We start from the raw sequence: 115,343 nt of genomic DNA on the forward strand, positions 1-115,343 counted from the left end.
AAAACAATCAGGTATACGAATTACTGGAAGACCGTTACTGGTACTTCGACCCGATTGCAATTCAAGGTCAGGCTGAAGAATTTGCCGATATGATCGTAGAACGCGCACAGCAAAATCGTAAATAAGAGGATAGATTCGATATTCATTTCTTAAGATCGAACGTGACGCCCGGACAGGCCGATCAGCCTGCCTGGGCTTTTGCGTTATAAGAAAGGAGGATTTACATATGCTTCGCCGTTTCATGGCTTATTATCGTCCTTATCGGGGACTCTTTATATTGGACTTCTCCTGTGCAATTCTGGCTGCGCTGCTGGAGCTTGCGTTCCCCTTGGCTGTAAACAAAGTTGTCGACCAGCTGCTTCCCGCAGGCAACTGGTCCATGATATTAGCAGCCTGTGCCGGATTACTGGGCATCTACCTGCTCAGTTCCTTTTTCCATTATGCAGTCACCTACTGGGGACATAAGCTGGGCATTAACATCGAATCCGATATGCGGCGGGAGCTGTTCCAGCGTGTGCAGAAGCAATCCTTCCGCTTTTTTGATAACAACAAGACAGGGCACCTCGTCTCTCGCATGACCAACGATTTGATGGATATTGGCGAGATTGCGCATCATGGACCCGAGGACCTGTTCATTGCCCTGATGACGTTAGCTGGAGCCTTCGGCATTATGCTGGGTATCAACTGGCAACTGGCTGTAATGACCTTCATCATCGTGCCGCTGATGATCTTCCTGTCCCTCTATTTCAGCCGCAAAATGTCCAAAGCGTTCAAACGCATGTTTGCGGATATTGCAGATTATAACGCACGCGTAGAGAACAATGTCAGCGGAATTCGTGTAGTACAGGCCTTTGCCAATGAAAAGCATGAAGTGAAACGTTTTGTGGAAAATAATGAACGCTTCCGCCTGACCAAACTGATCACCTACCGGATTATGGCGTGGAATTCCTCGCTCAGCTTCATTCTGATGAAATTTGTCTCACTGTTTGTCCTGGTATGCGGTACGTGGTTTGTGATTCAGGGCAGCATGACCTACGGGGAATTTATCGCCTTCGTCATGTTATCCAATGTGTTTCTTGGACCGATTCAGCAGATCAATTCCGTCATCGAAACCTATCCCAAAGGCATCGCCGGTTTCAGACGTTACCTGGAACTGCTGGAAGCTGAGCCTGATGTGGATGATACACTACAGGCCAAACCCATCCCGCATGTGAAAGGCGACATCGCCTTCCATAACGTCACATTTGCATATGGGGAACACAAACCTACGTTGGATCAGGTTAATCTGGAGATTCAGGCAGGACAAACGGTTGCGCTGGTTGGTCCTTCGGGTGCAGGCAAATCCACACTATGCAGTCTCATTCCACGCTTTTACGATGTGGATGCGGGGCATATCTCCATTGACGGGATTCCGGTAAAAGATATGACGCTGGAGTCACTGCGCTCTCATATCGGGATTGTGCAGCAGGATATTTTCCTGTTTGACGGATCGATCCGCGAGAATATTGCCTATGGGAAACTAAATGCACCGGATGAAGAAATCTGGCAAGCCATCCGCCGGGCCCAATTGGAGGAGCTCGTCCAATCCCAACCGGAAGGACTCGATACTCTAATCGGTGAACGAGGCGTTAAATTGTCTGGCGGACAGAAGCAACGTCTATCTATTGCTCGCATGATACTAAAAAATCCGCCGATCCTCATTCTGGATGAAGCGACTTCTGCACTCGATACCGAAACGGAAGCCGCCATTCAGCTGGCTTTATCCGAGCTTGCACAAGGACGTACAACGCTGATTATCGCCCATCGACTCGCAACGATCAGACACGCGGATCGCATTGTGGTTGTGGAGAACGGCGGCGTAGCCGAACAAGGCAGCCATGATGAACTTCTGGCGCGTCAGGGCTCATATAGCCGATTGCATCAAGCCCAATTTGGATAGGTTTCGGAAGTAACGTCTTCTGGATTCGTTCAACCGCAGATATGCGTTATTGGCGCTAATAACACGCGCTCGGTTCGATAAACAGTACTAACGCTAAAAAGGGATGCCCCGTCATATTCATGACTATGGGACATCCCTCTCTTATTCAGATCCTGTTCTGTGATAATCACATCAGGAATAGGATTTTATTTTTTTACCGCATGGATAAAATGGTTTGTTTCGAAGGCGGACAAGTCATCTGTACGATTACTGAAATAACGAGCCTGTATGTCTTCCGGCGATAGATGCTCATAGATGAGAAGTCCCACATCCGCCAACAATCGCTCCATCTCCTCGTAAGCGAAACAGGATTGCATCGGCTCGCCTCCCATTGCAGCCATTTTAACCATATTTTCAACCCGGTTAAACCTTCCTTTTTCATCAAAGAGATGCTCATCTGCATAATCCAGCACAATGGAGCTTCCCGTTGGAAAATCCGAAAATATATGCCGGAGCAAGTTAGACAGATCTGTTTTGGTCAAATAATACGAAACACCCAGCAGACTGACCATCGTCTTTTGCTTCTTCAAGCCTTCTTCAGTCAAACGTTCATACGAGGGCTCACGGGTAAAATCCATTGGCACGAAATGAAGATTGCCCGGTATGACCAGCTTGGCCTGGTCCAGACGCTCCCGCTTGAATTGCTGTGTAGCCGGATAGTCCACTTCAAATAGTTCCAGCGTATCCTCCAGTTCCGGATGCCTCAAAGCAAATGTATCCATCCCCGCGCCAAGAATGACAATCTGCTTCAATCCGAACGCGACTTCATGCAACAACACATGCTCACAGTAGGCGGTCCGAGCCAGCGTTATTGGAGACAACTGCACCTGAGTAATCCATTTTAAAATTTTATCCGGGTCGTCCTTGAGATGATGAGCCATGTTCGGGTTGAAAAAATGGATGCCTTGAATCATATTCTCGCGAATATCCGAAAACTCTTGAGGCGTCATCAGCGCTTTGGCGATATAATCATCGAAAATAAGAGGTGTATCGTATTGGCAGTGATAGGCTCGGCCAAAAGCCGAAATCAAGGATGTAATGCTGGACTCATTTTGCTTCATATTTCACCCTCCCGTACAAACAAAAATAAGATTCCCCTGGCCAGGAGAACCTTAGTATATACGGAATATGTTTATATGTAAATTATAGCATAAAAAGATTTTTTTGTCAATCAAAATTTACGGAATAATTCGACAGATTAAAGTGGCTTTCTTTTCCCTCCACTCCAACCTGTCTCCTGCTTTCCTCATACCACTCAGCTCGAAAAGGTTAAGCGTCCACCCCGTACTCCTTCACTTCACGATTGCGGTTCAGCACCGCATGCAGTACAAAACCAAGCACCGCGATGCCCGCCATGCCTGTCGCTAGCCACGCTACAGGGATCAGTCCCTGTTTGTCGTACATGACCCCCATCGCATACGGCCCGATAACCCGCCCGACCGCACCAATCCCACCGGATATCCCGATGTAGAAGGGTGCCGATCTTCCCGCATGCTCTGAGATGAATGCCGGGGTAGCAGGTGAGATCAGCATTTCCCCAAAGGTAGCCAGTACCATCGCAAGCACCATACCTGGATAGCTATACATGGTGATCATGACGATGTAGGCCATGCCATAGAACACCGCACTTGCAGTCATCTGAGCGGTCGATGTACGAGCCATCGTCCGCTTAATCCAGCTGGTGAAAGGTTGTCCCACAAAGATCAGTACCCCGTTCAGGGTCCAGAGCAGACCGTACATTCGTTTCTCCATACCCTCGGAAATAATATACGGAGACACCCCTGTATTCCAGATGGAATTACCGAACAGCAGGAACAGTACGCCCAGGCTCATGAACAGATATAATCTGGTGTTACCCAGCAGCGCCCAGACGCCTGGACCATCTTGAACCGTTTTGTGTTTGGTCAGATGCACTTCGCCCTGATCCGGTTCTGCCCGTGACAGATAATACCAGAAGAATATCGCAAACCCGGCGGAAGTCACCCCGTTCAGCACAAAGCTGAGGTGATAGGAAAAGTCAGCCAGAAAACCACTGAGCGCCGTACCAATCGCCACTCCGATATTGTTGGCTACATAGATCACATTGAACAATTCCCCGCGTCGCTCCGCAAACCGGAAGCCGATAAAGGCTTGAATCGCTGGCAGCGACAATGAACTGAACAGGCCAATCCAGCCCATAGCACATATGAACACAACCCAATATGCACTGATCCACGGCAGAGCAAATAAACCTACCGCGTTTAACGCCAGCGATCCGATGATCAGCTTCTTCACTCCGACCCGGTGATATAATGCACCGCCGAGCAATTGCCCAAAAATGCCGCCCAGCGACTGGATCAAAATGACAAACCCGGCGTTCGCCATCGTGCGCCCAAGCTCGTCAAATACATACATCGTGGTCAGCGGCCACATCAAGGCACTGCCTGTCGCATTAACCAGACTTGCCAGCAAAAATATTTTCACTTCTTTTGGATACGTCTCCAGCCATCTCATCATCTTCGTTTATTCTCCTTAATACCTTCAACAGCATATTGCCATAAAAAATAGACCCTTGCCCTGACGGCATGATCAGCCAGAGCGAAGGCCATTTGAATTTAGAATTCATGATTTTATTGTAATTTTAAATTTAATGAGGTGCTTTTTGCGTTCACTTTACCATCTATCCTTTGTTCATCTTACCTGAAATGCCCCTTTGTGCAAGCACATTCATTGACGCTTCACTTCGACAGTGGCCGAGAAGAATGTAGCCCCGTTGCCCATATCAGACAGTCGATTGGACGTGAGCGAATTCGCCCGCTGTTTCTTGCCATTGCCATCCCACCATAAGCCTTGGCTGATCACTGTTCCTGGCAGCATCGATTCACTCACCTTGGCGGTTAGTTCGATCCGGCCACGGTCGTTCCATACGATCACCGCATCCCCGTCTTCCACTTGTCTGCAAGCGGCGTCTTCCGGGTGCATTTGCAGTAATGGCATCTTCTCCAAACGTTGATGTTTGGCCGAATTGGCAAAGGTGGAATTCAGGAAGTTATGGTTCGGTGGCGACAGAAACATCAGCGGATAGACATCCGCAGGTCCAGCCGGGTTTTCCCCGTCATACCCCTCAACCAGTGCACTGTACGTAGGCAGCGGCGGCAATCCCTTATGTGCCATCGTTTCCGAATACAGTTCAATTTTCCCCGAAGGCGTAGGCAGTTGATCCAAATAGGACACATGTGAGGACATGTCCAACTTGACGAAATGGTGCTGCTTCAACCCCTCCAATGTTACTCCGTTCATATAGGGATTGCCCGTATCCTGGAGCGCTTCATGTATCATCTGTTCCGGTGTCTCACCGAAAATCTCCGGGTCATACCCCATCGCCTGTCCAAGCAAAGAGAACAGTTCCACATTGCTCTTGCTCTCACCAATAGGTGCAATGACTGGCTCTTGCAAATGAACATACTGATGCCAGTAGGACGTATACAGATCCGTCGTTTCAAACGAAGACGTCGCAGGCAGCACGAAATCCGCATATTTCGCCGTATCCGTCATGAACAGATCGTGGACAACCGTGAACAGATCTTCCCGTGCAAAACCTCGCTCTACCCGCTCGGTATCCGGTGCCACTACCAGTGGATTGCTGCAGTAGACCATCAACGCCCGGATCGGCTGCTCCGCTTCCAGCAGCGCTTCGCCAATCCGGTTCATATTCACCACGCGCGGCTTCGGGTTCTGCCGCAGCTCTGGACGCTCGAGCGTATCGCTATTGGTGCTCGCATAGCTGTTGGTACGGATAGCACCACCGCCGCGCTTCAACCATTGGCCTGTGATGGCAGGCAGACAGGCTACGCTGCGTACGTTCATGCCACCATTGTCATGGTGCTGGAGGCCATTGCCGATATGAATATGGGCTGCTTGTGCATTGCCGTACAGCTCAGCCAGCTTCACGATATCGGCTTCCGGCACGCCCGTAATACGTGCAACGCGCTCAGGGGTGTAGCTGCGGACATGATCACGCAGTGCCTCATGGCCAACGGTATACTTTTGCATGAAAGCCTCATCTGTCAGTCCCTGCTCGAACAGTACATGCATTAATCCGAGGGCCAGTGCGCTGTCTGTACCCGGGTAGAGTGGAATAAACCAGTCTCCCCATTGGGCGGTTCGATTGCGATGAACATCGATGACAACAATTTGGGCGCCCTTTTTGCGAGCTTTCTCCGCCAGCACAACCTGATGCATATTGGTACTTACGATGTTGCCGCCCCACACCAGTATGACATCGGCATGCTCCGTATCTTCGGGCAAGGTTCCCCGGTTCGCACCCATCGTATATTTCCAGCCGGTATTTCCAGCTGAATTACAGATCGTCTGTTCCAATTTGCTCGCCCCAAGCGCATTGAAAAATCGACGATCCATGCCGTCCACACCAAGAATGCCCATGTTTCCATAAAAGCTGTATGGCAAGATGCTCTCTGGTCCGTAGGTATCCGACAGTGAACTGAATTTCGCCGTAATCTCGCCGATGGCTTCGTCCCAGCTGATTCGTTCAAACTGGCCTTCACCCTTGGCTCCGATGCGTCTCATCGGATATAGCAACCGCTCGGGGTGATATACCCGCTCCGTCATATTCCGGACCTTGTTACAGATGGCACCTTTTGTAATCGGATGCTCCGGATTGCCCGCCACCTTCACAATCTTACCGTTCTCCTTATGAAGCAGCAGGCCGCAAGTATCCGGGCAATCGAGCGGGCAAACCGCCGGAAATACGCCATTCTCCTGATCGATCATATACCAGTTCCTCCCCCTTCAAAGCTATCCTTCTATCATATCTTCTTCATGGTAATCGCGTAAAGAGAACAGTCTATATTCGCCCGATACTTGCTGCCACAGACAGCTTAAAATATTTTCAAAAAAAGTTTTCCGACTTGATTCAACATCCAAATTCAGGGGTAAATTAAAAACAAGGCATTAGGCAAGTGTTTCCCCACTTCCTCCTCATGCCATATCATGGACCACTCCCGAAATTCGCCATGAACAGGTTTCGTTCCCCCGAACCTTGTCATGGCGAATTTATTTTTTGTGTACATTTATACATTAAAAAGGCGATTCCTTTCCCGTCCATCAAGGCATAGCAGTTCGCTATGAGTTGAACGGGATCAAAATCGCCTCTCCTGTTTCTTTAAACTCGTCTTAGCACGTCTTTGCACCTGTAACTTTGGTTATAACTCTAATACGGGTACTCGGCAAATTACTGCTACGCCTGCTTGCTCCACATGGGTCTGGCTTCCGTCTCCACAGACTGAGCCGCCGCCATTGCCATCTCCGGCTTCACATCCGGCTCAAGCTTGCGCAGGTACACCATCCAGTAGGCAGCCGCCACAAACAGCGCCCCTCCCGTCAGGTTGCCGAGCCATACCGGAATAAAATTCATGATGTATTGCCCCCATGAATAATGCCCTTCAAAGATCGCCGCAGGAATCAGAAACATGTTGGCGACAACGTGCTGGAATCCAATAGCCACAAAGGCCATCGTTGGGAACCAAATACCCAGTACCTTGCCACTCATCGTATCTGATGCATAAGACAGCCATACCGCGAGAGCTACCAGCCAGTTACACCCGATCCCGGATATAAACGCCTGAAGGAAGCTGTCGTCCAGCTTGTGTCCAGCCATATCAACCACTTTCGTCAAATAGGCACCCTCTGCCGTCAGACCGAGCACATGCCCAAAAGCATAGGCCACAAAGATCGCCCCAAGGAAATTACCTATTGTTACTAAGGTGAGATTCTTCAACATGCTGCCTGCGGACAGTTTGCGTGCAATCGTCGCGAGTGGAACAGCCATCATATTGCCAGTAAGCAGCTCCCCACCGCCAATCAGCACCAACATTAAACCTACCGGGAACACGGCTCCACCAATCAAATTAACCAAACTGCCCCACTCTGCCGGAGCAGAGGCAATGACCCGAATATCCAACAGAAATCCGAGCGCGATAAAAGCACCTGCCAGAAAACTGAGTATTAATACGGAGGACACCGGATTATGAGCTTTCTTCATCCCCGTATGCGCCGTATATTGTGCAACCTCAAGAGGTGTTTTTGCTGCCATAACGATCCTCTCCTTCACAGTTCATGAACATCATAATCCAACTTGTTTGGTTGATAAGTTCATTGTATCGCGAAGGTTTCGAGAGGTTTGTTACTTTTATCACAAAGTATCAAACCTATATTTTTATGCTAAGTTTTATCTTGCTTGATGTGCAATTGAAGGAGCAATTACTCAGAACGATCTCAGAAAAACAAAAAAGAACTACCGCATCGAAGCGGCAGTTCTCGGATATATAGGGTTACACCATCGCTGGTGTTTTCACTTCCACTGGAGGCAACGCCTGAAGACCAGCCGAGTTCAGGAAGTTCCACGGTTTGTTGTAGTGTGGCTGGAAGAAAAAGTCGATGAAGGCCAGTTCATCTACCGTCATGTTGTTCTGGATGCAGACAGAAATCGTATTGATCGACTGTGTCAGATCAGCCTGCGACATGACCTGTGCACCTACAATGCGGCGTGTAGCCTGTTCATAGATCACTTTGAGCAGCAGTTTCTCTGCTGTTGGCATGAACTCTGGACGGTAAGCATCTTCAAGCGTTACAGCTTCAACCACCAGACCCTCGTCCGCAGCAGATGTTTCTGTCAGACCAGTACCTGCAATATTTTGCTCATAAATTTTAATCCCTGATGTGCCTTGTGTACCCATGTACGGTGTCGTCGGACGAACCAGGTTTCGCGCTACGAGTGTACCCATCCGCACTGCATTGGTTGCCAGTGGAATGTACGCTGCCTTACCGGTTGGATTGTAATGGATTGCACAGCTGTCTCCCGCAGCGAAGACGTCTTTTTGGCTGGTTTGCATATATTTATCCACGATGATTGCGCCGTTCGGCAGCATATCCACCTGGCCTTTGAGCAGTTCTGTATTTGGACGGAAACCAATGCACAAAATAACGAGGTCCGTTTCGAACTCACCCTTGGATGTAATGACCTTGTTCACTTTGCCATTTTCCCCGGTAAACTTCTGTACCGTTTGACCCAGCGCCAGCTTGATGCCGTGTCCAGTCAACGTATCTTCAATAGCATCTGTGAACTCGGGATCGAGATATTTGTTCAAAATCCGATCCACACTGTCAATCAGCGTAACTTCCTTCCCATTCATCTGGAAAGCCTCTACCAGCTCGATGCCGATGTATCCTGCTCCAACCACGGTAATGCGTTGGGCATCCTTCGCTTTTTCAATGATCGTGTTGGAATGATTGTAGTTTTTACAAAGTAAAATGTTGTCCAGCTCAATGCCTTCCAGCTTCGGAACGACAGGCCATGAACCCGTTGTCACGATCAGCTTATCGAACGTATCTTCAAATTCTTCCCCGGTTTTCAGGTTTTTAGCCTGAAGTGTATGGCCCTCGGTATCGACTGCCGTTACTTCATGCAGCATTTTGGTAACGACACCGAGCTCCGCCAGTTGATCTGGGGAAGAGTAGAACAGTCCGTCCGGGTCTTTCACCACACCACCCACATAAAGCGCAATGCCGCATGATAAAAAGGAGATATTGTCATTGCGCTCATACACCGTGATCGTAGCATCCGGGTACAATTTGGCGGTGTTAACGATGGCTGCGGTTCCTGCGTGGGTACATCCGATAACTGCAATTTTCATAAAAAGTTCCTCCTTGGAGTATATAAATAAGAAATTGAAAATAACGGCATTGTTTTTGTGAAAAAATTCACTACTTAGTGAACGATGGTATGTGATTTATTTCACTTTATACACTTATTATAATGTGATCTTTTTCACATTACAAGGGGTTGATCAAAATAAATTTGTCGAATGTGTTTTTCTTCCGAAATCTACTCATCTTTATAAACTTCAGTTTTCCCTGCTTGTGGCTGGTTTATGCTCAAAAAAAGCCTGTCCTCCATTCCTGGAGGCAGGCTTCTTCATTCATTTTATACACCAAGCAGCTTTTCAATCTCTGCGGTCATGTCCTCTGGGGATTCTTTCGGTTCAACACGTCCTACAACTTCTCCTTCGCGATTCACAAGAAACTTGGTGAAATTCCATTGGATGCTGTTGTCTTCACCAACACCAGGTTGCTGCTCACGCAAATACTTGAACAAAGGATGAGCATCTTCACCATTTACGTCGACCTTGGCAAATACGGGGAAATTAACGCCATAGTTGATTTGGCAGAATGATTCAGCTTCCTCACTGGACCCCGGCTCCTGGCCGCCAAACTGGTTACAAGGAAAACCCAGTACAACCAAACCTTGATCACGATAGCGATCATAGAGCTTCTGCAATTCACCGTATTGTGGAGTCAGTCCACACTTGCTGGCAGTATTGGCGATCACCAATACTTTGCCTTGATACAGATCGAGTGGTACTTCCTGATTTGCGGTCGTTACCGCCTGATACGAATATACGGACATGACTGATTCCTCCCATGAGTATGATGTAGGTTGGGCTGTTGTATGTACTGTACCTAATGACCATGCGGCACACAGCCTGTCTCTATATTATAGACCTGAGGCGGTCAATTACCAAATCTGTGATTAAACCCTGCTCAAGTTCATATCGTAAAAAACCTTCATCCATCAACATGGGCATATTCCCTTTTTAGCGTGACTTCGCAGCCAAAATAGCATCATATCGCTCTTGCCGCTCTGCCTTGGTCAGTTTGGGGCAGCTATAGCAATAGTCCTGACCGCCATATACCTGATGGTGTAAACAACAGACAGGTTTCATCAGCATCGTTTCTCCAGGTTGATGCGGGTTATCAATCTCTACCGGTTTAAAGGCTAGCAGGTTCTTTTTCAGACCCAAGATCTCGGGAGACATGGTAATTACATGCTCATACCCTTGTACAACCGCTTCACGTTCCGTCTCTTTCAGATTCATCTGTAACGCTGTCGTTTTGAACCATCTCAGCATGGATGCAAGTTGTGCCCACATTTGACCCGTATTCGCTCCTCCAGCAACAGCCACCCCTTCAATCAGCGGGCGCAGCTGCTCGCCGTAATATGCTGTCAATACATCATTACGCCAGGAGGATGGAACGGCATCAGGTCCTGCCACCAGATTCGGATGTGATTGCTCGGTTACATTGTTCAGTTGAAAACCAATCGCCGGACGGCCATCCTCTACCTCCAACTGCAAAATAACATTATCTAGCGTAAGATCGAGCCGTGTGTCACATAGAGCCGTCATGTAGTGAACCCCAATCATCAGGCCACGAACCGAATGCATGAAATAAACAGCAGCCGAGCGAAGAGAATCAGCCCGAAGATGCTCATTATAGGCCTCCAGCATAAGCTTTGCCTTCTCGGGATGTCTTAATGCTGTCAAAGGTATGCCAAAGACTGGTTCGTCTATCGGTGCGGTTGTTGTGATTCGTCCGTACTGCTGTAACCAGGTGTAGTTGATTTCTCCCATTCCTGTAGACCTCCCGTGAATGCGAATGAGCCGCTTGCATTATGCACAGCGGCTTCATTCTATAGTTTAGGACCACATATGCCCCGTATCATTAGCTCAGGTCGCGTGAAGAACACGCTGCTCTGTCCGTCCGCCAGCATGAACCATTGCACTGTTCATGACCATTTGTTCTGGAGATGCAGACGGTTGGCGTTGACCCGCAAGGGCGTAAGGCAAGCAGAGCGGTACACCGGAACGCGGATCAATCACGATATCCGCCTCAATGTTGAATACTTCGCGAAGCACATCGGAGTTCATAACCTCTGCGGGTGAACCTGTAGCGATGGCTTTACCTTTCTTGATCCCAATCATGTGATGCGCATAACGGGAAGCATGGTTCAAGTCATGCACAACCATAACGATCGTACGGTTTGCTGTGGCATTCAGCTGCTCCAGCAATTGCAGCACTTCAAGCTGGTGAGCCATATCGAGGAACGTTGTCGGCTCGTCCAGGAACAGAATATCTGTCTCCTGTGCAAGTGCCATGGCAATCCAGGCACGTTGACGCTGTCCACCGGACAGCTGATCGATTGGACGATCATGGAATTCCGTCATGCCTGTCACTTCGATTGCCCATTCAATCATGCGTTTGTCTTCAGCACGCATCGAACCAAAGCCTTTTTGATAAGGGAACCGTCCGTAGGATACCAGCTCAGTTACGGTAAGTCCTTCGGGAGCTGTTGGATTCTGTGGCAAAATCGCAAGCTGCTTGGCAACTTCACGCGTGGACTGCTTATGAATGGATTTCCCGTCGAGCAACACACTACCTGCTTTTGGATTCATGATCCGTGCCATGGTTTTCAGAATGGTAGACTTTCCTGAACCATTGGCTCCAACAAGTGCTGTAATTTTTCCTTGGGGAATTTGAATATTCAGATTATCAACAATCAGTCTTTCCTCATAAGCGATATCCAGCTTGGACGTCTCCAGACGAAACATGCGATCATCCCTCTCTCATTTATCCCGGTTATGTATTCCGGCTATGATAACGAAAACGAAATTGTGGTTCAACGTATTTCCGGCTCAACAAGTTTCTATACTCTAAAGATACTGATAATCATTATCATTTGTCAACACCAAATACGAAATCCTTTGCTGGTTTAGAGCATTTTTTGAAGTGTTTTACTACATTTCGGCTAGATTGCCCACCTTTTATGTGAGAGCTTTTCTCATCGTTTACATGCATTTCATCGCTTTTTGCATGGCTCTCCTTACCCAACATTTTAATAATGTGTCCATATTGTGAAAAATAGACCTGTTTGATTCATTTTGTATATGACATTCTCCTTCACTTGAATAAAAACAAAAAATACAGCCCCCACGAAATTCTACGAGGTGGCTGTATTTTGTATTAATAACATATCCAAGTATCCCGCTTACAGCTTCGGTTCCGGGACTAGATTGATCACGGCCGTTCCACTCTGAACACTCGCGATGTTCTCCAGATCGATATCGTCCGGAAGCTCCACTTGGTGCCCATAGGGATATAAACGGTCTGCTTCGGCAACAGTCAGATTTTTCGCTGAAGATGGATCTGCCCCCGAAGACGGAGAGGAATCAGAAGGCAGATCGCCTGCTGCTCCTTGTGCAGAGCCCTCACCTATAGCGTCGGAGGCTGTGCCAGTCCCTGCATCCATCCCCGTGCTGCCTGCTGCCGGATCTGAAACGTTGTCCTCGTTCGTGGCTGAATCTCCCCCCTGCTTAGCTTCTCCACTCTGCTGAGTATCTTCTGCACCATCAGTAGAAGAACCAGCGGAGCTTCCTTCAGGCGTGCCCTCTGAGTTGTTTCCAGCTGCACCTGCACCTTCCCCATCCGGCTCCGCATTTCGGTTAAAACTCTCCCATTCACCCTCTGCATGGAGTTCCTGTTTGGTACCATCCTTCAAGTTCCATTGGAGAGTGTCCATTTGCAAGGCGTTGCTGTCCGCTTCATTTCTGTAACGGATCACCAACTGGGCAGGAATCTGTGTACCGTCATTCGCTTCGGAAGCCGGAACGAGATAGGCGATCTGTTCAGCGATCTGTACCTCAGGTTCAGCGGGAACAACGGGCTCCTGTGACGGTGGAGGTGATGCCGCTGGCGTCTCCGCTTTCCCTCCCATCAAAGCATACGTGCCTCCAGCAATACCCAGGATCAGGATGACAATGATCGATCCTAGAAAAAGGTTTTTCCTTTTACCTGTCAGCATGCGAATCAGCGGAGAAGACAACTCGGTTCTGGCGCGGTCGTAGACTGGCTTCATTGTCTTGCTTGCTCTGGCATAATAGGGCTTGAATGTTGACTTTGACTTAAAGGCTTCGCGATCATGGGCCTTGAAATAGGTAACGATTGCATCAGCGTAACTCTTATGTGCGTTGGAGCCGCGAATAAACAATCGTTGATTTCCCGACCACTCCATAAATTGATACAACACTTCTGTTCGTCCTGAATTAGTGTAGATAAATTCAATAAGGCCTGGATAATCGAGCCTGTTGCTGCCACTCCCACCCCGATAAAAAGCCAACGGCAGCGCTTCAAAGGCAGGCGTACCCGGAAGCTCACGCAGCTCTTCGGCAAGCCAGCGACGCGTCCAGCGCTGGAGCTCATTACGCTCGGACAGCGAGAGTCCTTCCAGCTCCTCTTCTTCACGCCCCTCGCCACTGAGCCATGCTCTCGCCGCCAGCATCAGGTTTGTACGGGCAGACACATCCGCTCCCTGACGTGCAGCCCAATCCCTCACCTCGTTACCATGCAGCAAAATATCTATGCTTAACAGCTGTTCACGATTAACCCGCTCCAGATCGAGATCCTGGATCATAAACAAGTTGATGACGTAAGCCAGCTTATCTGCAAGCCGGGTTAACTCCTCCTGATATGCAGGTTGCTGGAAGGCAGACTCAGACCCACCTTTCCGGTTAGCCCGAGTTACAGCTCCAGACTGTCCGATCCGGGCAGTAATGCCTGAATCGAAGGAACCTGTGGCTGATACTCGGTCCAGTACACTAACCCGTTTAAGTGCTTCATTGGCAGAATGAACCGGGTTAGGAGCAGAACATAATCGTTCCCGCAGCTCGGTTGACGTTCGTTCCAGCAGGAAGCTGTTGTGGATGGCAGACGGATGGGAGGTGACCCAACTCTGAATCACTTCCACGACGTCGGCAGCCGACTCCGTGCGTTTCAGCTGATTATCCAGATAAGGCTCGAACAACAGCTTGGTCAGTGATTCGTTCGCCAGCACTTTGTCGAAGAAAGCGCGACTTAACACGCTGCCCCGATCCAGCAAACCATACAGTTCCTGCACAGCACGCATACGTTTCTGTGAACGGGCGTTATTAACGCCGTAGATGAAGTAATCCACGATCCGGGACTGTACGACTGGCGCAGCGACCCGGAAATACTCCCCGATGCGTGCAGCAACCGATTCTTCAGGCACATTCTCCCTTTTGACGCTGTCCAGCTCACGACTGAGCAGCGTCAGAAACAGTTCGTTCAAACGTGAACGTTGCTGTGCCCCGCCTTCCGGTTTCAAGTAGGTGAGCAAGCCACTCAGGACATCGTTTTTGTTATCCACATACAGATCTTCCCTGCCCTGCTCCAGACGATAGAACATGGAGAGTTCTCCGTATGCTTCAATGGAGAGCTCCCGTCCAGGTTCCATGCCAGACAGCATCTCATCGGCAAAATCATAAAAAGGACCCACAGCTGTCGGCTCGTGCAGCAGTGACCAGGCGAATTCCGTGTAGGGAAGCTTCGCCACAGATGCATCAGCATGGGTAACTCTCCCGGATACCAGATCAAAGGTGAAATCCTTCTCCGTGTTCCTGTCTTTTGGACGCAGTGTGCCACGCTCCACAAACTGGACATGAATGCCCTTCTTGGCCTGCGGCTCCTTGGCAAACGTCATAAAGCCCAGCTGCCGCCGGAATGCGTAAGGCAGCGCCGTAAATAGCAAACGCAGCAGTCCCTTGGCTCCGGCTGTAACTTCCTCAGCGGGCACATCCAGTGCAATATATACCTTCCGACGTGTCGCTACAGCTTGCATAACAGCGTAGAGCAGGCGCTTGAACACCACTTCGTCCATTTTCAGAGCACCGAGGATCTGACTTGGTGGAGAATCTGAACTGAACCCACCTAGGCTTGCCCCCATTCCGAGTCCCGTGCTTGTACCTCTGGCCGATCCTTGTCCAACACCAGCCGCAAGTGGCAATTCCGTAAGTGCAGGCAGCACTGTGCCTTGTTCGATGTCATAGGACGTGGCGAACACAGCATCCAGCCAGCCGCCTTGCTTCATCTGCTCTTCCGAGCGTTCGGGAGACAGGACATAATTATGGGCAAAAAAAGCGCTGCGCAGCCCGGTGAAATCAGCGGACTGGTACACATTTTGCCCAAGAATCGTCTCTCCGCTCTCCAGATGCAGCAAATGAATGGAAGGCGGGAACTTCGTCTCATCCTTCTCACTCCGGCCTGTCAGCTCTGCTGGTGCGTCATAGACGCAGTAGGGATGAAGCACTTTTTTGATAAAAGAAGGGTCCAGTCCCGGCGATGCGGCAACCGTATCGAATCCCTCCGTTGTGCGAAACACCCCGCGCCGCTCTCTGGTGTACATCTGTTGTTCAATTGGCGGGGTTATGGAAGAACGCATCATCCCACTCTCCCCTCAATGTACTTCAGCTTGTACAGCAGCCAGAGGAATGGCTCATCGACACGGATTGGACTGACCACGCCTTGCAGCTTCATATCTACCGGATTGCTACCCAGCGCAGATACTGCAAAGTAAGCCGTATCCTTAAAATACACATCCATCGTGCCTTTGAACGGACGGTCCACCTTCTCGATAAAACGCCGGATCTCCCCGTCGATATTCTCGAATTCGGTCAGGTCGAACCAGTCGCGGTGTACCATGTTGCGGAACACATTGCTGTTGGATTTGATGTAATCGCCCTCTTCATCCTTGAGGGAATGCAGCATGTCGCTTTTGGTGAGCACGACGGCTGTTGGAATATTCGTCTTGGCTTTGTCCTGGTACGCAATAAAGTCACCAAACATCGTCAGCACCACATCACGCGGCTCATCGTATCTTGGCGTCCACTCGCCTGGCTCATTGCCGAGGTTAATGCGGATTTTGTCCCGGATGGAACGAATCTGGAGCGGGTCCACCATGAACAGAATGCCTGCCGAGTTCTTGATATGCTGCCCGTGAAGTCCCAGATAGTCCTGCTCCACCATACCTTCACCAGCGACGTCAAAAAACACCAGTGTCAGCGGGGCTTTATCTTCATCCTTGAATACAAATTGAAAAATAAAAGGCTCTTGCAGCTTCTCTTTCTGCGTTGAATCCAACAGATCGCCCCGCTCGAATAGTGGCTCTTCGTAATCGGCACGGAACCGGCGACTAATCTCTGCATTCAGCGGCATGCAGGCCGCATCAAAGTGATCGGCTGTGTAATGCTGCAATGTATGAATTAATGAAGTCATATAGACGGATTTACCCACCTGGGATGCCCCGATAATGGAAATGATATTGCTGGGAGCCTTGCCTGCCGTGACAGGCAGCTCGTTATGGCACTGTGGACACAGCCGACGCCGTGTGACGACACCATAACGATCGTTCAGTCCCATCACAATGTTATCCGAATAGATGCGATGTTCCTCAGGTACATCATGCGGGGCCAGCACGGCCTCCATATCAAACACCGTATCCAGTCCAAACCGTTCGCGATACCGATTCAACTTCGCATCTTCCCCAAGAGCGTAGTCCTCATCGTCGTCGCGATGATGGGCAGCCCGGAATACAACCTCCTCCGGTGAAAACTTGCTGAAGCAATACGGACATACAATATCGTAAAACAGCGGACGTTCCTCCGGCTGCTGTCTTTTCAAAAATCGACTAAAGAAACTCATAGCCACTCCCCTCCCCTGATCAGTTAGACTACACTGATTTTCACTTACACTACGATGACAGAGTAACCTTCCAATCGCTGTTATCCCCAGATTTTTTTTGATTCCCTTTTCTAAAGGGAAAAATCCGGTGATAAAGGCGAACGCTTCGCTTTTTCAGGTTATTTCTGTCCTCTCCGTTTCAGTGTAAAAAATTACCCTAACCATCTAGTCTGATATAAGCCGATAGGCAGCTCCATATTTCGGTCCGTCCGTGAAGAACAGCCTTACATAATCGTCCTTGGCTACTTCTACGGGCGGCATCTCATTTCTTCCGGGAGCAAAATCACTCACAAAAGGGTACACCGTGCCATCTTCCTTGTTCAACGGAACTCCGCCTTGCTTGCGGACATAACAGAGCGCTTCCTTCGGAACAGGTGCTTCGGCGGTGACGGTCATCAGTACACTTTTCCGTTTCTGAAAAAAACCGCTCTTGTACCGGATGGAGAAGCGAATATCCGCTTTGCCTACACTGGCAATCACCGTGTTGTCCCCATCCCGCTGGCGGAGCAGAACCGGCCCGTCTTCCTCCATCTGACACGCATACACCGTGTACCGGATGGCACCAAAACCCGTGATCCGGTCCGTATATCCATTGCTCGCCTTATATTCTTCTTTCGTGTATAGCTTCAGCTTGCCCTGTGCAGTCTGTTCCCCGGTGCGATCATCGCCCATCAGGTCGAGCTCCAGCCGTTCAACATATACAGCTTCCAGGCTTTCTGGCCAGAGCCAGCGAAGTGTAGATCGGCTCTCGTCCACTGCAAGCGTTAGTTTGCGAATCAGGGGCGCTGAAGGATCTCCATCCGTAAACCTCATGTGTCGCCTACCTCCAGACGTTAAAATCCTTTGCTGCGCGTATCTCTTGCCCGTTGTCCAAATCCTTCCACTGAAGAGGTTCCTCCCCCAGCCTCGCGGCGACCACGGCTCTTCCGCGGGGTATTCTCCTTGATTGGAATAATCCAGCTGAATAGGGTCAATACGGCAGACAAGATGAGCATCGCCCCAAATCTTACAAATGTATCACCAACCGTTGATCCATCCAGCCCCCATTCGAGCAGTAGTCCTGCCAATAATCCAGACACGGCACCACCCACTCCAAAGCTGAGTGCCAGATGGCGGTTATCGAATACCAGTCCGAGCGATACTCCCAGGGCGACACCAATCAACAGGATGGCAGCCACTCGGAAGATAGCCAAATACGTACTGTGCTCCATCATGCCTGTCCGTTCGGTCACCAGTGTACGTTCATCTATCGTATCGTAAATTTGCTGGAATGCCAGATTAAGCCCCCCTGAATCCGGTACATCATAATACATACCGCCCGTCTGCTGTGCGATATGACGCAGCAAGTCGGTTCCGGAAGGGTCTACCAGACTCAGACCCACCGTATTGACAGCAATCTGTTCATTCGCATACTCCGACAAAATGCCAGATGTGTCTACATCACTGAATCCATCGGACAGCAAGATTGCTACCGTTCCGCGTTTCGGGTCCTGTTTGCCTTTAATCTGTTCCATCGCTTCCCGCAGCACGGCATCGAAATTGGTTCCGCCCGAGGTTGTCACGATGCCGTCAATTTTGCTGTATACCTCATTTTTGGCAGCTTCACTGTCCAACTGGATGAACGGCTGCAACAACTGTGGCTGATCATCAAAGGTAATAACTGCGACCTGCTTGTCGCTCTCCATCTGACTGATCAGCGTTTTCGCTGCTTCAAATCGGCCGTTATCCGGGTCCGTATCGGTCATGCTGCCTGAATTATCAATCATCAGTATAATATCTTTGACTTGCTTCGCACCGCCTGGGTTAATCTGATAAAGCAATTGCAGGGCAAGTCCAACAACAAACAACAGTGCAAGCGTTGCCGGAACAAGCAACTTCCAGGATAAGCCCAGATACCGCAGCTTCCAGGAAGAACCGTTCAGCTTGGGCGAGATCATTTCTGCGAGTAAGCAGAACAACCCTACGCTCAGCGCCAGGACGCCAAAGTATAATCCCATCAGCAATAAACGGGGCATTTCCCCAAGCCACTGACGCAGCATGATTTCTCCTGCCGCAAAGCCCACGGCCCCGCCGATCAGGCTGAACAGGACCAGGAGAAGATTAATTTTTCGCTGCATGTGTGCATGCATCCTTTCCAAACCAGCCTTTAATCGACTGAATTATTACGAGATATCAGGTGACAAAACATGTTCTAATTCCATCATGCCCTGGACGGAGAACAGATGAACGTTAATCCATTGGAGACACAGACACACAGCACGTACACAACGATCACATTGCACTGCACATTGCCCATTCCATGGATAGGCCCAATCTGTACCTCCCTTCCGTCCATAAGACACAACCTGAGATTCTATCGCATCGGCGAGAGTTTATCAGCCATACCTGCCGGGTGAAGCTCATACCCATTTTCCGTGTACGAGTCGTAATAGACTCTACCGTTACGGTAAACCATCAGATCCTCCAGATGAAAACCACCCATCAGATTCAGCTTCTCCACACCACTGCTTCGTTCTTCGTATACTACACCCAGCTTATAGATTCGAGACGTTTCTTCGGCATGCGCCGCGTAGTCCATGAAGGCACTGTGATGGTCGCCAAAGAAATACTTTTCTTCATACCGATGTTCCTGCGTATAGTCGAATACTCTTACCCGAACGACTGCCTGCTCTTCCAGCGTGCGATACAATCGGCGGAACAGATCATCACGGGTCAATACGTTTTTGTCGCCATAAGTAATGGTAACATTCGCCCGGAGCAGCAATTCTTCTTCGAAAGGCACCCGCAGCGGCTCTGCTGTAAGCAGCATTACATGACATACTTCCATCAGACGTTGCAGGAGTGGCTCGTTTCCTTCCGTCGCAAGCCGGTTCATATCCCCCATATAGCGATCTTCGAACCAGACATCCCGTCCGCGCTTTGCCTCCAAATCTGCAATCAGCGCTTCCGTCACTTTGCCGTAGTATTCCATTACGTTCTGACCGATATATTCATCTGCAGCCGCTATACTCTCTACCGCTGTTTCACGCAAGACACGTTCCAGCGTTGCCAATGTTCCCGTCACACTGCGGCTGAACGTATGCAGTTGTTCCATTTCCGAGTCGTAGGCACGCAGCAGCTGCAATTCATTCTCCAGACGCAGCAGCTCAACCTTGGGCACATACACGCGCTCCAGCAAACAATCGATCAGGTTGCGCACGTTCTGTTTGTCACGGAACAATGCACGTTTGAATGACTGATCCTCTACACGCTCCTGCTGACGCTGCTCAAGCAAGGCACGTGCGGATTCAAGCTGCACCGATTTATCACGAATCAGTCCAAGCAATGCCTCACGTACACTACCCAAACCGCTGTCACTCCAAGCAGCCCACTGAAAATAACCAATCTCGGGATACTCAGCACGCGATTGCTCAGCTTGGCGATGCAGGGAACCTTCTGTGCTGCGTTGACGCATTCTTTCCTCGGCAAGACGAACCACGTTATCACGGAAGTACGCCTCTGCCCCATGCCCGAACAGCGCTCTCTCCGCTTCACGCAGCGAGAGCGGCTTCAGGTCGGTGAAGCTGACGTTATGCGTCATAATGCCACTCATACCGCTCACCAGGTCCTCATCGGGAAGTATTCCTTCCACTTTGTGCTCTATCGAAGCACCGTCCAGTCCAAAGAAGGTGAGCTTGTCCTTGATGCTCCATTCAGGTTCCTGCTGCATTCGTTCGAGTAGATAACGATACAGATGATACAGCACCGCGAGTGCAATCGGTTTGTTCGGCCGTCTAATCTCGGCAAAACCTGCACTGGCGTAACCATGCTGATCTGAAGTGGTGCGGATGTTGTTTTTGAACGATGTATTGTTATAGGTGTTGGCTCCTGTGCTTGAAACGGAACCGGAACTATCTGCATCCTGTTTCCGGTTCTTGAGCAGACAGATTCGGCAGATGATCTCGGCATTTTCGATCCATCCGCCGGGTACGCCGGTGCCCCGCTCGTTTTTGTCCGACAAAATATATACGAGATCGAACAATGGCGATGCAGGATGCACAACCGGAATAGAGATCCCGTCTTCCGTAACCAGCAGATTGCCGCTGAACGTATAGTCCAGCCCCTGCATGTAATCCAGTTCCCGCAAAAAAGCGAGTCCTGCCGCACTTGCATATCCAAAGGAATCGACCTGCTCCATCTCGCTGACCAGCACATGCAGATCGGTCTGTACCGACTTGAAAGATTGAGCCAGTATCGTTTCGGTCAGCTTGGTAAGCTCCGGTAACAACACATTCAGTGGATCGTCTGCCCGGGTCACGACCGTCACGTAGATTCGATCAAAAGACGAATATAGACGTCCGTATTCCGCAATACGATTACTCACCCGCCGCAGGGTGCGATTCAGACCAAAGAGTGCCTGATCTGAATCGTGGAAGCTGCGATGCACGTCCTTGCGAAGCGTTTTGGAAGGTCGATCCTTCTGTATGTTAGACAAGGGAAGCACGTGACGGGTTACCTGACCGTCATCGAACGAACTGCGATTCATAGCTTCAGCCGGACGATGCACACCTGGATATGATGGTTGACGGTCCTCGCTATGTTCACCGCGGTCAAGCTGACTACGGTTATCGTTGTCATGCTTCATTTGTCCGCTGCTGTCATGGTCACGATGACGGTCATCATCCTGATCTTCGGTCCCAATCTGTACATAGACTACGCCTTCTCCATTATCCCATTTCAGCCGGTTGATCTCCCGGACAGCAGACACTGCCGGGGCGACCTGATCACCCACAAACAGGAACAACGCCGGGTAATGGATGCTGCTGCGACCATCACCCAGGCTGCCTTGACGCTCCTGCTCTGCTGCATATTGGGCTGCATACTTCTCCAGATTGCGCTTCAGGGCATTGTTCGAGCTGAACTCCATCCCGGCCGCCATCTTACTTCAGCCTTCTGCGAATGTCATTCAGTTTCGATGACATCGTTCTGTAGAACTGGTAGATGTCTTCTCCGTTCGCCAGTTCCACTCGCTCGTATTCCAGGCGGTCACGGGATTCCATGAACAATGCAGCCAGATCATCCAGCTTCGCAAGCAGCGGCGCAATATCTTCGGAAGCGGTCATGTCATTATCACGGCGGGACGCTTTGCGCAGCAAGGTGCTGCGATCCTTCTCTGCGAGTCCACGGAAGTTGCCAAACACTTCATACTCGGCAAAGTTACGGCTCTTCATCAGGTTCGCGAACGGTTCCCATGCGTCTTCTTCCGGATCACGGTCATAGACATACAGCGCACCCTTCTTTACGATGGTATCGGTGTAGAGTGCTTCGATGAAGCGGTCATACCACTGCTCCTCGTCCTGATGCTGGGCGAGAATGCCTTCCAGCTCAGCGACTTTGGCCGAGATGGCGTTCATCTTCGCCAGTTCTTCACGTACCCTGGCGATCAGCTGCGGGGAACGAACCAGGTTTTCTTTGGCCATATCTTCATTAATACTTCCGAAAATGTCCTTCACCGACACCCGTGGCAATCCTTCGGATTGCAGGCGCTTCAGCTCCATGACTGCCCGCTTCACTTCACCCAGGTTCGGGGTAGTAGACGTCAGGCGCATGTCGTAGGCACCGAGCTTCGCAGACAGGTCGAACGGTTCCGTTGTCACAATTGCATAACGGTTGCTTGTATTCTCATCGATGGATTTGGCTGTCACAATGTTGTATCCGAGCGCCTGCTCGAATTCGGCACGCACGCGGGCATTGTATTGCTTCACCCGAGCGTTCTCGTACACATCTCCCCATGATTTCTCCGGAATTGGCGATGGCAGATAGGTCCAGTTATTCTTCTCGGTTTGCACCAGATGGCGGCCGATGCCTTCTTTGTCCAAAATGGTACGTTCATAACTTTCCTCATATACTTTGAGCGGTGTGTACACAAACAGGGGTACCCCGTTGCGCGTATTCAGCCAGAAAATCCGGTTGCGCACTTCACTTTCCTTGACGGTAAAATGGGATTTACCCACCGCATTGTTCTGATAGTTGCGAATCCCTCTCAGAATGCCCGGCGCCTGTGCAGGCACCGATACGAACCCCCAGGATGGGAAATGCAGACTGCCCGTGCTGTTGCTCAGATTGAACACCGGAACCGCTTCATCATCCAGTTTGCCTGCAATGAAACGTTCCACGAATTTCTCGACAGACTCATCCTGCCCATATTTGATAACCAGGAAGTCCTCCATCGAGCGGGTAATCAGATCCCCGAACTTCTCCGTCAGGAAGTCAGAAATGGAGCTGACGATATCAATCTCGTTTTCCTTCACCCACTGGCTGGAGTTTTCCAGCAATTCACGGGAGAAGTCCCGGATCAGGTCATCCGTATCTCGCTTGTCCAGCAGTCCATCCACCACACTGACGATATCCGGTACACTTACAACGTTCCAATAGTACGTCTTGTTGCCTTTGTGATCGGACTGTTCTTCACCGCGTGTCAGAATATCCCCGTTTTTGGAAAAAATCGAGCTGAGCGCGTTCAGCGTTTCGGTAAATACGTTATAAATGCGACTGTTCTCCTGGTTCAGCAATTCGTACAGGTCCTCATAGAACTCGATCATCTGATCATTGCGTTCCACATCGGCATGCAGCCAGTACTCATGAATTTTTGCTTCAATATAAGCATTCTTCTTCTTCTCTTTGGAAACAAACGCACTCTTCGCATCGCCCAGTTTCTCTTCGGACTGCTCCTGAGCAGCCTCAATATCCCGCGGAATACGGAAGGCATTCTCACGCAGGGTTTCGATGTACGACTGAATCATCTTCAGTACACAGAAGCCTTTTTCCGTGTAGATCAGACGGGACACATAGAACGGACCCTGTTCGGGATGCAAAAACATGCGACGGATCTGTTCGGTGAACTGACCCGCAATCTCACCCGGCAGCTGCTTCTTCGCCTTAATATATTCCTCACGGGCACGAGCCAGGAAGTTCTGCTCCAGTTCGGTGTCCATGTTCACGACCTGTGATTTCACCACATTGCCATAGGACAGACGCTCGCTGTTCTGGTAACCTGGCAGCGGCTCCGGTACACGAGCTTCAAAGGACTTGACCACACTTTCGAGATCAATGCCCAGCTTGCGGGCAAACTTCTCGGTATCCTCCTGGTTCGGCGCTTTGGAGAACATGGTACTCATTTTGTCGAACATGCGGTAAGCCAGATAAGTCGTCATTTCTTCGATGGGTAGTACCGCCGAGGAAGCACCGATAATGTTGTAATCATAGTTGGCTGGGTAGGCCTTGTTCATTTGTGCAATGTTTGTACGAATGTTGCTAATATAGTCGTGGATAGCAAACTCTTCGCCCGACTGCTTTTCCTCGCTCGCCATGAAGTTGGTGATGTTCTCGGCGGTGACGTTCATGCAGTAATCGTAGGCGTTCTCCAGCAGTTTGCCTTCCGTGTTGGTTGCGGAAATCAGATGACACAGGTTGAACGGCGGCAGAGGTGAATTCACCGTCAGAATATTGCCGTATTTCTGGGAGAAGCGCTCTCCCCGGCTATCCACGTTCATCCAGTAATCCAGTTCCTTGAGCGCAGCGTAACCATTCTTGCGGATATATTCACGAGTGTGTTCACTCAAGCTCTTGTTGGACAGGTTCACGTCTGGAGTGAACAGATAACCTAATGTGTTCACGCGGTCAATCCCGGCGGAGCCATGATCGCGTTCGATAATCCCGCGCACGATATAGGAGATATCGAGGAAGCAACCACTGCCTGTACCGCCGGAAAGACCTGTCAGCAGGAACACCATCAGTTTTTTGTTGGTACCCACAGATAACGTTTTAATCTTTTTGTCGATCGCCTGCACGACCTGATTAATCTTCGTAAACAGCAGCAAACGTCCAGCCTGACGCACCCCTGCGGCGCCGTTCATGCCATCGGTGATGCTCAGCTCCGGAGACAGCCAGTCCGTAATATACGGCTCCAATACGCTGCGGTTCTGAAGCAGTCCACCAATTTCGGCATTGGACAGCAGGACGAATTCATTAATTGGATCGAGTCCGATGCCTTTATACTTTTTGGCGCGATCCTGTTCGTTCGTTTCAAAAGCAAGAAACTCCACATTGGACGGTTTGTCCATTTTTTTCTTGGACACCGGGTCCTGTGGCAGCTTGAAACGTCGGTTAATCTGGTATTTAAGACGCAGCAGCGCATCAATTCCTGTTCCTCCAAGACCGATAATCAGAATCGGGTTATCAATCGTATCGACTCTGATTTTCTCACTGACAATCCCTCCGCCAAGCGATACATCCAGTTGCTGAATATGTTCTCTAACAATCGGTTTCATTCCATGTCCTCCCTTGGGTTAACGCTCATATGTTTCCATTTACATAATTTGAACTAAAGAATATTTACACTTGCCACTCCGATGACAGAACAACCTTCCGATCGCTGTTATCCCCTGATTTTTTAATTATATTTTACAAAGGTGAAAATCTGGGGATAAGCGTATGCTTCCGATGCAGCTTTCTTTCAGAAAGCTTTTAGGCGAACGCTTCCGCTTCTTCAGGTTATTTCTGTCCTCTACGTTCTCGTGTAAATGTTTAGATCAACTTATATTGGTAATCATTTTTAGACCAAGTACTCGATCAAAATCGTTTTATCCGCCTGTTGCAGCGGGATGCTCAGTCGGTCACCGTTCTTCAGTTCAACGCCTGAGCTTGCATCGACCGCACGACCGGATTTCTCCAACGTACCGCCTGCCGTGTTACGGATTATAATTCGATCCCCATTGCTGGGCGTAAATACATATTTCTCGGTTTCCTTTAATTCAGGGTCCAGCTGTAACAGCTGGTGCAGATGGAATCTGCCCCGGAAGGATGCGAGCTTTTTATATTGTGGATAGGACTTATCTCCCGTGTTTTCGTCACGAATCTCAACGATCATCTGACCGACGAATCCACGGTTTTTGCGTTTCAGCCAGCCCATCAAGAACCAGGCGCCAACACCTACCACGATCAGGGCTATAACACCCAAAATGACAGGTAACCAAGGGAAAGGCTTGTCCTGTTCACCATTACCTGGCGTTGTTGGTTGTGTTCTGCTTCCGGCTGCTCCGCCTGCATTAATGGTGATTGGCGCACTTTCACGGTAGAAGCTGTCTTCTTCCGCACGAATGACCAATTCATAGTTATGATTGTCCGGCACTTCAAACGTTCCGGCAAACCCAGAACCTGTGTTTTCCAGCGGTTGTTCTTCACTCTTGCCTGTACCGACATCTTTTACGACCAGCGTGGCCTTCATATCTGCATACAGGTCGTTATCCTGCAGCGGCTGTCCCCCATTCTCCAGCTTGGCCGTCAGATCGACTTTGTCACCCTTCGTATAGGACTTGGTCTTAATTGGGTCCACGACGAGCTGGAGATCATAGTTGAACAACAGGTTGATATCGATGCTGTCTTTCGGAGCCCCTTTTACCCGAAGTTTCCAGTCGCCTTCCTGAGGCTTGAGCAGCTTCACCAAGGAATAACTCTTCGAAGTCGAGAGCTTGGCTGCGTCAGAGTTCAGATCTACGGCCTTGCCTGAAGGATCGGTTAATTCAATCTGCACTTGTTTTGAAGACATGATCGAGATGTTGGCTTCAAGTACACTGTCGTTTGGTACGTTCACGGTAACTTCCTGATAACTGCCGTTTCCGGTAATGGAGGGCAGCTTCACGACATTCAGTTTGGCATGATCGGCAAAAATCTCACTCAGAATCTGCGGTAGATCATCCGGCGTATCCGTAATGAAGGATTTGCCTCCGGTCTGCTGGGCCAGATCTGCAAGTGCATCCTTGTTCAGCTTGCCGTCTGCGTTCAGTCCAATCGTATAGACGGGAATTCCCTCATCCTGTGCTTCCTTGACGGCTTTTGCCAGATCCGCATCGGACTGAGACTGGGTGCGACCTTTGGTTTTGTTAAAATCGTTGTTGCCGTCAGCCAGCAGCACGATCATTGGCGAGTGAGACTTGTCAGCCCCATGGTTGAGCACATTCACCGCTTCAGCCACCCCGACAGAAATATCGGTGTATGGCCCTCGGCCGAGCTGATCAATAAAATCTTTCAGGCTGCTCTTGTCCGCATCGGACTGAATCTCCAGCAATGCCTTTTCCCGCTCCACCTGATCGGTATAAGCGACAATCCCTACCTTGTCCCCCTGGACCGGCAGCATATCAATAAACATTTTCATGGCTTCATTACTGATCTTGTCACGGTCACTTGTATTCATTGAATTACTTACATCAGCTACAAGTACCGCGTCGATTCCGCTTGTCTGTGCCTGAGCCGCTGCAGCATGTGGCAGCAACGCCTGAGGTAGCAGCAGTGTTAGAAATGCCAGCAGAACCAGAGTTCCGCTGAGCCAGCGTATTTTGCTTGTCCGCAGCATTGGGTGTACTCCTTCACGTTTGAGATTAAAATGGGAATAGTTTATTATAGGCGTCAAGCCTTAAGGAAATCTTAACAGTCTACTAATAAATTCTGAAAAGCACCCCTATCTTCAGTTACAGTTTTGTAATGACTGACAAAAATCGACGAATTCACGCCTTTAACTGGAACGAAAGTTCCAACTATGGGAATATGATATAGTTATTGTCAGCAAACTGCAATATAACAGCGCTTGTTTACCAAGCCATAGAAAGGAACGGATTATGGTTACATACGGATGCCTCGCCATATTGTTTCTTTTTGTCATGATAAAAGGGATTGCGTTCCAGCTTCATCGGCGCAAACCGGTTTCCCGGGAAGACGCGGATCGAACCCTTTACACTATTCTGAATGGCGAGCGTGATTGAGCATGAGCACTAAACAAGTTGTATCCATCAGACCTTTTATAAGAACGACGCATGCGTTTCAAAAGTTGCGTGTCTGCAAACGGTGTGGCCAGTATACTTGCCTGTGGGAAGATCACTGTACTGCCTGTGGACGCGGGACCCTTGCCACTGTGGAAGAACGCGCCTCTTCCCGCGTGAAACGCCGTATTGCACGCGACCTGTTTATCACGCTAATGCTTGGTGCGGTTGCTACTTATTTTGGTGAAACCATAGACCAAACGATGGCGGCGGCCAGCGTCTCCCTTCTGCTATTGGCTGGATTGATCTTCATGCAAAAGCGATCCTTCCAGGTCGAACAGCAGCGTGAGCTCAAACGCATGCTGCGTCAGAATGAGGAAGCGATTCGCCAAGGCATCAACCGGAATTGGGCGCTTGTCGCAGAAGCGCGCAAGCAGGATGAAGCGCTCGCCTACGAAATGCTCCGGGAGATCGGTTCACTCGTCTATAATGACCGGATTCGTCTGCAGCAGGTTGCGTTGCTGCAATCCTTCGTCCTGCGCAGCGATATGGACCTGCAGCTCAAACCTCTGCTGCTGCACAGCTTCGAGCGCCTGCTGGCAGAATATATCGGTGAAATCGCAAGGTTAAAGCCGGAATTGGTTCGTGAAGATGCGATTCGGTATGTCGCCACGCACGAAGTGAATATTTTGCAGCTGCACAACGGGATTCAGATTCTGACGGCAGTAGCCGCAGCTGCTGTACGCAAAAGTAAATATATTGAGTTGTTCCCTAGTCTTATTACCCGCTACGCCCGCTTTATGCCCAAAGATCGGTTCATGCGGCTTTATCGTACCCTTGAGTTGTATCCGGATAAGGCCCGCGGGGGTCTGGCGGAATCGGTTGGTCGGGTGTATAACGAGAAATATCGGGATTCGTACGCAGATGTTCGTGTGTAGAGCTGTTGTATATGGACTGGAAACGTAAATTAGTGCAAACTCAATCCCTATATATAGACGAACCAAATTCGTTTACCCCTGCATGCGTACTGGAATTACGCGTGATAATGTATCATTTTTATCATATAAGCTTTGACGAAAAAACACCCCATCCTTAGGTCTAGGATGAGGTGTTTTGATGTGTGGAAAATGTATGGCGTTCTTCCAGACTACCTGCCATGGGTTTTATCTTTTACCGTCCGCGACGAGAATCGCGGCGGTCGCTCTTCGCCGGCCCGCGTCCTGCGGAATCCGTCCGGCGGGAGCCCTCGCGGCCCTGCTTGCTCGGGCCGCCTTCACTGCCGCGCCCGGAGCTGCGCTTGTCGGCGCTACGGCCAGCCCAGCCGCTGCTGCGCTCATCGCCGCTGCGACCTGCACCGCGCCCGCCTTGACCCGCTGCGCTGCTGCGCGCGGAACCACGGCCTGCGCTGCGCTCGTCGCCACTGCGGCCGCCACTACGACCACCGCTGCGTCCACCTTCGCCGCCACGGGAACCCCGACCGCCACGTCCGCCTTCGCTGCGGCCGATACGACCTGCGCCGCGACGGGCACTGCCTGTCCCGGCGGAGCGTCCGCCAGAACGTTCTTCATCACCCTGGCTGTTGATGGAACGTCTGTTTGCTCCGGTAGAGGCTACAGGACCTTCACTTGTCCACTGGATGCGGGAAAGCTTCTGATTGGTGCCTTCCTCAATACGAGCAAGCTCCGGTCTGTCGTGCTGTGTTGCAAACGTCACGGCAAGGCCCGTGCCGCCAGCACGACCCGTACGGCCGATCCGGTGGATATAGCTTTCCGCATCATGCGGCATATCGTAGTTGAATACGTGTGTTACGCCTTCAACATCCAGTCCGCGTGCTGCAACATCCGTAGCAACGAGGATTTGCAGTTTCGCGTCGCGGAATGCTTTCATTACGTTCTCACGCTTGGATTGAGACAGATCCCCGTGAAGCTCATCGCTCGCATAACCTGCTTCGCGCAGATCTTCATTCAGCTTGGATGCACGACGCTTCGTCCGGCAGAAAACAATCGCCAGGTACGGGCGATACGTATCAATCATGCCGCGCAGGGCCTCAAGTTTGCCACGATCCGTGCACTCCAGTACCTGCTGGCGAATCTGCTTGATCGGAATAACGGATTGGGAAGATACCTTCACGTCTTCCGGGTCTTTCATATAGTTCTTCGCCAGGTTGCGAATGCCTTTCGGCATGGTCGCCGAGAACAGCATCGTTTGCCGTTTGTGAGGCAACTCACGAAGAATGGTCTCGACGTCTTCCAGGAAGCCCATGTGCAGCATTTGGTCGGCTTCGTCCAACACCAGTTTTTTTACATTGTCCAGCTTCAACGTGCCACGACGCAGGTGGTCCAGGAGACGTCCCGGTGTACCAATCACGATCTGTGTGCCATTCTGCAGTTTGCGCAGCTGTTTGTCCACATCCTGTCCGCCGTATACTGCGAGAACATGCAGTTTATCGTCGTTTGCAGTCAGCTTCTTTGCTTCTTCCGTAATTTGCAGCGCCAGTTCCCGCGTAGGAGCAATAATCAGTGCTTGCGGCGAGCGGTCGGATACATTAATTTTCTGAATAATCGGCAGCAAGAAAGCCAACGTTTTCCCTGTACCTGTCTGTGCCTCAGCAATAATATCGCGCCCACCCAGCAGTACCGGAATCGAACGCTCCTGTACCGGAGTCGGCACGGCGATGCCCTGATGTTTCAGGATCTCGCACCATTCCGGGCGAATGCCCAGTTGTTCAAAGTTTGCCAATCGTTACACCTCTGTATATTCATTTAGATGAGTCCATTTCATAATTAACAACAGTTTTTTCAATCAAGACTAGTTTTCCTTATATCAATCATGATTATGAAATGAATTTTTTAAAAAGCAATCGGTCCGTTGCTCTTCTTCTCCATACCCTGTAGTTTACACGTTAGTCAAGCAAAACAAAAGGGGATACAGCGTTCCCCCCTAACTTGTGGCACAAAATTCGAGATCTATGTGGTGAGTAGCTATAACGTGATCCTCGACGGATAGTTCTGGGATTAACTCCACGCGATGTTGCGAAAGTGTCTAAAATACAAATCGCTCTGTACAACAATGTTATGAAGATCGCTCTCAGGATGGGACTACCACGTACCACTAATTTCTAACGAACTCAGGACACCTTATTCCAGCGATTAAAGTAGGGTGGGAATTCTAACGAACTCCAACTATCTTATTACCGAAAAAAACCGCGAAATGGCGTTAGTATGAACGATATTGGCATAATAACAAGTCTGAGATTCGTTATAATAACGAAAACATGAAATAACCCCATATAAGACGTGCCAGGTTCGTTAAAGCTACACACAGTGAAGGACACAAACTCCAAAACAACAACAAAGCCGTGCACACCACAAACTCTAATAAAAAAAGCGGCACCCTCTCCCCCGGTTTAAATCCAGAAAAAAGACGCCACTGATTAGAAATCATCTATTTATATTGTCTGCATAATAGAGCTGTGGCATGTCCGATCACCACTACTTTAGGACAGCACTCTTCATACTTCATTACTTCTTACTTTTGTACCTTCGCCCAACCATGTTATGAACCATGCCTTCCTGCAATGGCAAAACCACTCCGCTCAAGCAAACGAGAGCTTTCCTCATTCAATCCACGCAGATGCACGGTTTTGCCCAGCTTCGCATATTTGAACTTCACTTTACCAATGGCGACAACCGCCGTATTATCCCAAATATGCGATCCACCAAAATCAATTGTGACTTCTTGCGGATCAGCTTCTGCATTGAACTCATCCACGAAGCGGGATGATGAACCGAAGAAGAATGGTCCGTAGACCCGATACACTTTCTGCCCTTGCTCTTGATTGGCCTGGACGCGGATCTTGGTCTGTTTCCAGCCAAAATGCAGTACACTGAGCACTACTCCGACCATAACCCCAATCGACAGATCGTGGGTGTACACCACAATGGCAACCGTGACGATCATGACAAAAGCTTCCGCCCGCGGTACGCGCGCAATGTTTTTGATGGAACTCCAGTCGAATGTTCCGATACACACCATAAACATGACACCTACGAGCGCACCCATCGGTACCTGTTTCACCACACCACTGAGCAGCAGCAACAGGATCGCAAGGAATGCACCCGCGGTAAACGTGGATAACCTTCCGCGTCCACCAGACTTCACATTAATAACTGACTGCCCAATCATTGCACAACCGCCCATGCCGCCAAACAGGCCGTTCACGAAATTTGCAATCCCCTGTCCGCGGACTTCACGGTTTTTGCTGCTCTTGGTCTCGGTCATCTCATCCACGATGGTCGCGGTTAGCAGGGATTCCAACAAACCAACCAGTGCCATGGTGAATGAATACGGCAGCAGAATCATCAGTGTGTTCAACGACCACTCAATATTCGGCAAATGGAACATCGGTAATGTGCTTGTTAGATTTCCCATCTGGCCTACTGTTTTCACATCCAGATGAAACACCACTGTAATAATCGTCATCACGATGATCGCAATCAGTGGAGCCGGAACACTTTTAAAAAACCGCGGCAAAATATAAATGATCGCCAGCGTACCCGCTACCATCGCATACATAATCCAGTTTGCGCCCGTGAAATGGGTCAATTGCGCCATAAAGATCAGAATCGCCAGTGCATTCACAAAACCGGTCAGTACCGAGTGAGGCACAAACGTAATAAATCGTCCCACCTTGAAAATCCCCAAAATAAACTGAATGATCCCTGTCAAAATCGTTGCCGCAAACAGGTATTCCACACCATAATCCTTAACTAGTCCAACCATCAGTACCGCCATTGCACCCGTTGCTGCCGAGATCATGCCCGGTCTTCCACCAGCAATCGAGATCACAATCGCAATCGTAATTGAAGCGTACAATCCGACCATCGGATTGACACCTGCAATGATGGAGAAAGCAATGGCTTCTGGAATAAGCGCCAACGCTACCGTAATGCCTGCCAACACATCTCCGCGAATGTTGCCAAACCATTGTTGTTTTAACGTATTCATATGTCTCTTGCCGTTCCTCCCATGTGTAATAACTTCGAATTTGTCTTATAACCCGAAGAATAACGGAAACGATTCACTACTGATCTCAACGATAGACAGCACGAAACAGCGGAAAACTCTTCCGCGAAATGCGTCAATACGCGCCTGAGTTGCACGATTATTCATGATCCGAACAGAATATCCAACACCATGTCTGCCCATGCCTTATCCGTTCCAGTGTGTATCACTTGGATTCCCCAAACTTTCAGGTGTCTTGCCTTGGAAGCAACGTTGATCAATCCAGATGCCTCCTGGTTCTCCCCTCTCAGAAAAACCGGGTCCGTTAATGTACTGACCTATTATTATAGACATAGGAAGGGATATGCACTAACGCAACCAGACTGGAAGAACCGGTTCATATCTCGTATTATCTCGTTCTTTCGTTATTTTACTTCTAAATACTCACTTCTTAAACTTAAAAATCGGTGGCAACTCTTTTCCTTTAGCCCGACGTTTTTTTTATTAAGTTATATAACCAGATAAAACATAGCCAAAATTCCTGTAGCTGACAAATTAAAATAAGACCCGCAAAGATCCTTTAAACAGGTCTCTTTGCGGGTCTTATTGTTATTCTAAAATCTTCCCGATTTAAATATGGAATAGAGCAAAAAGGCCACCATCAGAATCGCCACCAGAAAACCAATCTCAATTACGGGGATATCCCATAACATGGTGGACTGGTGACTGATCGAGGAACCGATGATCAAACCGACCATAATGATACAAAATGCGAGCAGTACAATACTGAAAGACAACCGGTTACTGATCTGGTCCATTCTGCGCATGAGCGCATCCAGTTCAGGGACACTGATCTCCAGCCGCAGCTTGCCTTTGCTAATAACGGAAGACAACTGTCTCAACTGCCCCGGCAGACCAATGACACTCTCGGCCATATCCGCTGCACTGCGAAATAACCGATTCTTGATTCTACCGGCACTGAAACGTTCCTTGATCAGCTTTCGTCCAAATGGCTCTGCCATATCCACAATGCTCAGGGAAGGATCGAGATGCTCAATGACACCTTCCATAGTGAGCAGCGATTTCCCGAGCAGCAGGATGTCGGCAGGCATCACGACCCGGTGCCTTTGGGCTACGCCGAACAGGTCATTCAATGCTTGACCCACGCTGATTTTGGAAAAGGGGATGTCATAATATTTGCTGCGCAGCTTGTCCAGATCGCTATGAAGCCCTCGCAGATCCATATCATCCGGCATCATGCCCAGCTTCTCAATCGCCCTTATCATGCTGTCTGTATCCTTGCGCATCAATCCGATAATGAGCGAGGCCAATTGCTGCTTCATCTCATCACTTAGACTGCCCACCATGCCGAAGTCGATAAAGGCCAGCCTTCCATCCTTCAACACCATCAGATTGCCCGGATGGGGATCGGCGTGAAAGAATCCATGAATGAAGATCTGATTCAACAACGAATCCACCAATCGCTGCGCAATGTTATTCAGATCATGCCCCCGTTTAATCAACTCGTCACGGTCATTCAGCTTGATGCCTTCAATATATTCCATGGTGAGCACACGAGAAGAAGTCTGGTCCCAGTAGATGACGGGGATTTTCACTTTGTTATCCTGCTGATATTGCTGTGCAATCTTCTCCGTATTGCGGCCTTCCACCGTATAATCAAGCTCGGCCATCAGTGCCTGGGCGTACTCTTCCACCATTTGCGGAATCTGATACTGCTTCACCCAATCCCAGCGTTTCTCCGCCATGGCTGTCAGCTCGCGCAGAATATCCAGGTCTCGCTGGATAATACGCGAAATGCCGGGCCGCTGAATTTTGACAGCTACAGCTTCACCGCTTCGAAGTTTACCCAGATGCACCTGTCCAATACTGGCTGCAGCTACAGGGGTATCCTCGAACCGGGAAAAGATGTCCTCCAGCGGTGTATCCAATTCCTGTTCCAAAATACCCCGTGCCGTCTCCGAAGAAAACGGCGGGACCTGATCCTGCAGCTTCACCAGTTCGCGGATGACAGACTCCGGCAACAGATCTGCCCTTGTACTTGCCAGTTGCCCCAGCTTAACGAAAGCTGGCCCCAGCTCCTGAAGTACAAGCCTAATGCGCTCACTCAGGGTTAAAGTGGTGTGAGCCTCACGCGACATCCATCGGCGTGGTATAGCCAGTAACTGGAATAATCCCAATTCCTCGACCATATAACCGAAGCCATGACGCACCAGCGCCATGGCAATTTCCCGGTATCTGCCGACATGTTTAATTCGCACAGCCATCTACTCGATCTCGTTTCCTTTGAGAGGAGGAACTTCAAGCGGAGCTGGGGATGCTTCAGGTTGTAGCTGTGGTGTGCCTCCCAGTTCGGCGAGCTTTTTCTCAAGGACAGCAACACGTTGTTCCAGACTGGTTACATCACTTTCAGATGGCACGCCTACTTCCTGAAGTACGCGCTTGACTTGTTCCTGGATCATTCTTTTGAACTGGCCCTGCTCCTCATCGCCTCGTTCCATCAGGCGCTCGACCAATGCTTTGGATTCACCGGGGGCAAGTTCACCGCGCTTGACCAAGTCATCCACGGTTTTTTCGATTTTTTCCTTGCTTACGACGGTAAGGCCGAGACCTAACGAGATTGCCTTTTTGAACAAATCGCTCATTCTTGTCATCCTCCTCTTCGTTCATCTCTATATTATACCCCTAAATATCACGCACACCAAAGAAACGCCCCAACTATACGTAACGCGCAGCCCATTTGCCAGCCTGCAAAATTAACTGGCGATAGGTTTCATGTGCAAAAGAAGGGACATGATGTCCTGGCATAAGGTAAACAATACGTCCAACACCATATCTATGCGCCCAAGCTGCAGGCTTCGGCCCTTCTTCGGATTGATATTCGAGCAGAATCTTTGTTTCGGCAAATGAACCGAATTCGAACAGATACGGCTCTTCTTCCATTGTAAATCCGGAAATGCCTTCCGTCACCGGATGGCTTTCTTCCGTTACAGTGAATTCAAGTGGTGCATAAGGCGGATGATGCAGGAACTTGGCACCGATCATCTGCTTCAGCTCATAACGATTCTGGAGCGAAATTCCGTTATGTATAATGACCAGTCCACCTCCATTGCTAACATAGGACAATAAGCCTGCTGTCTGCTGTGGAGAGACTTTCCCCTTCCAATCGTCCATGTAACAGATACATACATCAAATCCGGTTATATTTTCTTGCAGCAGCATGTTGCGATTCTCACTGCACTGCACAGTCATAGTATCGTGGAAAATCCGGCTGATCTCTGCATCCACTCCTTGCAGCGGATGCCAATCCGGATGAGTATAATCACCAAGTAACAACGCTTTTTTACGATGATCCATCATTAAAAACTCCTTTCAAATTACCAGTAACAGCATTACCAAGGGAGTGCGTCCCCCTTGTAATCGACATAAGCGGGCTGATCTCCCATAAACTGCTTATGGCGATCGATGAGTGCTGTGATATATTGTGCCGATTGATCAGGCGTGAGGTCTGCAGCGGTATTCAACTCCCCGCTCATATAACTCTGTACCCAGCCGGGATGAATCAGCATCACTTGCCCACCCTCATTCTTCAGACCATTATGCACAAGGCGGGCCTGCATGTTTAACGCAGATTTGGACATGCAATAGGCAAACCATCCATCCCGGCTGCATTGCTCAATACTGCCTGCCTCCGAAGAGATATTGACAATCAGCTTGTTTGTCCCTTGAAGAAGGAGGGGCAGCAGGGCATGAGTTACACGTAATGAGCCTAAGGTATTTACGTTAAATACTTCTGCCATCTCCGCCATATTTAACGGCCCGAGGATATGATCGGTAATACTTCCTAGTATAGCCGCATTATTGATAAGCATATCCAAATGCTCTGTATCCAGCTTAAGTGTCTCCGTGAACAAAGCAACTGACAGGTCATCGGCAATGTCCAGTTCAATGACGCGTAAACGCTTCGGATAGGCATCCGCAAGAAGACGAATCCCATCAGACTCTTCCATGTCGAGCCCTGCCGCATAGACGGTATAACCTCTTTTCAGCATTTGTGCCGTCAGAGCCAGTCCCAATCCCCGGGCCGCCCCCGTTACACATACGTTTTTCATTATGCTGTCCCTCCCTCACAAGCCTAATCTGTCTTTAATTCATTCCACATGATAACCTAAAAACCTTTAATTATGGGTGAACACGCTGAACTTCACGACCAAAGTCTCAGATGACTTTCATGTGATCAGAGTCGTTAAGCTTATACCGATGAGTCAGGGCATATTCTGCTGCGACATTACTGGTAGCATAGCTCTATCTTATGACTTTTTTGGACTTGTTGAGAGCAGAAATCATCAGACAAAATACAAAAAATTCTGATCCGGAAATCGGATCAGAACGGGAATGCTTTGAATCTTGGATGCGGATACCATTCATCATGGGCCACCATGCGGCAGATACAGTTACACTTATTGCATAAGATCTGCCTTGTCCACACGTTTGCCAGCGAAATAACGCCCCAACTCAACGATAAGGGCTCCCATCTTCTCATCCTCTGGAACCACAAGTGCCTCTATACCTTCTTCACGCATCGCGTTTGCTGTAACCCTACCCACCGAAGCCGGTACGACTCCTTGTCGGAAAGCCACCTGCATGGGTTCAAGCTTTCCCTTGGACGCAGCATATTCGACCAGAAACCTCACCTGCGGTCCACTCGTAAACGCGACAGCATCCACTTCATGCAACAAAATCTCATTCAGCAGCTGTTCGAGTTCCCCCTCTTCAGGCGGGACGTGACGATAAGGAAGCACCTGACGTACATGAGCACCCTGCTCCTCCAGCCATCTGACCAATTTGGGCGCTGTCTCCCCATGCAATTGCAGCATCATTTTTTGCCCCGCCAGATCATGTGAAGCGAATTCACGAATCAGTCCGTCCGTACTGCCGTCATCATCCCGGACCAGCGGAGTAAGTCCACGCTTTCGAAGCGCATTGACGGTCTTGTACCCTCTTGCCGCAATGGAAGAGTCCGACAACACATCCAGCAATTGAACAGCGATATCCATATCCTCAGCCATATCAAAAATAGCGTCCAATCCCATGCCTGTGGTCCATACCGTCCAGTCCGGCGGATCCGAAATCCAGGATACCAAGCCATCCCGAATATTGCGATCATCCAGAAATACAGTTCCTTGTGCAGGTCTGACAAGTGGAATCCCACCCAATTTCTCAACCAGTAAGGACATCTCTTTGGATTTTCGCGGTCCTGTAAGTGCTACACGTATACCTGCCAAATGTTGAACCATCCATGTTCCCCCCGTTCATTCAGCCGAATGTCATCCGTCTGACTACAGTATACAGGGTACTTCTATGGAGGGAAACCGTGTTTCCCCTCTTTTCGCTGGTTCATCTATAACGATTTTTGATGACATGTATCAGGAAGGCTGCAGTTCGCCACCCTGAAGCCCTTCATGCTTGCCCCTGCCCGACTCCTCTTTATCCTGTGAAACTTTATCTTGTTTATCCCCCTGTGGAGGCTGCTTTTGTTTCTGATTGTCCGTTGCATGTCTAACATCCTTTTTGCGAGGACGAAGGAACACGAACAGTATAATGGGAAACAGCACTTCGAACACGATCGCAATCCATGTCCATTCCCGTGTAAAGCGAAAGAGCTGAATTGCGTTTTTGAAAAACCAAAATGCACAGACAAAACCTACCAAAGCGACCGGCCCTGTCATGATTTTACCCGAGACTTTTGGAATCATTCGCTTCAGTCCCCAGCAAACAAAATACAGATCAAAGGCAATCTTGGTAATCATCGCAGGTAGAGTCGCTGCTGCCAGTGCCAGATCAAACCGGTCGAGAAAATCACTGATCTGCAGCTGCCTTGCCAGTTCATATGAAGGGTATACCAGTCTGGATGCAATGGGCACACCAATCGATGTAATCGTCTCAACTAAAATCAGCATCATCAGCACCGCTGAAATGGTGATCCCCCACAGGACGGATTTGAATTTAAAATCACTGCCCTTAACTACAAAGGGCAACGCAACCACCTCTCCAAAAAAGGAGAATATATACCAGCTTCCCTTGCCAACACCTGCCACATCGACGTCAAAATACGGCATCAGATTAGCAAGATCAACTTGCTTAATAAGCATAAACGGCACAATTAAGGAAATCAGAATGAACAAAGTTACATACAACTCGGACATTCCAATTAAGGATCCAAGACCTCCCCTTACAATAAAAACAGCCATGAACAAAAGGGACAACACAATGATCGAAATCGGGGTAGTTTCCAGCAATGTAATACTTACGTAGTCACCTATTAACCGGACGTCGCGGGCAAATACAAAGAGAAAAAACAAAATGTACAGCAGCGCTATTACACGCCCCATAAAAGGATGACGCTCAACGAGAGACTCAAACAAGTCCTGATTGGAGAATCGCCGCTGAACACGACTTAACATCCACATTGAACACACCATCACCAGAAACAAAGGGATATAGGATAAATAGGCGTGCTGCTCAGCATGGTAGATGGCCTGTGCATGAGACTGAATCAAAGTGCCTGTAATGCTGAGCAGCATCACGAACAGCACCAGCTGTCGACTGGTCACCCCCTGATTCATAAGACACCTCCTTTCTGTCTGTTCAACCGGGAATCGAGATTCATTGGAACATACTCAAGGCAACGGCAATAATCGTTGAATCATGTGAGTCAGCCACACGGACACAAAAAATGTTTTGCTCAAATATGTAACATGGAACCAAATCCCTGTGCTACATGCAATCAACCCATACGATAGCCATCGATTAATGGCAGCTGCCTGCCTCAGGTGTTTGAAATCCATGACGATGACAATGATGACCATGGCCAGATATGTAAACATCAGCGGCTTAATCACGGACAATCTCCTCCTCGGACAATCCGATCGGTTTATTGAGAATACCCACATTTTCGAGAATGACATGTGGTTCAACTGTAACCTTTAAGTTTGGATAAATCTCATTCCAGCGATCCTTGATCTTGTCCCACTCTTTCGGCAGATGCTGATGAATGGAACGACCCAAACCGAGAATGTCGGCTTTATATTTTTTCTGGACCAGCCTTACGCCTTCCTCAATATCTTCTTTAATTTTTTGACGGACAGCTTCATTGAGGCTGGTGATCTCTGTCTCCCGAAGGTCACCATAATTCGATTCGTTATCAACCATGACACCCTTGGCATACAGTCGAATCTTAACGGTTACCTCTCCATTCTTAATGTGGGGTTGGTAGGATGAATTGTTCTCATTCAGCTTGATGAACAACTCACCTTCTCCACGTGGAGCCTTCACCATAATTTCCGGCGCATTGGCTTCACCCATCGCCAGAATCAGCGCATCGGCTGGAGCCTTCTCAATCATCCCTATCAATTTGTCTTTCTTGAAAATAGCCAGCCCATCAAGCTTGATATTGGTCTTGGTGTCCTTCCAGCCCTTCGGCACATTGTTCACCATTGTGGCGATAGGAAGAAACGGGTCTACCCCTTCGGAAAGAATCGCATCGGTAAATGTTTTGAGTGAGCGTGGGGCTCGCATATTCAGGAAGCACAATTCACGCACCATTTCAGAAGGGAACTTCTCAATGGGTGCATCTGTATCCAACACTTCATGTGCGGGTCCCCTGGTCACAACTGGCAGTGCCGATAAACGATTTAGCGGGTAACGAGTCAATAAATCAAGCATGGGAGCAACCCCCTCCCTGGCGAGTTCCTCACCAATCAGCAGCGTGCGGCGGTGGGCGTAATAAATTACACGGGACAACTCTTTTTGACCTTCGAGCGTCGTACCATGCAAGGTTTTGGCTGTATTGGATAACATGAACCAGGATTTGTCACCACTGGTCCCCCCACCACCACCTGTACTACCAGCAGCACCGGATTGACCGGGGAGGGCAATTTGCAGACTTGACCGATAATTGCCATCTTCCTTGTCAAGAGCGATGCCAATCACAAAGGCGAGATCATTAATTTCCTTTCGATCCCAGCATCCTGATATCAAAAGACTACACAAGAGCAATGTCACCACAGCCCGGTACTTATGTATGAACGGCATGCACTCACCACCCCTCCTCTGCTTCAGGCGAACCGTTGATCTCTTCATTCATCCGTTTCTGGTCACGATGAACCGTAGAAGGACGATTGATCATTTTCCACCATGGTGCACGAATGACAATATCCTTGGTATCCGTCTTGCTGTAGGGGCTGAGGCCCGACAAATATGGCACTCCGAAGGAGGTCATCTGCGTCAGATGTACCGAGATCAGGACCAATCCGATAACGATGCCGTATAGCCCAAGCATTCCAGCCAGTAACATGATGGGAAACCGCAGCAAACGAACCGTAATAGCAAAGTTAAAACGCGGAATTGTGAAGGACGCGATCCCTGTCATCGATACGATAATAACCATGGGTGCTGATACAATACCCGCCTGAACTGCTGCCTGGCCAATAACAAGTGCCCCCAAAATGCTGACGGCCTGACCTACTGTTTTGGGTAACCTGACCCCCGCTTCCCGCAAAGCCTCAAATGATAATTCCATAATAAGGGCTTCTACCAGGGCGGGAAAAGGGATGGCCTCCCTCGCCCCGGCAATGCTCAGAATCAGCGTCGTCGGCAACATATCCTGATGGAACGTTGTAATGGCGATATACAGCGCGGGGAGAAATAGAGCGATAGCTACAAACAAAAATCGAATCCACCGGATCAGATTGCTAATAAAGAACCGTTCGTAATAATCCTCACTTGCCTGAAGCATCTGCCACATGGTCACTGGACCAATGAGGGCAAATGGGCTGCCATCTACAAAAATGGCAAACCGTCCTTCCAGCAAGTTGCCCGCCACGGTGTCCGGACGTTCGGTATAATGCATCTGTGGAAAAGGGGAATACGGATGATCCTCAATGAGTTCCTCAATATATCCCGTTTCTAGAATGCCATCGATCTTGATTTTGTTGAGACGTTTTTTGACATCTTTAATCAGCTTGGGATCAGCAATATCGTCGATGTAGGACAACACAACACTGGTTTTGGTTTCGGTTCCAATCGTCATGCTTAACATCTTAAGCGCAGGTGTTTTCAGCTTGAACCGCAGCAGTGCCGTATTCACACGCAATGTCTCGGTGAAGCCTTCACGGGGTCCCCGGATAACCGACTCGGTCTGGGGCTCCTCCACACCACGCCGTATGCCACCTTTTACGTTAAACAGCCAGGCTTCCTTACTCCCGTTGATCAACAGCAGAGCGGACGATTCCAGCACCCCATCCGCCGCGGCTGCCCAGGAATCCACTTTTTTCACCTGTGTCAAAGCGATCCTTGTATCATCCAGAGGCACTTCCGGTTCATCCGTACGTTGCTCGACCAGACCACGAATAAGCGGACGCAGCATATGCTCCTGGATGTCACTGGAATTCACAATCCCTTCAATGTAAACCAGAAGCCCCTTTTGTTCCGGTGTGATCATGACATTGCGAAAGACGACGTCCGAACAGTCGGAAAAGACGTCTTTCAACGCGGCCATATGACTTTCGTGTGACGTTCCGATAGGCTGCCTCAAAATAGGCGGGGACGGCAGCCCCAAGGGTATGTGCTTTTTTTCTTCTGAATTCCGGGGAGCTTTTCCCCCCGATGTCCTATCGGCCATGTACCGTCCCTCCGCTCTTGTTTTTATACAAGGTAGCTTGTGCCAGATGATGAGGAATTATGTGGTCTTTTTTTCGAATCTTGTTGAACACGTTTCTCCTCGGAAAGTGAATTATTAAAGTACAGTAAGCAGTGAGCAATACTATTATGGCTGACCTAGTATGCAAAAAGAGCCCATAAATAGGGCTCTTTATCTTTCCAGTTTTAAACTTCCGAATGAATTACCGTCGGTTTCTCCAGCATCAGTTCCTTGTTACATGCATCATCAAATTCCTTGCCATGGTCTATAATCAGACAGATGTGATCTGACAACTGATGTTGGATCAATTCCTTGATGCTATTTTTCCCTTCATGATCCATGTGAGAGACTGCTTCGTCAAAAAGCAAGACACTTGCCCCTTTCAATAAGGCTCTTGCAATAGCAATTCTTTGAATTTGCCCTCCTGATAAATTCTTTCCATTTTCTTCAATCATTTTGTTATTTTTCTCCGGGAACGACTCCATAATCCTGTCCAGCCCCGTAATTCGAAGCACTTTCTCATACTCACTTGTTTCAATATGTTCTGCCCCATATTTAATATTGTTCTCAATTGTATTATTGAACAAATATATTTTTTGAGAAACTACGGCCACTTTTTTACGAAGAGAACGTCTATCAAGTGTACTGATAGACACACCATTGATCAGAATATCGCCGTTGTTCTCTTTGAGCTGATAAAGCCCCGTAACTAGCCTGAAAACAGTTGTTTTCCCTGAGCCATTCTCCCCTTTAATGAGAAGTTTATCCCCGGAACCAAGACTGAAATTAACGTTATTAATAACATGTTCTTGTTCCTCATTATACCGGAATGACACATTTCGAAATTCAACTTTGTGAATAGAGTCTACTTTGTTCTTATCATCATCATACTCACCGACCTGGTCCAAGAAAATATGCAATCTTTTCAGGCTGGCTAATGCTGGCTGTATCGTTAGAGCAGTTGTTGATATACTTTGAACAGGTGCATACATTTTAGGTAAGTAATTCATAAACACCATATATCCCCCGAGTGTCATCCCACTTGTAATTACATCTCTTCCCCCAAGGATAATTAAGAGTACAGAAGATAGTGTTCCTAACAGGACAATTAGTTCAATACCAACGGAGTAAAGAATAGATTGCTTAATACTCGTATTCACCAAATCCTTAGTAGCCGTATTGATTTTTTTCGTTTCCTTGTCTTCTACTGAAAGATGCTTTACCTCTTCGATTCCCTGGACTGACTGCTGAATCTTTTCATTAAGGATTGAACTCTTCTCTGCAGCATCTAAAGAAATACGGTGTATGGATAACAGGTATCGGTTGGATATGAAGTAATATACCGGCATCAGCAGACACAGAATTAATGTTAATTTTATGTTGATGTTAATGAGGATAATGAACGTTGCAATCAATTCAAAAAAACTTAGTATGACTTTAAATGTGTTTGCTGAAATGAGGCCACCAATAGCATTAACTTCATTCAGTCTGGATGTCAAATACCCACTTGAATATAACCCAAAAAAGTCCATTGGTGAATTAAGCAGTTTCGAAGATATGTCTGTACGAAGATTCAGAAGAATATTTTGGCTAACATTAGTAAATACCACATTAGATAAATAGTTCAAAGTGCTTTTAACAATATAAATGACGGCTAGAATTAACCCCAGGCGGACGACATAACCAAAATCAATCTGTGAAATCCCCTTGTCAAATATATTTTTTATAAGCAAAGCTGGTATAACAGACAATGCCGAAAGAACAATGAGCAATGAAACAGCTATCATCAGCTTACCTTTAAATTGCTTCATATAGACAAAGAGAACTTTCATATAATCGCCCATCCCAGATACCTCACTTCAGTTCACAAAATAATACAGCCAAACTTAACATTCCTCTCATTTTATTTAATATAAGTAAATTTAATCAAAAAAATTGCAATTTCTGGTTACGATTTTACAGCCAACCATTCACTTGAAATATGATATTTTTTACATTTTATAAATTCTAATCAGTATAATACAAAAAAAATGGCCCTATTGGATTTAAGGGCCATTTTTTGTTCATTATTTTAGTTAATCGGCAAAATAATCTTCAGGGACATAGCGAATCTCCGAATCCGCATAGATGGTTAATGTGTGGCTTGGGCCGTCATACTGCACCCGGTCTCCCTGAACATAGTACCAGTGCTTTACAAGGGGCTGATTTTTGCGTTGTACAAAGCGGAACACGTTCAGTTCATGTCTAAGCGCCATAATATTGTCCATTACTTTCTGATCAAGACCTGTAACGGTAAACATAAAGCCTGTGCCCTCTTTCTGATAGCGATAGGACAGCGAATCGGATTTGCTGTTCGCCAGCCCTAGTCCAGTCACCGCATGCTTCACCATAAACCATTCCTGCTGCGTCATAGCGTACTTCCTCCTTTGTTCTTGGAGTTTCTCTCGATTTCGGGTACTTAAGGTAAGTCGATCAACATATAGAACGCATTCTCGCTCGCTTCCAGCTTCATGGATGTGGTCTGTTCCACACGAGCCGTGTCACCTTCATTCAATGGATGCTCACCGTTCAAGCCAAGCTTGCCTTCAATGGTAAAAATGTACATGCGGCGATCATTGGCCTGCTCATACGTTAAAGCTTCCCCTTTAGCCAAGCGACCAAGATAGATCGTCATATCCTGATGGATGGATGCAATACGCGGCCCACCTTCAGGGGATACCACGGGTACAAGCGATCCCGCGAGTACGTCTGGATCAAACGAGGTCGTCTCGTAAGACGGCTCCAGCCCTCTCGTATGTGGCATGAACCAGAGTTGAAGTATGCGTACTTCTTCGGTATCCGAAGCATTGTGCTCGGTATGAATCATGCCACTGCCTGCTGACATGCGCTGGATTCCACCAAACGATGTAACAGCCACATTGCCCAGATTATCTTCATGACGCAGCTTGCCTTTCAGCACGATGGACACAATCTCCATATCACTATGCGGGTGTGCCCCGAAACCGCGACCAGGGGCAATCACATCATCGTTCGCTACACGCATTGGTCCAAAAGCGGTATTCTCCGGGTCTTGATACTCTCCAAAGGAAAAGCTGTGACTGCCGCGCAGCCAGCCCCGATCGAAGCTGGAGCGGGCATCGGATGGAATGACATTAATCATAAAAGTGCATCCTCCTCAGTTTCTAAATTGATTGGTCCTGTTGATTACTCTTATTGAGCGCTCTTAGTGAATGTTCTTATTTTTTCTCAGTAGCATACTTATTCTCATTGTACCAAAAGCATAGCGAGTCGTCCAAATGAAAAAGCCCTTTCCCGGTCAGTTCGGTTCGCGGGTGTAATTCCCGTGCCGGACTGGCCTGAAAAGGGCCCGTTGCAGGTTAAACCTGTACCTGTATTCTTTTGCTTCTTATCGCTATCGACCTATGCTTAAGATAATTGTATCAAGCACTCACATTCTGGCGAGTGTTCCCTTGTCTGGAGAACAAATGATCCACCGCCAGAAAACGGCTGCCTGTAAACAACAACGTCAATGAACCCGCAAGGAGCATATAATCCAGCTCTGTACCATTGAGGAAAGGTGCTCCCGCTTTTGCAGTGAGTAAGGCACCAGCCATCACTGCGATAAACAGTGCTGCAAATACACGTGTTCCCAATCCCAGAATCATTGCTGCGCCACCCGCCAGCTCAATGATGGCTACAACCGATGCCAGGAATCCGGGAACGCCGATACTTTCAAAGAAACCCACTGTACCACTAATTCCGCCTTCGAATTTGCTCCAGCCGTGTAGTACAAAAATAAGTCCAATCATGATCCTGGAGAAAAACAATCCAATCTCTACACTTCTATTCATCGTTTATCATCCTCCTTCGAATTTGAATTCAACGTTTCAATGTCATCCAATAGACCAGACAAACAAGACAGACAGCATTAGAATCACGGTCGCAGAGATGAATACCGCATAACGTGGAAGTGTAAGCGTAACATCCTGTTCCGGGTCCAAAAGACGGGAAATTCGTACATTGACCGAAGTATCGGCAAACGACGATTGAATAGATGCCACCCTGAGTTGCCAGGGTTCGGGGCAGGCACGGATCAGTTTGAGCAAGGCGCTGCCAATCCCCGCGGCATTCCCGGTACGTTCGATCGCTTCATTATCGGCCAATATTTCTCTGACGATATTGTAATGTTTTGAAGTATGCTTCAACACCGGAATATACGGCATCATGAAGGCAAATACCGACAGCAATGTCGTCTTGAGTGGGTCGCGATGCCACAGATGGTGGACCTCATGATACACAACCGCTCTTTCTTCTTCAGCATCCAGCATAGTGAGTAGCCCCGTGGAAAGAACAATAACGGGTTTCCAGAGACCGATCGTGAACGCAACCGGTGACGGCTTGTCCACCACAATGAATCCAGGTTGTTTCAGATGATGGTACCGCACCTCAAATTCACGAGACTTGGTGCCATCCTCCATTGACCGTAGTTTTCGTACCGCTGCACGGGTCTGAATCATCCGAGTGAGCAGCAGCCAGCCTGTACCACCAAACGTCAGGATCACCAGCGCCATAAGAACATGCCCTACAGACAGCCAGCCCATCCTGCTCATCCAGTGATTGCAAAGCCAGAGCAGATTAAAAGGGATATCCCATCCAAATATTTTGTACATGGCGTACATAAACATTTGGATGAACACGAGTAAGGGAATGCCTAACCCGACGGTAAACAACAGTTTCGAGCGGGCCTTCCACATGTCAATCGGTATCCTTTTTCCATTGTTTGATCTTTTGCTCCAGACGTTCAATCAAGCCCGCTTCTGCTTCATCCAGTGCATCCAGCATGTGATTCAAGGCCAATGCTCCGAACTCATCCACCAACTCATGTGATAGTTCCTTTGATTGGTCGTTCATAAATTCCTCCCTGCTCTGCACCGGATGGTACATTGATGTTCGGCCCTTCTGCGACTTGCGGAGCAACTCCTTGTCCACGAGACGATTCATCACCGTCATGACGGTATTGAAATTAACGTCTTTATCTTGTTCAAGTGCAGTTTGCACTTCACGGATGCTGCTGCCTGGACGCGCCCATAAAATGTCCATGATCTTCGCCTCCAGCGGACCGAAAAAGCGGTTCAGTCCACGCTCTCCTACTTTGAAATTGTGTATTCTCATGTTCAGACACCCCTCACACTACTCATTGTAGTGCCAACAATCGAGAAGTCAACCTCTATGTCAGCTATTTATTGTAAATGATTTGTAAATATGTTTTCCATTTCTGAACACTGTTTGCATATAACAGGGCCGCTGTATTGATGAAAAAAGTTTAAAGGCCAGGCAGATCTGCACTTCTGCAGTCCTGCCCAGCCTAATACAAAAAAATCGATTATTCTTTTCACAAAAAAAGATGAAATAAGTGCCTTACTTACGATCTTGTGACGGCATAAATGCGGATACATCCACACCCAGTCCATGAGCCAGACGACCACCCAGCTGTCCATCTGCCTGGAAGAAATGACATAGTGCACGCAGCTGGGTCTGTTCCGGTGTAGCCTTCAGGTCATTGATCAGGTTATCGAGCAAGTGTTGCTGCTCCACCGCTGTGAATGAACGGAATAATTCCCCTGCCTGCGTATAGTTATCTGTCTTTTCAATTTTCTCGCGCGTAACATGCCCATGGATCGGTGCTTGACTGTCACGGTATTCCGGTGCTTCCAGCGGACTGCTGCCCGAACTGTTCGGTTCATAGTTTACCGGGGATGGGTCCTGATTCACATTCATGAGTCCGTCGCGTTGATGATTGCGAACCGGAGCATAAGGGCAGTTCACTGGAATCTGCAAATAGTTCGGTCCGAGGCGGTGACGCTGTGTATCCGGATAAGAGAACAGACGGCCTTGCAGCAACTTATCTTCGGAAGGCTCGATTCCTGGCACCAGAGCACTTGGTGAGAAAGCGGCTTGCTCTACTTCTGCAAAGAAATTTTGTGGATTACGATTCAACGTCATGGTTCCGATGGTCTGGAACGGCAGTACATCTTCCGGCCATGTCTTGGTTGGGTCAAGTGGATCAAAAGCAAAATCATCCATCTGCTCCGGTTTCAGCAATTGCACCTGCAGCTTCCACTGCGGGTATTGTCCTTTTTTGATGTGATCGTGCAGATCCCGGGTGGCGTGGTTGAAATCCTGTCCTTGTACCTCAGCCACCTCTTGACGAGAGAAGCCTCGTACGCCTTGAGCCGATTCCCACTTATATTTCACATAATGGACTTGCCCGTGAGCATTAATCCATTTGAAGGCGTGTACGCCGAATCCATCCATCTCACGATAACTTGCCGGCGTACCCAGATCGGAGAACAACCAGGTCATCATATGTGTTGACTCCGGTGACAGTGTCATGAAGTCCCAGTACCGTGCAGGGTCCTGGATATTCGTATCCGGTGCAGGCTTCAGGGAATGAACCATATCCGGGAACTTCATGGCATCACGGATGAAAAAGACAGGCAAGTGGTTACCCACAATATCGTAGTTGCCTTCCCGAGTATAGAACTTTACAGCAAAACCACGTGGATCTCGTGCTGTCTCGGGTGAACCCGTACCGTGAATGACCGTGGAGAACCGAACCAGTACATCCGTCTCTGTGCCCGGGTCTTGCAAGAAATCGGCTGTTGTATAAGCCTTCATGCTCTTCTCCAGCGTAAACACGCCATGTGCACCGGCACCTCTCGCATGTACGACCCGTTCTGGAATACGTTCACGGTCAAAGTGGGCGATCTTCTCAAGCAGATGATAATCCTCAAGTAATGTGGGACCTCTTCTTCCTGCGGTACGGGAGTTCTGGTTGTCACCTACCGGTGCGCCCTGATTGGTTGTCATACGTTCTGTCATATCGTTATCCTCCTCATGTTGGTCTCATGCCTGCTGTATATACTCTATTCAAATCATATTCGACGTCAGTTTAAATATACATTTAGACTTGATCTAACTGTTAAATTGATTCTAACATGTCCCATTCACCTCTTGCATGAGGTTCGCATGAGATTAAGATGAGTTTTCTGAAACGTTCCATGAACGAACCATGAATATGTTCGAGATGCTTAGAAGTTGTATCGCCCTGTACTCGCAAAAAAAAAGCGGACTAATCCGCCAGGCGGTAGCCCACTCCTCTTACCGTTACTATATATTGCGGCGAAGCCGCGTTATCACCAAGTTTTTTGCGCAAGCTTTTGATATGAACATCCACCACGTTGCTTCCACCTGTAAAATCAGTCTCCCATATATCGCTGAGCATCTCCTCACGGGAAATCACTGCGCCTTTGGCGTCGATCAGCTTCAGCAGCAGATCATACTCAGTCTTGGTCAGATGAATGCGGTCATGATCCCGGTGTACACTCATTCGCTCACGATCCAGCCACAGATCCTTGAAACCGATACGTTGTCCTTCTTGAGGCAGGAAGCCGCGTTTGGGTGCCGCCGGGCTATTGCCGATCATGCGCTGTACCCGGTACAGTGCTTCCTGCGGACGGGCAGGCCAAACCAATAATTCCTCTTGCAGCATCGGACCGCTGGCACTGCCAATCATCTTCTCACCCACCAAATACAGGCATGGGGTTGTATATTCTGCTTCCCGATTCAGACGGCTGCTGATTCCGGCAAATGCATCAATAGTTCCAGCAACAGACAGATCATAGATCAACAGATCAAATACAAGCCGTTCATGCAAATCGGGCTCCCAGCGGTGAAACACCAGCACATCGAAGCAGCTATCCGTAAGAGCCTTGACAAGCTCATGTACTTGACCGGGCATCGGACTGATCAGAATGACGCGCCTCGTGACCGGACAATTATCCACAAGTGGCGTTGATTCGGACAGGGCAGGCTTGACCCGAAGTGGCAAACGGCGACCGGACAGGTTTATTTTTACTTGACCCGTTTGCTTCTGCATTCCTCGCAGACACCTCCAAAGACCACATGAGCGTGATCAATCGCATATCCGGTTTCCTCCGCGACTTGTTTTATCCACTGCGGAGGAACTTCTGTCATAACTTCGTCAACCTTGCCGCATACTTCGCACATAATATGCTGATGCTCATCCATGCGGGCATCATAGCGACTGGCTGTCTCGCCCAGCTTAAGCTCCCGGATCAATTCTTTGTCAGTCAAGTAACGGAGCGAATTATATACCGTACCATAAGCCAAATTGTATCCTTGCTCCACAAGACGGTTCATTACTTCCGCAGCGGTAGGATGGTCTTCGGAATGACGGACTACATCGTAAACAGCTTGGCGCTGTATTGTCAGATTTAGAGTTCTCACCAGCAATTCTCCTTTATTTACCCATTCAAAAGTCAACATTTTGCATCATTCGATATAAATCTTTGGATGTATGCAAAATGCTCAAATATATTAAGATGACACAGCAATCTGCTGATTGCTATGATTCCCTGAAAAATCAAAATCAATTTTGACTTAGATTAAGTATAAATCTCATTGTATATTGATGTCAATATCCGCTCTATTTTGTTCATGATAGGCTTTACCAAGGCTTTTCCCAGCAATCGCCTCTTATATTTGGGATAATATGGTTCGCTACTCCACTTCATTTCAGCTAAAATATAGAAATGTGCGCTAAAGGAGGGATGCTGGTTGTTAAGCACGTTTTTCGTCAATCTCTGTGTTATGATCACGTTCATGTATGTGTCCGGAATCATTGCCAAATTTAATCGTATCCGTTTGCCCTTTCCCTCACTGCGTGTTCAGATGATTGGTGGTGTACTGTTCGGGATCTATGGGACTGTACTAATGAATTATTCCTTTCCTTTGAACGAAAGCACCATCGTGGATTTGAGACATCTGGCCATCGTAACAGCCGCTGTGTATTTGGGAGGACTGGCTTCGGTCATCACGGGACTCGTCATCTCTATTCTGCGTGTTGTGATGTTTGGAGTATCCTCCGCTGCCATTGATGCAGCATTCGTCATGACCATCATTGGACTGTCGGGTGTATATTTCGCCTATGCTCCCTGGTCAAGATTAACCAAGATCATTACCATGAATCTGCTGGGTATGACCCTGATTTTTGTCATCCTGATGCTAAATACCTCCAGCATGAATTCTTTAATGAAAATATATCCGGTTCAGATGACCATTTCCTTTGTCGGTGGAATCTTTATTTATTTCATCGCAGAATTCATCAATAAATACAATGAGATGTTGTTCCTGCTCGAACGAAGAGCTTCTACCGATCACCTCACCAACCTCAGTAATCGCAGACAATTTGAGAAGTCACTCGAACTGGAGCTGGAACGGGCGCGGGAATACAAGCAAAAGCTCTCACTGCTGGTCATCGACATTGACCGGTTCAAAAAAGTAAATGACACCTTCGGCCATACGTCAGGTGATGCAGTCCTCAAACAGCTTGGACAATTGCTCGTTGAACATGCCCGCTCGGCTGACATCGTCTCTCGAAACGGAGGCGAGGAATTCGCCATATTGCTGCTTGATTGTGGTCATCACCAAGCCATGGCTATTGCGGAATCCATCAGGCAGTCTGTGGAGAAATACCATTTCGCCTTGCCCGATGGCAATACAATTCGGCTGACCATATCGATCGGCGTAGCTGTATTCCCTGATCATTGCGATGATCGGGATGACAATGATTTCTTTGAACAGGCAGACCGCGCGTTATATGAAGCCAAGAATACAGGCCGCAACCGGGTGTGTGCCATTCCGCTGCGCTCCACGCCACTCTCTTCCCAAAGTCCATTTTGATCCGAGTACGCCAAAAGGGATGTCCCAGCAAGCCACTACAGGCTAACCGGAACATCCCTTTCTCATTCGTGTTGATTCACCAGAACAACCCATGTGATTGGACCTTGTGTCAAGGCAATATCAGGCCAATATTTGTTCGATTTCTTCGACGATGGCAGCATCCAGCTTCACACCGGAAGCGGCTGCATTCTCTTTCACCTGTTCCGGTCGGCTTGCCCCTACAAGTGCACTGGATACATTGTTCTGACGCAATATCCATGCCAGAGCCAATTGACCGACCTTCAGGTCCAGCTTGTCCGCGACTTCAATCAACTGGCGAACCTTGCCGATCCGGTCAGCGTTGATTTTGCCCTCATCCCAGCCCAGCTTCGCTGCCCGGCTGTTCTCAGGGATATCGGACACCGACGTATACTTACCCGTCAGCAGCCCTTGTGCCAGCGGGGAATATACGACTTGTCCAATACCTTTGCGTTCACCCAGCGGAATGATCTCACTCTCGATATAACGGTCAAACATATTGTACACCGGCTGGTTCACTACGATATGGTCCAGCAACAGACGATCAGCGGTACCCAGTGCAGCTTCCATCTGTGCCGCTGTCCATTGGCTAACACCAACGTAGAGCACCTTGCCCTGACGCACCAGATCATCCAGTGCGCGCAGTGTCTCTTCAATCGGTGTTTCGGTGTGATAGCGATGGCAATAATATATGTCTACATAGTCAACACCCAGCCGTTGCAAACTGGCTTCGCATTGTTCCTTGATATGTTTACGGGACAACCCCTGGTCATTTGGACCGTCGCCCATTTTGCCAAATACCTTGGTTGCAAGAACATATGAATCACGGGAATACGCTTTCAAAGTCTGCCCTAGCAGTTCTTCTGCTGCACCCCGCTCGTACACATTGGCTGTATCAAAAAAGTTGATGCCTTCATCGAATGCGGCTTCAATTGATTTCACCGCATTTTCACGTTCCACATACCCTCCGTATGTCAGCCAGCTGCCCAGGCTGATCTCGCTTACTTTCAGTCCGCTTCCACCCAATCTGCGATATTCCATTGAATGCACATCCTCCTCTAATAAACTGATTAATGATGAAGTTCCCTTTCTATTGTAACGTAATCAGCTCGGATTAAAAGGGCTTTGGGGCAGAATTTGAAAAGTAGATAGCAATCCATCTGAATTCCGGAAAATTTTGAATCATTCCCGATGCGCCCTATTGACCAGGAATAGCGGACTGACTACATCTTGAAATCGTTTTCATTTGGAATTATAATGAATTTGAATTAATTGTAAATTACTTATTTGGAGCTGTGAAGAATATGGATGTCAAAATTATTGATGTAGCTGCCATTGCAGGCGTATCTCCGGCCACCGTATCGCGGGTCATAAATCAGCATAGCAAGGTTAGCACCAAAACGAAAGACAAGGTGATGCGTGCCATTGAACAGTTGGGTTATCACCCCAACGCAGCGGCTAAAAATCTTCGTTCGCAGAGATCAATGACCATTGGCGTCATTGTTCCGGATATCAATAATGCTTATTATGCCGAAATTATCAAAGGCATTGAGAACATTGCCTATGCCCGCCATTACAAAGTCATTATATGTGATGCCCATAACCTGAAAGAGCGAGAAGTCGAATATCTCAATTTGCTGCTGGATCGGACCATTGACGGAGTCATCATTATCACGCCCTTGCTGGCGGATGAGGAATTATTCCAGCTTGCGGATAAGGGATATCGTATTGGTATCGTTGGAAAATATATTGAACATGCTCAGATCCCTTGTATCTACACGGACAACGTGAAGTTTTCTCAGGAAGTTGTTCAGCATCTGGTAGAGGCCGGACATCGCGATATCGTTTTCCTAAATGGTTACCCCGAAGCGATCGACAGCTATGAGCGGCTGGAAGGCTATCTGAAAGCCTTGCGCAATCATCAGATTCCATTCCGCCCTGAACTGATAGAGAATGGGAATTTCAATGAAGAAGGTGGATACGAAGCCATCAAAAGACTGTTTGACAAAGGGCTGACCTTCACCGCTGTATATGCGGCTAATGATGAAATGGCTCTTGGTGTATACAAGGCATGTGCGGAATATGGCATCCGCATTCCCGAGCAACTGGCTATTGTGGGTGTGGACAACAACCGGATCAGCAAATATATTCACCCCACGCTAAGCTCGGTTAACCAGCCCAAGTATACAATGGGAGCCATTCTGATGGAGAAGATGATTGACATGATGAATACCAATGAATTTCAGGACAAACGTGTATTCAAAGTCGAATCGGAACTGCTTATTCGAGCTTCTTCTTCCCTCAAAACAACAAAATAAAACGCACCCTTAACAGGTGCGCTCGAGATCGTCATGTCTCCTCATTCTCTTAATGCAAAATAATGCTTAATGCATTCAATAAATCCACCTGTTTCACCGGCTTGGTCAGGACCGCATCAAACACATCCGCTTCATGCGGATCGATATGCATGCCATATGGAATCAAAACAATAACTGGCGAGTCTGTAATCAAACGTTTCAGATCATGCACGAAATCCACAGCACCACCCTCTAGCAGCCCCATATCCACAACGGCCACATCTGGCTTGAAACCCTCTTGAATCCAGCCATACGCCTCGGTTGTCACCGAGGTCATATGCACATCCATCTCCCATCTGCGCATCAGGGAAGAGACCCCTTGGAGAATGTCGGGGTCCTTGGCAAGCAATACCCTTTTACCCTTCAATCGGTGCTGAATGTTGGCAAGCTGGGGTAATTCCCAATGTCTGCGAAGTGGCAGGCTGATCTCGAATTCGGTTTCCTTGTCTCCTATGCCATACACCTGAATACGGCCGTTCATAAGGAGGGCAAGGTTCTGGCTGACTGCCAAACCGAGATTGGTTCCCACGAGCTTCTGTGTACTTATATGTCCGTCCAGATTGTTAAATGATCTGAGCTTTTGGTCCGATGATACCATTCGTCCGGTGTACTTCACATGCAGTTGAAGCGTGCCTGTTTCCTCTACATCCCCACCATCCACGGTTGCCGTAACCAATACCGAACCTGTGCGTGTCGAGTCTATGGCATACTGAATGACGTGTGCCAGCAATTGTCCAATCTTGATTTCATCCCCGACAAAAACCTGAGAAACATTTAGTTCAAGGTTCAATCCCAGCTCAATGTTTTTGTTCGTCGCAAGCCCCGCATAGAGATAGACCGTATTCTCAATCGTGGCTACCAGATCAAATGGATCATCATGTACGACCGTTTCACCTGCATCATTAATGTTAAAATTCATCATATTGTTCAACAGGGAGAGTAAAATGTTTCCGCTGGTTTCGATCATGTTCACATACTCGGCCTGCTCGTCCGACATATCCGGTGTACGCATCAGATCCGTCAATCCCAGAATGCCGTTCAGCGGGTTACGGATCTCGTGGCTCATCAGCGACAGCATCTGCGACTTGGTCATCGCTTCAGACTCGGCACGTGCCTTTTCTGCCTGCAACTGTTCTTGCAATTGCTCCGAATCATGCAGCTTATCTTCCAGGTCCACGACGTAGCCGAGAAATACAGCCATGGCTTCCAACGTTTTCATATCCGTTTCACTGATAACATAATCGGGATCATCCATCAGACAGATGGTACCGAACGTTTCCCCGGATCTCCGCATAATCGGGATACCCACGAAGAAACGATTACCCAGTCCGCTTGTTACATCCATTGACTTCGTCAGCGGATGTTCACATGTGTCCGTGATGGTCAGGCTATTGCCCTGATCTCTCAATACCAGGCTGCAATATGAAGCTGCAAAAGGAAGTTCACTACCCTTGGCAATCCACTCTTCCTTGCGGTTAAAAGCCTCCATAATGACATTGGTCACTCCATCATTCGTGGCGACGAAAATAGTATTCACTTTCATGATGCCGCTTAATACGTCGACTATATGTGACGCCGCTTCCTGTATATTTTCATAGAAGCCCCTTGTAATGCCTACCGTTCCCATGGTTCACCCCTCTTGTCTTAGCTGCACTTCTACTCCGTCCTGCACAGAATGATCCATTCGAGTAACGAGGGTCCTAACGCTCTGAATCAGCTGTCACAACCTATTCATATATGATTAACACTGCAGAAATCAAAAAGAATCATGGATGGATACCGCGTTTATTCCTCTTACAGGAAATGTGGTATGAACGGCATGGTTAAATACGGAAAGCTAGGACAGCCGCTTCCCTGCACGTTTTCGATCCATTTCCACGCTTTGTCTATGGCAATCGCATGATAAATAGAAATTATACGCTTACCCTTCCCCTTTGGAAACCTTTATCCTTCAAGACCACCGACCTTGCGTGTCATGAGCCAACCACATGTGATGATTATCACACCCAAAAAACTATATATGGTTTATAAATGGATAGTACCAATCAACATGTAGTAATCAACGAGTCTTTTTAATATACAAACCCATTATTAGGAGGAACCTGATATGAACGTGCTTGAGACCACCTCTCCCCCGGCATCCGACCTGCTATCCGATCTGGGAAGACGAATTATCGGCGCTGAAGATGCCGATACCCTGAGAGAGAATGCCAATCTGAACGGAGACTCGTTTAGCGGCAAGATGAGCCGGCTGGGTTCGGAGACCGCCAAGTGGCATGCCCTGCGTCATGTGCTGCCAGAGGAACTCGCTCTAGCTGTGGAGAACGGAGATCTGTATGTACATGATCTGGACCAGTATGCCCTTGGTACGACCAATTGTATCTTTATCCCATTTGACCGTCTGCTGGCCTCCGGCTTTAATACGGGCAACGGTTCGGTTCGCACGCCACAAACCATCATGTCTGCGATGGCACTGGTCGCCATTATTTTTCAGTCTCAGCAGAACAGTCAGTACGGCGGCGTATCCGCCAATAAAATCGACTGGGATCTGGCCCCTTATGTGAAACGCTCGTTCCGCAAGCATTACCGCAAGGGACAGCGACTGTTTGGGGAGAATGCCTTAATTGAGGATGAGCAGCTGCATCTGGATAGCCTTGAAGCGAAGGAACGGTGTCCACAGGCCTTTGCCTTTGCCAAGGAAGAAACGGAACTGGAGACGGAACAGGCTGCAGAATCCCTGATCCATAACCTGAACACCATGAGCAGCCGTGCAGGCGGACAGATTCCGTTCACTTCGCTGAACTACGGTCTGTGTACTTCGGCAGAAGGCCGGCTGGTGTCCCGGTCGCTGCTGGAAGCCACGATTCGGGGACTCGGCAACGGGGAAACTCCTGTGTTTCCACAACATATTTTTCAATGCAAGCAAGGAATCAACCAGGGCGAGGGTGAACCCAATTACGACTTGTTCCGGCTCGCTGTGACCTGTTCTTCACGTCGCATGTATCCGAATTTTGTCAATGTGGATGCATCCTTCAACCTGCCCTATTACCAACCGGATGATCCTGATACCATCATTGCCACAATGGGATGCCGTACACGCACACTGGCTGATCGCTTTGGACGCAATCGCCAGAGCGGCAAGGGCAACCTGTCTTTTAATACCATCAATCTGGTCAAGCTCGGCATTCGCTATGGGATCTGTCAGGGAGCAAGAGCCGTCGCTGATCGGGCGGGCTTCTATACTGCATTGGAATCCGTCATGCACAATGCAGCTGCCGGACTGCTGCACCGTTATCATATCCAGATGCAACAGCCTGCCAAAGCATCGGATTTCATGATGCGGGAAGGCGTATGGGAGGGCGGAGAACAACTGGCTCCGAATGAACCGGTTGCCGACCTGTTGAAACATGGTACGTTATCCATCGGTTTTATCGGACTGGCTGAGTGTATGACCGCTTTATATGGCCGTCACCATGGACAAGATCTCCATGTACATCGTGAAGCGCTGAATGTGATCCGTACGATGAGAGAGTTCTGTGACCGTATGAGTGAGCAGCATAACCTGAATATCACCTTATTTGCTACGCCCGCCGAGGGACTATCCGGCAAGTTCACCAAAATTGATCGTGAGCGATACGGCAGCATTGCCGGAGTCAATGACCGGGAATACTACACCAATTCCTTTCATATCCCGGTTTATCATACCCTTCCTGCTTATCGCAAGATTGAGCTGGAGGCTCCTTTTCACACATTATGTAATGCCGGGGCGATCTCCTATGTCGAACTCGATGGGAATGTGAGGGCTAACACCACTGCTTTTCAACGAATTGTGCAATACGCTCTGGCCCAGGATATCGGGTATTTCTCTATCAATCATCCGATTGATCGCTGTCCTTCCTGTGGCTATGAGGGCGTAATTGGAGATGTATGTCCTGGATGTGAGGCTCATGAAAACCACGTGCATTTCCAGCGGTTGCGCCGGGTGACAGGATATCTGACCGGTGACTATAAAGTACGCTTCAATGCAGCGAAGCAGGCCGAAGTGCGAGACCGGGTGAAACATCAGTGAATCTCTATGGTTATATCCCGGAATCAGTGAATGAAGGTACAGGCCTGCGTGCCGTGTTGTTCATCAGCGGATGCCGCCACGCCTGTCCGGGCTGCTTCAGCCCCGATTCGTGGAGCTTTCGGGCTGGTGAGCCATTTACGGAGGAGCGACAGCAGCAGATATTGCATGAAGTGATCACTCATCCCTTGCTGGAAGGGATTACGTTATGCGGAGGTGACCCTTTTTTCTCTGCTGCGGAGTGTAGCTCCTGGGTTCGGCAGCTTCGGGCTGCACGGCCTGATCTGACCGTATGGGCCTATACGGGATTTGTATATGAGGAACTGATTACAGACCCGGCACGGGCGGAGCTATCCCGGCTATGTGACGTCATTATTGATGGACCTTATGTCGCAGCGGAGCGTGATGTGTCTTTACCCTTTCGCGGCAGCCGCAATCAACGGATTATAGATGTCGGGGCAACGCTGGCTGGCCAGACAATCGTTACAAGGCAGTAAAGCCTCCGAGTACACTCGGAGGCTTTTTCATCATTCCTTATTTCGTTCACTTATTCCAATCTGTTATTCCTCACTAATCTCCTATCTAACTTAACGAATCTCAAAATGGCTGACACGCACTCCTGCGGATAACACAAGGTATACATCCTGCTGACCTGATACCCCTTTAAGGTCTGTCCGAACCGTGGACCACTGTTGGGCTTCGCCCTGAACCAATTCCACGCGCCCTGCCAGCGTACCGTCGGATGCGCCCAACCGAACTTCCAATACTGCACCTGCCTGTTCTGCCGACACACGGGCTTCAAGTGAAGCTACACCACTGCCAAAATCGGCATCTTTGAAAGCAATCCATCCTTGTTCACCAATCACACGGACAGATGTTCCGCCTTCTTTGCTCTCATCCAGATCCACACCGAGGTATGCGTCATAGTTCTCGGCACGCGTGGCTACACTCAGATTACGGGCAGGAATCGTCTCCCCTTGTACTGTAAGGTCTGCAACAAGCTGGATATCGGAGGAAGATTTGCCCACCATAACCGAATAAGTGCCGTTTTCGACGACATAACGATCACGGGTCACATCCCAGATAGCCAGTTCTTGAACGGGCAGCTTGAAGCTGACTTTCACCGTAGCTCCAGCTTCAATATGAAGTCGACGGAAACCTTTTAACGTTTTGAGCGGGCGTTTTACACGGGACTGTCCAGCACGCACATACAATTGCACAACCTCATCACTGGCGATCGCTCCTGTATTGGTCACGTCCACATGCACAGTAATGGTCTCATCCACGCCAGCTTGGGCCGGATTCAGCTCCAAATTGCTGTATTTGAACGATGCATACGTTAATCCATGTCCGAATGGATACAGTACTTCACCTTCAAAATACTGGTACGTACGTCCGGATTGAATGATATCGTAGTCTCTGATATCAGTCAGCTGATCTGCGGATTGCACCCACGTCATATTCAAACGGCCTGCCGGCGCATAATCGCCATACAATACATCAGCAACAGCATTCCCCAATTCTTGTCCTGCATGGGATGTATACAATACAGCCGGAATGTTCTCCTGCACCCAGTTGGACGTGAACGGGTAACTTCCCACGATAACTACAACGGTATTCGGATTCGCTGCATAAACGGCTTCAACCAGACGCTGCTGGGATTCAGCCAGATCCAGACTTGGACGGTCGATCTCTTCTTTACCATTTACAAGCGGATTGTTGCCGACAAATACAATCGCCGTTTCCGCTTCCTTCGCAGCCGCTACAGCTTCCTCCAATCCATTCACCACAATATCCTTTTTGAACATCTCCGTAGCACCGAATGATTTCAACTCTTCGGATACTGCGAAAGCATCATTTCCGCCATTGGGAGCCGTTACTGTTTTACCGTTCCAAGTGGTCAGCCCTACGTTTCCGTCCTCTTGTGGCAACAGATGAAATACTTCCTTTACAAACCAGCCGTATACTTCATCCGCTGATGCCGTAACCGTCTCTTCATCCGTCGTCAGATATTTACCGTTACTGTCTGCCTTGAGCGTGTAACTCCCGAAACCCCAGTCCGTCAACGTAAACGTCTCGGCATCTCCTGAAGCAATGACCGGTGATTTCTCCCCTTCACCCAAACCGACAACCTTTCCGCTTGCGACGGAAGTCAATGTAATACGGTCATTGCCATCTTTGAATGCAACCTTGTCGCCGCCTACTTTGCTGCTGATCGCTTCAAGCGGGGATACACTGTACGGCATGGTACCTGCATACCAGTCACGGTAGACTGTTCCGCCAAGCTGACCAATAACAGCCACTTTACCGGATTTCGTTTTATCCAGCGGAAGCGTGCCATGATCATTTTTGAGCAAAACAACCTGTTCTCTCGCCGCTCTTAATGACAAGGCCTTTGCTTTCTCTGTCATCATCGCTTCTTCGCCAATGGAAGCGTATGGATTGCCTTCAGCCGGATCGAATTCCCCCAGACGGAAACGCACACGGAACGTATTGAACAACGCCAGATCGATGTCTTCCATCGTGAGTGTGCCTTGCTCCAGCCCTTCACGCAACGCCTGCTTCGACAGATCCGCATCATCGGTAATACTGTCAATACCTGCTTTGACAGACTCTACTGTACCTGGGGTGTGGGAATCATAATATTTATGATCGTTCTTGATCCCCATGACATCCCCTGCGTCACTCACGATGAAGCCATCCATGCCCCATTCGCCCTTCACAATCTCGTTTACAAACGGATGAAGCAATGCTGGCGTACCGTTGATCGAGTTGTATGCGGTCATCATGGACTGCGCGCCGCCCTCTTTGAACGGTTTCTCAAATGCTTTCAGATAATATTCACGCATGTTGCGCGGATCAATGCTGGATGAACCACTGCCGCGATCCACTTCATTATTGTTCGCAAGGAAATGTTTCAACGTGGCAACGGCCTTATAATACTTCGGATGGTCGCCCTGGATTCCCTTAACCAGCGCTGTAGTCAGCTCAGCTGTCAATTCCGGGTCTTCACCATAAGCTTCTTCGTTTCGCCCCCAACGCGGATCACGCTCCATATCCACTGTAGGTGCCCACAGGGTGAGACCATTCACAGCCGGATTGCGCTTGTAAAATACACGTGCCTCATCTCCGATCACGGAGCCAATCTCTTTCATCAGGTCCGCATCCCATGTGCATGCCAGCCCTACCGGCTGCGGGAAAGAAGTGGCTTCACCAAGCCAGGCCAAGCCATGGGCTGCTTCTGTGCCGTGTTTATATGCCGCGATACCCAGGCGTTCTACTGCTGGTTGGTATTGCAGCATCGATTCGATTTTCTCATCTTCCGAAAGACGGGACACAAGGTCCTTTACACGTGTATCCAGTTCGAGCGTTGTATCCTGGAAGGGATATTTCGTTTGGTTGGTCATGATATGAAATCTCCTTTGGGCATTCTTGATTTATTTGTAATGATAGCGAATACATAATTGATACAAAAATGATGAATTAATCTGGATGTATTCGACTTCATAATTTGAAGATTTAACCTTTTGGAACAAGCATTTTGGCGTCTGTTGTTAACTCTTCTTTTCATTTCCTAAAACGATTTCGGTAAATCTATCATATAGCATGTATGACCAAAAAAACAGGGGCGCTTTACAGAAAAATGTGAACTTTCCTCAGGAAAGTATACAGAAATCGTTTTTTTCTGGCACAGTGTGGTAATCATGGATAAGAGTACAATCGGGTGCGCTGAATAACAAACGAAATAATAAAAGAAAAGATGATCAAGGAGGAGAACGAATGAGCGATAATCATCAGTCCACGTCAGGTCTGCCCCCCGTTCCTGTATCCCTGTGGCGGGCTACTCATGAATTTAATGCATTTCCTAAACTGGAGGAAGACATCTCTGCCGATGTTGCCATCATTGGTGCAGGAATAGCAGGTATTACAACCGCTTATTTACTGGCCCAGGCAGGCATGCGTGTGGTGATTCTTGAAGCCGGAAAAGTACTGGATGGCACAACCGGGCATACAACCGCCAAAGTATCCGCACAGCATGGTGTGATATTCGATGAATTAATGCACCACTTCGGACAAGAACAGGCTCGCATGTATTATGAAGGTAATGCCACAGCCGCCAAGTGGATGCGCGATCTGGTGAAAGAGAAACAGATCGATTGCCAGTGGGCGGAGGAAGATGCCTACGTCTATATTCAATCCGAGGAGAATCTCAAGAAGCTGGAGGTTGAACTGACCGCCTATGACAAGCTCAATATTCCTGGTCAATGGGTCGATCCGCTGCCTATCCCGGTCCCGTCCAGAGCAGGCATCAGGATGCCAGGTCAGGCTCGTTTTGATCCGCTGGCCTATCTGCACTACCTGCTTGATTCGGCGGTCCAGCAAGGTGTACGCATCTATGAACATACAACGGTGACCGATGTGGAAGAAGATGCTTCACTTCATGTGCGGACATATGGCAATGGTCCTTCCGTTACAGCGGATCATGTCGTTGTTGCCTCCCATTTCCCGGTATATGACCCTGGATTCTATTTTACACGGCTGCACGCTGAGCGCTCCTATGCTGTTGTTGTGGAACCTCAGAAGCCGTTTACTGGCGGGATGTACCTCTCGGATGATGAACCTTATCGTTCACTTCGCACCGTGATCCATGAAGGGAAGGAACACATCCTTTTCGGCGGCGAAAATCACAAAACAGGACAAGGCATATGCACGTTTGGTCACTATGAACATCTGGAGCGCTATGCGGCCGAAACATTTGGCATTCGCAACATTCCGTTTCGCTGGTCAGCCCAGGACCTGATTTCACTCGACAAGGTCCCTTACATTGGACCGATCACCGGACGACATGAACGTGTTTATGTAGCTACAGGCTTTGCCAAATGGGGCATGACCACAGGAACGATGGCTGGACATATTCTTACGGATCGAATTACCGGACGGGACAACTCTTACGCAGCTGTATTCGATCCTGCAAGGTTCAAGGCAGATCCTGGAGTGAAAAACTTCATCGTAGAGAATGCCAATGTAGCCAAGGAACTAATTTCCGGCAAAGTCGGCATTATTCACAAAAACGTTGGAGAACTCGGCAACGATGAAGGTTCTGTTGTTCGTCATGACGGTAAACGAGCCGGCGCTTACAAGGATCCGAGTGGCAAACTCTTTCTGGTGGACACCACCTGCACCCACTTGGGCTGTGAAGTGGAATGGAATGAAGGAGAACGCTCCTGGGATTGTCCATGCCATGGCTCACGCTTCGACTACGCAGGCAAAGTCATTGAAGGGCCTGCCGTTAAAGATCTTAAGGTACTTGAAGCACAGGAATAAATTAAAGCAGGTACGCCCATTGTGGTAGATCTTCATCCCATAGACCCGGATTGGAATCCGTCCTCAGACGGAAGTAACCGATCCGGGTTTTGCGTATGCTGATCTATAGATGAAATAGCGAGTAAACGAAGATAACCCTTGTCAGCAATACATCGTGACACGGAACCATTTTTAAATCACTACCTTGCATTATACAGTACCGGATGCTATGATTAATTTACGACTACTGAACAATACACACTAGTGTTTGGATAGAGCAACAAGGAGGAACCCAAGTGAATGTAAATATTCAATTTAAAAAAGGGGTGCTGGAGCTATGTGTCCTTGTTCTAATCAACCGCCAGGATCGTTACGGCTACGAACTGGCTCAGGCCGTATCCCAGCATATTGAAGTAGCAGAAGGCGCTCTATATCCCCTTTTGCGAAGATTGGTCAATGACGGCTATTGTACGACTTACTTGCAGGAATCCAGTGAAGGCCCACCGCGTAAATATTACAAACTCTCTGTTACGGGTCGTGACTATATGCAGACGCTCACGAATGAATGGAATAGCTTTGTGCGCAATGTCGCAAATCTTATAGAGGAAGGTACTTCCAATGAATAGACAACAATTCATGCAGGCAATGGAGGTTCATCTAAGACCGATGGACCCGCAGGAACGGGCAGAACTGCTCGCTGATTATGATCAGCATTTTGAGATGGGATTGAGAGAAGGACGACTGGAAGAGGAGATTGCATGTGAACTGGGTCACCCCTCTGAGATTGCACGCGAAGCGCTTGGTGATCGTTATGATGCACAGACACCTGGATCAGACCCATTCTACGCACCAACGTATGGAGAAATGCGGCCACCAAAGAACAGTAACAGAGCGGCTCGAAACCTTTTCACCGGCATCGGACTGCTCTTTCTGAATTTGATTCTGGGAATTCCTCTTGGATTAACATTGTGGTCATTATGGCTTGTGATTGCCAGCCTGTCCTTGCTGGTATTAGCCCCTGTGGCCGCTGCAGTGGACTTCCTGTTTCTTAATCAATTTGATAAGGCAGAACTGTTCGTTTCCATCGGGGCGTTGGGTGTGGGAATTCTATTCGCCATTGCAGCCAAAGAGGTATTCAAAGCGTTCAAGGTAACTACTCTCCAATATCTCAGATGGAATAAAAGGACGATGAAAGGAGATGTATCCGCATGAGTACAAAAAAATGGATTGCCTTAGCAATAGTATGTATCGGCATAGGCTTGCTCGGAACATCCATATACGGGGTTCAGTTCGGAGACAAGCGGGAGGCGTACTCCAAACGATGGGATTTCAAAAATGATGAGTTACAAAACATAGTCATGCATGCTAACTTTAGCGCGGATATTGACTTTGTAGTTAGCCCGGACTCCGATGGTTATATCGAAGTGGATGGCAAATGGGACCCGGCCGTGGTTAAAAGCTTTGAACAGGCAACCTTCTCCGATGGTACATTCAAGCTGTCCCAGCCGAAACGTGCGCAATTGCAATTTTTCACTCTTTATTGGAATGACAGAGACTCCAAAATAACGGTTGCCCTGCCTGAGGGGCATCAGCTGAAAGAGGTCAAATTGGAATCCTCCTCAAGTGAATGGAATCTGACAGGTCTGAAAGCCGATCTGCTGGAGTTGAACAGTACCTCTGGTGCTGTTCAACTCGAGAACATCACCGTGCCGGCCATTCAACTGGAATTGACCTCAGGTGATATTAAAGCCTCAGCCATTGCAGGAGATATGGAAGTAAAACAAACATCGGGAAGTTTCAGGCTGGATGGACTTAACGGAAAGGTGACCAGTCATATCCAGTCGGGCGATACAAAGATCACGCAATTAAACGGTGCAGCAAACGTTGAGTTTACTTCCGGAAGTGTGAAGATTGAGCAAGCTTCCTCCGGTCCGATCGATGTATCGGGACATTCAGGAGACATTTTCATAGAGGCGGCAGCCGATTTTGACGGAATATTTGACGCACGGACCACTTCCGGTGATGTGAATGTACCTGAATCCCCAATGGTGAGCCGTGAAGTCATCAAAGCTCGTTCTACGTCAGGCAGCATTAAGATCAAGCAGCAATGATGAAGCAAATATCCGAACTGTGGGTAATATAGTATAATTAAATGCCAGTCCATTTTGAAGGAGGAATTACCCACATGGAACTTAAAAATAAAACGGCTGTCATCACTGGCGCCGGTAAAGGTATCGGACGTGCCATTGCTCAAGCACTTGCCAAAGAAGGTGTACATCTCGGACTTATCGCTCGGACGGCCTCCGATCTGGAGACTCTCCAGCAATCGCTGAGCCAGGAATATGGTGTAAAAGTAACCAGTGCCATTGCGGATATTTCGGATCGTACCCAGGCTGAAGCAGCCGTGGCTGCCATCGAGATGGAGCTTGGTGCAGTGGATATTCTGATCAATAACGCAGGAATTGCAAGCTTCGGCACACTGCTGGACATGGACCCGGAAGAATGGGAACGCATCCTGCATGTCAATGTCATGGGTACATACTACGTAACACGTGCCGTGCTGCCAAGCATGATTAAGGAAAGCAGCGGTAGCATTATCAATATCGCCTCCACGGCAGGCGAGCGTGGATTCGCTACAGGTTCAGCTTACTGTGCTTCCAAATTCGCCCTGCTCGGCATGACCGAATCCCTGATGCAGGAAGTGCGTAAATCCAATATTCGGGTCACTGCGTTAACGCCAAGTACAGTGAACACAGAATTGGCAACCAATGCCGGGCTCAAAATTGGCGACGAAGACCGGATGATGCAAGCGGAAGACGTAGCTGAACTGGCTTTGGCAACGCTCAAACTCTCGGATCGTGTATTTGTCAAAGCCGCAGGCATCTGGACTACTAATCCACAGTAATCAGGACTAGTCGGACAGGAGACTGTATCAATTAAATTCGTAAGAAATAATAAAAGGGCTGTTCCCATCGTTTAGTTTCATAACTTTGGGAACCGTCCTTTTATTTATTCCATAAACGATCCAAGTCCAGTTCCTTGGACACAGCAATCAGTACCACTGCTGTCTCCTCGCCAATATTGGTCACTTCGTGGGGAACGATGGCATTCCAGCTGAACGAATCTCCAGCTTCCAGAATCTCTGCATCCTCACACTGTTCAGCGCGAATCCTGCCTTGCAGAACCAGATGACTCTCTTCTCCGGCATGCTTGTTTTCCCCCGTTGATGCGCCTGGCGGCAGTTCCACAATGGACATCCGCATGGCGCCTTTTGCCGTTAGATGCTGTACCTTGATCTGCCCGCTTCCGGCAGTTGTCTCCTTGCGCTCATCCTTGCGCACCACGTTCATTCGCTGCTCCGGTGACAGCAGCAAGTACGGCAGTGGCACTTCCAGATAATCTGCGATACTTTCGAGCGTGGCAATGGAAGGTGATGTTTTATTATTTTCCACGTTGCTGATAAACCCTTTGGACAGCCCCGTACCCTCGCACATTTGCATGATGGTAATCTGTTTCTGTTTCCGGATCGTACGAATGGCTAGGCCAATATCCATGTTTGCAACCCTCCCCTTTGATCTATATATCCATACCCAACCTATCCTGCGTTAGGTTCATAAAAAACAATCCGGTTGCCAAACGGGTCAATGACTGTCATTTCCCTTAGATTCCACGGCGTGTCCGTAATGCCCGGTCTGGAATGCTTGTACTTTTTCGCATTGAGTGCCTCACATAATGCATCGAGCGAGTCCGTTTCTATTCGCAATGCCGCTCCAGGTGTACAATCGCCATGATGTTCGGATAGATGCAATACAAGGGAATCCAGGGATATCTGCATATATAGCGGCAAGTCTGTCTCAAACCGATGTTCCCAATCCAATCGGAAACCCAGGTATTCCAGGTAGAACTCTTTCGCCTTTTCTTCATCAAATATCCTCAAAATAGGCACGATTCCTCTGATCATAATTATCACGTCCTTGGAAGTAATAGGTGGATTGTTTGCTTACCCGCCTGTTTCACCGTTTACAGGTGATTATAGATTTCTTATACGGAACATATTTTCATCATACAAAAAAAATATTGACCCTACAATGGAATCGTGATAGATTTTGTTCATCAATAAGAATATTAATTTCATATTTGTAAACTTTATTTTGATTACATTACACCCATTTCTTATCAGGTGGTGATTGCATTGAATAATTATTCATTAACTTACGAGGTTCAACTTCCCTCCGATTACGATACAGAACAACCATATCCCGTGATCTTTGCTCTGCATGGCATGGGTTCGGATGATCAGGATATGCTGCGGCTGATGCAGCCCCTCCAATCGGATTTTATTATCGTCGCCGTACGGGGACCCATCATTCAGGGTAGTGGCTACGCCTATTTTCAGATTAAAAGCATTGGCAATCCCGTCCGGGAATTGTTCGACGCTTCTGTTCAGGGACTGCAACAGCTAATCGTTGACTTGTCCTCCAAATATGCCATTGATCCCGCACGGCGTTATATCGCCGGATTCAGTCAGGGAGCCATTATGGCGATGACACTCTCGCTGATCATGGGAGATGCGATTAAGGGAATTGTAGCCATGAGTGGTTACATTCCGCAATTTGTGAAAGACGAATACAAGATACAGCCCGGCTCGGAGTTATCCGTATTCATATCGCATGGCGATCAGGATCATCTCTTCCCGCTGCAACTTGGCGAAGATAACGCGAGCTTCTTCCGCGAACACACCGATAATGTTACGTACGTTCCATATCACGGTGGGCACCAAGTCACTCCCGATCTATATCAACAATTTCAACAATGGCTTCGGACGGATGCCAATCTGGCTGCCGAAGACCTGAAAGGACTGAATTCATAATGATGCCATCCCTGTTTATCGCTCACGGCGCGCCATCGCTCGCACTGGAGGAACATGCCTACACTGAATTTCTGCAAAAACTTGGACAAGAACTGCCGAAACCCAAAGCAATTATATTGTTCTCTGCTCACTGGGAATCCACAACTCAATTGGTTTCCTCGGTAGCCAATTACGAGACCATCTATGATTTCGGTGGCTTCCAGCCTGAACTGTATCAGATCAAATACCCGGCACAAGGACATGAAGAGACCACTGCGGAGATTCAGCGTCTGTTCGCGAATGCCGGCATTCCGGTAGAAAGCGACTTCGTTCGTGGTCTGGATCACGGTGCTTGGGTCGTTCTTCGCCTGCTCTATCCGAACGCAGATATCCCGGTTGTTACGTTGTCTGTAAACCGTTATCTGTCCAATGAACAGCAGTATCAGGTAGGAAAGGCACTCGCCACATTGCGCGAGCAGGATGTTCTAGTGATTGGTAGTGGCGGAACAGTACACAATCTGCGGCAATTAAACTGGGAAAGCGCAGGCGTTGATCCTTGGGCCATGGCGTTTGACAACTGGTTGCATGACAAGCTGATGAGCTGGGATACCACGTCCCTCTTCGCCTATGACAAGCTCGCACCATCCGCCCAGGCAGCCGTGCCTACGCCAGAGCATTTTGTGCCACTGCTGCTTGCCATGGGTGCAGGGGATCAGAACAAGCAGGCATCACTTCTGTTCAAAGCCTATCAGTATGGCAATCTGAGCCTGTCTTGCTGGAAGTTTGATTGATCTGTTGAAATCAAACTTTATATAGAAGCAACTAGACACCCGTGCGAGCTCACACGGGTGTTTGTAGTGATATGACCTTTTTTGCATAATGCTGGGAGTTGTAAAGCGGGTTATAATAACATTTAGTGGAAATGTAAAAGCTATCAATACGAATTGCCTTTTCTACATCTATTACATCTTTCTGGGAGGAACATACGAAGTGGCTGAACAACCAAAGTCTGAGAGCTTGATGTCTCTCGTCAAAAAGGGAAACACATCCTCAGCCGTAGCTATGGCGGGTAATGCTGTACTTGCACTGTGCAAAGGAGGAGCCTTTCTTTTCAGTGGCAGTGGCGCCATGTTCGCCTCGGCGATGCACTCTTTGGCTGATGCCATCAACCAAGGGTTTGTCTTTGTCGGAAGTGTGTTGTCCGAGAAAAAACCTACACGCCGCTTTCCGACCGGATTCGGACGGGTCATCAACATTTTCTGCATGATCGCGGTCATTGTCGTTACCATTATGGCGTATGAAACGATCCATGAAGGAATTCATCTGTTACAGCATCCTGTTGGTCATACCGGTGGCCTCTGGATTAACATCGGGGTGCTTGTATTAAACATTCTGATTGACGGTGCCATTCTAATCAAGGCCATGAAGGAAATTCTGAAAGAAGCACGCGCGCCAAAAGCTGCCGGATTTGCCCTGCTCCCCGCCGCTATCAAAAATGTAGGGCGCGCTGCACCGCCAACACGTCTTGTATTTTACGAAGATGTTGTAGCTGTACTCGGTGCACTACTTGCGCTGATCTCTGTTGTAGTCATTGCCTTGACCAATTTTGCATTGCTCGATGGAATCGTGACCACCATTATTGGATGCCTGATGATTGCTGTCGCGTTCCGTGTGGGTTACGACAATATGATCGGACTGATTGGTGTAGCAGCTCCGCAGGATATCGAGGATAAAGTATCCCAGACCATCCTGGCCGACACTCATGTTGCGGATATTCAAATGATGCGAATTATTCAGGAAGGCCGTTATTATCATGTCGAGGGTCTGATTGAGCTGACCAAAGGACTAAGCCTTGCTGATGCCGATGATATCAAGTTCCGTATTCAGGAGAAGTTAATGACGGACCCTGACATTGCTGATGCAGCCATCTCCATTATCGAAGATGATGGCGTGAACAGTTGGGGCAAGAAGCATTCGGATGTGGTGAAATAACCGGATTGCCCGCTTTTAATAAAAGAAGGAAACAGCCCACTCTTCCGGGGTGGGTTTTTAGTATGTTCAATAAGACAATTGCCGAGTGGCTGCGTAATGCTATTCGTAGACGTTAAACATTCGGTGCAAAAGTATTCCTTCTGCCCGCCCTGCTTCATCCCCACGTACTTTATTGGGTCAGATTTGCGCGATATTATCCGGGTGTCTGCCGGTTCACTTTTTGAAGGCTGCATTGGCATAATTGGGTTCACCGCTTGTGTATCGAAGTAGTATATTTCGTACCTAGACTTTAGTCTAGGTTAAGTTTAACTCCAAAGACCGAGGATACCCTTTTGCGGTTCATGGTATGCTGTGAATAACGAGAAAACATACTCCATGACTGTTCGGGAATTGATCTTGTATTGAAAAGGAGAGATATCATGGCTAAACGCACCATCCTTGCGCCTGTGCTTATTTTGCTCGGCGTGTATCTGATCTTGAACCAGGGAGGTTCACTCGGTCCGGGTACGATCTTTGCCAATTTCTGGCCCACCCTATTTGTCATTCCACTGGGGCTGTTCTTCCATTGGCTGTACTTCTCCATGATTGGCAGAGGTGTTGGATTGCTGGTTCCAGGGGGTATCCTGCTCACGGCAGGCGTTGTCAGCCAGATCGCTATGCTCTTTGATAACTGGAGCACGATGTGGCCCGGCTTCATTCTTGCGGTAGCGGTAGGCCTGTTTGAACTGTATTGGTTCGGCGGCCGTAACAAATGGCTGCTGATCCCAATCAACATACTGACGGTTATATCGCTTCTCTTCTTCGCCGTCATGTCGATTGGCACGATGCTGACCAGCCTGTCCTTCATCCAGCCGTTCGTGGCGATTGTGCTGATTATGGGCGGCGCTTGGATCATGGTGGGTCGCAAAAAGCGCATGTAGTGGCGTGATATAAGATGAAGGGCTGGGATTACACGATTCCACTTCGCGTGCAGAATAATCTTCCGATCGCTGTTATCCCCGGATTTCTTTCATTAATTTTTTTAAAGGATGATATCCTGTGATAAAGGCGAACGCTTCGCTTCTACAGATTATTTCTGCCCTCTCCGTTAACGTGTGATCTTTAATGTTCATCTTATATGGCACTTCAAGCGCTATCGCTCTGAAGTAAGTAAGTAAAAAAATAAGGGGTGCAGCTCGTCATTCAAGTGAAATGACGAGCTGCACCCCTATTTATTCTTTATCCAAATCTAACGAACTGTACACACGCTATTGGCGGTCATTTACGCTGATTGAAGTTTTAACGAATCAGAGAGACGCTATTCTGTCTAAGCAGCGGCTTATTGCCGTTTAAACACCTTTTTTATAAAGAATAGCTTCGCTGGAGTTCGTTAGCCTTCGTAATCCATGCAAATCAGCCCAATAAGGTGTGGTAGATTCGTTAGCGGCTTGGATGTGCATGACATGCACGTTCATCCGACACCTCTCGCTCGAATGCCCCTTATTTGCTATGCATTTTAAATTCGAGGAACAAATCATTATAATGCGACAGCATTTTTTTGCCCAGATTATCGTACACTTCAAGCTTTCCTGTCAGCGTCTCATCCGGATAGAATCGTTCATCCTCCGAAATATCCTCTGGCAGCAGCTTCAATGCCTCGGCGTTTGGTGTGGAGTACCCGACATATTCGGCGTTACGGGCGGCATGATCCGGGTCCAGCATGAAGTTGATAAACTGATGTGCCCCTTCAATATTGCTTGCGGTCTTCGGAATGACCATGTTATCGAACCATAGGTTCGAGCCTTCCTCAGGAACCACATAATCCAGCTTATCGTTCTCATCCATAATTTCCGACGCATCCCCGGACCATACGAGTCCAACCGCTGCTTCCTCGTTTGCCAGCAGCATTTTGATCTCGTCCCCGACAATGGCTCTGACGTTAGGCGTGAGGGTAGACAGTTTCTTTAAAGCTTCCTGCAGATGGTCTTCGTTCGTATCGTTCAGCGAATAACCGAGGCTGTTCAGCCCCATACCGATCACTTCACGGGCACCGTCGAGCAGGAGGATTTGATTTTTCAAACGTGGGTCCCACAGGTCATTCCAGCTCTCAAATGTTAACCCGTCGACCAGTTCAGGATTGTACACAATCCCCACCGTTCCCCAGAAGTAAGGAATGGAGTACTTGTTGTCCTCATCGAAGGACAGATCCATGAAACGTGGATCAATGTTGCTCAGATTGGGTAGCTTGCTGTGATCCAGTGGAATGAGCAGATTCTCTTCTTTCATTTTGCTAATCGCATACTCGGAAGGAATCGCCACATCAAACGTCGTTCCGCCCTGCTCAATCTTGGTTAACATCGCTTCGTTCGAATCAAACGTCTGGTAGATCACCTTGATGCCGGTCTCTTGCTCAAATTCCTTCAGCAAATCCGGGTCGATATAATCGCCCCAGTTGTAAATCGTCAGCGTGTTGCCGCCGGAATACCCCTGACTCTTGTTCAGGTACGAAGCGAGAATCATCAAGGCAAAGGCAGCCACAAATACAATTGCAAATGTCCGTACCAGTTGCTTCATGGACGCAGCCCCTTTCCTCCGGGTGGTATCCGTGTTGCACGGCGGTTAATGAAGTAATATCCAACCACCAGCAGCACCGTCAGCAGGAACAGTAGCGTCGACAGCGCATTAATGGACAATGACACGCCCTGCCTTGCTCTTGAATAAATCTCCACAGAGAGTGTGGAGTATCCGTTGCCCGTGACAAAGAATGTTACCGCGAAGTCATCAAGCGAGTACGTCAATGCCATGAAGAATCCGGCAAAAATGCCCGGTTTAACGTATGGAAGCACGACACGAGTCAGGATCTGCCATGATCCAGCACCCAGATCGCGCGCCGCATCCATCAAGGTCGGACTCATCTCCTGAAGCTTGGGCAGCACCATAATTACGACAATCGGCACGCTGAATGCGATATGAGACAACAGTACCGAAGTGAATCCAAGCTTGATGCCAATCATGGTGAACAGAATCAGAAAGGACGCACCGATGATGACATCCGGACTAACGATCAGCACGTTATTGAGTGACAGCAACGTATTCTTGGTTCGTTTGCGCCGCACATGGTAGATCGCCAGTGCCCCTGCCACACCGAGCATCGTTGAGATCGCCGAGGACAGGAGCGCAATAATAAACGTATTCAGTACAATGATCAGCAGCCGCGTATCCGCAAATACTTCCCTGTACCATTCCAATGTAAACCCTTCAAAGCCGCGCATATGCCCGCCACTGTTGAAGGAATAGAAGATCAGATATGCGATCGGTGCGTACAGTATGGCGAATACTACGGCCAGATAGACGTTAGACAGCTTTCCGTTTCTTCCCATTACGCACCTCCTTCTTGCCTGATCCGGTCAGGAACATAATGATCGCCATCGCAATAATCAAAAAGACGGCAATCGTCGAACCCATTCCCCAGTCCTGGGTGACGAGAAAATGCTGCTCAATCGCTGTTCCCAGCGTAATTACCCGGTTTCCCGCAATAAGGCGGGTAATCATGAACAACGATAACGCCGGAATAAATACGGCCTGACAGCCGGATTTCACTCCGCTGATTGTCAGCGGAAAGATGACCCGGCGGAACGTCAGCCAGGACGAAGCCCCGAGATCCCGTGCCGCATAGATCAGCGATGGATTCATCTCTTCCAGTGCGTTGAAGATGGGCAGGATCATGAACGGAATGAAGATGTACACCGAGACAAAGATAAAGCTGAAATCAGTGAACAGAATCTGCTTTGTGCCAATGCCCACCACTTCAAGCAGGGAATTGGTCAGGCCATACGTGCCGAACAGGCCGATAAAGGCGTACGCTTTTAACAACAGATTGATCCAGCTTGGCAAAATAATAAGTAGCAGCCACAGCTGCTTGTGCTTCGTACGGGTCAGTAAATACGCTGTGGGATACGAAACTAACAGCGAGAACACCGTAATCAGAAATGCATACCAGAACGAACTCAGGGTCATCTGCATGTACACAGGTGTAAAGAACCGAGCGTAGTTACCCAACGTGAAATTGCCTTCCACATCGAAGAACGAGTAATACACCACCAGCAGAACCGGAGCAACTACAAACAACACCATCCATAACACATATGGAATCAGATACGCATTGCGTGTACTCGCCTTAGTCTGCATGAACGGCCTCTTGGTAGGCTTCCAGACGTTTGTCGAACTCTTCTTCCGTCTCGTTAAAGCGCATGACGTGGATGGCTTCCGGGTCAAAATGCAGTCCAATACGAGCGCCTACCTCGGCTTTTTTCGTGGAATGTACCAGCCACTCATTACCCGCGTCATCGTAGGTGGATATCTCGTAATGCACCCCCCGGAACAGCTGCGAGTCCACGTTGACCTGCATTTTGCCCTGTTCCTCGGTTGTAATTTCCATATCCTCTGGACGAATCACAATCTCCACAGGCTCGTCCTTCTGCAGACCCTGATCGACACACTCGTACTGTGCGCCAGCAAATTCCACTACAAAGTCCTGCTTCATTTTGCCGGATACAATGTTCGATTCGCCAATAAAGTCCGCCACAAAACGGTTAATCGGCTCATCATAGATATCATTGGGTGTGCCGCTCTGTTGAATGACGCCACCGTTCAGGACAAAGATTTCATCCGACATCGCCAGGGCTTCCTCCTGATCATGTGTGACAAAAATAAACGTAATGCCCAGTCGCTGTTGCAGCTCGCGCAATTCATACTGCATTTCTGTCCGCAGCTTCAGATCGAGCGCCGATAGCGGCTCATCCAGAAGCAAAATCTCGGGTTCATTCACAATCGCACGCGCAATCGCGACACGTTGCCGTTGTCCGCCGGACATCTCGCCAATTTCACGGTTTTCATAACCGGACAGATTGACGAACTTGAGTGCTTCCAACACTTTGCTGCGAATCTCAGCCGTTTTCATCTTTTTGATCCGCAAACCAAAAGCTACGTTCTCAAAGACATTCAAATGTGGAAATAATGCGTAATCCTGAAATACGGTATTCACCTGCCGCTGGTGGGCAGGCACCCGGTTAATCAGTGCACCGTTAAAATAAATACTGCCCTGTGTCGGCTCCGCAAAGCCGGCGATCAAGCGCAATATCGTTGTTTTCCCGCAGCCTGACGGGCCGAGTAGCGTATAAAATTTACCCCGCTCAATCTCGAAGCTGACTTCCTTCAATACGGCTTCATCCTGATCGTATTGCTGGGTCACCCGGTCGAAACGGATAATCGGTTGTTGTTCTGACATGTTCATATCGCCCCCTTTAAACTTGAGGTATACCTCTATTGCTTATTCTTCTTGCAGGCCTCTTCCATTACAAACCCAACCTATTATACACGACTTTGTCCCAGCCTTGTTTCTTATAACGTAATTTATATCCTTTTTTCTTTCATTCCAAAAGGTATTCTGTATAAACTTTTATGAATTGCCAAAGAAAATATTGACCACTGTAAAATTTTAGAATTATAATTCATATATATGGATTTTTACACTAAATTTTGGGTGATGATAAGGGCGGTGTCATGCATGCTGAATAAGACTATACGAGCGGAAGTGTTGCAATACATAAACAATCACCATTTAACGCAAAGCCAGTTCTCACAACGAGCAAACATAAATCCAGGCTCTTTCAGTCGCCTCATCAATCAGAATAAACCGTTCTCCATGAGCCAGCTTGATGGTATTACAAGAGCCATGGGTGTGAAGAATGACCATTTCTATTCGCGGTTTGTGGAAGAATGTTTTACTTTGACAGCACCGGATTGGCGAAGATTGCGCCCTTTTATCATCCGCTGTGCAGAGGTGAAGCGTCTGGATTGCATCAAATTAATTTTGAGCAATCTTCTGGATAACACTAACTACGGCACTTTGATTTTTGAGGTTGCAGAGGAGTTGTTCCATGATCAGTACAACGAGGCCGCCGCGTTGCTATATGAGGGTGTGAGTGTAATCGAGAAATACCAGCATTCTGAGCGATTAGCCCTGTGTCGATATCGATTGTTCCTTCTTTCATTAAGTGATAACCTGACCCAAAATTTGCGGGCCGCCACATTGTTCGAGCCCTACGCAAATCGTCTGGAGGAGTCCGACCAATTGGAAGCACTCAAACATCTGGCTCACGTCTATGTTTCGCTGCATGAATGGCACAAGGTGGATGAACTCTCGGAAGAAATGTTCCATCTCGCTTCCATTCAGTACGAGCTTTCTCTTCGCGCCAAACGCAAAGATTCTAAAGCTAAACAGCCCGTTCGCCCTTTTTACTTCTACATGTTGTATGCGCGCCTGCTCCAAGCTGCAGTATATGAACAATATGAAGAATATCAGAGAGCAATTGAATACACCGTTTTGTATACCAATGCAGATGACTGGATTCATGATTCTTCCGATGAGGCCAAGCTCATTATTAATCAATTCAATGACTTTTCAACAGCTAACCAGTATCTGTACCGATTATATATGGGAGAACTGGATGATCTGCCCGACTATATCGAGTATATCGCATCGCGGCCTGACGAAATTTTCCATGCACTCTGCAACATTATCAAGATCGCCAACAGGTTTGATATCAACATTGATGCCATTTTGGATCGTTTCCAGGAACATATCCCTTACAAGACATATAACAGCGCGTTTGGAGAATACAATAAATCAATCAAGGCGGAGGAATACGCGACATTTTTAGCTAATCTGGGGAAGTACCATTTACATCGTGAACGTACCCAAGGCATCGATATTTTACTTGAGGGATTAGAATTTGCCGGTAATATAAGCAGTGACTCTAATACGATCAAATGTCTAACGGTATTTAATCAACACAGAGAATGGGAAGATGAGGACAAGCGAGAGAAATTCAATAGCCTGAATTATAAAATATATTCCTCACATGAAAAAAAATCCTTTCAACGCTGTGAGTAAGTAGTATACTGCTTACAGTTACTGCACCTATTTCTAATGTACTGCTTACACTTATGACACATGGTGTAGGATCAGGTTAACAGCTCTAAATTTCAATTGCACTTTTTTTACAGACACCACTTGGGTGTCTTTTTTCATTCAAAGCCACAGAAGCCCCTCCCAACGCATTCCTGCATCTCATTTTACTGATTATAAGATTCTGCTTTGGTTTAACCTCCACCTATTTATAATCTCTGGCCTTATTGATTGCCCTTTATGTAGCCCTCGATATCCTACACGCTCCCCTTTATATGATTCAGCTATATCCGCAATGCTTTTGGTGTAAACGCCCTGTGTTATTTCTTCTTAATCTCACAAATACAGCATACATTACGGGTATATGTCGATATCTACGCATCCATGTAGAGTGATTGAAGGAAGATTCGGAGTTCAGTTCTGTGCGAAAGGAGTCTTGTTGGTGGATATTCGCCGTAACCTGCCTTTACTGATGATCATTTGTTTTCTGAGTCAGATGGGCGGTTTCATGATCCTGCCCATCTTTCCTTTGTTTATTGAGGAATTCGGCCTGTCCGGTTGGATGATGGGGGTTATTTTTGCACTCTTTTATGTGGGAAAGGTAATTGGCGGGGTGCCTGCTGCGGCGCTCTATCGGAAAATCGGGGGAAAACGGGCACTTATTGCCATGCTGCTGCTTCTCGCTGTCTGTATGGGCGGTTTCGCTGTATCTTCTGTCGCGCTTCTATTCGGCCTGTTGCGGCTGCTGCAAGGGCTCGCTTCGACCGGACTAACGGTGGTCGTGCGCTCCATCATCGGGGATGGGGGCAATGTCGATAACCGCGGCCTGTACAACGGTTATATCAGCAGCAGTGAGGGTGGGGGCATGGTGCTGGGTCCGGTTATTAGTGGCTGGCTTGCGCTGCACTGGCCGCTATCGGTACCTTTTTTGCTTGTTACGCTGTGTTGTCTGATGGCTGTGGGTGCGGCAATGGGGATAAGGTCCGCAACAAAGGCAGGTCTTGCATCCGGAAGTGAGCTGAGCAGTCAGGCCTCAGACGTGATTTCAACTGATGCCAAACCAACGCAAACGCCTGCCGATTATACCATTTCTCCAGTAAACGTTACTCCTAGCCCAATCACTCCTGAACCGTCCATCGGACTTACCCGGAGGCAGCAACTGATTGGCTACGCGACGGTTCATTTTCTGGAGATGAGCGCCTATGCTGTATTTCTAACTTATTTTGCGCTGTATGCCGCTCATATCATGCACTGGGACCCGTTTGCGACCAGTCTTGCCTTTACCGTAGCCGGAATTTCCACTCTTGCGGCTGCCCCGGTCGCAGGTTATCTGTCTGATCGGATGGGGGATCGTCTGCTGCTCTGCATGTTCGGTATGCTTATGATTGGAATCGAAGTGGTGGTTTTTCTGAGCACATCTTCTTATGTGTGGGTGTACGTAGGTATGCTGATCGGCGGGGTTGGCGGTGCATGTTACATGGATTCGTTCTTTGCTCATATTGGGGATCATATCCCGGACGAGGGTAGAAGTTCCGTCATAGGTAAAATCGTCTCTGCCGCAGAGATTGGCTCGATCGTTTCCCCTCTGGTGGCTGCCTTACTTGTAGAGTATGGATCGCTGTATACCGTGTTTTTGTTCAATCTGCTTCTGGTCGCTGCCGCCATTGCCGTGCAGGCGGTGATGCGCAGCCGTTACAGATTGAAACGTGTGTAGTCGCACAAGACTGCCCACATCAGTGGGCAGCCTCTGTTCATTTGTCCTTTGCAAATATAGTTGCAATATGTAGTGCATTTTCTTCGATTTTACTTTTTAAATAAGAGTCTGTGTTCTCAGGCAATTCCGTCGGCTTGTAAAACTTCGCTTCAAGAACTTCCACCCCGTCGGGCTGCAACTCGCCTTCAAACTCCGTGCATATATAACCAATGACCACATTATAATATTCATGTCCATTCCTTAATTTCGTATATAACTCTTTCCCCGAAAAGACGCCGTATAGCACAAGTTTCTTGATCTGTATTCCAATCTCTTCCCTGACCTCTCGCCTCGCCGACTCTTCCACCGATTCGCCCAACTCCATAAATCCACCCGGTACTCCCCAGGTATTGTCGACATGTCGAACCAACAAAATTTCACCTGATTTATTCAATATCAAAATACTCGGTCTCACCAGAATAACCGGTGCATTGCCAACCATTTCTCGAAGCGATTCAATGTAACCCATGGGTAACCCTCCTATATTAAGTCATGATCCTGATTATAGAAGTTCAATTCATTTCCATATAGAGAAACAATATTCATCTTAATTTCCTATTTTAGAGCCTGTGCTTGATGAAAACACAGCAAAAAAACAACCCGCTCGCACATTAGTGTGCAAACGGGCATTTCATTGGTGTATCTCCGGCCTGGGGCTGGTGATCTTCCTGTGTAGCCAGCTGTTCACTGCTTCGCAACTCAGCGCCAGATGCCACACCATCTTTCAGCCTATACGCAAGATCCTGACGAAAAAAATTGGGCTTCACAATATCATTGCGGTAGGAACGGTGAAAAATATGCGTCGTCGCTGGAGACACCGGCGGAATCAGCCAAACCCAATCGCCTGTCAGCTCGCGCCCTGCCTTCTCTTCCCGCTGTTCAAACAAGGCAAATTGCGCTGCCGCCGTGTGGTGATCCACCATGCTGACGCCAGCCTTCTTGAACGAATGCAGCACAGCTACATTCAGCTCTACCAGAGCCCGATCCTTCCAGAGCGTCGTTTCACTCGACGTATTCAGACCAAGGGCTGCCGCCACTGCAGGCAGTTTATTATACCGGAAGGTATCCGCCAAATTCCTTGCGCCAATCTCGGTACCCATATACCAACCGTTGAACGGTGCTGCCGGATAGGATATGCCGCCAATCTCCAGCCGCATATCGGCAATCATCGGCACACCGTACCAGCGCATGTCCAGTTCAGCAATCTCGGGACGCTCCGGATGTTCGATCCTCACTTCCACGATGTCTTCCTCGGGCACAGAATACCACTCCGGAGCTTGACCCTTCACCTGAATAATGAGTGGAAGCACATCATATGGCGTGCCCTCTCCTTGCCATCCAAGCGACATTGCCACCTTCGTCAACTCAACAGATGCAGGATCACCCATAATGCCTTCCGTCGTCTCATATCCGGCATAACGGATGAGTTGGTGATTCCAAATCCGCACGGGTGCTCCGTTCGGTCCATCCGGTGGAAGGATCGTTATCATCGGAATGATCTTGCCACCATTGGTGGCAGCTCTGATGTGCGTCAGCACAGCATCCACTGCCTTTCCAGCCGTATCTGCATGACGCGCATCAACGATGCGCAGTTTATCCCAGAATAGCCGCCCGATACAGCGGTTGCTGTTCCGCCATGCCATTTTACAGCCATGTTCCAGTTCATCCGCAGTGTGCACATATGTGCCTGTATGCTCAATTTCGTTCAAAACAGCAACAAGCCGGGCCTGCGCGTTTTCGCGCGTATGGCCCAGCTCTTCATAACATCTATATATAAACCGTTCAGCTTCATCCCGCAGTTCTTCCAGGTCTGTCCGCATTGTTCATTCCACCAATCTATACATCTCGAATGCCATCATTATACGGCAAGCACACCGGATTTGTAAGCGAACGGGCACTTTGTTCACGGACTCTACATATCGTTGTCAAGATGCAGGGTAACTTAGCTTATTTGCCCAAAAATGCGTTTAACATCCAGACCTCTTTATCCAATCCAGCAGTGAAACCGATCAACATATCTTCAGTTGCATTATCTTCAGCTTCGCCAGCTGCTTGAATACCCTGGTTAATAACACCCACCATCGCTTGCAGATCAGCAACTACGGTTTCTACCATTTTTTCAGCCGACAACTGTCCCTGTGCTTCCTCAACAGGTGACAACCGCAGTTGTTCAGCCATCGTTGCGACCGGACGTCCACCAATGGCCAACAAACGTTCTGCGGCTTCGTCCATATTCGCCGTAGCCAAGTTATACAACTCTTCGAATTTGGCATGCAGAGTGAAGAAATGAGGACCTTTCACATACCAGTGGAAGTGGTGCAATTTGGTGTACAGTACAGACCAACCTGCGATCTGGCGGTTCAGGACCTCTTGAAGTTCAGTTGCGTGGTTTGCAAAAGTATTATTTCTAGTTTGGATTGTGCTCATGGAATTTATCCCCTCTCGAATACGATATAGTTTTGATTTTGATCACGTAATTTAACTTGCTTCCGGTGATTTAGACTTAATCTAAATCTTGTTTTAATTATAACACCGCCCTTATCCTTTGTGAAGGCTTTAGCCTACTCTTTCGAATGAAGATTCCATGAAGATGCCTTCATGTTTGGACAGTGTGAGAAGACTGCTTTTAACACCTCTTACACTTAGTATCTATACCTCTATTTTCGCCAGTGTACAATGACAATCCTCACGTGGTATATAACAAAAAACAGCCCTGATCCTCACTGAGGATCAGGACTGCACCAATGCACATAGCGCTAGCTTTATTGTTGAATCAACTCGGATGTAAGGATACGGCCTACCTCTTCATAACTACGAGCAACATGATGAGGCAGATGCTCTGATTCTGGCAAAGCATCACGATGGTTGAACCAAATCACTTTCCATCCGGCATCCACCGCACCAACAACATCATTGCGCCAGGAATCGCCGATATAATAACTGGAACCGGAATCCGATCCCGTCTGCCTGCTTACATGCTCAAACAATCTGCGATCCGGCTTGGCGTAACCAAGGGTACCCGATATGAAAATGCGTTCCTCGGGAATAAGACTGAGTACATCCAGCGCTTCGAGCTTCCGCTGCTGATGTTTTCCTTCTCCGTTTGTAATTAATCCCACCATATGCCCTTCTGCAAGAAGTCTTCGGATAAGTTCATATGCTCCATCAAAGGGCTGGATCTGAAACTGTCTACTCAAATACTGTGCTTGCAGTTCTTCAGCCTGCCCCTGTTGCAGGGGATTTCCAAATTCCGCCATGGTCAGCTCAAATCTGCGATGACGCATCCTTTCTACCGCTTCGGGTTCGGGTACAGCAGACAAGTCCTCTTGAGCAGACAGCCAGTCGCTATAATAACGGAAGCGATGGTATGCCTCCCCATACGGGAAATCATCTGGCAGACCAAGTACCTCCTGTAGTGCTCCTTTCAGGGGTTGCAAGTGGTCATACAAGGTATCGTCTACGTCGAAAAAGATGGCTTTAGCAGCATTTATTTTATCCATCATTTTTGCTTGTCCTCCTGTCATGTGCTATCCAATTGTTATTCTATTTTTAGAATAAGGCTTCTCTACATCAAAATGTTAGTGAATAAATAATTAATAAGCATGAAATTTTTGATTTCCGAATCATTCTTTCTTGAATTATGTAAAGTATAATTATACTTTATCAGTAAATACTGTATAATATAATTACATCAAATGAAGGTTGGTGAATATAATTGAAAGATCTCATAACCGAAGAGAGCATATTACAAGTACTCAGGGGTTTTAATAAATGGTGGGAGTCAGGGAAGGTTCAAGACGATTTTGCTAAACCAACTAAACGTTTTGCGTATTATGATGCAAAGCAAAGCTTCGAACACACAGAGATTCGTCGTCATGTCATTCTAACTGGTCCACGCCGTGTAGGGAAATCAACTATTATGTATCAAACGATCCATGATGCATTAGAAGCAGGTGTGCCTAAAAAGAATTTGTTATATGTTTCTTTTGACCACCCAATTTTAAAGATGTCTGAAATAGACAAAATTTTAAAGATTTTTATTAATAATGTTGCTGTCGATGAAAATATATATCTCTTCTTAGATGAAATTCAATATGCACATGAATGGAATGGATGGTTGAAAACCATTTACGACACCTTCCCTACTTACCGTGTAATGGCTACAGGATCAGCGAGTCCTATTTTAAGTGAGAAGATGCCCGAGAGTGGTGTTGGAAGGTGGACTCAGATTAGGATACCCACTCTTTCATTTTATGAATATCTTGAAATTAGAGAAATTCCAGTTCCATCCATTAATGAAACCTTAGGTCCGACATCTTTGAATTCTTTAACATCAGTTGAACTAGAACAACTTATGAAAGATTTGGAGCCAATAGAAAAACACTTTCATCGCTATCTTTTGATTGGAGGATTCCCAGAGATTGCTCGGACTGACGACATAAGTTATGCACAAAGAATCATTCGAGAAGATGTAGTGGATAAAGTATTAAAAAGAGATATGGTTTCTTTATTCAATGTTAGAAATATCGATGAGTTAGAGAGAATCTTTCTATATTTGTGCATGACTACTGGTGATATAATGGAAGCAACTACAATAGCTAGTAACATGGGTATTACACGACCGACAGTTGTGAAGTACATGGCACTCTTGGAATTAGCCAATCTTATTTATTTGAGCTACCCGGTACAAATGACGGGAAAAAAACTCTTGAACTCGAAACCGAAGGTATATTTGGCCGACCCAGCGATCCGTAATGCAGTCCTTGTTAAAGGTGAAGAAGTCCTTCAAGATCCTGATCAAATGGGGAAAATTGTAGAATCTGCGGTATACAAACATATTAGTACTTTTTACTATAACTTCAATCCTCGAGTTGGATACTACCGAGATTCTAGCACGCAGAAGGAAATTGATATTGTCCTTATGATGCCTAGCTTTAAAATCTTAATGGAAGTAAAATATCGCGAAGATTCTCGTCTTAAGGAAACTGAGGCAATTGTAGAATGGTCAAAGAATGACAAAACAACTTCATCATTATTAATCACTAAACAAAGTGATGATTTTGGATTGTTTGGTCATACCTCAATTATGAGAATACCTGCCTTCGCATTCCTATACTTACTAGGGCATGCAGAGAAGCACCGATACAGAAAAAAGAGTTAAACTTGGGAACTTAATTTATCCAAAACTCCTCATGATTTTTTAGACACAATATAAAATACGTTAGATTTATCCTTTACTATAAACAAACGATCCCCCACTACACCACTCATCGTGGCAAAAGCAGGGGATCGTTTGTTATGCTACATCACTCCACAATCAACGGAACAACCTTACCTGCATTCACATCAATCAGGCCGTGATCCGTAATTTTCAGAGCCGGACTTACCGCAAGAGAATGGGTACTGATGGACATGATCGGATTATAGTGCACATAACCAAGTGACAACATCGCTGCACGCAGCTCTTTCACTTGGTGTGATACGACCGCCAGCGGTTCCTCCGTCAAAATGCCACCCACAGGGAGTTCGAGATGGGACAACACTTTGCCGTCTTCCACCACACAGAAGCCACCTTGGCTCGAAATAACCGTGTTAGCTGCCAAAATCATATCTTCGCGATTACGTCCTACGACCAATAGATTATGGTTGTCGTGTGAATACGTTGTCGCAATGGCCCCACGCTTGATCGTATCTCCACCAATCAAACCATGCGCCCGATTGCCGTTCACACCATAACGTTCAAAAGTCGCAATCTGTCCATATTCGCTTTCTTCCCAGAGCAGTTCACCATTCGCAGCCTGAACCTGTGCAATATGCTCTTCCACAAAGGTTGAACCATCCTTCACCATCATGACCCGGCAGTTGTTTAAACCCTGTTCCGATAACTGCGCTTCTGAAGCTGAATCTTCACCTTTCCCATTCACCTTTGGATCAGACAATAGGATCGCAAAATCCTCAGCTCCCAGCAGGTTTAACTGCACGCTCTTGTAAAAATGAGGCGGAAACTGTCCACTGATCCGGTCCTGCTTGTACGGTTCGTAATCGTCATAAGCTTTTCGGCCTTTTTTATAAACCTGTTCTACTGCAAGTGTATCCAAGTTGGACAGCAGTACATAATCGGCCACTTTGCCTGGGGCAATACTGCCGCGATCGGTCATTTTCATCCGGGATGCAGGGGTTGAGGTTGCAGCGTAAATCGCATCTTCCGGGCGCATACCCATCCGAATGGCCTTACGCACGATATGATCGAGATGCCCCCGTTCCACCAGCGAGTCCGGCATAACATCGTCCGTTACGAAGCAGAAATGCTGAGCGACATCATGCTGAATCAGGTACTCCATGACTTCTGGCGTCATCGATTTTTCCTGAATTTCAATGAACATGCCTGCCGCAATTCGAGCCTGCAAGCCCTCAATGCTCTGATGGGTATGATCGGAATCCACGCCCGCATAGATCAGTCGGTGCAGATCCAGCCCAAGCAATTTCGGTGTATGACCTTCGATCACAAGATCGGGATAGTTTTTGCGAATATGCTGAAGAATCTGATTGGTCTTGCATTCCGGATCACGGATGACGTCCACATAGTTCATGATCTCACCCAGACATATGATCTCTCCAGTAGCGAGCAGCACATCCATGTCTTCGATTTCGATTGAACCACCTGTTGTTTCCATCGGCGTCGCCGGAACGGAGCTTGGGATAGCGTAGAACATGTCCACCGTTGTCTCGCGACTGGCCGACATCATCTCCTGCACACCTTCCAGCCCAAACACATTCGCCATCTCATGCGGTTCCGCCACAATGGACGTTACTCCGCAGCGGATTAGGCCATGGGAAAAGGTTGCTGGTGTCACCATTGTACTCTCAATGTGCAGATGAATATCAATAAGGCCCGGGATCATGTAACGTCCGCGTGCATCAATCACTTCATCCGCTTCAATCATCTCCGGCCCGCCTGAACCAACATACATAAATCTGCCGTCCAGTACAGCCACGTTGTTCATTTCAAATCGTTTATAATAACTGTTATACACATGTACATTCACAATTAGTTGATCTGCACGCATGGGGCATAATCTCCTTCTTCATGGGCATTTTCCAGAACCAGAGCAGCCGTTTACCATTAGCCATATGGAATGGAGACAGCCATTTTGGATATGCCGCACCAATATCACGTATTTCCATTCCATAGACTGTAACGGGACCCTGGATTCAACTGAAAAAATGCCTCTTTTGCTGCTTCTGCTTCCTGCCGCTATTCCACAAGGACAAGCTTATCCTGCGGGAAAATCAGATTAACCCGCTGTCCGCTGAGATAAGGCGTCTCCATCTCCTGATTGGCTGTGAAGTCGCCAAGTTCTGTCTCAATGACGTACTGATAGCTGCGTCCAAGGTATGTGCTTACTTTGATAATACCTGGCAAAGCGTTCAACACTTCTGCAGAGGTATCTCCACTAACGATCAGATCATCCGGGCGAATCGCACCTTTGCGTGCACCGGGACGTGCCGTTCCAGGATGAGCTGTTGCGGTGAACAAACGACCTCCCGCTTTCAGCGTGATCACTTCTCCTGCATCACTGCGCTCTGCGAATTCAATAAAATTATGGAACCCGATAAACCGGGCTACAAATTCCGTCGCCGGGTATTTGAAAATGGTTTCCGGGCGGTCGAGCTGCTCGACCACGCCTTTGTTCATAATCGCTACCTGATCCGAGATGGAGAAGCACTCCTCCTGATCATGAGAGACATATAGCGTCGTGATGCCCAGCTCCTGCTGAATCCGGCGGATCTCGACCCGCATATTCAGTCGCAGGTTGGCATCCAGGTTACTGAGTGGTTCATCGAACAACAGCAAATCCGGTTCAATGACGAGTGCGCGGGCAATCGCCACACGCTGACGCTGTCCACCAGACAGTTCCTGCGGGAATCGTTTCTCGAAGCCGTTCAGGTTTACCACTTCAAGGATGCGCATGACGCGTGAAGAAATATCCTTGTCTTTTACCTTGCGCATCCGCAGGCCGAAGGCCACGTTGTCATAGACAGACAGATGCGGGAACAGCGCATAACTCTGAAATACAAATCCGAAGTTCCGCTTGTTCGCCGGAACCTTCGTGTAGTCCTTGCCGCCGAACATAAACTTGCCCTGAGATGCTTCCAGAAACCCGGCGATGAGGCGCAGCGTAGTTGTTTTGCCGCAACCGCTCGGTCCGAGCAGGGAGAGCAGCTTGCCTTTTTCCAGCTCCAACTGAAAATCTTTCAGGATTGTCTGCTTATCGTATGCCACGGATACGTGGTCTAATGTCAGCAATGCCATAGCGTTCTGCGCCTCCAATTAACGTTTAGTAAAGTATGAGAATCCGCCCATGATCCGTTCGATCACGAACATTAAAAGTCCAGTTAATACCATCAGCAACACGGAAATAGCTGCAATGGTTGGGTCAAAATAATTTTCCACATAGGTCAGCATCTGAATGGGCAATGTGCTTACCCCCGGTCCGGTCATAAACACGGAAATGTCCACGTTGTTGAAGGACTCCAGAAAGGCAATCAGGACCGCTGCGATAATTCCTGAACGAATGTTGGGCAGCACAATCTGGAAGAATGTTCTTACCCGGCCCGCGCCAAGACTCAGGGCTGCTTCTTCCACCGCAAAGTCAAAGCTCGACAGACTCGATGCGATGACGCGAATAATAAATGGAAGCATAATAATCGTGTGACCAATCAGCAGACCCAGATACATCGGCAGATGGTAGATAACGATCAGGTATTTCATTAATGTAAAACCAAGCACGATTCCCGGAATGAGTACCGGAGACAGGAACAGTGCATTCAGCACGGACTTGCCTTTGAAATCGTAACGACTAAGTGCATACGCAGCCGGAACCCCGAGTAACAGCGCCAGCAAATTCCCCAGCAGGGAAATAATAATCGACGTCTGGAATGTGCGGAGGAAACCGCCTGTGTTGAAAATATTCTCGTACCAGCGGAGGGAGAAACCCTCCGGCGGAAATTTGAGTACCGTCCCCGGTTCAAACGAAGTCACCGAGATGATCAGAAGCGGGCCCAGCAGAAAGATAAAGACCAGCAGACTGAACAGGCCCAGCCCGATATGTTTCTCCCGCATATGTCTACCCCTTCGGATTTAAAGTTTTGGCCATTTTGTTCATGACACCGACCACGACAAATGTAATCACAATCATAATCGCGGCAACGACCGAGGCCAGATACCAGTCGTTCAGGGTCATCGCGTTCTGATAGAGGAACGTCGCAATGACGCGCTGTTTGCCTCCCAAAAGCGCAGGCGTCGTATAAGCCGTCAGGCTTCCGACAAACACAAGTACAGCTCCGATCACAAGCCCTGGCACGGCCAGCGGGAAAACCACCCGGCGGAATGCCGTGAAGCGTGATGCACCCAGGCTCTGTGCTGCCTTGAGCAGATCACCATCGATGTTCTCAAGCACACCCACCAGAGAGATGATCATGAGTGGCAGAAACAGATGGGTCAAACCTATCATCATGGCTGCCGGCGTATACAGAATATCCAGCGGCTTGTCCACGATACCGAGTCCAACGAGGGCATTGTTGACCAGCCCTTTGCGTCCGAGAATAATCATCCAGCTAAACGACCGTACGACAGGGCTCGTTAGCAGCGGGAAGATGGCCAGCGCCAGCAGAATGCCTTTGCGGCGCGGCGCTTTCCGTGAAATATAATAAGCTGTCGGGAATCCGAGCACCACGCAGACGATGGTGGTGACCACGCTGACCTGCAGCGTCGTAAGCAATATTTTCAAAAAGTAAGGGTCTCTGAAAAAATGCATGTATCCTTCAAACGTGAAGGAGTTTTCCTGAAAAAAAGTCGATCCGATCGTCAGGACAATCGGAATGATCATAAATGCCGCCAAAAACACAAACCCCGGCAGCAATAGCCAGTAGATTACTGATTTCTTCATCGCGGTACTCCTGACTTTTAAAATGGTTTTATTCACATGTTAAAATTACAACTTTACACATCGACACTCCGTGCCAGAAGAATCTTACGATCGCTGTTATCCCCAGATTTTTTTGATCCTTTATTAAAGGGGTAAAATCCGGGGATAAAGGCGAGCGCTTCGCTTCTCCAGCTTTCTTCTGTCACTTCGTTCTTGTGTAAAAAATGAGTTTAACGCTCACAGCTACGCATTTAATGCGTTGATAAATAGTTCAAGGAAGGCTTCCGCGTCCACGGTCTCGCAGACGAGAGTGTTGGGCTGCTGGCCCAAACGATTTTGGAAGTCACATACCATCTGGCCATCGCACAATCGGCTGGCGGTTTCGACATCCACGTAATATGACTTGCGTCCAACGAGTTCCGGGGCTAGTGCGACGCCAACTGCCAGTGGATCATGCAGGGCACAGGCGCGTATCCCATTCATTTCTTCATACCGCTTGATGTAAATCTCCGTGCTCTGTGCCACATAATCACGTAATACCGGATCAGTTAACCGTCCAATGGCTTCTTCATTTAGCAACGTTTGACGGGTTACATCCAGACCTACTTGCGTGAGCTTCTCAAAGCCTGCATGCAGTACAATGCGTGCGGCTTCAGGGTCAGCATACGTGTTGTATTCGGCTGTCGGTGTAATGTTGCCATGTCCGCGTACGACGCCACCCATGAAGATAACTTCCTTCAATAATGTAGGTAGCTCAGGACATTTCATTAATGCCAGCGCCAGATTCGTTAACGGCGCGGTCATAATCAGTGTTAGCTCGCCTGGATACAACTTCGCTTGTTCAACGATAAAGTCTGGGGCGAAGCCTTCATCCGCCCGCTTGGACACCGCCGGATCAGGCAGCGCACCACCCAATCCGTCTTGTCCATGTACCCGGTGTTCATAGTGAGACTTGCGCGTGAGTGGGCCAGCCGCTCCGGCAATGACTGGAATGGAGGTCGCTCCGGCCAGTTCTAAAATTTTACATGTGTTATCCGTCGCCTGTTGGAGTGATACGTTCCCACAGACTGTGGTAATGCCGAGAATGTCCAGCTTCCGACTCTTGACGGCCAGCAGAATTGCCAGCGCGTCATCTATACCGGTATCCACATCCAGAATGATGCGATTTCCTGTTTCACTCATGCATTCCCAACTCCTCTGCCGTTAAATGATTGCTTGCTGCAAATTTGGTTTGTCGAGCACAATCCATATCTCTACTGCCATTCAACCTCATCGTTCTAACGCTGATTAAGCTTATTGGGCAATTTCACGGTTCCAACGATCTGTCCATGCTTTGGCCTGTTGATTCACAAATTCCATATCCAGCTTGTTCAGCTTGCCAACCACGTCTGCACCATACGTTACGCCTTCAGCTTCTTCAGCAGTCAATTCAACCTTCGTATTTACCGGGGAATCCACTTTGGCTTTAGCGGATTTGGCTTGTACATCCTGGCTCAGCTGCCAGTTGATGAATTCTTCAGCGAGTTCTTTGTTTTTGCTGCCTTTCACGACGTTGATCGTATTCATAACTGCATACGCACCCTCGCTAGGTGTAACAAACTTCGCATTTGGCACAGCCGCTTTCAGATCTTTGAAGTACATTTCCATAATCGGTCCGCCAGCGATCTCTTCCTGGGAGAACATGTTCACGAATTCGGAAGTTTGAGTGTAGAATTTAACAACGTTGCCGCTTAATTTTTTAAGTTCCGCAAATGCTGCATCTTCATTAAATGTTTCGTTTCCGGCTACACGGGAAGCTGCATCCAATACCATTGGGCCTGCTGTTGCTGTAATGTTCGGAATGGTCAGGTTATTGGCAAATGCCGGGTCCCACAGATCAGACCATGAAGTCACTTCTTTGGAAACGAGGTCCGGGTTATAGGCGATTCCGAGCTGTCCAACCGTATAGGCCGGGCCGTAATCTTCGCCAAGCGGTGCTTTGGCAATATCATAAATATCGTTCACATTCGGAATTTTGGAGCGGTCGATTTTCTCAAACAAACCTTCATCGATGCCTTGCTGTGCATAGTAATCGGACAGATAGATCACATCGACATTGGATGTACCTTGGCGGATTTTGTTCAAACGCTCCGCGTTGTTACCCACTTCAAGTACGATGTCTACATTATGTTCTTTTTCAAATGGACCAAATACTTCTTCATTGAAGAAATCTTCCGAGAACCCCCAAGTGGAGATGACCAGTTTGGTTGGCGCCGTGCCCCCGCTGCCTGATCCGCCTGTTGCATTCTCTGTACTGCTGCCGCATCCTGCAAGTAATACCGATGTCATTGCCACTGCCGCCAAACCGCTAATCCACTTTTTCATCATGATCCTATTCCCCCTAATATGTGTGTTTTAACAACCCAAACCATTAAGTTGAACTAGCTTGATATTCTCAACTAAAAATTTTACACAATAACGTAGAGGACAGAAAAAACCTGTAGAAGCGAAGCGTTCGCCTGAAAGCTTTCTGAAAGAAAGCTACTTCGGAAGCATACGCCTATTTCCGGATTTCACCCTTTCTAAATACCATCGAAGAAATCTGGGAATAATAGCGATCGGAAGGTTGTTCTGTCATCGGAGTGCCAGTGTAAATCTTTGTTAGTCGGCTTATATAGTTCAACTTAAAAAAACAAAAAGAAAAGCATTCTTGTATAAACAAGAACACTTTTCTTCGTAAACAAAGGAAAGCGACACCCGCTGCCGGTACATCATCGGTTTCTGCTTCAGAATCAATCCGAAGACAGACGCCATCATATGAAATTGTTTGTTCGGAATTAGAACCATGAACGGGAACCACGTACAACGCATGTATCGAACCAGTCGATCCATCCTATGCCTGTTCCAATATCACATTCGTAATGGCCCATTGCGTGGACGCATCATAATCCCGTAATACAGCTTCGATTGGCAAACCCATGTGTTGCTCCAACTTCTCCCTGAATTTCTTCTTATACAAGACAGACATGCGGAAGTCCACTTCCAGCTTCAAGCCGGGGGCCTCCCCTTCCAGGGCGTCAGAGCGCGGTGAACGTCGGTGCTTCGCGTAGAAGGTCACGATGTTCTGATCAATGGTCACTCTCAGGAGAGTGGTCCCAAAGCCGAACAGTTCCTTCGAAATTTCGTTATAATACTGGCACATCTTCTTCTTGCTCTCATTACTGTCCAGCAGTTCCATGAACTCACCCACATCATTTACTACCGTACGTTCGACGTGTTAACACGATTGATTATACATATATCTACGATTTTAGGCAACCCAAAAGATATAGTTAACATGTAAATAACACATAAAAGCGAACGATAGGTATAAACTAGCGAAAACAATTCGTAAATGTTCACCGTGAGCGCGCTTGGCGATACCTGCATCCCTTTTCACTATTATTGTTGCTTAAAAACCCATTTTTGATACTTGTTCTCTTGACGAAGCTCACCCATCACCAGTTCTGATCCATCCTCGGATATGCCGAGTGCGTGCCCGTTATGTGCATTTGTAATACGCATCGTCCCATCCTCATTCTTTGAAATGTTCCAGCGTTGATTCGCATAACCAAGATACGAATAGAGCTGAATACGATTCTGTCCTACATCCCAATCAAGAGACATTCCACTCAAAGTTCGAATGGAGTAAGAGCCGGAATCATCGCCTGTCGGTACAAGTACCCATTTGAAGCCTTCACTTGCATTCTCTGTATTCTCAGCAACCTTTATCACTTCTCCTGCTTCAGATGGAACAGCCTGCAACGCAATAGAACGTCCTGTGTTACGAATTATCACCTGCTCCAGATCTGCTTTCTTCGTATGGATGGCATTCACATTCTGAAAGGAGACACTGCCACCAAATACATGAATTCCAAAATGTCCTTCGGCGAACGTTCCATCCTGAAGATCCATTATTCGCTCACCGTTTACTTCAACCTGGATACGGGGACCGTCTGTTTGAATCCGGATGTGATACGTTTGATCCTTACGAATGAATCTTGGGATTTGGGCAAGCACCTGCCGATTTTCGATTTTCCCGTTCACTTTATAAAAAAGTCGGATGGCCTTCAGATTAGGGTCAATATTCAAATAATAGCCGCTTCGTCCATCCTCGCTGGCACGGAATACAATAGACCCCGCTCCCCCTTGAGCGCCCAGCGTCAGGTCAGCATCATATTGAAAATCGCCTGCCGTTTCCTTTGCGATATACTGTGAATCTCCATTATGGCTGCCCTGTATGCCTTGTTTGGAAACAAGCCATTGGGCAGATGATTGATCCGACTTCCAGCCAGACAAGTTGGTGTGGAATGTGCCGCTGGATACTGTAATCGGTATTTTGGCAGAAGCTTTGCCGTTAGCTGTCGATACCGTTACTACTGCTTCGCCTCCACCCACGGCCCTAACCGTCGCTTGCGTCTTGCCAGAATGAACGATCTGCACCACTTTAGGATCGCTCACTTTCCATTTCAACGGTTGAACACCTTTACCCAGTCCGCCCTCAACTGTGGCGTACAGGGTTTGAGTCTGCCCTATATTCGCCATCCTTCTTTGCACATCTGCAATAACCTGCGTCCTAGAGGACGTGCTCTTTCTCCAGATGTTGTCCAAGGCGTGCACCTTCATGGAGCTGACCTTCACTTCCCCACCAAGGCTATAGAACGACATTGCTCTGCCTGCCGGATCTGGAAAAATGACATCCGAGAAAACAACCTTGCCATCATTGCCGAAGACTTCAACAGAGGATTCATCTACAAATATGCGCAGCTTCACCTTTTGATTTTCCGGTTGTAACGGGGCCTCATGAACCTTGGTAAATAGGTCGGAGAAGCTCACGTCACCCGAGGTGGTGCGATCCACAAACAGGTTCTGCTTATTCACGCTGTATCCTACTGTGGTTTTCTGTCCTTCCCTTTTACGCAGTTGAAAACCGAACTCGGTTACAGGACTATTAGCCGGAATTTCCACTTCAGCTTCAATCTCATAAGCCCCCGCTGTTAGACCATCAAGCATATTTTTTGATTTTGGTCCAACCAGCATTTGTTGTGCACTATACAGGTCGTGCCGCAGTGTCTGGAGCTCGGTGATTGGTGTTTGTACCAATCGCACTCCTTCATCCGTGGTTCGAAGCGATACTTCTCTCGGAATGGTCAGTTGTCCTTTCCAAGAGGAGGTTGGAAATTCAAACGGGTAATCCCAATTCGTCATCCATGCAAGCATGACTTTCCGCTGGTCTGGCATATTTGCAAAGGACATCGATGCGTAGAACTCCTTCCCAAAGTCCGTTCTCAACACCTGCCCTGCTGGATAATCGTTCAGGAATTTCCCATCAGCTGTCAGCTGGCCTACAAAATATTCCGCATCAGAACCCTGGGTCTTGGGATTGGCCCCTGTACTGATCATAAGCACCCACTTACGCTGACCTGTTCCATCTACAGGCAGCTGAATCAGATCAGGACACTCCCATACACCACCACGAACGTAGTCCCCGTATCCGAAGTTATCGGTTAATGTCCAATCGAGCAGATTCGTTGAAGTAAAGAACCGGATGTGATCGCCACCGGATACAACCATAATCCAGCGGTTGTTGTCTTCATCCCGAACGACCTTCGGATCACGAAAATCCCAACTCCCCGGATCATCACCTTTCTTGCCAGGGTTATCAATGACAATCGGACGATCTTCAGCGTATTTCCAATTCCGGCCTTGATCGGTGCTGTAGGCAAGACCGATGCGCTGATTGCCACCCGGTTTATCCGGATGATGAGACGTGTAGTATGCAATCAGACCCTTACCACCCGAATCCGAGAATAGACCGGATGCATTATTAAGATCGGCAATAGCCGATCCCGACCATACATGGCCCTGATCATTCCATGGCAAGGCAATAGGTAAACGCTTCCAATTTATAAGATCAGAACTGACTGCATGAGCCCAAGTACCTCCATCCTGATGAAACAGATGATACTCTCCCTCGTAATAGATCAGCCCGTTCGGATCGCTTGCCGATCCCCGAATCGGAGAATAATGGTACTGGGGACGATAGTTTTCCTTATAGTACGCCGACTCCTCGGTGATGTATGTATCCTGAAAATAGGCCGTACCTTGTTGAACAACAAACCCTGCATGACCACTTGCATAACTTGTGTCCGTGACCTCCACAGCCGCCGGAGAATAACCATCCATATACACCTGAATAAGGTCGACCGAGGCAATAACTTCAACGTGATGCTTCGCACCCGGTTGGCTTGGGTATGTTCGATCCGAGCTGGCGAGCACGGTACCATCAGCTTTTCGCAGCTGCACCCGAACTTCTTCCCCTTCCCTGATCAGGGCTGCTTCATACCCCCTCGCTCCGTCTGGACTCGCCCTGAATAACAGCCCTGCTGAGGTACTCGTATTTGCTAGAGATATATTCCCCTCATATACAAAATCAGACGCCGCCTTCTCGTAAATGACTCTTCCTTTGCCCTGAGCGTTTCCATTCCCTTTATAGCCTTTCAAATCCGGCTGCCATTCGCCTATGCTGCTCATCGGTTTGCCCATGTTGCCATTCATGGCACTGACCTGCACATTCTGGAACAAAGCCGCCCCATCCCATACATGGAGCCCCAGATTCCCTGATGAGTAGGCACCGTCCTTCACATCAATCACCGGGTCATACCGATTATCCCAATATACCTGAAGGCTCTCCCCGTTCGCTTTCACTTTCAGATGATAGATACCTCCAGAATCCAGGCTTACTTTATGTTCTACATTTAACGTTCCCGGCTGTCCACTTGCATCTTTTAGACGTATCACACCAGCCTGGGGAATGACTTGCAGCATATATGAAGCCCAGCCTGTATCATTGGAGCGAAAAACAAGACTTGTATCCGCTTTCATATCCTGAATCATCAAGTCAGCTTCGTAGATAAAATTATCGGCTCGTGTGGCTGATATGGCTATCGCATTCTCCCCGGCATCTGAAGTCAGACGGATTCCTTCATCCGTATCTTCCAGACTGCCTTTGCCCTCCATTCTCCAACCCGACAAATTCGTTACTGCCTTGGACACGTCCGACAATATGTCAGCCCCCTCCTCTGGTTGTTCTACGGTCGTTTCATTTGTTTCGGATGTTCCCTTTGCACCCATTGGCATCTCCCTACCCTCATCAGAATGGATGGAATACGCACCTACAGAAGCAGATCCGAGAACACTTAACAGCAAGACACACCCGATGAATCCCGAAATAAATTTCATGGCATACCCTCTTTTCTTTTAATTGACCATGCACATCCATATCTCACACCTCTATACCACAGATACCAAAAATCCAAAAAGGGGCACCATACAGTTCCTTATGCAAAATAAGTAACCTGTACCTGCCCCTCCTGAGATGTAGCTTGATTCACAAACTATGAAACAGACGCCGCCGAATGTTGCAGTGCTTCCAACCCCAGCGCAACGGCCCCGCACAGTCCAGCCTGTTGTCCAAGTCCCGGCGGTACAATGTATTGGTCGATATGTTCCGTGATCTGAGCTGCATTCACATAACCATTCAGATTTCGCACAACCCGCTCCCTAATCATGGGGAACAGATGAGCCTGCTGCATCACACCACCGCCTAATATCACCTTCTGCGGAGAGTGAAGGAGAATGGAAGACGTAATGGCCTCAGCCAGATAAAAGGATTCCATCGCCCACGCAGGGTGATCCACAGCCAATTCACTGCCATTTCGCCCCCAGCGGGCTTCAATTGCGGGGCCTGCTGCCATTCCCTCCAGACAATCACCATGATAGGGGCATAATCCATGATATGGGTCATCCGGGTGCCTTCTCGTCATGATGTGACCACCCTCCGGGTGCATCAATCCGTGTACCCGTTTCCCTTCTGCAATCAGACCAATCCCAACCCCTGTGCCAATCGTGTAGTATACACAGCTGTGCAATCCTTGGGCTGCTCCCCATTTGAGTTCACCAAGGGCAGCCGCGTTTACATCGGTATCCCAACCAATCGGAACGGGGAACTCGCGTCGAAGAGTCCCTACAACATTACAATTCCCCCAACCCGGCTTGGGTGTCGTTGTGATATAACCATAGGTCGGGCTATCTTTCCGAAGATCAATTGGACCGAAGGAACCAATCCCGATCGCTGTTACCCCTTTATCCCTAAAATAGTCAACAGCCTTCAAAAGTGTCCTATCCGGATGTTCCGTTGGGAAACTGATCCTGTCCTGAATAACTCCGTGTTCATCGCCAATACCACAGACGAACTTCGTTCCGCCCGCTTCAATCGCCCCTATGCGCATGACTCGTTCCTCCTTGCTCTCATCCGCCTATCCTTCGCTCTTCACCGAAGACAACTCATAAATATTCAGTGATGAGATAACGATATCACTGACTTTTGCCTCCATTGAAATCCCCTTGGAACTCGCGTCCGGATAGATCAAATCCGTGATTACTGCTTCCCCGTCATTAGCGAAAACCTCTACAGATGATTCATCGACATAGATACGCAGGTTCAGGTTCCCCTCTGTGGTGTACAAATGAGCTGCATGACGACCACAAAAATGTTCATGAAAATCAGAAACTCCCGATTGGTTGCGATCCACATAAACCTCATTTCGTTCACAATCGATACCCACAACCGTTTCGTTTCCTGCCCCGCTTCTCAATGCAAAATGGATTGACTGATTCGGTGCCCACTCCATATGAATCTCATAACTGACCAGCTTCAGGTCTTTCAGTTGTTCCTGCACATGACCTATCGAAACGTCCTGCAAGGACAAGACCGGAGTTCTGGCTTGCTCCAATTCGTGTGCCGGACGCTGGATCAATACAATTTCTCCGCCCCTGGTCTCCAGCGCCAGTTCCCGAGCAATAGTCATGGCACCTCGATAATCTTCGGTTGGTGTGAGGTTGGCATACATCCAGTTGCTCATCCAGCCGATAAAGAGACGTCTGCCATCCTCTGCAGGAATATCGGACCAACTCACTCCAGCATAATTATCACGACCATGGTCAATCCACCGAACAGCATGTGAAGCCTCGTCTGGTACAAATGTCTTTCCATCGAACTCGCCAGTAAAGTACTGGGTTCTGGAACCTTCTGTGAAGGCAGGGTCCGCACCGATGCTGACCAGCATCACCCATTTCTGCAGACTTGGCTCTCCATCCACATTCAGCAGGAACAGATCGGGACACTCCCATACGCCGTCATGCGAACCAATACCCTCACCGAATTCGCTCGAGAATTCCCAATCTTTCAGATTGGGGGAACGGTACAGGCAAACCGTCTGACCGCTAGCGATAATCATCACCCACTCTTCGTTCTGCTCATGCCAGAATACTTTGGGGTCACGGAAATCAACGAACGAGTCATGCTTCAATACAGGGTTACCCTCGTACTTAATCCACGTTCTCCCATTATCCTTACTATACGCGAGGCTTTGTCGCTGAATCGGATTTTGATTCTCCACTTCGAGGTGATGGGTGAAAATGGCTACCAACCCCGGCCCATCCTCGAAAAATCCGGTAGTATTCTCCCAATCCACCACGGCACTACCCGAGAATATCGTGCCATTCTCATCGGGAGCAAGAGCCACAGGCAGCTCTTCCCAAGAAACGAGATCCTTGCTAACCGCGTGGCCCCAATGCATCGGCCCCCACGTTGTACCATAAGGATGATACTGATAGAACAAGTGATACTCTCCCTTGAAAAATACCATGCCATTCGGGTCGTTCATCCATTTCTCCTTCGGCGAGAAATGGTAGGTGCTTCTGTAATCTTGTTTAAAAACCGTAGACATTATGGTTTCTCCTCCATTTAAGCTTGGATGAGGGGACAATGCATTGGCTTAAAATCAAACTAGCACAGCCCCTGTTTTCCACCCGTTGTTTTATTTATTATTGCGGTCATATCCCGCTTGTTTAATCTGAAGCCATTCTTGCAAGCCAAGACGATCCAACTCTTTCAGATAAGCGTCCCACTCCTGATCGATCTTCCCATTCTGATACCACTCAGTACGCATCCGCAGCACGTAAGCAAAAAGATCCGTTTCAATCGTAGACAAACGATCTAATTCATCGATGGAGAAGAACACGCTTGGATACACGTTTTCCGCTTTCATGTGTGGAACCATGTATTTATCCAGGAGATCCATGCGCCATGCGGCATCTTCTGGCTTGGTTGTGTATTTGCCATAGTAGCTGTCGAGAATCGCCAGTGGTCCTGCAATACTCGTTTTCTGTCTGAGCTCTACAGGTGCAGCGCCTTTCAGCGGCAGATGTTTCAGCATGCCTTTGGCTTCATCGAATTCAAAGATATTCTGTTGAGTTTCATCCCCATATGTCCCCCAGTTGTCCTGGACGGATTGGAGTGGATCATATAACTGATCTACCCACTTTGCAGTGGATTCCAGGTTTTTGTTGCTGCTCGTAATCACCATGCGTCCCCGGTCAAGTCCGATGCCATTGGTTCTTGTTACATTGACTTCCCCTGTTGGCCCTGCTACCGGAGGCATTACATCGTAGGTATCGTTCATGCCCGTAATGTTAGCCTTATCCCAGGTGAAGTACATGCCGTATTTTTGATCTTTTCCTTTGGCCAGATAGGTGTTCCAATCTTGTTGATAAGCCTCCACATCAACGAGACCTTCCTGAACCAGTTCGTGGATGTATTTGATCGCTTCCTTGTAGCCTTCATCAGCTGCCGTGAATACCACTTTGCCATCGTTGGTCACCACGGTATGATCCCAGTTCTCCCCGAGTCCAAATGCCGCAAAGAGGAATGTCAAGTCTTCACCACCGGGTTTGTTAATGAAAGACAGCGGAATTTCGTCTGCCTTGCCATTGCCATTCGGGTCCTGGGTTTTGAACGCAATCAGCACTTTCTTCAGTTCTTCGGTTGTCGTTGGCATCTTCAGTCCAAGCTTGTTCAGCCACTCCACGTTGATCCAGGGCAAGTCGTCCACCGCCTGTATGCGCTGCTTGCCACTGCCGAGCTCCTCAATCCAGGGAAAGGAATAAATATGTCCGTCTGGAGCTGTAATCATGCTCTTGTATTCGGGAGCTTCCTCCAGTACCTTTTTCAGATTGGGCATATGTTGCTCAATCAGGTCCTCCAGTGGAATGATGGCCCCGTCCTTCGCCAGTTTCAGGAGCTCATAATCCGTATAAGCCGCGTCAAAAATGGCATCTGGCAAATCACCGCTGGCTACCGCCAGGTTCCTTTTTTCCTTAAACACATCACTCGTATAGTTCTTCCAGTTGATATGCACGTTGGTTTTCTCTTCGAGTCTCTTGTTAATCAGCTTCTCGTTCGGGTCAGCAGGGGCCAGCGGAGAGCTCTGTGTTATAAAATTCAATGTCACTTTGCCATCAGGTGACTGGGCTTCGCTGGCTGCACCGCCCTCTGCCCTACCACCACCACATGCCGAGAGCAGCAGCATGGCAGACAGCATGGAGATGGATGCCGTTGTAACGGCTTTTCTGGACTTTTTCACTTTTTTCATGATCATGACCTCCGTGGATTGTGTTGGGTCGAACTTTTCCATTTATAGTGGGTCAAACGTGCTGTATCTCAGGCTGCTCACTATTTGAGTGAACCTACCATGACACCTTTTTCGAAATATTTCTGAAAGAACGGATACATGATGATGAGCGGCAGACTCGAAATGACAATGGCTGAATATTTGATCATCTCCGAGAGCCGTTTCAATTCCGCCATCGCAAGCTGATCACTGATCATGCCAGGCGCGGCCTGGTTCTGAATCAGAATGGAACGCAGAACAAGCTGCAGCGGATGGAGATTCGGATTATCCAGATAGATCATGGCGTCAAAATAGGAATTCCACTGCCCTACAAACGCGTACAACGCAAGTACAAAAATGATGGGTTTCGATAGCGGAATGACGATCTGGAAGAAAATCTTCATCTCGGAGGCACCATCCACATTGGCGGCCTCTTTCAACTCTCGAGGGACCCCTTTGAAGAAGGTTCTGGAGAGAATGATGTTCCAGACGTTAACCGCTCCCGGAATGATAATGGCCCACACCGTATCCAGCATGCCGAGACTGCGCACGAGCAGATAGGTTGGGATCAATCCGCCGCCGAAGAACATCGTAATGATAAAGATAATCATGAAAAATCCTCGTCCGGCCAATCTGTCATCCGAGAGGGCATAACCTGCAAATATCGAAACGGTAACCGTCAACAAGGCAAAGGACACAGAGTAAAGCACGGCATTTCCAAAACCTCGGATCATGGCCGGATTGGATAGAATCATCTGATAACCGTCCAGGCTCCAGTCGGATACATTGAAGGACAGTCCGCGGTTCAGTAGCACAGTCGGATCCATGAATGAGGCAATAACGATATAAATCAGGGGAACGACAACCACGAGTACTGCACATGTGAGAAATATGGCATTCAACGTAAGAATCAGGCGATCCATTCCCGTATGCTTAACAACCATGGGTATAACTCCTTTCTTTAATAGAGGCCTTCGCCTTCATTCAATTTCTTAACAATCAGGTTCACCGTCACTAGCAGGATGACGTTAATTACCGAGTTAAACAATCCCACTGCCGCAGAGTAAGCATAATCCCCTGATTGAAGTCCCACCTTATAAACGTAGGTTGCAATGATCTCCGAGGAAGGTAGGTTCATCGAGGTTTGCATTAGATATGCCTTCTCGAAGCCAATAGACATAATTCCACCCGCAGCAAGGATAAACACGATGGCCATAATCGGACGGATCGTCGGCAGGTCAATATGCCGAATGCGTTGGAGGAGATTGGCCCCATCCAGATTGGCTGCATTATGAAGTTCCGGATCGACATTGGCCAGTGCGGCAACGTAGATAATCGAAGCCCAGCCTGCCCCGGTCCAGATATCGGATAAAATGTAGATCCAGCGGAAATATTCAGGTTCAGACATGAACATGATCGGCTGTCCAGTAATCCAGGTTGCAAGCTGATTCAAAGGCCCGGTTGGGGAGAGGAAGATAAATAGCATCCCCACAACAACGACGACCGAAATAAAATTGGGGGCGTAGAGAAACAATTGAATCCTCTTCTTCACCCCGGCCTTGCGTACCTGATTCAGCATTAGTGCAAGCAGAATGGGTACCGGGAAGCTGAAAATCAAACCAAAGAAGCTGAGCTTAAGCGTATTCATAAAGATGACATCGAAATTGGGCGAAGCCAAAAACTTCTCGAAATTCTTCAATCCTACCCAATCACTGCCCATAATACCCTTGATTGGACTGAAATCCTTAAATGCGATAATGGCTCCATACATCGGGATGTATTTGAAGACAAGAGTCAGGATCAGAGCTGGTGCAAGCAACAAATATAAAAAGTAATTCTTCTTGAGTTGCTGCAACTTGTAGCTGGTTGATGTCCTCTCTTTCAGCACCCTTCCCGTACCCTTTTTGTTGTCCACTGCGTTATCCAACGTGTTACCTCCGTTCATTACTTAAGTTGACAATTGTTTGTAGTAAGGGCTTTCAATATTTACAATTGCTCATTTGATAATTTACAATTTAACAGGAAATACAGGCGTTAGTCAATACATTTTGTAAAAAAATAATTGTGCATTTGATGATATATTCGTATGTTTTTGTACTGAGTGTCCATAAAATTGCATATATAACGTTTATCAAATTCCCTAAAATTGTCCCTACCCTTAATAGCAGTAAGAAAACAGGAAAAATTGATTACAACATCATTTGTAACAGGACTCCTAAATACATACAAAAAGCGATATTACTAAATTTAAAATGTAAATAAAATTGTGCATATGTAAAATTAAATTGCTATTTGCCTCGATCTATTATACATTTGACTTAGATACTAATATGGACGACCATTTGATCATTAGAGGTGAAATGCTAGATGGCAAAAGAAAAGGTCACGATACAGGACATCGCGGATGCTTTGGGCATCTCTAGGAATACGGCTTCCAAAGCATTGAATGACAGCGGAAATATCCCGGAAGAGACACGAAATCGTGTAATCAAAAAAGCAATTGAACTTAAATATAAACAATTCGCCTATATGGACAGTGAGCATGTTCTAACCAAAGCTCAAAGCAATATCGCCCTCTTAACCGAAAACCTGCCCAATACATCTCACTTCGGCTCGTTGTTGATTAGCGGGTTGGAGAAAAGAATCAGTGCGGAGGGATACAATCTCTCCATTCATATCGTGCGTGACGTGGATCAGGAATCACTTACACTTCCCAACAATTTTGATATATCCAACGTGGACGGGATCATTTGCATTGAACTATTTGATCTGGAATATACCCGTCTTATCACCGATCTGGGGATTCCCACGATCTTTATTGATTGCGCCTCCAACGTATGTTATCCGGATTTTCATGCGGATCTGCTGCTGATGGAGAATGAACACAGCACATACCAGTTAACCAAAAAATTAATTGAGAGCGGCTACAAAAGTATCGGATTTGCCGGGGATTACAATCACTGCAAGAGTTTTAATGAACGATGGGTTGGATATCACCGGGCGATGCTGGAATCGGGGTTGCAGGTCGATCTGTCCCAATGCATCGTGGATGATGATCGCCTGTTTTTCTCCAGGCCGGGATGGATGAACCTGAGAGTTGCAGAGATGGAGTCCTTCCCTTCCGCTTATGTATGCGCCAATGACTTCATCGCGGTCGAACTGATCAGGGCTTTGAAAGCGAAAAATGTTACAGTCCCACAGGATATTGTGGTATGCGGATTCGATAATGCTCCCGAATCACGAATTATTGAACCCGCTTTAACAACGGTTCATATCTACAGCACTGAAATGGGCATCAAGGCTGCGGAGATGCTGTTATCCCGGATTGATAACCCGTCACAGCCTTATCAGGTCGCGCACATTGTGACCAAACCAATCATACGGGAGTCCACGCCTACGATTATGAGGGCCAATCCACAGACCATCTAACCCAAGATATATTTTCTCTCTGCAAAACAAATAACCGTGTCCTTCACGAGCCATTCGTCGTAAAGGATACGGTTTTCTTGAATTACAGAGATGCCTTGGATGCTCCTTGGGCTGAACGTACCTCCGTACGAATCAGATTAAAGATCATGAAGACCAGCACAACCATTTGTGGGATAAATGTCTCCCATGTCGGATACATGCCAAGCCAGCCAATCGTCGGCAGACTCGGTGCAACATGAGCCCCCAGCGCCGCTGAGACTTGAAGGGAGTGAATACTCTCGCCAAGGAAACGAAAGACCAGATAATATATCAGCAGCGTAGCGGTCAGGAAAAACCATCGTACAGGCAGGCGTACACTGAACTGAATAATCGCCACAGCCAATACCATCAGGATAAGCAACGCTCCCCCCATACCGATCAATAGTTGCGAGGTCGCAATCGCAGGCGCCATGCCGATATAAAAGATTGCGGTCTCCGCTCCTTCACGCAATATGGCAAGACCCGCCACAGCGAAGAGTGACCACAGACTTCCCCGGGCCAGCGCACCGCCTACCTGTCGATGTACATAGCTATTCCAGGAGCGGGTATTCGACTTGCTATGCATCCATTGTCCAACCGTTAACATCAGTACAACCGCTGCAAGCCCCGTATACCCCTCAATCATCTCCCGTGTGCTGCCCGAAGATGCCACAGCAAGAGTCAGTGTCAGTACAACTGCCAGCGCCCCACTGAGCAGCAAACCACTACCGGCACCAGCCCAGATCCAGCGCCGGGCCGCAGTCTCTCCACTCTTCTTGGCATAGGCCAGCAATGCAGCCAGTACCAGAATGGCTTCCAGTCCTTCGCGAAGTAGAATCAATGCTGCATCCCATGCATTGTATGAGGTGGTAGTCGTTAACGGCTCCAGCCGATTGATCATTCGGGAAACAACCTCGGTAGCCTTCGCCGTATTAGGCGGGTTGGAGACGACATAACCGGATGCTTCCGCCATTTCATTCTCAATAGCCGTATATGAAGCCGGAGATGATATCTGTACCTGACCTTCAACCAAAGGCCAGGCCACGATAAACTGCTCCAATCCCGCTGCGCCAGAAGTGGTATCCCCCGCCTGAATCTGCTGCTCTATTTGCTCCAGTAATTTCAGCAGGTCGGACAATGAAGAAACGTCAGAGGATGCTGCCGGGTCCTCAATTTCCCCTTCCTTAAGTGTCCCTGCACTGTAGTCCGCGAGCAGCGTGACCAGGTTCTGCATATGCTCGGTTGCCTGTTCTTCCTTGCGGGGCTCAGCCTGCATTGAAATGCGAACCAGGCTAATGTCTTTCTCCAACTGGCTGTATACGCCAAAATGATCCTGACGAATTGGAGCTTCGGTGCCTTTCCAGGCCGTAACGATCCGTTTATAGGCAAGCTCTGCCTGTTTCCAATCGCCCTGTTCCATTGCACTTAAACTTTTACGTGCGTCCGGCAACAACCGTTCAGCCGCTCTACGGCCTGCGTCGCTGCTCTCTTCCGCACCCTGAAACGCCTCAATATACTGATTGGTCGCACGGGCCAGATCGGCCAGTGCTTTCTTGGCTGCATCAGGATCATTGCCAGACAGTGCCTGTTCTGCTTTGGTCATGGCATCACTTACAACGCTGGCGGCCGTCGCAACCTGATCTGCATTCTGCTCGGGCACCAGCGTACTGGCGTCATCCCACAGTTGCCGGAATTCGGCGACGTCCTCTGTTGCTTCTGCCAGCTTGCCCTGTCCCGCTTCAACCAAGGCGCTGCCCACAGGCGGCAATAGGCCATCCAATTGTTTTTGCACAGACTGCTCCCTGTTTGGGAACCCCTCAGCAGAAGCATATGGAATGCCCAGTAAACGAACTCCCCCGGCCCCCACCATCAGGAACACCAGCAGCAGCAGCACGGGGCGCATCAACCTTCCTTTGTACCGCCACTTCTGCGCCTTCCGATCCGCGATCCTGCCCATCTTTGTCATCCTCCTCATTCCTCTGAAACCGTTCAGTGCCGTCAATATAAATTGAACTAAAGATTATTTACACTTGCCACTCCGATGACAGAACAACCTTCCGATCGCTGTTATCCCCAGATTTATAGATTTCTATTTTTCAATGGGAAAAATCCGGGGATAAATGCGAGGTGAATGCTTCCGATGCAGCTTTCTTTCAGAAAGCTTTTAGTTCCGCTGCTTCAGGTTATTTCTGTCCTCTACGTTCTCGTGTAAATGTTTAGTTCAATCTATATAACTATTTATTAAATTAAGGTGTCACCAATATATCCGCCATTTGTACTTCCGGGGAAACAGGCAAATACAGCACTGCCCGTATGCACGGTGTATTCATTCAGCTTGTCGTTCTTCGCCAGCCGTTTCTGGATCGGAATAAACTGATTCTCCAAGTCCCGTTGATAGCTAATGAACAATAATCCTGCATCCAGCTGTCCGGTCTTGGCATCGAGTCCACTCGAATATGAGTAGGAGCGGCGTAAAATTTGCTGACTGCCATCCCCCTTCGCCAGACGGAGATGTGACGTTGCAGGAATGATCGGCTGTCCGTCGGAAGACTTGGCCTTCAGATCTACCGGATCAAACTCACCGCTGCTGCCGAGCGGCGCTCCGCTGTCCCGGTGGCGTCCAAAAGTCGCCTCCTGGTCTTTCAGTGTGGAGCGGTCCCACACCTCCACACGCATGCGCACCCGGCGGACGGCCATATAGCTCCCGCCGGCCATCCACCCCGGACCGTCAGCAGGCTGCGCCCAGACGGTCTGGTCCATCAGCACCGCATCCGTGGTATCCGGATTGCCGGTGCCATCCTTGAAGCCGAGCAAGTTGCGCGGTGTTCCACCCGCAGGGTCAGCTCGGCCCGTGCGCTGGAAACCTTCCTGCGTCCAGCGCAATACCGCATGCCCGCGTGCGATGCGCGCGAGATTGCGGATAGCATGGAAGGCGACCTGCATATCGTCTGCGCAGACTTGCACGCATAGGTCGCCACCACACCACTGCGGGTCCAGCGCATCTCCGGCGAATGCCGGCAGATCACGCAGGCCCTTGGGCTTCCGGCCCTGCAGCCCGAAGCGCCCGTCAAACAAAGAGGGCCCCACACCAAACGTCAATGTGGTTCGAGACGGTGTCAGGCCTGCCGCTTCGCCCGTATCGGTGGGCGGCGTGTTCAGCGTTGTATTATGTTCGCCGATCATCTCTCCGGCGGCCATGGCAGCGGAAGCCGCCGTCCAGTTCTTGAACAGACGGCGGAGATCATCCGCACTTCCTGCCGTCACATCAAAGGCGGCAAAGCAGATGAAATCCTGAGCCGGGGTAATAATGCCCGCCTGGTGCTTGCCATAGAAGGGCAGTGCCTTGTCCGGCGTAGTCTCGGACATCGCCGCCAGACTGCTTTTTCGGCCCAGCGTCATCAGACCACTGGCACCGCCTCCGCCTAACAGCAGACCCAGACCGGCTACACCGGTCAGCTTCAGCATCTCACGCCGTGACAACGGCTTTTTCAGCGAATCCTTTTTCTGCTCGGTCACGGTTCTATACCCCCAGTACCTGTCCCATATTCGACAGCGGCTCGGCCAATGCATCCAGATTCTGGCTCAGCTTGCGCACGTCCTCATCCTTCAGCTTCTCATAGGAAACGTACCCGTCACCATCCTTGAATGGAGCAAGCTCTTTCTCAAGGGCATCGAATCGTTCCGCAATCTGCTGATTCAGATCCTTGTCTTTGGCAGCCAGATCATCCTTGAGCAGGTTATAGATCTCTCGTGCCCCTTCCACATTTGCCGCAAAATCATACAGATCTGTATGGGAGTAACGTTCCTCTTCGCCGGTTACCTTGCTGGAGGAAACCTCATTCAGCAGTTCTACCGCACCCGTTACCATCAGACTCGCATCAATGTCCATCGTCTCAACCTTGGCACGCAGCAGCTTCGCATCACTTAGCAATGTATCCGCAAATTCAGTCATGCCTTCGGTCGTCTTGTCTTCCCAGAGTGCTTTCTCAATCCGGTGGAATCCGCGCCAGTCGGCAGCCTCCACATCTCCGTCACGCGCATCGATATTCGGGTCCAGATCACCAAGTGCCTCGGCTACCGGTTCAATGCGTTCATAATACATACGAGCTGGTGCATATAATGATTTGGCAGTCTCCAGATCACCAGCTTTCACGGCATCCGTGAACTTCTCCGTTTGCTTCACGAATTCATCAATCTGCTCGATTGCAAATGACCGATAGCCATCCACTGCGGTTGTATACTCGCTCCCGGTCGCTTCCTGATCTGCTGCATCTGCAGTTTCAGTGGACGTTTGAGTTTCGCTTTGCGCAGCAGACGTTCCTGCCTGCTTGTCCGAAGCAGTCTCATTATTGCCGCAAGCGGCGAGCAAAACCGAAGTTGCCAGCACAACAGCCGGCAATGCCAATATTTTTTTCAACACGATACACTCCCTATTGGTTAAACTGATTTGTTTGTACTCCTGCACATGAAATGGCGGATGAGTACACCCCTTGGATTAACGTCCATTTAATGATAATGATTATCAATTTCGATATTGACATCATAATTCCGACACATACTTATGTCAATATGAAAATAAGGGGACCGCCCAACCCCTAACTCGGTAGGAGATACCGGGTTTTAGTTCCTTTGAAATCATAGACAAACTTCGCCATCAACCGTTAAAATGAGACAAAATGTCTATATTATTATAATTTTTGTCATTGGAGGCTCATGTCATGAAATGCCCAGTATGTAATCATGAAAATGGAAATGCCAGCTTTTGCGAGAGGTGCGGCTCTAATCTGACCCCTTCCTCCCCTACTTCAGATGCTGTTCAGGGTCAACAATCTGCTGCTGCCGAACCTGAATATACCCGTTGGTCCAGCACCCAGGCGACACCTTCCCATGTTCCCGGCTCATCCAATACGCCTTCTGCTCCCAGACCCGTACAACAAGGATCAGACTCTTCCAGCACAGCTGGACATTCTTCTTCGGGAGACAATACCGCCAATCAATGGAACAATATTGTACAAAATGAGAAAGTTCAGCAAGCCAAAGAAGTAAGCAAACAGTATCTATCCTATTTCCTTAGCGTACTCACCCGTCCTTATCAAACCATGAAGACCGTCGGTGAACAGCATTCAATTAACGGCTGGATTACGATGGCTCTGATTGCAATTCTAACCTCTACATACTTTTTGATTACATTTAGCCGGATGGATGTGGACGGACTGTTCATCGCCGGGTTCATCAGACCGCTGTTGTTCACCGCCATCTCCTTGATCGTTTCGATCGCATTGATCTATGCCATACTGAAGATTGAAAAAATAACGTTCCGTCCCAAAACGCTGGTTGCCCAGTTCGGTACATTACTCGTGCCTGCTGTAGCATCTCTTGTTCTGGCGAATCTGTTTATTGTTATCTCGTATTCCATCGCCATCTTCTTCCTTGTTGTCTCTTATGTAGTTACCTTTGTATCTCTTAACACAGTGCTGTTCCAATATCCGCTGAATCGAACCAAGGCTGTTATTGACAGCATGTACAGCGTGCTGATTGCTAACGTTGTATTGTTTTATATGCTGTATCGCTTGCTGGGTGCTACGATTATTGGATTGATTGGCCTGATGTTTTCTCCATACGGGCGTCTCTAGCATCCATATCCAAAGCAATCACGAAGTCTCTCCCCGCTTAGGCGAGGAGGGCCTTTTTTTGTTCTCATCGTTAGCAGGATTGCACTCGTTGCGTTTCATACACTATAATGTGTAGTGTAAAAGGTATGTTCTTTTTTACGTAAGGAAGGAGGTAAGAAACGCTCTAGACTTACATAAGAATCTTACTACTGTCAATTACACTACATATCGTAGTGTTATATCATCCATTTTATGAAGAAGGGCAGAGGAAATTGATATGAACATGAATATGAATCATATGCAAATGGAGCACGAGGCAGGGACAACCTACCTGTGGCTTATCGTTGGTGCAGTCGTTCTGTTACTCTCCATCGCAGCTTATATCTGGTCTTCACGCACTCATAGGTCTGTACTGGCACATATGAAGAAGAATGAACGGGCAGCCATCAAAAAGAAAACCCGATCCATCCGCCTGGCTGCACACTCACTGCTAGGTGTGTCGATCATCATCATTGCTCTTTTCTTCATGCAGGATGCGTTCACCAAGTATGATGTGGCCGACCTCGGCACCAATGCAACAATTGACGTGACGGACGATAAATACTACGGGGCAGATCATACAGAAGAACCGATTCAATATGAGATGACCATCCCAACGTCGGGACCTCATAATCCGCATGATATCAAGTTTGGATTTTACACCGATTTCCCCGGCTATCCGTATCTGGTACATAATCTGGAACACGGGGATATCATCATTTATTATCGTGAGAACGCAAGTGATGAGCTGAAGGAGCATTTGAAATACCTTGCCAAGTTCCGCAAAGCTGGGGCAGGTATTCTCGCTGTACCGAACAAAGACATTCCCGAGGGCAGTGAGGTCGTCGTGACGGCGTGGACGAAAACAATGAAACTGGACACGTTCGATGATGCCAAAGTAGGCACCTTTATTAATACATATATTAATCAAGGACCTGAAAAGATTCCTGCCTCCATCCGCCAGGGTGGCGGAACGATGTAATGCCCCTTTGCAGCAACAGCCAAGATTGGTTCCTTCCATAGGACATGGAACACATCTCGGGCCAGGTCATTAGCCCATCGAAAACATAAAAACCGCATGACAGAAACCGGGGACATCCCCGGCCTCTCTGCCTGCGGCTTTGGTTTTTTGTTATGATTGTGATGTAGGACAACCCTTCGGGTTACCTAAATTAATAGCGCTGCGGAGCAGCTTTTTTGCCCAAATCCGTCATGTACGTAAAGAACGCTTCCGGATCGGTATCATACACGAGTTGCACAGGACGTCCGTCTGCTTGTTCCACCGTACGGCCCTGGCTTGGACCATCCGGGATGACAATGCAGTTCACCGTTTTCTTCTTCACGATGTCCTCACGTCCAACGGAAGCCGTAGTCAACACATCCCACAGATAGTATGTGGAATTCGTTTCACTGTACACCAGTGGCGGACATCCTGCGTAACAGTTACCCAGGAAATCAACGCCTTCAAAGCGACGCTCTGCAGCCCAACGGTTACGTACAGCAGGGGTCAGAGGTACTTTGTTCGTGCTTTCCAGGGCTACCAGATCAATCTGGATGCCGCTCTGCCATACACGGTAAGCCGCTTCCGGGTCCCAGAATACGTTCCATTCCGCTGTACCATCATGCTCAGGCTCCTCAACGTTCCCTCTTTCAAACGTACCGCCCATCCATACGAGCTTGTCGATTTTCTCTTCAATATCTGGTGCTTCATCCAGTGCACGCGCGAGGTCAGTCAGCGGTCCTGTGAACAAGAGCAGCGTTTTACCTTCGGTGCTGCGCACTTTCTCAATCAGATGCTGATGAGCCGGAACGGCAGACAGAGGAGCTTCCATTTTGCCGGATTCGTTCAGTACCGGAAGTGCATCTACATAGAAGGAATGCAGTCTCCACGCCGCAGGAAACGGATTTTTTCCTCTGGAGTTGGATTTCGCTACCTCTACGGAATATGTGCCGAAGCGATCGATAATTTTACGGCTGGCATCTGTAGCTGGCTCCAGATATCCGTCTGCCGGAATAACCGATACGCCGGTTACATGTACATTGTCCATTTGCAGAAGCATGAACAGCGATACGAGGTCATCCACGCCGCCGTCATGGTTAAAATACACATTAAGTTGGTTCGTCATGCTTGCTTTCATCCTTCCCCCTGGTTGTCCTATTGATGTTCATCCCATCCGTCTGCCCAAGGCCGACGTTCTCTCTATTATGTCCCATAACCCCGGGCTACGTAAACCTTCTACCTCCAAACAAAGCAGGAAACATCCCTCATCCTGCGGACATTTTACTGTTAAACCATTCCATCTCAGACCTTGTCCGGTCCAGCTTCATAATGAAAAGGGTACAAAGACAAGGACAGCCAGGCATGAGGCCCCACTGTCCTTGTCTGAATCCATCCATTTGATTACATGGATGGATTTTGTTTCTCTTTGGATTTCTCTGCAACAGGCATGTACTTGCCTGGCCAGAATGCCCATTTGCCCAGCAGAGCTGTTATGGCTGGCACCATGAACGGACGAACAAGGAACGTATCGAGCAAGACACCCGCAGCCGTGATGATCCCGAACTGCACCAGTACCTGAATCGGCAGTGTTGCCAGTACGGCAAACGTACCTGCGAGAATCAGACCTGCGGAAGTAATGACAGATCCGGTTTCACCTACACCTTCCTTAATCGCTTGGCGAAGTGGCATCGTTTTGCGTTTTTGCCAGATGCTTGAGATCATGAAGATGTTATAGTCCTCACCCAGCGCCACAAGGAATACGAAGGAATACAGCGGAATCGCTCCCTGAATAGCGTCTGCGCCCAATCCATAGTGAATAATGAGCCACCCCAGTCCCAGTGCGGAGAAGTAGGACAGAACTACTGTGGCAATCAGATACGCGGTCGCAACGACGGAACGCAGGTATAACAGCAGCAGCAATGTGATCATCCCGATCACCACCGGAATAATGATGCTGGCATCCCGTTCTCCGGTGACTTCGATGTCATACTGTTCAGCCGTCTGACCGTCTATCCAGACATGACTATCCGCACCTGTAATTCCGGCGTCTGTAAGCGCCTGTTCAGCCGTTGCCCGCAGATCTGGAATATGCTGCATCGCCTCCATCGAGTATGGATTCAGATTGAATTCCACGTCGTAGGCAGTAATGTTCGCATTCTCAGCACCCTGCTGGGCATCGCCCACTTTGCTTACGTAATCCAGCGATTCCAGACGCTGTTTCAGATCCGTTTCTTTGCCCTCGGTGTCGATAATTACTTTGGCAGGAGCCAATTCACCTTCCGAGAACTGTTCCCCAATAACCTTGAAACCTTCGCGAGAAGACACATTCTCGGGGAAGGACGATAGCAAGTCATACGTGAATTTGATTTGGCTTGAGAAAGCAGCCAGTCCACCCAACAGCACCAGCGTAATTGCCAGAACCGTCCAAGGCTTGGTTACCACTATACGGCCAATCCAGCTTTCCTTGATTTTGCGCGGAGCAGGCGCTGGTTTGCCTTTTTTCTTCGCACGTTCCACTTCCATATCGTGCGTACGCGGTACAAACGGGTAGAATGAACCCCGACCAAAGATTGCCAGCAATGCCGGAACCAGCGTCAGGCTCGCAATAAACATGATGAAGATGGATAAACTGAATGGTACGGCAAAACGGTGATAGGCACCGTATTCCGCGAACAGCAGTACAAGAAGTGCTGCAACGACTGTAAATCCACTCATGGCGATCGCACCGGATGATCCAGTAATCGCTTGGAAGAGTGCTTTCTTTTTATCCGGCTCATGATAGAGGATCTGACGGAATCTGGAGATCATGAAGAGGCAGTAGTCTGTTCCTGCACCGAACAACAATACCGTCATAATAGAAATGGACTGCGCGTCAACCGTTATCCAGCCCTGATCCGCCATAAATCCGAGAATCGGACTGGTGACCATATAGGCGAATCCAACCGCAATAATCGGGATAATCGCCAGTACAGGCGAACGGTAGATCAGGAGTAACAGCACCAAAACGAGCACAACGGTTGCAATCAGCAAGGATACATCCGCGGATGAGAACAGTCCGCTCGCATCAATCGATATCCCGACCGGACCTGTGACTCGCGCGCTTAATGCGCTGGCATCATCAATGGCCACGTCAAATGGGTCGGAACCGAAAATGTCATTCGTTTTCTGCTCAAGTGCTTCAATGCCTTCCTTCAGCTGTGACGAATCCGCTTCCTGATTGAAAAAGAGCGGCATCACCAACGTGCTTCCATCTTCCGAAAGTTGACCATTCAGAGCTTGTGGCGGCAACTGATAGAGCGGCACTACGGATTGCTGCTGCTCCACCGGATCCTGATCCAGCCGCTCGGTTAATGCCTGAATCTTCTCAATCTGTTCATCCGTCAGCCCACCGGCTTGACGCCATACGATGAGAGCGGGGAGTCCTTCGCCGCCGGGAAACTCTTTCTGAGCAACCGCTGCTGCCTGTACCGATGGCTTGGAATCATTCAGATCCTGCGCATTATTCGTTTCACGTTCACCTACAGCAGGCCATACTAGACCAAGAACAACCGCGATAATGATCCATACCAATAGTGTTATCCATTTGCTTCGCTTGCCCGCAACCCAGCGGCCGTAACCTGAACCTTCTTGCATGATCTTTTCATCTCCCTATTCTGGTTCTATGAAGCCGTATTTATATGATAGTGTAGAAATGAACCACGGGTCATAGTATAGTAGATTTAATTATATATACCAGAAGGTTAATTATGCAATCCCTAATTTTGTGAACACTTTTGCACAGCCAACATAACAAGTAAAGAGGTATGCAACCAT

89 protein-coding genes (2 of these 89 cut by a window edge) are annotated in these 115,343 nt (G+C 48.3%); 23 read left to right on the plus strand and 66 right to left on the minus strand.

The window, feature by feature from the left end; genetic code table 11:
• Positions 1-125: the final stretch of an iron-hydroxamate ABC transporter substrate-binding protein gene (locus JNUCC31_RS12010; protein WP_192271369.1), read on the plus strand. It extends 901 nt beyond the left edge of the window; 125 of the gene's 1,026 nt are visible here — the last part of the coding sequence; the start codon falls outside the window, past its left edge; the stop codon is at positions 123-125.
• Between the two features lie 101 nt (positions 126-226).
• Entirely contained in the window at positions 227-1,939 is a 1,713-nt protein-coding gene (locus tag JNUCC31_RS12015; protein ID WP_192271370.1) for an ABC transporter ATP-binding protein, read from the plus strand.
• 185 nt (positions 1,940-2,124) lie between these two features.
• On the opposite strand, the gene JNUCC31_RS12020 is transcribed toward JNUCC31_RS12015, so the two are convergent.
• The 15 genes from JNUCC31_RS12020 to JNUCC31_RS12090 all read right to left on the minus strand — a co-directional run bounded on the left by JNUCC31_RS12020 (position 2,125) and on the right by JNUCC31_RS12090 (position 27,794).
• The gene (locus JNUCC31_RS12020; RefSeq protein WP_192271372.1) at positions 2,125-3,039 is read right to left on the minus strand and encodes a class I SAM-dependent methyltransferase; all 915 of its coding nucleotides are present in this window, start codon (positions 3,037-3,039) and stop codon (positions 2,125-2,127) included.
• 208 nt (positions 3,040-3,247) lie between these two features.
• On the minus strand, positions 3,248-4,471 hold the full coding sequence (locus tag JNUCC31_RS12025) for an MFS transporter (RefSeq protein ID WP_192272945.1): 1,224 nt from the start codon (positions 4,469-4,471) through the stop codon (positions 3,248-3,250).
• 213 nt (positions 4,472-4,684) lie between these two features.
• Entirely contained in the window at positions 4,685-6,748 is a 2,064-nt protein-coding gene (locus JNUCC31_RS12030; RefSeq protein ID WP_192271374.1) for a molybdopterin-containing oxidoreductase family protein, read from the minus strand.
• Positions 6,749-7,214: 466 nt separating this feature from the next.
• Entirely contained in the window at positions 7,215-8,069 is an 855-nt protein-coding gene (locus JNUCC31_RS12035) for a formate/nitrite transporter family protein (RefSeq protein ID WP_192271376.1), read from the minus strand.
• Between the two features lie 238 nt (positions 8,070-8,307).
• A complete protein-coding gene (locus JNUCC31_RS12040) occupies positions 8,308-9,669 on the minus strand; it encodes an FAD-dependent oxidoreductase (protein WP_192271378.1) in 1,362 nt (453 codons plus the stop codon).
• Between the two features lie 290 nt (positions 9,670-9,959).
• On the minus strand, positions 9,960-10,442 hold the full coding sequence (locus JNUCC31_RS12045; protein ID WP_192271380.1) for a glutathione peroxidase: 483 nt from the start codon (positions 10,440-10,442) through the stop codon (positions 9,960-9,962).
• 187 nt (positions 10,443-10,629) lie between these two features.
• A complete protein-coding gene (locus tag JNUCC31_RS12050) occupies positions 10,630-11,445 on the minus strand; it encodes a ferric iron reductase (protein ID WP_192271382.1) in 816 nt (271 codons plus the stop codon).
• A 96-nt stretch (positions 11,446-11,541) separates the two neighbouring features.
• Positions 11,542-12,423: an ABC transporter ATP-binding protein gene (locus JNUCC31_RS12055; protein ID WP_192271384.1), complete on the minus strand. Its 882-nt coding sequence runs from the start codon at positions 12,421-12,423 to the stop codon at positions 11,542-11,544.
• 437 nt (positions 12,424-12,860) lie between these two features.
• Positions 12,861-16,109, minus strand: coding sequence for a GAP1-N2 domain-containing protein (locus JNUCC31_RS12060; protein WP_192271386.1), 3,249 nt, complete (start codon positions 16,107-16,109; stop codon positions 12,861-12,863).
• Positions 16,106-17,365, minus strand: a complete 1,260-nt coding sequence (locus JNUCC31_RS12065) for a TRAFAC clade GTPase domain-containing protein (protein WP_024632789.1) — start codon at positions 17,363-17,365, stop codon at positions 16,106-16,108. The genes JNUCC31_RS12060 and JNUCC31_RS12065 overlap by 4 nt, the downstream gene beginning before the upstream one ends.
• 204 nt (positions 17,366-17,569) lie before the next feature.
• Positions 17,570-18,217, minus strand: a complete 648-nt coding sequence (locus tag JNUCC31_RS12070; protein WP_192271388.1) for a beta-mannanase — start codon at positions 18,215-18,217, stop codon at positions 17,570-17,572.
• A 20-nt stretch (positions 18,218-18,237) separates the two neighbouring features.
• Positions 18,238-19,521, minus strand: coding sequence for a vWA domain-containing protein (locus JNUCC31_RS12075; protein ID WP_192271390.1), 1,284 nt, complete (start codon positions 19,519-19,521; stop codon positions 18,238-18,240).
• Between the two features lie 236 nt (positions 19,522-19,757).
• Complete coding sequence (locus JNUCC31_RS12080; RefSeq protein ID WP_192271393.1) at positions 19,758-22,322, minus strand: transcription initiation factor TFIID; 2,565 nt, start codon at positions 22,320-22,322, stop codon at positions 19,758-19,760.
• A 1-nt stretch (position 22,323) separates the two neighbouring features.
• Positions 22,324-25,713 carry a tubulin-like doman-containing protein gene (locus JNUCC31_RS12085; RefSeq protein WP_192271395.1) on the minus strand — a complete coding sequence of 1,130 codons (3,390 nt, stop codon included), beginning with the start codon at positions 25,711-25,713 and terminating at the stop codon, positions 22,324-22,326.
• 284 nt (positions 25,714-25,997) lie between these two features.
• Positions 25,998-27,794, minus strand: coding sequence for a vWA domain-containing protein (locus JNUCC31_RS12090; protein ID WP_192271397.1), 1,797 nt, complete (start codon positions 27,792-27,794; stop codon positions 25,998-26,000).
• A gap of 408 nt (positions 27,795-28,202) precedes the next feature.
• Between JNUCC31_RS12090 and JNUCC31_RS12095 the strand changes: the two genes are divergently transcribed.
• Positions 28,203-29,135: a hypothetical protein gene (locus JNUCC31_RS12095; protein ID WP_192271399.1), complete on the plus strand. Its 933-nt coding sequence runs from the start codon at positions 28,203-28,205 to the stop codon at positions 29,133-29,135.
• A 232-nt stretch (positions 29,136-29,367) separates the two neighbouring features.
• Here the strand turns inward: JNUCC31_RS12095 and JNUCC31_RS12100 are convergent, their stop codons facing one another.
• The 20 genes from JNUCC31_RS12100 to JNUCC31_RS12195 all read right to left on the minus strand — a co-directional run bounded on the left by JNUCC31_RS12100 (position 29,368) and on the right by JNUCC31_RS12195 (position 51,229).
• The gene (locus JNUCC31_RS12100) at positions 29,368-30,936 is read right to left on the minus strand and encodes a DEAD/DEAH box helicase (protein WP_192271401.1); all 1,569 of its coding nucleotides are present in this window, start codon (positions 30,934-30,936) and stop codon (positions 29,368-29,370) included.
• Positions 30,937-31,752: 816 nt separating this feature from the next.
• The gene (locus tag JNUCC31_RS12105) at positions 31,753-33,204 is read right to left on the minus strand and encodes a SulP family inorganic anion transporter (RefSeq protein WP_192271403.1); all 1,452 of its coding nucleotides are present in this window, start codon (positions 33,202-33,204) and stop codon (positions 31,753-31,755) included.
• Positions 33,205-33,815: 611 nt separating this feature from the next.
• On the minus strand, positions 33,816-35,486 hold the full coding sequence (locus JNUCC31_RS12110; protein ID WP_192271405.1) for an ABC1 kinase family protein: 1,671 nt from the start codon (positions 35,484-35,486) through the stop codon (positions 33,816-33,818).
• Positions 35,487-35,864 carry a phasin family protein gene (locus tag JNUCC31_RS12115; protein WP_062321536.1) on the minus strand — a complete coding sequence of 126 codons (378 nt, stop codon included), beginning with the start codon at positions 35,862-35,864 and terminating at the stop codon, positions 35,487-35,489.
• A 73-nt stretch (positions 35,865-35,937) separates the two neighbouring features.
• On the minus strand, positions 35,938-36,576 hold the full coding sequence (locus JNUCC31_RS12120) for a ThuA domain-containing protein (protein WP_192272946.1): 639 nt from the start codon (positions 36,574-36,576) through the stop codon (positions 35,938-35,940).
• Between the two features lie 35 nt (positions 36,577-36,611).
• Positions 36,612-37,331: an SDR family oxidoreductase gene (locus JNUCC31_RS12125; RefSeq protein ID WP_192271407.1), complete on the minus strand. Its 720-nt coding sequence runs from the start codon at positions 37,329-37,331 to the stop codon at positions 36,612-36,614.
• Between the two features lie 348 nt (positions 37,332-37,679).
• The gene (locus JNUCC31_RS12130; RefSeq protein ID WP_192271409.1) at positions 37,680-38,516 is read right to left on the minus strand and encodes a uroporphyrinogen-III synthase; all 837 of its coding nucleotides are present in this window, start codon (positions 38,514-38,516) and stop codon (positions 37,680-37,682) included.
• A gap of 129 nt (positions 38,517-38,645) precedes the next feature.
• Complete coding sequence (locus tag JNUCC31_RS12135) at positions 38,646-39,845, minus strand: GerAB/ArcD/ProY family transporter (RefSeq protein WP_192271411.1); 1,200 nt, start codon at positions 39,843-39,845, stop codon at positions 38,646-38,648.
• Positions 39,846-39,899: 54 nt separating this feature from the next.
• On the minus strand, positions 39,900-40,121 hold the full coding sequence (locus JNUCC31_RS12140) for a hypothetical protein (protein WP_192271413.1): 222 nt from the start codon (positions 40,119-40,121) through the stop codon (positions 39,900-39,902).
• On the minus strand, positions 40,114-41,313 hold the full coding sequence (locus JNUCC31_RS12145; protein WP_192271415.1) for a Ger(x)C family spore germination protein: 1,200 nt from the start codon (positions 41,311-41,313) through the stop codon (positions 40,114-40,116). Before JNUCC31_RS12145 ends, JNUCC31_RS12140 begins: the two co-directional genes overlap by 8 nt.
• A 4-nt stretch (positions 41,314-41,317) precedes the next feature.
• Positions 41,318-42,778, minus strand: a complete 1,461-nt coding sequence (locus tag JNUCC31_RS12150; RefSeq protein WP_416234433.1) for a spore germination protein — start codon at positions 42,776-42,778, stop codon at positions 41,318-41,320.
• A 326-nt stretch (positions 42,779-43,104) separates the two neighbouring features.
• Positions 43,105-44,763 carry an ABC transporter ATP-binding protein gene (locus tag JNUCC31_RS12155; protein WP_192271419.1) on the minus strand — a complete coding sequence of 553 codons (1,659 nt, stop codon included), beginning with the start codon at positions 44,761-44,763 and terminating at the stop codon, positions 43,105-43,107.
• A gap of 231 nt (positions 44,764-44,994) precedes the next feature.
• Positions 44,995-45,330: a hypothetical protein gene (locus JNUCC31_RS12160; protein ID WP_192271421.1), complete on the minus strand. Its 336-nt coding sequence runs from the start codon at positions 45,328-45,330 to the stop codon at positions 44,995-44,997.
• A gap of 47 nt (positions 45,331-45,377) precedes the next feature.
• The gene (locus JNUCC31_RS12165; protein ID WP_192271423.1) at positions 45,378-46,079 is read right to left on the minus strand and encodes a pirin family protein; all 702 of its coding nucleotides are present in this window, start codon (positions 46,077-46,079) and stop codon (positions 45,378-45,380) included.
• 280 nt (positions 46,080-46,359) lie between these two features.
• Positions 46,360-46,770 (minus strand): DoxX family protein, encoded by a 411-nt coding sequence (locus JNUCC31_RS12170; protein WP_192271425.1) that lies wholly within the window; start codon positions 46,768-46,770, stop codon positions 46,360-46,362.
• A gap of 42 nt (positions 46,771-46,812) precedes the next feature.
• The gene (locus JNUCC31_RS12175) at positions 46,813-47,673 is read right to left on the minus strand and encodes a M56 family metallopeptidase (protein WP_192271427.1); all 861 of its coding nucleotides are present in this window, start codon (positions 47,671-47,673) and stop codon (positions 46,813-46,815) included.
• A gap of 1 nt (position 47,674) precedes the next feature.
• Entirely contained in the window at positions 47,675-48,091 is a 417-nt protein-coding gene (locus JNUCC31_RS12180) for a BlaI/MecI/CopY family transcriptional regulator (RefSeq protein WP_192271429.1), read from the minus strand.
• Between the two features lie 246 nt (positions 48,092-48,337).
• The gene (locus tag JNUCC31_RS12185) at positions 48,338-49,801 is read right to left on the minus strand and encodes a catalase (protein ID WP_192271431.1); all 1,464 of its coding nucleotides are present in this window, start codon (positions 49,799-49,801) and stop codon (positions 48,338-48,340) included.
• A gap of 250 nt (positions 49,802-50,051) precedes the next feature.
• Positions 50,052-50,858, minus strand: a complete 807-nt coding sequence (locus JNUCC31_RS12190) for a winged helix-turn-helix transcriptional regulator (protein ID WP_192271433.1) — start codon at positions 50,856-50,858, stop codon at positions 50,052-50,054.
• Positions 50,834-51,229: a Fur family transcriptional regulator gene (locus JNUCC31_RS12195; RefSeq protein WP_192271435.1), complete on the minus strand. Its 396-nt coding sequence runs from the start codon at positions 51,227-51,229 to the stop codon at positions 50,834-50,836. Before JNUCC31_RS12195 ends, JNUCC31_RS12190 begins: the two co-directional genes overlap by 25 nt.
• Positions 51,230-51,559: 330 nt before the next feature.
• On the opposite strand from JNUCC31_RS12195, the gene JNUCC31_RS12200 reads away from it, so the two are divergent.
• Positions 51,560-52,684, plus strand: coding sequence for a GGDEF domain-containing protein (locus JNUCC31_RS12200; protein WP_192271437.1), 1,125 nt, complete (start codon positions 51,560-51,562; stop codon positions 52,682-52,684).
• Between the two features lie 120 nt (positions 52,685-52,804).
• Here the strand turns inward: JNUCC31_RS12200 and JNUCC31_RS12205 are convergent, their stop codons facing one another.
• Positions 52,805-53,743, minus strand: a complete 939-nt coding sequence (locus JNUCC31_RS12205) for an aldo/keto reductase family protein (protein WP_063567219.1) — start codon at positions 53,741-53,743, stop codon at positions 52,805-52,807.
• 263 nt (positions 53,744-54,006) lie between these two features.
• Here JNUCC31_RS12205 and JNUCC31_RS12210 point away from each other — a divergent pair, with 263 nt between their 5' ends.
• On the plus strand, positions 54,007-55,020 hold the full coding sequence (locus tag JNUCC31_RS12210) for a LacI family DNA-binding transcriptional regulator (protein WP_192271439.1): 1,014 nt from the start codon (positions 54,007-54,009) through the stop codon (positions 55,018-55,020).
• Positions 55,021-55,069: 49 nt separating this feature from the next.
• Here the strand turns inward: JNUCC31_RS12210 and JNUCC31_RS12215 are convergent, their stop codons facing one another.
• Positions 55,070-56,686: a histidine kinase dimerization/phospho-acceptor domain-containing protein gene (locus tag JNUCC31_RS12215; RefSeq protein WP_192271440.1), complete on the minus strand. Its 1,617-nt coding sequence runs from the start codon at positions 56,684-56,686 to the stop codon at positions 55,070-55,072.
• A gap of 480 nt (positions 56,687-57,166) precedes the next feature.
• On the opposite strand from JNUCC31_RS12215, the gene JNUCC31_RS12220 reads away from it, so the two are divergent.
• Entirely contained in the window at positions 57,167-59,128 is a 1,962-nt protein-coding gene (locus JNUCC31_RS12220; RefSeq protein WP_192271441.1) for an anaerobic ribonucleoside triphosphate reductase, read from the plus strand.
• On the plus strand, positions 59,125-59,622 hold the full coding sequence (gene nrdG / locus JNUCC31_RS12225; protein WP_192271442.1) for an anaerobic ribonucleoside-triphosphate reductase activating protein: 498 nt from the start codon (positions 59,125-59,127) through the stop codon (positions 59,620-59,622). Before JNUCC31_RS12220 ends, nrdG begins: the two co-directional genes overlap by 4 nt.
• A gap of 90 nt (positions 59,623-59,712) precedes the next feature.
• Here nrdG and JNUCC31_RS12230 read toward each other — a convergent pair whose 3' ends face one another.
• Positions 59,713-62,532, minus strand: a complete 2,820-nt coding sequence (locus JNUCC31_RS12230) for a glycoside hydrolase family 3 C-terminal domain-containing protein (protein WP_192271443.1) — start codon at positions 62,530-62,532, stop codon at positions 59,713-59,715.
• A 373-nt stretch (positions 62,533-62,905) separates the two neighbouring features.
• Here JNUCC31_RS12230 and JNUCC31_RS12235 point away from each other — a divergent pair, with 373 nt between their 5' ends.
• The 5 genes from JNUCC31_RS12235 to JNUCC31_RS12255 all read left to right on the plus strand — a co-directional run bounded on the left by JNUCC31_RS12235 (position 62,906) and on the right by JNUCC31_RS12255 (position 67,334).
• Complete coding sequence (locus tag JNUCC31_RS12235) at positions 62,906-64,450, plus strand: FAD-dependent oxidoreductase (protein ID WP_192271444.1); 1,545 nt, start codon at positions 62,906-62,908, stop codon at positions 64,448-64,450.
• 275 nt (positions 64,451-64,725) lie between these two features.
• The gene (locus JNUCC31_RS12240) at positions 64,726-65,055 is read left to right on the plus strand and encodes a PadR family transcriptional regulator (protein WP_192271446.1); all 330 of its coding nucleotides are present in this window, start codon (positions 64,726-64,728) and stop codon (positions 65,053-65,055) included.
• Positions 65,048-65,641 carry an HAAS signaling domain-containing protein gene (locus tag JNUCC31_RS12245; RefSeq protein WP_192271448.1) on the plus strand — a complete coding sequence of 198 codons (594 nt, stop codon included), beginning with the start codon at positions 65,048-65,050 and terminating at the stop codon, positions 65,639-65,641. The genes JNUCC31_RS12240 and JNUCC31_RS12245 overlap by 8 nt, the downstream gene beginning before the upstream one ends.
• A complete protein-coding gene (locus JNUCC31_RS12250) occupies positions 65,638-66,540 on the plus strand; it encodes a DUF4097 family beta strand repeat-containing protein (protein WP_192271450.1) in 903 nt (300 codons plus the stop codon). Before JNUCC31_RS12245 ends, JNUCC31_RS12250 begins: the two co-directional genes overlap by 4 nt.
• Positions 66,541-66,614: 74 nt before the next feature.
• Entirely contained in the window at positions 66,615-67,334 is a 720-nt protein-coding gene (locus JNUCC31_RS12255; RefSeq protein WP_192271452.1) for a 3-ketoacyl-ACP reductase, read from the plus strand.
• 100 nt (positions 67,335-67,434) lie between these two features.
• Here the strand turns inward: JNUCC31_RS12255 and JNUCC31_RS12260 are convergent, their stop codons facing one another.
• Positions 67,435-67,983: a helix-turn-helix domain-containing protein gene (locus JNUCC31_RS12260; RefSeq protein WP_192271454.1), complete on the minus strand. Its 549-nt coding sequence runs from the start codon at positions 67,981-67,983 to the stop codon at positions 67,435-67,437.
• 41 nt (positions 67,984-68,024) lie between these two features.
• Complete coding sequence (locus JNUCC31_RS12265; RefSeq protein WP_192271455.1) at positions 68,025-68,390, minus strand: glyoxalase superfamily protein; 366 nt, start codon at positions 68,388-68,390, stop codon at positions 68,025-68,027.
• A 231-nt stretch (positions 68,391-68,621) separates the two neighbouring features.
• Between JNUCC31_RS12265 and JNUCC31_RS12270 the strand changes: the two genes are divergently transcribed.
• The 4 genes from JNUCC31_RS12270 (at position 68,622) to JNUCC31_RS12285 (ending at position 72,190) form a co-directional block, all read left to right on the plus strand.
• A complete protein-coding gene (locus tag JNUCC31_RS12270; RefSeq protein WP_192271457.1) occupies positions 68,622-69,299 on the plus strand; it encodes an alpha/beta hydrolase in 678 nt (225 codons plus the stop codon).
• On the plus strand, positions 69,299-70,069 hold the full coding sequence (locus JNUCC31_RS12275; RefSeq protein WP_192271459.1) for a DODA-type extradiol aromatic ring-opening family dioxygenase: 771 nt from the start codon (positions 69,299-69,301) through the stop codon (positions 70,067-70,069). The genes JNUCC31_RS12270 and JNUCC31_RS12275 overlap by 1 nt, the downstream gene beginning before the upstream one ends.
• Positions 70,070-70,268: 199 nt before the next feature.
• Positions 70,269-71,270 (plus strand): cation diffusion facilitator family transporter, encoded by a 1,002-nt coding sequence (locus JNUCC31_RS12280; RefSeq protein WP_192271461.1) that lies wholly within the window; start codon positions 70,269-70,271, stop codon positions 71,268-71,270.
• 419 nt (positions 71,271-71,689) lie between these two features.
• A complete protein-coding gene (locus tag JNUCC31_RS12285) occupies positions 71,690-72,190 on the plus strand; it encodes a hypothetical protein (protein ID WP_192271463.1) in 501 nt (166 codons plus the stop codon).
• Between the two features lie 559 nt (positions 72,191-72,749).
• On the opposite strand, the gene JNUCC31_RS12290 is transcribed toward JNUCC31_RS12285, so the two are convergent.
• The 4 genes from JNUCC31_RS12290 to JNUCC31_RS12305 are packed head-to-tail and all read right to left on the minus strand — an operon-like array spanning position 72,750 to position 76,536.
• Positions 72,750-73,823 (minus strand): ABC transporter substrate-binding protein, encoded by a 1,074-nt coding sequence (locus JNUCC31_RS12290; protein WP_111619404.1) that lies wholly within the window; start codon positions 73,821-73,823, stop codon positions 72,750-72,752.
• Entirely contained in the window at positions 73,820-74,629 is an 810-nt protein-coding gene (locus tag JNUCC31_RS12295; protein ID WP_024632840.1) for an ABC transporter permease, read from the minus strand. Before JNUCC31_RS12295 ends, JNUCC31_RS12290 begins: the two co-directional genes overlap by 4 nt.
• The gene (locus JNUCC31_RS12300; RefSeq protein WP_192271465.1) at positions 74,604-75,437 is read right to left on the minus strand and encodes an ABC transporter permease; all 834 of its coding nucleotides are present in this window, start codon (positions 75,435-75,437) and stop codon (positions 74,604-74,606) included. The genes JNUCC31_RS12295 and JNUCC31_RS12300 overlap by 26 nt, the downstream gene beginning before the upstream one ends.
• Positions 75,427-76,536, minus strand: a complete 1,110-nt coding sequence (locus tag JNUCC31_RS12305) for an ABC transporter ATP-binding protein (RefSeq protein WP_192271467.1) — start codon at positions 76,534-76,536, stop codon at positions 75,427-75,429. Before JNUCC31_RS12305 ends, JNUCC31_RS12300 begins: the two co-directional genes overlap by 11 nt.
• Positions 76,537-76,953: 417 nt before the next feature.
• Between JNUCC31_RS12305 and JNUCC31_RS12310 the strand changes: the two genes are divergently transcribed.
• Positions 76,954-78,204: a transcriptional regulator gene (locus JNUCC31_RS12310; protein ID WP_228469629.1), complete on the plus strand. Its 1,251-nt coding sequence runs from the start codon at positions 76,954-76,956 to the stop codon at positions 78,202-78,204.
• A gap of 457 nt (positions 78,205-78,661) precedes the next feature.
• Positions 78,662-79,933 (plus strand): MFS transporter, encoded by a 1,272-nt coding sequence (locus JNUCC31_RS12315; RefSeq protein ID WP_192271472.1) that lies wholly within the window; start codon positions 78,662-78,664, stop codon positions 79,931-79,933.
• 37 nt (positions 79,934-79,970) lie between these two features.
• Here JNUCC31_RS12315 and JNUCC31_RS12320 read toward each other — a convergent pair whose 3' ends face one another.
• The 4 genes from JNUCC31_RS12320 to JNUCC31_RS12335 form a co-directional block, all read right to left on the minus strand.
• Positions 79,971-80,441, minus strand: a complete 471-nt coding sequence (locus JNUCC31_RS12320; RefSeq protein WP_192271474.1) for an NUDIX hydrolase — start codon at positions 80,439-80,441, stop codon at positions 79,971-79,973.
• 142 nt (positions 80,442-80,583) lie between these two features.
• Complete coding sequence (locus tag JNUCC31_RS12325; protein WP_192271475.1) at positions 80,584-81,792, minus strand: nitric oxide synthase oxygenase; 1,209 nt, start codon at positions 81,790-81,792, stop codon at positions 80,584-80,586.
• A 127-nt stretch (positions 81,793-81,919) separates the two neighbouring features.
• Positions 81,920-82,399, minus strand: a complete 480-nt coding sequence (locus JNUCC31_RS12330; RefSeq protein ID WP_192271477.1) for a Dps family protein — start codon at positions 82,397-82,399, stop codon at positions 81,920-81,922.
• Between the two features lie 335 nt (positions 82,400-82,734).
• Complete coding sequence (locus JNUCC31_RS12335) at positions 82,735-83,472, minus strand: HAD family hydrolase (RefSeq protein WP_192272947.1); 738 nt, start codon at positions 83,470-83,472, stop codon at positions 82,735-82,737.
• Positions 83,473-83,687: 215 nt separating this feature from the next.
• Between JNUCC31_RS12335 and JNUCC31_RS12340 the strand changes: the two genes are divergently transcribed.
• On the plus strand, positions 83,688-85,133 hold the full coding sequence (locus tag JNUCC31_RS12340; protein WP_192271479.1) for an ATP-binding protein: 1,446 nt from the start codon (positions 83,688-83,690) through the stop codon (positions 85,131-85,133).
• Between the two features lie 145 nt (positions 85,134-85,278).
• On the opposite strand, the gene JNUCC31_RS12345 is transcribed toward JNUCC31_RS12340, so the two are convergent.
• From JNUCC31_RS12345 to JNUCC31_RS12405, 13 genes are all read right to left on the minus strand, one after another.
• Complete coding sequence (locus JNUCC31_RS12345; protein ID WP_192271481.1) at positions 85,279-87,039, minus strand: adenine deaminase C-terminal domain-containing protein; 1,761 nt, start codon at positions 87,037-87,039, stop codon at positions 85,279-85,281.
• Positions 87,040-87,227: 188 nt separating this feature from the next.
• The gene (locus JNUCC31_RS12350) at positions 87,228-88,286 is read right to left on the minus strand and encodes an ABC transporter ATP-binding protein (protein ID WP_192271483.1); all 1,059 of its coding nucleotides are present in this window, start codon (positions 88,284-88,286) and stop codon (positions 87,228-87,230) included.
• 18 nt (positions 88,287-88,304) lie between these two features.
• Complete coding sequence (locus JNUCC31_RS12355; RefSeq protein WP_192271485.1) at positions 88,305-89,096, minus strand: ABC transporter permease; 792 nt, start codon at positions 89,094-89,096, stop codon at positions 88,305-88,307.
• 4 nt (positions 89,097-89,100) lie between these two features.
• Positions 89,101-89,922: an ABC transporter permease gene (locus tag JNUCC31_RS12360; protein WP_192271487.1), complete on the minus strand. Its 822-nt coding sequence runs from the start codon at positions 89,920-89,922 to the stop codon at positions 89,101-89,103.
• 222 nt (positions 89,923-90,144) lie between these two features.
• On the minus strand, positions 90,145-91,083 hold the full coding sequence (locus tag JNUCC31_RS12365) for a nucleoside hydrolase (RefSeq protein ID WP_192271489.1): 939 nt from the start codon (positions 91,081-91,083) through the stop codon (positions 90,145-90,147).
• Positions 91,084-91,194: 111 nt separating this feature from the next.
• Entirely contained in the window at positions 91,195-92,265 is a 1,071-nt protein-coding gene (locus tag JNUCC31_RS12370; protein WP_192272949.1) for an ABC transporter substrate-binding protein, read from the minus strand.
• A 508-nt stretch (positions 92,266-92,773) separates the two neighbouring features.
• Positions 92,774-93,118 (minus strand): Na-translocating system protein MpsC family protein, encoded by a 345-nt coding sequence (locus JNUCC31_RS12375; protein WP_024632855.1) that lies wholly within the window; start codon positions 93,116-93,118, stop codon positions 92,774-92,776.
• Between the two features lie 203 nt (positions 93,119-93,321).
• Positions 93,322-97,161, minus strand: a complete 3,840-nt coding sequence (locus JNUCC31_RS12380; RefSeq protein ID WP_323374375.1) for a GH32 C-terminal domain-containing protein — start codon at positions 97,159-97,161, stop codon at positions 93,322-93,324.
• Positions 97,162-97,316: 155 nt separating this feature from the next.
• Entirely contained in the window at positions 97,317-98,210 is an 894-nt protein-coding gene (locus JNUCC31_RS12385; RefSeq protein ID WP_192271491.1) for an ROK family protein, read from the minus strand.
• 27 nt (positions 98,211-98,237) lie between these two features.
• Positions 98,238-99,710 (minus strand): glycoside hydrolase family 32 protein, encoded by a 1,473-nt coding sequence (locus JNUCC31_RS12390; RefSeq protein ID WP_192271493.1) that lies wholly within the window; start codon positions 99,708-99,710, stop codon positions 98,238-98,240.
• Between the two features lie 90 nt (positions 99,711-99,800).
• Entirely contained in the window at positions 99,801-101,420 is a 1,620-nt protein-coding gene (locus tag JNUCC31_RS12395) for an ABC transporter substrate-binding protein (RefSeq protein ID WP_416234434.1), read from the minus strand.
• Between the two features lie 74 nt (positions 101,421-101,494).
• Positions 101,495-102,376 (minus strand): carbohydrate ABC transporter permease, encoded by an 882-nt coding sequence (locus tag JNUCC31_RS12400; RefSeq protein ID WP_192271497.1) that lies wholly within the window; start codon positions 102,374-102,376, stop codon positions 101,495-101,497.
• Between the two features lie 17 nt (positions 102,377-102,393).
• On the minus strand, positions 102,394-103,320 hold the full coding sequence (locus tag JNUCC31_RS12405) for an ABC transporter permease (protein ID WP_228469713.1): 927 nt from the start codon (positions 103,318-103,320) through the stop codon (positions 102,394-102,396).
• 479 nt (positions 103,321-103,799) lie between these two features.
• Here JNUCC31_RS12405 and JNUCC31_RS12410 point away from each other — a divergent pair, with 479 nt between their 5' ends.
• Positions 103,800-104,861 (plus strand): LacI family DNA-binding transcriptional regulator, encoded by a 1,062-nt coding sequence (locus JNUCC31_RS12410; protein WP_192271501.1) that lies wholly within the window; start codon positions 103,800-103,802, stop codon positions 104,859-104,861.
• Between the two features lie 82 nt (positions 104,862-104,943).
• Here JNUCC31_RS12410 and JNUCC31_RS12415 read toward each other — a convergent pair whose 3' ends face one another.
• From JNUCC31_RS12415 to efeO, 3 genes are all read right to left on the minus strand, one after another.
• Positions 104,944-106,749: an FTR1 family iron permease gene (locus JNUCC31_RS12415; RefSeq protein ID WP_416234435.1), complete on the minus strand. Its 1,806-nt coding sequence runs from the start codon at positions 106,747-106,749 to the stop codon at positions 104,944-104,946.
• Between the two features lie 371 nt (positions 106,750-107,120).
• On the minus strand, positions 107,121-108,395 hold the full coding sequence (gene efeB / locus JNUCC31_RS12420) for an iron uptake transporter deferrochelatase/peroxidase subunit (RefSeq protein WP_228469631.1): 1,275 nt from the start codon (positions 108,393-108,395) through the stop codon (positions 107,121-107,123).
• Between the two features lie 4 nt (positions 108,396-108,399).
• Positions 108,400-109,296 carry an iron uptake system protein EfeO gene (gene efeO / locus JNUCC31_RS12425; protein WP_192271505.1) on the minus strand — a complete coding sequence of 299 codons (897 nt, stop codon included), beginning with the start codon at positions 109,294-109,296 and terminating at the stop codon, positions 108,400-108,402.
• Between the two features lie 301 nt (positions 109,297-109,597).
• Between efeO and JNUCC31_RS12430 the strand changes: the two genes are divergently transcribed.
• Both JNUCC31_RS12430 and JNUCC31_RS12435 read left to right on the plus strand, forming a co-directional pair.
• Positions 109,598-110,512, plus strand: a complete 915-nt coding sequence (locus tag JNUCC31_RS12430) for a zinc ribbon domain-containing protein (protein ID WP_192271507.1) — start codon at positions 109,598-109,600, stop codon at positions 110,510-110,512.
• Between the two features lie 262 nt (positions 110,513-110,774).
• Positions 110,775-111,512, plus strand: a complete 738-nt coding sequence (locus JNUCC31_RS12435; protein WP_192271509.1) for a thioredoxin-like domain-containing protein — start codon at positions 110,775-110,777, stop codon at positions 111,510-111,512.
• A 190-nt stretch (positions 111,513-111,702) separates the two neighbouring features.
• Here JNUCC31_RS12435 and JNUCC31_RS12440 read toward each other — a convergent pair whose 3' ends face one another.
• Both JNUCC31_RS12440 and JNUCC31_RS12445 read right to left on the minus strand, forming a co-directional pair.
• Complete coding sequence (locus tag JNUCC31_RS12440) at positions 111,703-112,656, minus strand: nucleoside hydrolase (protein ID WP_192271511.1); 954 nt, start codon at positions 112,654-112,656, stop codon at positions 111,703-111,705.
• A 275-nt stretch (positions 112,657-112,931) separates the two neighbouring features.
• Positions 112,932-115,163, minus strand: coding sequence for an MMPL family transporter (locus tag JNUCC31_RS12445; RefSeq protein WP_192271513.1), 2,232 nt, complete (start codon positions 115,161-115,163; stop codon positions 112,932-112,934).
• Between the two features lie 178 nt (positions 115,164-115,341).
• Between JNUCC31_RS12445 and JNUCC31_RS12450 the strand changes: the two genes are divergently transcribed.
• Positions 115,342-115,343, plus strand: partial view of a TetR/AcrR family transcriptional regulator gene (locus JNUCC31_RS12450; protein WP_192271515.1) — a 2-nt sliver only. The gene runs 622 nt beyond the window's last position; only 2 of the gene's 624 nt are visible here; its start codon straddles the right edge of the window (only 2 of its three bases are visible, at positions 115,342-115,343); its stop codon lies off the right edge, out of view.

Source organism: Paenibacillus sp. JNUCC-31, from assembly GCF_014844075.1.
Taxonomy (GTDB): domain Bacteria; phylum Bacillota; class Bacilli; order Paenibacillales; family Paenibacillaceae; genus Paenibacillus.

Coding starts and splice junctions, on each gene's coding strand:
- JNUCC31_RS12105 (WP_192271403.1), bottom strand. CDS start 33,204: ATGAATACGTTAAAACAACAATGGTTTGGCAACATTCGCGGAGATGTG.
- JNUCC31_RS12160 (WP_192271421.1), bottom strand. CDS start 45,330: ATGACGCAGCAGGAATGGTTTATGGTGAAGCATGCGGTGACTGGACTA.
- JNUCC31_RS12395 (WP_416234434.1), bottom strand. CDS start 101,420: ATGATCATGAAAAAAGTGAAAAAGTCCAGAAAAGCCGTTACAACGGCA.
- JNUCC31_RS12415 (WP_416234435.1), bottom strand. CDS start 106,749: ATGGTGGGGGCCGGGGGAGTTCGTTTACTGGGCATTCCATATGCTTCT.
- JNUCC31_RS12230 (WP_192271443.1), bottom strand. CDS start 62,532: ATGACCAACCAAACGAAATATCCCTTCCAGGATACAACGCTCGAACTG.
- JNUCC31_RS12210 (WP_192271439.1), top strand. CDS start 54,007: ATGGATGTCAAAATTATTGATGTAGCTGCCATTGCAGGCGTATCTCCG.
- JNUCC31_RS12410 (WP_192271501.1), top strand. CDS start 103,800: ATGGCAAAAGAAAAGGTCACGATACAGGACATCGCGGATGCTTTGGGC.
- JNUCC31_RS12045 (WP_192271380.1), bottom strand. CDS start 10,442: ATGTCCGTATATTCGTATCAGGCGGTAACGACCGCAAATCAGGAAGTA.
- JNUCC31_RS12265 (WP_192271455.1), bottom strand. CDS start 68,390: ATGATCAGAGGAATCGTGCCTATTTTGAGGATATTTGATGAAGAAAAG.
- JNUCC31_RS12285 (WP_192271463.1), top strand. CDS start 71,690: ATGGCTAAACGCACCATCCTTGCGCCTGTGCTTATTTTGCTCGGCGTG.
- JNUCC31_RS12025 (WP_192272945.1), bottom strand. CDS start 4,471: ATGAGATGGCTGGAGACGTATCCAAAAGAAGTGAAAATATTTTTGCTG.
- JNUCC31_RS12275 (WP_192271459.1), top strand. CDS start 69,299: ATGATGCCATCCCTGTTTATCGCTCACGGCGCGCCATCGCTCGCACTG.
- JNUCC31_RS12245 (WP_192271448.1), top strand. CDS start 65,048: ATGAATAGACAACAATTCATGCAGGCAATGGAGGTTCATCTAAGACCG.
- JNUCC31_RS12390 (WP_192271493.1), bottom strand. CDS start 99,710: ATGTCTACGGTTTTTAAACAAGATTACAGAAGCACCTACCATTTCTCG.
- JNUCC31_RS12330 (WP_192271477.1), bottom strand. CDS start 82,399: ATGAGCACAATCCAAACTAGAAATAATACTTTTGCAAACCACGCAACT.
- JNUCC31_RS12035 (WP_192271376.1), bottom strand. CDS start 8,069: ATGGCAGCAAAAACACCTCTTGAGGTTGCACAATATACGGCGCATACG.
- JNUCC31_RS12255 (WP_192271452.1), top strand. CDS start 66,615: ATGGAACTTAAAAATAAAACGGCTGTCATCACTGGCGCCGGTAAAGGT.
- JNUCC31_RS12150 (WP_416234433.1), bottom strand. CDS start 42,778: ATGGCCGCGTTGAAAGACGTCTTTTCCGACTGTTCGGACGTCGTCTTT.
- JNUCC31_RS12435 (WP_192271509.1), top strand. CDS start 110,775: ATGAATATGAATCATATGCAAATGGAGCACGAGGCAGGGACAACCTAC.
- JNUCC31_RS12260 (WP_192271454.1), bottom strand. CDS start 67,983: ATGGATATTGGCCTAGCCATTCGTACGATCCGGAAACAGAAACAGATT.
- JNUCC31_RS12070 (WP_192271388.1), bottom strand. CDS start 18,217: ATGAGGTTTACGGATGGAGATCCTTCAGCGCCCCTGATTCGCAAACTA.
- JNUCC31_RS12385 (WP_192271491.1), bottom strand. CDS start 98,210: ATGCGCATAGGGGCGATTGAAGCGGGCGGAACGAAGTTCGTCTGTGGT.
- JNUCC31_RS12130 (WP_192271409.1), bottom strand. CDS start 38,516: ATGGTTCAACATTTGGCAGGTATACGTGTAGCACTTACAGGACCGCGA.
- JNUCC31_RS12220 (WP_192271441.1), top strand. CDS start 57,167: ATGAACGTGCTTGAGACCACCTCTCCCCCGGCATCCGACCTGCTATCC.
- JNUCC31_RS12110 (WP_192271405.1), bottom strand. CDS start 35,486: ATGGCTGTGCGAATTAAACATGTCGGCAGATACCGGGAAATTGCCATG.
- JNUCC31_RS12015 (WP_192271370.1), top strand. CDS start 227: ATGCTTCGCCGTTTCATGGCTTATTATCGTCCTTATCGGGGACTCTTT.
- JNUCC31_RS12125 (WP_192271407.1), bottom strand. CDS start 37,331: ATGAAAAACGTATGTGTAACGGGGGCGGCCCGGGGATTGGGACTGGCT.
- JNUCC31_RS12250 (WP_192271450.1), top strand. CDS start 65,638: ATGAGTACAAAAAAATGGATTGCCTTAGCAATAGTATGTATCGGCATA.
- JNUCC31_RS12400 (WP_192271497.1), bottom strand. CDS start 102,376: ATGGTTGTTAAGCATACGGGAATGGATCGCCTGATTCTTACGTTGAAT.
- JNUCC31_RS12080 (WP_192271393.1), bottom strand. CDS start 22,322: ATGGCGGCCGGGATGGAGTTCAGCTCGAACAATGCCCTGAAGCGCAAT.
- JNUCC31_RS12320 (WP_192271474.1), bottom strand. CDS start 80,441: ATGGGTTACATTGAATCGCTTCGAGAAATGGTTGGCAATGCACCGGTT.
- JNUCC31_RS12060 (WP_192271386.1), bottom strand. CDS start 16,109: ATGATGCGTTCTTCCATAACCCCGCCAATTGAACAACAGATGTACACC.
- JNUCC31_RS12445 (WP_192271513.1), bottom strand. CDS start 115,163: ATGCAAGAAGGTTCAGGTTACGGCCGCTGGGTTGCGGGCAAGCGAAGC.
- JNUCC31_RS12095 (WP_192271399.1), top strand. CDS start 28,203: ATGAGCACTAAACAAGTTGTATCCATCAGACCTTTTATAAGAACGACG.
- JNUCC31_RS12215 (WP_192271440.1), bottom strand. CDS start 56,686: ATGGGAACGGTAGGCATTACAAGGGGCTTCTATGAAAATATACAGGAA.
- JNUCC31_RS12205 (WP_063567219.1), bottom strand. CDS start 53,743: ATGGAATATCGCAGATTGGGTGGAAGCGGACTGAAAGTAAGCGAGATC.
- JNUCC31_RS12290 (WP_111619404.1), bottom strand. CDS start 73,823: ATGAAGCAACTGGTACGGACATTTGCAATTGTATTTGTGGCTGCCTTT.
- JNUCC31_RS12365 (WP_192271489.1), bottom strand. CDS start 91,083: ATGAGTGAAACAGGAAATCGCATCATTCTGGATGTGGATACCGGTATA.
- JNUCC31_RS12180 (WP_192271429.1), bottom strand. CDS start 48,091: ATGAGAATACACAATTTCAAAGTAGGAGAGCGTGGACTGAACCGCTTT.
- JNUCC31_RS12355 (WP_192271485.1), bottom strand. CDS start 89,096: ATGCGGGAGAAACATATCGGGCTGGGCCTGTTCAGTCTGCTGGTCTTT.
- JNUCC31_RS12370 (WP_192272949.1), bottom strand. CDS start 92,265: ATGAAAAAGTGGATTAGCGGTTTGGCGGCAGTGGCAATGACATCGGTA.
- JNUCC31_RS12040 (WP_192271378.1), bottom strand. CDS start 9,669: ATGAAAATTGCAGTTATCGGATGTACCCACGCAGGAACCGCAGCCATC.
- JNUCC31_RS12075 (WP_192271390.1), bottom strand. CDS start 19,521: ATGCAGCGAAAAATTAATCTTCTCCTGGTCCTGTTCAGCCTGATCGGC.
- JNUCC31_RS12350 (WP_192271483.1), bottom strand. CDS start 88,286: ATGGCATTGCTGACATTAGACCACGTATCCGTGGCATACGATAAGCAG.
- JNUCC31_RS12305 (WP_192271467.1), bottom strand. CDS start 76,536: ATGTCAGAACAACAACCGATTATCCGTTTCGACCGGGTGACCCAGCAA.
- JNUCC31_RS12165 (WP_192271423.1), bottom strand. CDS start 46,079: ATGATTAATGTCATTCCATCCGATGCCCGCTCCAGCTTCGATCGGGGC.
- JNUCC31_RS12065 (WP_024632789.1), bottom strand. CDS start 17,365: ATGAGTTTCTTTAGTCGATTTTTGAAAAGACAGCAGCCGGAGGAACGT.
- JNUCC31_RS12175 (WP_192271427.1), bottom strand. CDS start 47,673: ATGTGGAAGGCCCGCTCGAAACTGTTGTTTACCGTCGGGTTAGGCATT.
- JNUCC31_RS12345 (WP_192271481.1), bottom strand. CDS start 87,039: ATGCGTGCAGATCAACTAATTGTGAATGTACATGTGTATAACAGTTAT.
- JNUCC31_RS12190 (WP_192271433.1), bottom strand. CDS start 50,858: ATGCAGAAGCAAACGGGTCAAGTAAAAATAAACCTGTCCGGTCGCCGT.
- JNUCC31_RS12115 (WP_062321536.1), bottom strand. CDS start 35,864: ATGAGCGATTTGTTCAAAAAGGCAATCTCGTTAGGTCTCGGCCTTACC.
- JNUCC31_RS12375 (WP_024632855.1), bottom strand. CDS start 93,118: ATGGAACTGCTGGACAGTAATGAGAGCAAGAAGAAGATGTGCCAGTAT.
- JNUCC31_RS12050 (WP_192271382.1), bottom strand. CDS start 11,445: ATGGGAGAAATCAACTACACCTGGTTACAGCAGTACGGACGAATCACA.
- JNUCC31_RS12325 (WP_192271475.1), bottom strand. CDS start 81,792: ATGCGGACAGACCTGGAAGAACTGCGGGATGAAGCTGAACGGTTTATA.
- JNUCC31_RS12235 (WP_192271444.1), top strand. CDS start 62,906: ATGAGCGATAATCATCAGTCCACGTCAGGTCTGCCCCCCGTTCCTGTA.
- JNUCC31_RS12170 (WP_192271425.1), bottom strand. CDS start 46,770: ATGAATAGAAGTGTAGAGATTGGATTGTTTTTCTCCAGGATCATGATT.
- JNUCC31_RS12335 (WP_192272947.1), bottom strand. CDS start 83,472: ATGGATAAAATAAATGCTGCTAAAGCCATCTTTTTCGACGTAGACGAT.
- JNUCC31_RS12020 (WP_192271372.1), bottom strand. CDS start 3,039: ATGAAGCAAAATGAGTCCAGCATTACATCCTTGATTTCGGCTTTTGGC.
- JNUCC31_RS12120 (WP_192272946.1), bottom strand. CDS start 36,576: ATGGATCATCGTAAAAAAGCGTTGTTACTTGGTGATTATACTCATCCG.
- JNUCC31_RS12430 (WP_192271507.1), top strand. CDS start 109,598: ATGAAATGCCCAGTATGTAATCATGAAAATGGAAATGCCAGCTTTTGC.
- JNUCC31_RS12185 (WP_192271431.1), bottom strand. CDS start 49,801: ATGACAGAACGTATGACAACCAATCAGGGCGCACCGGTAGGTGACAAC.
- JNUCC31_RS12090 (WP_192271397.1), bottom strand. CDS start 27,794: ATGCTGCGGACAAGCAAAATACGCTGGCTCAGCGGAACTCTGGTTCTG.
- JNUCC31_RS12145 (WP_192271415.1), bottom strand. CDS start 41,313: ATGCCGTTCATACATAAGTACCGGGCTGTGGTGACATTGCTCTTGTGT.
- JNUCC31_RS12135 (WP_192271411.1), bottom strand. CDS start 39,845: ATGAATCAGGGGGTGACCAGTCGACAGCTGGTGCTGTTCGTGATGCTG.
- JNUCC31_RS12360 (WP_192271487.1), bottom strand. CDS start 89,922: ATGAAGAAATCAGTAATCTACTGGCTATTGCTGCCGGGGTTTGTGTTT.
- JNUCC31_RS12155 (WP_192271419.1), bottom strand. CDS start 44,763: ATGGGCGATTATATGAAAGTTCTCTTTGTCTATATGAAGCAATTTAAA.
- JNUCC31_RS12055 (WP_192271384.1), bottom strand. CDS start 12,423: ATGTTTCGTCTGGAGACGTCCAAGCTGGATATCGCTTATGAGGAAAGA.
- JNUCC31_RS12085 (WP_192271395.1), bottom strand. CDS start 25,713: ATGAAACCGATTGTTAGAGAACATATTCAGCAACTGGATGTATCGCTT.
- JNUCC31_RS12030 (WP_192271374.1), bottom strand. CDS start 6,748: ATGATCGATCAGGAGAATGGCGTATTTCCGGCGGTTTGCCCGCTCGAT.
- JNUCC31_RS12440 (WP_192271511.1), bottom strand. CDS start 112,656: ATGACGAACCAACTTAATGTGTATTTTAACCATGACGGCGGCGTGGAT.
- JNUCC31_RS12380 (WP_323374375.1), bottom strand. CDS start 97,161: ATGAAATTTATTTCGGGATTCATCGGGTGTGTCTTGCTGTTAAGTGTT.
- JNUCC31_RS12295 (WP_024632840.1), bottom strand. CDS start 74,629: ATGGGAAGAAACGGAAAGCTGTCTAACGTCTATCTGGCCGTAGTATTC.
- JNUCC31_RS12310 (WP_228469629.1), top strand. CDS start 76,954: ATGAGCCAGCTTGATGGTATTACAAGAGCCATGGGTGTGAAGAATGAC.
- JNUCC31_RS12300 (WP_192271465.1), bottom strand. CDS start 75,437: ATGCAGACTAAGGCGAGTACACGCAATGCGTATCTGATTCCATATGTG.